Here is a 112733-nt window from a genome sequence, read left to right as displayed (position 1 = left end):
ACAGGAAGCCCGCCGCCAGCTCCGGGTTCTTGCTCTGCTTCGTGACGGCCTGCCCGCCCCCGCCGTTCTCCGCGCTCGCCGGGGAACCGTCGTACGTCGGCATCGGCGCGACGCGCCAGTCTCCGGCGCCGTCGGGGGCACCGGAGATGAGGTTCGCGGGCATCCACGCGCCGATCACGAGGCTCGCCAGGCTGCCGTCGCCGAGGGCGCGGAACCATTCGTCGCTCCAGCTGCCGTACGGGGCCAGCAGGTCTTCCTCGACGAGGCGGTTCCAGTTCTCGGTCCACTTCTTCGAGCCGGTGTCCTGCAGGTCGATCGTGACGTCGGTGCCGGAGGTCTCGAACGGCTTTCCCCCGGCCTGCCAGATCATCGAGGTCGCGAAGCCCGCATCTCCCGTGTCGTTGGTGATGTACGCGTCGGGGTTCGCCGCGTGGATCGCCTTGGCGGCCTCGTAGTACTCGTCCCAGGTGGTGGGGACGGCGACACCGGCCGCATCGAACACGGTCTTGTTGTAGAACAGGGCCATGGGGCCGGAATCCTGCGGCAGACCGTAGATCGCGTCGCCGTCGGTGACGGAGTTCCAGGTGGAGGCGGTGTAGTCGTCCTCGAAGTCGGCGAACCCGTACTGCGACAAGTCGGTGAAGGCGTCCGTCAGCGCGAACTGCGGGAACGCGTAGTACTCGATCTGCACGACGTCCGGAGCGCCGGAGCCCGCCTTGATGGCGTTCTGCAGCTTGGTGTACTCCTCGTTGTTGGTGCCGGCGTTCACCAGCTTGACCTTGACGTTCGGGTACTCCTCCTGGAAGGCCTCGACCTGGGCCTCGGCCGACGGTGTCCACGACCAGTACGTGATCTCACCGCCCTTCTCGAGCGCCGCCTCGACGGAGTCGAACGAGCCGGAACCCGTGTTGCCGGAGCCGGCGTCGCCGCCGGTGCTGCATCCGGCCAGCGCCAGCGCTGCCACGGTTCCTGCGGCGAGCACCGCGAGGGTGCGCCGCGTCGGGGAGGGAAGGTGCTTCATTGCTGTGTCCTTTCGGGAGGTGCGGTCCAGCGTCGGATCGCAGAGGTGATGCAGGGGGTACGGGGAGCTATTGCTTGACGCTTCCCGCGGTGAGACCTGACTGCCAGAAGCGCTGCAGCAGCAGGAAGGCGATGACGATCGGGATGATCGTGAGCAGCGAGCCCATGATCACGAGGTTGTAGATGGGCTGGGACCCCGCGCCGATGGCCTGGGCGCTCCACTGGTTCAAGCCGACCGTGAGCGGATACCAGGCGGGGTCCGAGAGCATGATCAGGGGCAGGAAGTAGTTGTTCCAGGTGGCGACCACCGTGAACAGCGCGACCGTCACGATGCCGGGCGCGAGCAGCCGCATCGAGATCGTGAAGAACGTGCGGAACTCTCCTGCGCCGTCGATGCGGGCCGCCTCGAGCAGCTCGGTCGGCACCGACTCCGACGCGAACACCCAGATCAGGTACAGACCGAAGGGACTGATGAGGGACGGGATGATCACCGCCCACGGCGTGTTCGTCAGTCCGAGCTCGCTGAACAGCAGGAAGGTCGGGACCGCGAGGGCGGTGCCGGGCACCGCCACGGCGCCCAGGACCACGGCGAACACCGCACGGCGTCCGGGGAAGCGGAACTTCGCGAGTCCGTAGCCGGCCATGGTGGCGAGCAGCGCCGCGCCCCCGGCGCCGACCACGACGTACAGGAGGGTGTTCCCGAGCCAGCGCAGGAAGATGCCGTCGCGATACGAGAACGTGGCGACCAGGTTGTCGAAGAATGCGAAGTCGTCGGCGAACCACAGTCCGAACGAGCTGAAGAGTCCCGCCTGCGTCTTGGTCGAACTGAACAGCAGCCACACCAGGGGCACGAGCGTATACAGCGCATAGAGGATCATGACGATCAGCAGGGTGTTCGACGTGCGCGGCTTCAGCGGATCGTGGCGCCGGTGCGCGGGGCGGGCGAGGGGGAGTGCCATGTCAGCGCACCTCCGACTTCGAGCCGCGCAGCTGCACGACGTAGGCGATGACCGCGGTGATGACGCCCATGATGATGGCGATCGTCGCGGCGTAGTTGAACTGCTGCCCCGCGAACGACAGGTTGTACGCGTACATGTTCGGCGTGAAGAACGTCGTGATCACGTTCGGGGCCAGGGGGCGCAGGATGTTGGGCTCGTTGAAGAGCTGGAAGCTGCCGATGATCGAGAAGATCGTGGCGATCACGAGCGCTCCGCGCACGGACGGGATCTTGATCGAGAAGATCGTGCGCCACGCCCCGGCGCCGTCGAGGGAGGCCGCCTCGTACATATCGGTCGGGATGGTCTTGAGCGACGAGTAGAAGATCAGCATGTTGTAGCCGACGAACTCCCAGGTGACGATGTTGCCGATCGAGACCAGCATCCACTCCTTGGCGAACGGCGTGATCGCATCGACGCCGAGGATGTCGTTGATGTTGCTCGTGAGGCCGAACTGGTCGCCGTAGATGTAGCCCCACATCAGCACCGCCACCACGGCCGGCACCGCGTAGGGCAGGAAGATCAGGATGCGGAAGAACGACGCTCCGCGCAGGCGGGCGCTGTCGAGGGCGAGGGCGGCGCCGAGGGCCAGGATCAGCATGATCGGCACCTGCACGACGAGGAAGACCAGTACGCGGCCGAACGCCTCCCAGAACTGCGGGTCGCTCAGGGCGCGGACGTAGTTGTCGAGCCCCACGAACGCGGTGCCGCCGATGAGCTTCTCCTGGAAGAAGCTCAGGTACAGCGCATAGGCGAGCGGCGTCAGGAACACCAGGGCGAACACGACCATGAACGGGCCGACGAAGGCCCATCCCCTCCAGTCGCGCTTGTCGCGGCGCCGGATGCCGGGGGCACCCGGGGCTGCGGGGATTTCAGTCGTCATCGACGAGTCCTTCTTACGTTTCGGGCGCACCGTGCGCCGTGTGTCAACGTCAACATATTGGACCGACTGGTAGTGTGTCAACGTCAACATATGAGGGGATGGGTGATCGTGACCCCGGAGCATCCGACAGAGACGTCGACGCGTCGACGTGAGCCCTCGATGGAAGACGTGGCCCGCGAGGCCGGCGTCTCCGGCCAGACCGTGTCGCGCGTCGTCAATGCCAGGGGTTACGTCGGTGCCGCCACGCGCGAGCGTGTCGAGGCCGCCATGCACAGTCTGGGGTACCGGCCGAACAGCGCCGCCCGCGCACTCCGGTCAGGGCGATTCCGCACGATCGGCGTCGTGATGTTCTCGTTCAGCTCTTACGGGAACCAGCGCACGCTCGATGCGATCGCCGTGCGCGCCGCCCAGCTCGGCTACGCGCTCACTCTCATCCCCGTCGAGTCGAGCGCGGGCGAGACCGTGGCCGGTGCGTTCCGTCGGCTGGAGGAGCACGCGGTCGACGGCATCATCATCGTGATCGAGGCGCATCAGCTCGACGAGGCCGACATCGAGATCCCCGAGGCGCTTCCCGTCGTGTTCGTCGACTCGAACCGCACGGCGACGCATCCGTTCGTCGATACCGATCAGGCGCAGGGCGCTCGGCTCGCGACCGAGCACCTGCTCGAACTCGGTCACGACACCGTGTGGCACGTCACCGGCCCCGCGCGCTCCTACTCCGCCGAGCGCCGCCGTGAAGCGTGGCGGGAGACGCTCGAGACGCACGGGCGTACGGTCCCGGAGCCGCTGGCGGGGGACTGGACCGCGTCGTCCGGCTACGCAGCCGGTCTCGAACTGCGTGCGATCGACGGTGTCACCGCGGTGTTCGTGGCGAACGACCAGATGGCGATCGGCGTGCTGCGTGCGTTCCGAGAGATCGGGCTCGACGTGCCGCGAGACGTGAGCATCGTCGGGTTCGACGGACTGCCCGATGCGGCACAGCTCTGGCCGCCGCTGACGACCGTGCAGCAGCACCCGGAGCGCGTGGGCGCGCTCGCGGTGGACGCGCTGCTCGCCGAGCTCGACGGTGTCGAGCGTCAGCAGACCCCGCTCGTCGGTACCGAACTCATCGTGCGGGCGAGCACGGCGGCGCCGCGGACGCGCTGACGGCTCAGCGCCAGATCGCGGCGATCGCGGCGTTTACGGCGGTGAGGATGCCGACGAGCCAGAACACCGCCGGCGGGATGGCCGCACCGCGGCGCTGACGACCCAGGCCGATGCCGAGCAGGGCGCCGATGATGAGCAGGATCACGAGCTTGACGCCGATCTTGACGTAGTTGAGCTCGTAGGAGATGCCCCACGGCGCCGCGAGCGCGAGGCCCGCGACCGCGGCGATCGCCATGCCGATGTTCATCAGGCGCGTGAACTCACGCTTTCCGCCGAACGCCTGCGCGGCCCAGGAGCCGAAGAGCACGGCGAATCCGATGAGGTGGACGAACAGCACGATATGACGGAGGGTCTCCATGCCCTCACCGTACGAGTGAGGCGAGGTCCAGCGCTAGCAAGGGCAGGCTGACCTCAGCCGCGCAGCTCCCGTGTCACGAGGGCTGTGCGCAGGGCGGCGTCAGCTGCTTCGGCGCCCTTGTCCTCCTTGGAGCCCTCCAGGCCCGCACGGTCGAGACCCTGCTGCTCGTCGTCGAGGGTGAGCACGCCGAAGCCGACGGGCTTGCCGGCGTCGAGGGCGACGCGGGTGAGGCCATCGGTGGTCGCTGCCGACACGTACTCGAAGTGCGGTGTGCCCCCGCGGATGATCACGCCGAGTGCGACGACGGCATCCGCCCCGCCGGCGAAGGCCGCCTGGGCGGCGATCGCGAGTTCGAACGAGCCGGGCACGCGCACCAGTCGGTGCGTGGCCCGGGCCGCGTCCAGCACGCGCTCCGCACCGGCGATCAAGCCGTTCGAGATCGTCTCGTGCCACGTTCCGGCCACGATGACGACGTTCAGACCGCGTCCGTCGATGGTGCCGATCTCGGGTGCTCCTGCGCCGCTCATTTGTCGTCCTCTCCGTGGGCGAGCGCCTCTGCGAGTTCCGCTTCGCCGATGATGTGACCCATCCGGTCACGCTTGGTCTCCAGGTACTGATGGTTGTTGGGTCCCACACCGACGATCAGCGGCACCTGCTCGACGACGTCGAGGCCGAGCTCGCGCAGCTGCGCGACCTTGTCGGTGTTGTTCGTCAGCAGGCGCACCTTCGACACGCCCAGGTCGGAGAGGATGCCGGCCGCCGCTGCGTAGTCGCGGGCATCGGCCGGCAGCCCCAGCGCGAGGTTGGCGTCGACCGTGTCGAGCCCCTCCTCCTGCAGGCTGTAGGCGCGCAGCTTGTTGATGAGGCCGATCCCTCGACCCTCGTGACCGCGCATGTAGATGACGATCCCGCCTTCCTTCTCGATCGCGTCGAGGGCGGAGTCGAGCTGCGGGCCGCACTCGCATTTGAGCGAGCCGAACGCCTCGCCGGTCAGGCACTCCGAGTGCACCCGCACGAGCGCGGTCTCGCCGAGTTCGCCCGAGACGACGGCGATGTGGTCGGTGCCGGTGATGCGGTCCTTGTAGGCGAGGAAGCGGAAGGTGCCGTGCGTGGTGGGCACGGTGGCGTCGGCGCGCAGGCTCACGCGACGGCCGCGATGCGCATTCGGGGTGGCGCCCTCGGGATCGATCTCGTTGAGGTGGGCGATCAGCTGCTCGATCGTGATGACCGGCACGCCGTCGCGCGCACCGAGCTCGATCAGGCCGGGCAGCCGCATCATGCTGCCGTCCTCCGCCACGACCTCGGCGATCGCGCCGACGGGGCGGAGACCGGCGAGCTTCATGAGTTCGACCGCGGCCTCGGTGTGGCCACTGCGCTCGCGCACTCCGCCGTCGACCGCCCGCAGCGGCAGCACATGGCCGGGCCGGATGATGCTGGTCGACGTGGACTCCGGGTTCGACAGCACGTTCAGCGTGTGGGCGCGGTCGTGGGCACTGATGCCGGTCGTGACCCCCTGCGCGGCGTCGACACTCACCGTGTATGCGGTCGAGCGGGCGTCTTCGCTGGCGGCGACCATCGGCGGCAGGTTCAGGTGATCGGCGAGATCGGCGGGCATCGGGGCGCAGATGAAGCCCGACGACCAGCGCACGGTCCACGCCACCCACTCGGGCGTCGCGAGCTCTGCCGACAGGATGACATCGCCTTCGTTCTCGCGGTTCTCGTCGTCGGCGACGAGGACGGGGCGCCCGGCGCGCAGCGCCTCCAGGGCTTCGGCGATGGTGGAAAGGCTCATCGCGAGCCTCCTTCCGGTGCGGCGCGGAACGCGAGCAGGCGCTCGACGTGCCGGGCGAGGATGTCGGTCTCCAGGTTCACGCGGTCGCCGACGGCGCGGACGCCGAGCGTGGTCGCGGCGAGGGTCTCGGGGATCAGCGAGACCTCGAACCAGGGGGAGGGGTCTGCAGGGGCGCTGACGGCGCTCACGGTCAACGAGGTGCCGTCGACCGAGATCGACCCCTTGTCGACCACGAGCGGGGCGAGGTCGAGGGGCAGGCTGATCCGCAGCACGCTCCACTGCGCGCCGGGGCGCACCTCGAGCACGTCGCCGGTGCCGTCGACGTGGCCCTGCACGATGTGACCGCCGAGACGGGCGCCGACCGGCATCGCCTTCTCGATGTTCACGCGGGTTCCGACCGTCGCCGACCCGATCGCGGCGACGTCGAGCGTCTGCTTCATCACGTCGGTGTCGAAGGTGTCGGCGGTCGACCCCACCACGGTGAGGCACACACCCGAGACAGCGATGGACTCGCCGTGCACGGCGTCCGCTGCGGCCCGGGGCGCGCGGACGGTCAGGCGCCAGCCGTCACCCGCGGGGGCGATCGCGGTGATCTCGCCCATCTCCTCGATGATTCCGGTGAACATCAGGCAGCTCCTTCGTTCTGCGGGTCTTCCGCGGGATCGGTGGCGTGCGCGGGGTGCGCGATCGCGAGCAGGTCGTCTCCGAGGGGAAGCCACTCGTCGACGGTCAGACGTCGGGCCTCGTCGATGGAACCGACACCGATGTCGGTCAGGGCGAGTCGGCTGCCGCCGAGCAGCACCGGGGCGATGTAGGCGAGCACGCGATCGGCGAGCCCCGCCTCGATGAAGGCGCTGGCGAGCGTCGGGCCGCCCTCCACGAACAGGCTCTGCACGCCGCGGGTGTGCAGGTCGGCCACCACCGCACGCAGATCGCGGGTGTCGAAGAACAGCGGGGTGTGGGGATGCCGGTGCACAGCGGCGTCGGACGGGGTGGGCCGGGAGCCGATGACGACCGGGATCGGCTGGTGCGGCAGCAGGGCGTCGCCGTCACGGGCGGTGAGGGCGGGGTCGTCGGCCAGCACCGTTCCGGTACCGACCGCGATCGCGTCGGCCTCCGCACGTCGGCGGTGCACGTCGGCGCGTGCGGCGGGCCCCGTGATCCACTGGCTCGATCCGTCGGCGGCGGCCGCGCGGCCGTCCAGGCTCTGCGCCCACTTGACAGTGACATGGGGGCGACCGAGTCGCTGGGCGGTCAGCCATCCGGCGATGAGCGCGTGTGCGGCGTCCGCCTGCTCACCCGACTCGACGTCGACGCCTGCGGACCGCAGGCGTTCCGCCCCGCCGCCTGATGCGACGCCGGGATCGTCGAGCGCGTACACCACGCGTGCGACGCCCGCGTCGATGAGAGCGACGGCGCAGGGGCCCGTGCGGCCGGTGTGGTTGCAGGGTTCGAGGGTCACGACGGCCGTCGCTCCTCGCGCCTCGCCGGGGGCGAGCTTCGAGAGCGCGTCGACCTCTGCGTGGGGGGTGCCGGCGCCGTGGTGCCAGCCCTCGGCGATGACCCTGCCGTCGGGGGAGAGGAGGACCGCGCCGACCTGCGGGTTCGCCCCGCGCGGTCCACGGGCGGCGAGGTGGAGCGCGCGATCCATCGCGTGGCGCTCTGCCGCGTTCACTGCCATCCGTCGTCCTCCTCTGAGGCTCCGGGTTCAGACAGGGGTGGCGGAACGGACGCACGAATGCGTCTCGTGCTGCCTCCCTTCCGGACTAGCGAGGTCGCCCTCGCATCACCGTCGGTCCCGGAATTCCACCGGATCGGCATCCCGATCTCTCGAGACGCTCGCGGACTGTCACCGCCGGTTCGGATTCCCACCGACCCCGGAGCACGTTGTTGTTCTGAGTGTACTCAACGCGTTCGGGCGCATTTCATTCCGCGACAGATCATTCCGCGACAGACGACTTCACCGTGCGGCGCGTCCGCCGTCACTTCAGCAGTCGGGAGAGGCGGCGGTCGGCGAGTACCTTGCCACCGGTCTGGCAGGTGGGGCAGTACTCGAGCGAGCGGTCGGCGAAGAACACGCTGCGGACCGTGTCTCCGCACACCGGGCAGGCCTCTCCTCGACGCGCGTGCACCCGCATGCCGCGGCGCTTGGCATCCTTCAGGTCCGCCGGCGGTTTGCCGGAGGCTTGGGCGACCGCCTCTGTCAGCGTCTCGCGCATGGCCCCGAACAGGCGGTCGATCTCGGCGTCGTCGAGCTTTCCGGCGATCGCATACGGTGACATGCGCGCGGCATGCAGGATCTCGTCCGAGTACGCGTTGCCGATGCCCGCGATCACCGCCTGATCACGCAGCAGCCCCTTGATCTGCATACGCCGATCCTCGAGCAGGGCGGCGAACGCCTCGCGCGTGAACGCGGGGTCGAGGGGGGCGGGGCCGAGCCGGGCGATGCCGGGCACCTCCTGCGGATCGCGCACCACGTACACGGCGAGCGACTTCTTGGTCCCCGCTTCCGTGAGGTCGAAACCGCTGCCGTCGTCGAGGGCGATCCGCAGGGCGATGGGGGACTTGCCCGGTTTGATGAGCGTGGTCGGGAGCGTCTCGTACCAGCGCAGCCACCCGGCCTTCGCGAGGTGGAACACCAGGTGCAGCTCGTCGCCGCAGGAGAGCACGACGAACTTGCCCAGACGCGCGGATGCGGTGATCGTGGCTCCCTGGAGGGCGTTGATCGGAGGATCGTAGGTCTTCAACGCGGCGATCGCCGAGACGGTCGCGCGCGTGATGGTGCGCCCGACGGCGCGTTCGGCGAGAAAGGTGGTCAGGCCCTGGACTTCCGGCATCTCCGGCATGTGTTCATCCTGTCATCGGGCGCCGACACTGTCACCCGGTGGGCGCGTCCCTCAGAGGATCGGCCAGTCGACCGGCGTGCGGTCGTCCCCGGGGAGGAGGCCGGCCATCCAGCCGTCGTCGCGCCCGCGCGGGCTCGTCAGCGCCTGCCGCTGCAGGCCCTCGTAGCGGAAGCCGAGGGCCCGGGCGGCGCGGGCCGAGGGGATGTTCCCCGCGACGGCCTGCCAGCGGATGCGGACGAGCCGGAGTCCGACGAAGCCCCAATCGATCACGGCCGCTGCTGCTTCGGTGAGATATCCGCGGCCCCGTGCGCGGGCCGTCACCCAGTAGCCCAGCTCTGCGGTCGCGCCCGTGAAGTGATCGGTCATGTTGTGAAGACCGATCATGCCCACGAGCTCGCCGTCTGCATACATGCCCCAGACGACCTCGGAACCGGCGTCCCACTGCGCGGTCGACAGACGCACGAACTGCGCGGCGTCCTCGCGGGTGTACGGACTCGGCACGGTGGTCCAGCGCGGGATCTCCGGATCCTGGCACGCTTCGGTGATCGCGTCGATGTCCGCCTCCGTCGGGGCGTGCAGGACGAGTCGGGGCGTGGTGAGGGCGACGGATTCCATCCCGACAGCCTAGGCAGGCTGGCGTTCCTCGACGGGCGTGGCGGCCGGAGTGTCCGTGGGCGCGACTAGTCTTGTCCGGTGACTGTTCCGGGGATTCTGCGCGCCTTGGAAGAGGCGTCTCTGTACCGTGACGCCCTCAGCTGGGCGCGCACCGACGCCGACCTCGGCCTGGTCGACGGGCTCGACGCCCCGGCGCTCGCCGGCCTGCTCGAGAAGAGGGCGGCGGCGGGACACCCGGCCGCCCTCCTCGCCGTCGTCCCCACCGGGAGGCGGGCGGAGAGCCTCGCGCTGGCGATGCACGCCTACCTGCCCGACGCCGACATCCTCACGTTCCCCGCCTGGGAGACGCTGCCGCACGAGCGGCTCAGCCCGAGCCCGGACACGGTCGGTCAGCGTCTGCAGACGCTGCGCCGGATCGCGGAGTGGTCGGGCGACCACCCGCTCGTCGTCGTCGCGTCCGTGCGGGCCGCGCTCCAGCCGATCGCCGGCAACCTGGGCGAGATCGCCCCGCTCGAACTCGGCGTCGGCAGCCGGGGGCACGAACTCGACCGCGTGGTCGAGCAGCTGGTCGAACGGGCGTACTCCCGCGTCGACATGGTGTCGCGGCGCGGCGAGTTCGCGGTGCGCGGCGGCATCCTCGACGTCTTCCCTCCCACGTCGGAGCACCCCTATCGCGTCGAGTTCTTCGGCGACGAGATCGACCAGATCCGTGCGTTCTCCGTCGCGGACCAGCGCTCCCTTCCGGGCGATGTCACGGGCGTCGACCTGCCGCCCACCCGCGAGCTGCTGCTCACCGCCGAGGTCCGCGATCGGGCCCGCGCACTCGTCGGCGGCTTCCCCGCGATCTCGGGCATGCTCGAGAAGATGGCCGAGGGCATCCCGGTCGAAGGCATGGAGTCGCTGCTCCCCGCGGTCGCCGGACCCTTGAAGTCGCTGGCCGAGTACCTGCCGGCGGGAAGCGCCACGGCGGTCATCGATCCCGAGCGATCGAGTGCGCGCGCCATCACCCTGGGCGACACCAACCGCGAGTTCCTCGACGCCGCCTGGAGCGCCGCCACCTCCGGCGCCTCCGCGCCCATCGATCTGGGGGCCGGTGACTTCCTGACCATCGCCGAGCTGCGCGAGGTCGTGCGCGACCGGGGCGGGGTGTGGTGGCGGCTCAGCCCGTTCGGTGCCGGGCTCGGTGAGGGCGATGCGGAGGCCACCAACCTCGGCGCCGCCGTCATCCCCTCCTTCCACGGCAACGTCGACGGCGCGATCTCGTTCGTCGAGGCGAAGGTGACCGACGGCTGGCGGGTGGTCGTGATCGCCGCCGGTCACGGTCTGGTCGATCGCGCACGCGACGTGCTCGCCGACCGCGGCCTGGCCGCCCGGGTGGTCGAGACGCTCACCGACGCACCGGAGGGCGGTGTCGCGACCCTCGTCACCGGATCCGTCGAAGCCGGCTTCCAGGTGGCCGAGGCGAAGCTCGCCGTCCTCACCGACAACGAGTTCTACGGCCGGACCATCGGCGGCGATCAGCGTGTCGTCAAGAAGCTCGCCTCGCGGCGCAAGAACGTGGTCGACCCGCTGCAGCTCAAGCAGGGCGACTTCGTGGTGCACGCCACCCACGGCATCGGCCGCTTCGTCGAGATGACCCAGCGCGAGGTGTCCACCGGCGGGCGCAACGCCACCAAGTCGATCCGCGACTACCTCGTTCTCGAGTACGCGCCGTCCAAGCGCGGCTACCCGGGCGACAAGCTGTTCGTGCCGACGGATCAGCTCGATCTGCTCTCGAAGTACGTCGGCGGCGAGGCCCCGACGCTCTCGAAGATGGGCGGCAGCGACTGGTCGCAGGCCAAGGGCAAGGCGCGCAAGGCCGTGCGCGACATCGCGGTCGAGCTCGTGAAGCTCTACTCCGCGCGCATGAGCGCGAAGGGCCACGCGTTCGGCCCGGACACCCCGTGGCAGCGCGAGTTGGAAGAGGCGTTCCCGTTCGCGGAGACACAGGACCAGCTGCAGACGATCGACGAGATCAAGGCCGACATGGAACGGCCCATCCCGATGGACCGGCTGCTCTCGGGCGACGTCGGCTTCGGCAAGACCGAGGTCGCGGTCCGTGCGGCGTTCAAGGCGATCCAGGACGGCAAGCAGGTCGCGATGCTCGTGCCGACGACGCTGCTGGTGAAGCAGCACCTCGAGACGTTCACCGAGCGCTTCGCCGGCTTCCCTGTCAAGGTGCGGCCCTTGTCGCGCTTCCAGACCGACAAGGAGGCGCGTCTCACTCTGCAAGGCCTGCTCGAGGGCTCGGTCGACATGGTGATCGGCACCCACCGCATCCTCACCGACCAGGTGATGTTCAAGGACCTCGGCCTGATGATCATCGACGAGGAGCAGCGGTTCGGCGTCGAGCACAAGGACGCGCTCAAGAAGATGAAGACCAACGTCGACATCCTCGCCATGAGTGCCACGCCGATTCCGCGCACGCTCGAGATGGCGGTCACCGGCATCCGGGAGATGTCCACGCTGGCGACCCCGCCGGAGGACCGGCACCCGATCCTCTCGTTCGTCGGCCCGCGCAGCGACAAGCAGATGGCCGCGGCGATCCGTCGCGAGATCCTGCGCGAAGGGCAGATCTTCTTCGTGCACAACCGGGTGCAGTCGATCCAGCGCGTCGCGAGCGAGCTCGCCGAACTCGTCCCCGAGGCCCGGATCGCGGTCGCGCACGGACAGATGGGCGAGCACCAGCTCGAGCAGGTCGTCGACGACTTCTGGGAGCGCAAGTTCGACGTGCTCGTCTCGACGACCATCATCGAGACGGGTCTCGACATCGCGAACGCGAACACGATCATCATCGACCGCGCCGACAAGTACGGACTCAGTCAGCTGCACCAGCTGCGTGGCCGCGTCGGACGAGGGCGCGAGCGCGCCTACGCGTACTTCCTGTACGACGAGATGAAGCCGCTGAGCGAGACCGCGGCCGACCGTCTGCAGACCATCGCGGTCAACAACGACCTGGGCTCCGGCATGCAGGTCGCGCTGAAGGACCTCGAACTGCGCGGGGCGGGCAACCTGCTCGGCGCCGAACAGGCCGGACACATCGCGGGCGTCGGATTCGACCTGTACCTGCGCATGATCGGCGAGGCCGTGGCGACGTTCCGCGGGGACGAGGTCGAGACCGGGCAGGAGCTGCGCCTGGAACTGCCCCTGGACGCGCGCATCCCCGAGTACTACATCGACAGCGAGCGGCTGCGGCTCGAGGCCTACCAGAAGCTCTCCGCCGCCTCGGCGGCGACCGCCAAGGATGAGGCGATCGATCTGGTCGTCGAAGAGCTCGTCGACCGCTACGGCACGCCGCCCGAAGAGGTCGAAGGCCTGTTGGCGATCTCGCGTCTGCGCCGTCGCGCTGCCCGGGTCGGGCTGACCGACGTCGTCGTGATGGGCTCGAACCTGCGCATCGCGCCCGCGCGGCTCGAAGACTCGATCAAGGTGCGGCTGCAGCGGCTCTACCCGAAGGCGAAGCTCGTGGCCGGGGGAGAGGCGCTGGTCGTGCCGATGCCCACCGTCCCCGCGGCGGTCGGGGTGGGTCTCGAGCCGCTCCCCGACGCACAGCTGCTCGAGTGGGTCGGGCAGCTGTTCACCGCGATCTTCCCCGAGCCGGCCAAGACCGAGTAGCGCGCGACGGGGGGCCGCGGTACTAGTCTGGCCGCATGTTGTACGAGCACCTCGGGGCTCGGCCCCGCGTCCATGACACCGCCGTCATCGCCCCCACCGCCGTCGTCTCCGGAGATGTGGAGATCGGGCCGGGCTGCCAGGTGCTGCACGGCGCCGTCATCACCGCCGAGGGTGGGGCGATCACGCTCGGCGAGCACGTCATCGTGATGGAGAATGCGCTCATCCGGGCGACGGCGGCGAATGCGGTGCACATCGGGTCGCACACCCTGATCGGCACGCTGTCGAGCATCGCCGGTGCGACGGTGGGAGACGAGACGTTCCTCGCCTCGGGGTCGCGGCTGTTCAACGGCTCGCTGATCGGGCCGCGCTGTGAGGTGCGCGTGAACGCCATCGTGCTCCGTCGCGCCGTGCTGCCGGAGGGCACGGTCGTGCCGATCGGCTGGGTGGCGGTGGGCGACCCCGCACAGCTGTTCTCGCCGGACCGTGAGGAGGAGATCGCGGCGGCACAGCCCGATCTCGACTTCCCGGGGCACGTCTTCGGCGTCGATCGGGACACCCCCGACCTGATGGTGCAGCTGACCGAGCGCTACGGCAGCTCGCTCGCGCGGCATGCCCACGACGTGAGCCTCGACGACGCGCACCGCGGGCAGCACCGCGCATGACGGCGGGCGTGGGCCTGGTCCGTCCCGACGTCGATACGGCCGATGCCGCGCGCATCGCGCTCGAGTGCTGGGGGATGACGGCGACGGCGGAAGAGCTCGGCAGCAACCAGGACCGGAACTTCCTGCTCACGGCAGAAGACGGCACGAGGAGCGTGCTGCGGATCGACAACCCGGTGTCCGGCGACGACGAACGCGACGCCCAGCATGTCGCTCTCGAGGCCTACCGCGCTGCCGGCGTTCGCGTACCGGCAGTGCTCCCCGGCCTCGACGGTGCGCTGACCCAGCGCTGGAACGGCTTCGCCGCGCGGCGCAGTGAGTTCGCGCCGGGCGAGCCGATGGTGGGTTCCGGATATCTCGCACCCGTCGTGCTCGCGGAGTTCGGCGCGCTCGCCGCCGCCTCCGTGCGCGCGCTGGAACCGCTCCGACACCCCGGGCTGGATCGTCGGCAGATGTGGGACATGCGCGTCGCGTACGAACAGATCGATGCGCTCGCGCCGTCGATCGCCGATGCCGCACTTCGGGGACGGGTGCTGCGCGCCGCGACCAAGGCGCACGCCGCCGTCGAACCTCTCGCCGACCGGCTCCCCGTGCAGACGATCCACGGCGACCTCACGGACGACAACGTGATGGGCGAGCGGGGCGACGACGCACGGCTGCACCCGCGCACGGTGCTCGACCTCGGCGACCTCGGGCTCGGTTGGCGCGTCGCCGAACTGGCGGTGTGCGCGGCATCGATGCTGCACCACGAGCCGGAGCGGCCGCTGCGGGTGATCGAGACGATCGCGGCCTTCCATCGCCAGGTACCGCTGAGCGATGCGGAGGCGAGGGCGGCCTGGCCGCTCGTGGTGCTGCGCGCTGCCCTGCTGGTGGCGAGCGGGTGGCGTCAGCTCGAGATCGACGGGGACAACGACTACGCGCGTGAGAGGGTCGCGGGCGAGCAGGCGATCTTCGACGCCGCGACGCTGCTGCCGCTCGTCGAGATGACCGAGCACGTGCTCGCCGCGGTCGGGATCGACGCCCCGGGATTCTCCGCGCCCGAACTCGCAGGGGACGACGACGAGGCTCCGCTGCGCGCACTGCTGCCGGATCTCACCGGTCGCGTGGCCGTGATCGATCCGGGTGTCGAGTCCGCCGCCCTCGACAACGGGCGCTGGCTCGAGGAATCGGTCGAGCACGCTCTGGTCGCCGATGCATTCGACCTCGGCGCCGCTGTGGCGGTCATGCCGTACGGGGCGTTCCGCCTGACCCGCGCGACCGTCGACGAGGCGGACCCGGGGCACACCTGGGCGACCGCGACCGAACTGCATCTGCCTCCTGGCCCGCGGGTGCGGGTGGTGGCGCCGACAGAGGCACGGGTGACGCAGCGGGGCGAGATCGCCCGCTTCGCCCTCGACCTCACCGGTCCGGACGACGCCCACGAATGGGTGCTGGAGGTCTCGGGTCTCGATGCGGAGGAGCGGCGCGAGCGCCCCGTCGGTACCGGGGAGACCGTGGCGTGGCTCGCCGCGTCGTTCGAGCCGCGGCGCCTGACCGTCGGAATCCACCGCGACGATGCTCCGGAGCGCCAGGCGGACGGAGCGGCACTGATCGCCCCCGATCGGGTCGCGGCCTGGCGCCGCCTCACCGCAGATCCTGCGCCGCTGCTCGGGCTGCCCTCCTTCGCCCAGCGGGATGAATCGGCGGCGGAGCAGGCGCGCCGTGAGCGCATCTTCGCGGCGGCGCAGGAGCGCTACTACGCGCACCCGCCGCAGATCGAGCGCGGCTGGCGGCACCACCTGGTCGACACCACCGCGCGCACCTACATCGACATGGTGAACAACGTCGCCGGTCTCGGCCACGCGCATCCGAAGGTCGCGGATGCGGCGGACCGCCAGCTGCGCACCCTCGCCACGAACTCCCGGTTCCTGTTCCGCGATCTCGCGGAGTACAGCGAGCGGCTGCTCGAACTGATGCCGGAGGGCAGCGACCTCGACACCGTCCTGTTGGTCAACAGCGGCTCGGAGGCGGTCGACCTCGCGATCCGTCTGGCGCAGGCCGCGACCGGACGGCGGACGGTCGTCGCACTGCGCGAGGCGTACCACGGCTGGACCATGGCGAGCGATGCGGTCACCACCAGCGCCTACGACAATCCCTCCGCCCTCGCGACGCGCCCGGACTGGGTGCACGTGGCCGATGTCCCCAATCGCTTCCGCGGCACCTATCGAGGCTCCGACGTGGCGGGCGACTACCTCGCCGATCTCGCTGCCGATCTCGACCGGCTGCAGGACGAGGGACGAGAGGTCGCCGCGTTCCTGTGCGAGTCGATCCTCGGCAACGCGGGAGGCGTGGTGCTCCCCGACGGCTATCTGGCCGGGGCCTACGCACAGATCAGGGCGGCGGGTGGACTGTGCATCGCCGACGAGGTGCAGGTCGGATTCGGGCGGATGGGATCGACCTTCTGGGGATTCGAGCTCGCGGATGTGGTGCCCGACATCGTCACGATCGCGAAGCCGATGGGCAACGGTTATCCGATCGGCGGGGTGATCACGACGAAGCGCATCGCGGACGCGCTGTCGACGCAGGGCCAGTTCTTCTCGTCTGCGGGGGGAAGCACGCTCAGCTGCCGGGTCGGCATCGCGGTGCTGGACGCGATGGCCGAGGACGACCTGCAGCACAACGCCGCAGTGATCGGTGCCCGCCTCGCCGAGGGCCTGCGCGGCCTCGCGGACCGGCATCCGCTCGTCGCCGTCGTCCACGGCGAGGGGTTGTACCTGGGCGTCGAACTCGTGCGCGATCGCGAGACCATGGAGCCTGCCGCCGCCGAGGCTGCGGCGATCTGCGAGCGGATGCGCGAACTGGGGGTCATCGTGCTGACGACCTCGGAACGCTCGAACGTGCTGAAGATCAAACCGCCCCTGTGCCTCAGCGCCGAGAGCGCCGACCACGTCGTCGCGATGCTGGATCGCGTGCTCACCGAGGGATGGTGAGGTCGGGCGTCTCCTTCGAATCCCGCCGTCGTTCGGAATGTTAAAAGCGCATTTCGAACCGAATTCACCGTAGCGCTGACGATTCCCTCCGGTCCATACTGTTGCTCAGCGTCGGACGACCCGAAGTCCGACCCATGCGCTGTCCCCCGAGGAGTACCCATGGCCACGAAGACGAAGCCGCTCGCGCACGGCGGAGGAACGCTCAAACGAAATCTCGGACTGTGGGCGATCGTCGGGCTCGGGCTCGGATACATGACGCCGACGGTCGTGTTCGACACGTTCGGCATGGTCGCCCGTGACACCGACGACGTCGTACCGGCCGCCTACCTGGTCGCCTTGGTCGTGATGGTCTTCACGGCGATCAGCTACGGCAAGATCTCGAGCGCGATCCCGAGTGCCGGTTCGGCGTACACATACGTGCGCGAGTCGATCCACCCGAATCTGGGGTTCATGGTCGGGTGGACCTCGCTGATCGACTACGTGCTGCTGCCGATGGTCAACTGCCTCATCATCCGCAGCTACCTCGAAGCGCTGTTCCCCGAGATCCCGGGCTGGATCTGGGTCGTGCTGTACTGCATCCTCGTCACCACCATCATCTACCTCACGATGCGCGGCACCTCGAACATGAACATGATCCTCCTGGTGTTCTCGATCGTCGTCATGGCCGTGTTCGTGGTGATGGTGATCGCCCAGCTGATGCGCGGCGAGGGGGCGGGAACGGTCGCGTCGATGACCCCGTTCTTCCACGACGGCGCCACGATGGGCGCGGTGCTGATGGGCGCCACGATCGTCTGCTTCTCGTTCATCGGCTTCGACGCCGTCACGATGTACGCGGAGGAGGCGAAGGATCCGAAGATCATGCCGAAGGCCATCCTGTTGACGGTGCTGCTGGGCGGGGCGATCTTCCTGATCTCGGGTTACCTCACGCAGTTGCGCTTCCCCGACTGGAACGAGTTCGCGCCCGGCGGCGACATGCAGTTCGTCGAGGACTCCACCCTCCCGATCATCGGCAACCTGGTCGGCGGACCCGTGCTCATGGCGGTGCTCACCGCGGCCGGTTTCTGCGCGACCCTCGCCTCGGGCCTCGCCTCGCACGCCTCGGTGTCGCGCATGCTGTTGGTGATGGGGCGCAACAACGTGCTGCCGCAGAAGGCGTTCGGCTACATCAACCCGCGCACCCACACGCCGACGTTCAACATCGTGCTGGTCGGCGCCATCTCCCTGCTGGCGATCCCGTTCACCCTGGAGCTGATCGCGGCGTGGATCAACTTCGGCGCGCTGATCGCCTTCACGTTCGTCAACATCTCGGTGATCGCCTGGTTCGCGATCCGCAAGGGCCGTCGCAAGACGCCCGGCGACATCTTCAACTTCATCGTGATGCCCGGCATCGGCATGGTCCTCACCGGCCTGCTCTGGGCGAACCTGCATGAAGACGCTCTGCGCGGGGGCCTCGTGTGGACCGCGATCGGAGTCGTCTACCTCGCGATCATCACCAAGGGCTTCCGCAAGAAGGTCGTCGCGTTCGACGAGAACCAGGCGGTGACCGGGTACAACAAGGTCGTCAAGGTGCCGGTCGACGAGAGCTGACGACGGCTCCGTGACGCAGAAGAGCCGCCTTCCGAAGAGGAAGGCGGCTCTTTCGTCGCAGGAAGGGACGGATCAGATGACGCCCTGGGCGAGCATCGCCGCGGCGACGCGCTCGAAGCCCGCGATGTTGGCACCGGCGACGTAGTCGCCCGCGACGCCGTGACGCTCCGCGGCGTCGAAGGCGGCATCGTGGATGTCGCCCATGATCTCGCGCAGCTTGTTCTCGCTGTCGCCGAAGCTCCAGCGCTGACGGGAGGCGTTCTGGCTCATCTCGAGCGCCGAGGTCGCGACACCACCGGCGTTCGCGGCCTTGCCGGGGGCGAACAGCACCCCGGCCTTCTGGAAGGCGTCGACGGCATCCGGCACGCAGGGCATGTTCGCGCCCTCCGACACGGCGCGCACGCCGTTGGCGATCAGTGCCTCCGCGTCGGCGAGGGAGACCTCGTTCTGCGTGGCGGACGGCACGGCGATGTCGACCGGCACCTCCCACACGCTGCCGCCCTCGACGAAGCGGGCGCTCGGGCGGCGGTGGGCGTACTCGACGATGCGGGCGCGCTCGACCTCCTTGATCTGGCGCAGCAGGTCGACGTCGATGCCGGCATCGTCGACGACGTAGCCGGAGGAATCGGAAGCCGTCACCGCGGTGGCGCCGAGCTGGGTGGCCTTCTGGATCGCGTAGATCGCGACGTTGCCGGATCCCGAGATGCCCACACGCTTGCCGCTCAGGGAGTCGTCGTGCACGGCGAGCATCTCCTGCGCGAAGAAGACCGCGCCGTAGCCGGTGGCCTCGGTGCGCACTTCGGCACCACCCCACCCCGTGCCCTTGCCGGTGAACATGCCGGACTCGTGGCGGTTGGTGACCTTGCGGTACTGGCCGAACAGGTAGCCGATCTCGCGGCCGCCGACGCCGATGTCGCCCGCGGGAACATCGGTGTGCTCGCCGAGGTGGCGGTACAGCTCGTTCATGAACGACTGGCAGAAGCGCATGACCTCGGCGTCGGACTTGCCGTGCGGGTCGAAGTCGGAGCCGCCCTTGCCGCCGCCGATGCCCTGACCGGTGAGCGCGTTCTTGAAGATCTGCTCGAAGCCGAGGAACTTGATGATCGACAGGTTCACCGAGGGGTGGAAGCGCAGTCCGCCCTTGTACGGGCCGAGCACCGAGGAGAACTGGATGCGGTAGCCGCGGTTGACCTGCAGCTTTCCGGAGTCGTCGATCCACGGCACGCGGAAGAGGATCTGACGCTCGGGCTCGACGAGCCGTTCGAGGATGCCGCCGTCGACGTACTCCGGGTGGCGTTCCAGGACCGGGGCGATCGAGTGCAGCACCTCGTGGACGGCCTGGTGGAACTCCGGCTCGTGCGGGCTGCGGGAGAGCACCGTGTCGAACACGGGCTGCACCGATGCGGCGAGCGGATGGAAGTCGGCGGGAGACGAAGCGGTCACGCGGAAGAGCTTTCTGGTGGGGGATGGTGGTGCAGGCGATCGTGTCGCGTGAGGCTGTGCCGGATCCGGCAGAGATTTCACTCTAGTGGGCACCGAAAGCGGGGGTTCCCGCCGGTTCGGTGGCGACGTCGGTCACCCGGTGTTCTGCAGGCCGGCGGCCACACCGCTGACGGAGAGGAGCAGCAGTCGCTGCTGCTCCGCGTCGGCGCCGGAGCCCGTGGGATCCTCCGCGGCCGAGCGGAGGGCCCGCAGCGCACGCAGCTGCAGGAGGGAGAGCGCATCGACGTACGGGCTGCGCAGCTGCACGGCGCGCTGCAGCACGGGCTTGTTCTCGAGGAGGCCTTCGCCCCCGGTGAGACGGATCACCCAGCGCCGCGTCGTCGCGAGCTCATCGAGCACGAGCTGTGCCAGGTCGTCGCGATCGCCGAGGGCCAGGTACTGGCGGGCGATGCGCTCGTCGGTCTTCGCGAGGCTCATCGCGACGTTGTCGATCATGGTGCGCAGCAGTGGCCACTCCCGGTACGCCTCGACGAGCAGCGCCTCATCGCCGACGGCGTCCAGAGCGGTGCCGAGGCCGAACCATCCGGCCAGGTTGATGCGCGCCTGCGTCCACGCGAACACCCACGGGATCGCCCGCAGGTCTTCCAGCGACTCCACCGACAGTCCGCGGCGGGCCGGCCGCGAGCCGAGCGCGAGCAGACCGATCTCCTCCATCGGGGTCACGGTGGCGAACCAGGGAGCGAAACCCTCCGCCTTCACGAGGGAGAAGAAGCGCTCGCGGGAGGCGGCGTCCATGATCGACGCGACCTCGGCGTACCGCGCGGCCGCCCGGCTCGTGCGCTCCTCCTCGGTGGGGGAGGAGGCGAGCAGCGTCGCCGCGGCGACCTGGTCGATGTGACGCATCGCGATCGCGGGCTCACCGTAGCGCGCGAAGATCACCTCGCCCTGCTCGGTGAGCTTGAAGCGGCCGTCGACCGAGTGCGGCGGCTGCGCGAGGATCGCGGAGTTGGCGGGGCCGCCGCCGCGTCCGAGGGCACCCCCACGACCGTGGAAGAGGGTCAGCTCGATGCCGGACTCCCGGGCCCACCGCGCGATCTTCTCCTGCGCCTCGTACAGGGCGAGGTTCGCGGCCACCGGGCCGACGTCCTTCGACGAGTCGGAGTAGCCGAGCATGACTTCGAGCCGGTTGCCGGTGGCGGCCATGCGCTCGCGGAACTCCGGGAACGTCACGGCTTCCTCGAGGATGCCGGGAGCCGCCTGCAGGTCGGCGAACGTCTCGAACAGCGGCACCACGTCGAGCACCGGAGCGTCGTCGCCGAGGGCGTAGCGGGCGAGGCGGTGCACATTGGCGAGGTCAGAGGCGGCCTGGGTGAACGAGACGACGTAGCGCCCGGCGGCGCGCAGCCCGCGGTCGCGCTGGATATCCGCGATCGCGCGGAACACCTCCAGCACCTCCTCGGTCTGCGCGCTGACGGCCTCTCCCGCATCGAGTTCTGCCAGCGCCTTCGCGTGCACCTGGGAGTGCTGACGCACCTCCAGCTCGGTGAGGTGGAAGCCGTAGGTCTCGACCTGCCAGATCAGGTGCTGCACGCCGCCGAACGCATGGCGCTTCGCGCCGGCATCGGCGAGCGACGCCTGCACGGCGCGCAGATCTGCCAGCAGCTCCTCGGGACGTGCGTACGCCTGGGCGCTGTCGTCACCCCGGCGCGTGGCGGCGACGCGACGCGCCAGGATCAGCAGCACGCGGCGGTGCGGCTCGTCGGGAGAGCGGGTGGCGAGCTCGGCTGCCAGCGCGGGCTCTGCAGCGGCGAAGCTCTCCCAGAGTGCGGTGACCTCGGCGCTGGGCGGCGTGTCGTCTGAGGCGAGCGTGAGCGTCCGGCCGATGCGCTCCAGCGCACGCTCGAGCCCGCGCAACACGTGGTCCGCCGCGATCTGCGAGGCCTCGCGCGTGACGGACGCCGTGACGAAGGGATTGCCGTCGCGGTCGCCGCCGACCCACGAGCCGATCCGCACGAAGGCGGGGACGACGGGGGCGCTGGCACCCGAGTCCTCTCCCCGGAGCGCGTCGTCGATGCGACGGTACACATGAGGCACCGTCGTGAAGAGCGTTTCGTCGAAAACGCCCATCACGGTGCGGACCTCGTCTGTCGGAGACGGCTTCTGGGAACGCAGCGGAGCGGTGCGCCAGAGCGTGTCGATCTCCTCCAGCATCCGTCGGCGGGCACGGTGCTCTTCCGATCCGCCCTCGCTCGCGGCGTCGTGCTGCGTGAGCAGCTCCGACAGGCGGCGGATGCTCGACGAGACCGCACGGCGGCGGGCCTCGGTCGGGTGCGCGGTGAAGACCGGGTGGAAGCGAAGGCCCTCCAGGCGGCGGCGCGCCTCGTCGTCGCCGACCTCGGTGCGCAGTCGGGCGTACGCGGTCGCGACGGTGTCGGCGGCGTCCTCACGTCCCGGCTGTCCGGCACGCTCGCGCAGCACGCGCACACGCTGGTGCTCCTCGGCGAGGTTGACCAGGTGGAAGTAGCAGGTGAAGGCGCGGGCGACCTCGTCGGCCCGCTCGACCGTGAACGACTCGGCGATCGCCGCCGCGCGCTCGAACGCGTCGGGGGTCTCCTCGTCGTAGGCCTGGATCGTCGCGAGTCGCAGCCGTTCGACGTCTTCGAAGAGGCCGTCGCCGCCGGCTTCGCGCAGCACCTGCCCGAGCAGCTGCCCGAGCATCCTGACGTCTGTGCGCATCGCATCCGGGATGCCGCGGCCGGCTTCGAAGCGGCCGATCACGCGGATGGCCTCGGTGTTCGTGGGCTCGGAGAAGGAGTGTGCGGGGGTCACCCTTCGAGAGTATCCCTCGGGGAAGGGGTGTCCTGCACGCATGACGGACTGCGTCCGGGCACGCGATCGAGAGAAGCACCGGGGCTTCCCGGCGACCTACGATGGGGGGAATGCGCATCTCAGCGAATCCCCTCCGCGGACAGCAGTTCCCTGCCGTCCTCCTCCTCGTCGCGGCCGGGCTCGGGCTGCTCCTCGCGAACCTCCCGACGCACGACGCGCTCGCCGCCTTCCTCGACTTCCACATCGCGATCCCCGGCACCGCTCTCGACCTGTCCATCGCGCACTGGGTGTCCGATGGTCTTCTCGCCGTCTTCTTCCTCGTCGTGGCCATCGAGCTGCGTCACGAACTGACCCACGGCGAGCTCGACTCCCCACGCAAGGCCGTGCAGCCCGCGATCGCGGCAACCGGAGGCGTGCTCGTCCCGATCGCGGTCTACCTCCTGATCGCCGGCGGCGACGGCACCACGGCGCCGGGCTGGCCCATCCCCACGGCGACCGACATCGCCTTCGCCCTCGGGGTGCTGGCGATGTTCGGCAAGGGGCTGCCGTCGCGGGTGCGCGTCTTCCTGCTCGCGCTGGCCATCCTCGACGACATCATCGGCATCATCTTCATCGCGGTGCTGTTCGCCGAAGACGTGCAGTGGCTGCTGTTCGGCCTCGCGATCGTCGGCGTCGCGGTGTTCTGGGCGCTGAGCCGGCTCCTGCACGCCAAGGGGCACCCGCTGATCGCGGTGGCGATGGTCCTGGTCGGCGTGCTCACCTGGGGCCTGGTCGCTTCCTCCGGCATCCATGCCACGATCGCCGGTGTGCTGCTGGGCCTCGTGATGTCGCCCGTTCCCGCCGGTCGCACCCGGCATGCGCTCGAACCGACCGTGAACGGTGCGATCCTGCCGCTGTTCGCGTTCGTCGCGGCGTTCGTCGTGATCCCCGCCGTGTCGATCACGCAGCTGTCGCCGGCGTTCTGGGCCATCGTGGTGGCCCTGCCCGTGGGTAAGATCATCGGCATCTCGCTGTTCGGCTGGCTGGCGATGCGCATCCGCCCCAAGGGCGCCGATCCGGCGCTGCCGTTCGCCGACATCCTCGCCGCGGGAGCCCTCGGCGGCATCGGCTTCACGGTCTCTCTGCTGCTGGCGAATCTCGCCTTCGCCGACGACGGCGGCATCAGGGACCAGGCGATCCTCGGCGTGCTCGTGGGGTCGCTGATCGCTCTCGTGCTCTCCGGGATCATCGTGTCGCTGCGGGCCCGCTGGTACCGTCGGGTCGCATCCGCAGCATCCTGAGAGGCATCATGACGGGAAGTCCGACTCGGGGCCTCTCCGCGCCCGACCGATTCGAGGAGGAAGCGTGAGCGCTCAGCCCGAGACCGATGCCGGCGTCGACGACGCACAGGATCCGCTCCGTCAGGCCGCCGACACCATGCACGCGGTCAGGGACCGCTGCGTGTGGTCGCAGCAGATCACGCACCGCGACCTCGTGCCGTACCTCATCGAGGAGTCGCACGAGGTGATCGACGCGGTCGAGGCCGGCAGTCGCGACGACCTTCGCGAGGAGCTGGGCGATCTGCTGTGGCAGGTGCTGTTCCACTCCGCCATCGCGGCTCAGGACCCGGATGATCCGTTCGACATCGACGATGTGGCGCGCACGCTCACCGAGAAGATGGTGCGTCGCCATCCTCACGTGTTCGCCGGGGAGGTCGCCGACACCCCCGAACAGGTACTGGTGCACTGGAACGCGGCGAAGGCGGCCGAGAAGCGCACGCGACGCAGCGTGCTCGACGGTGTGCCGCGGGGGATGCCGGCGCTCGCGCTCGCGCAGAAGCTCGCGGGCCGCGCCGCCGGTGCGGGCGTGACGATCGACCCGACACCGGCCGCCGTCTCGCCGGACTCGGAAGCGGAGCTCGGCGAAGCGCTCCTCGCCCTCGTCGCGACGGCGCGCGCCGAGGGCTGGGATGCCGAGCGGGCGCTGCGCGAGCGGCTGCGGGTGCTCGAGGACGACGTGCGCGCGGCCGAAGCCGCCTCCTGACGCTCGGCGCGACGACGCCGACAGACCTGGGAAGATGGAACCGTGGCTACCGTGAATCCGCCGCGCGGCATGCGCGACATCCTCCCCGCCGACAAGGCCCGCCGTGAGCGTGTGCTCTCCGTCATCCGCGAGCGCTACCTCGCACACGGATTCGACGAGATCGAGACGCCCGTCGTCGAGGACTACGAGCGACTGCATGCCGGTATCGGCGGCGACAACGAGAAGCTCTCGTACAACATCCTGCGCCGTGGTCTCGATGCCGATGCGATCCGCGCCGCCGCCGACGACCCGGCCGCGCTCTCCGATCTCGGCCTCCGGTACGACCTGACCGTGCCGCTCGCGCGCTTCTACGCGAGCAACCGTGGTCAGCTCCCCACCGTGTTCCGCTCGATCCAGATCGGTCCGGTCTGGCGCGCCGAGCGTCCGCAGAAGGGCCGCTACCGTCAGTTCGTGCAGTGCGACATCGACATCATGGGCGATGACTCCTCGCGCGCCGAGGCCGAGCTGATGGTCGCCTCGCTCGACGCCGTCGACGCGCTGGGCCTCGAGGGCGCGACCGTGCGCATCAACGACCGCCGGGTGCTGGATTGGATGCTCGACAGCTTCGGGTTCACGGCGGAGGAGCGCCCAGGGGTGCTCATCACGATCGACAAGCTCGACAAGATCGGCCCCGAGGGGGTGGCGACCGAGCTGCGGGAGCGCAGTGCCTCGACTGCGGCCGCCGACGCGTTCGACGCCTTCCTGCGACGTCCGCAGACCATGGAGTATCACCCGTTCGGCGAGCGGCAGATCCGCAAGGCGCTGCCCGAGGGGGCACCGGCCGAGCTGATCGAGCACCTGGTCGGCATCGGCGAGGCCGTGGCCGCGGGGCGCGGGCAGTCCGACATCCCGCTCGTCTTCGATCCGTTCCTCGTGCGTGGCATGGGGTACTACACGGGCACGATCTTCGAGCTCGCGCACCCCTCCGTCGGGTACTCGCTCGGTGGCGGCGGCCGGTACGACGGCATGATCGGGCGCTTCCTCGGGCAGCAGGTACCGGCGGTGGGCTTCTCGCTCGGATTCGAACGCCTGGTCGACTTGATCGCCGATGAGGCCGATGCCGGGGCGCAGGCGGTCGTGCTCATCCACGATGCCGAAGTTCCGGTGCACGAGCTGGTCCGGCACAAGGCGGCACTGATCGCCGGCGGGGCCAGGGTGCGGCTCGAGCGACGCACCAAGAACGTCAAGGCGCTGCTGGAGCGATCGGCTGCCGACGGCTACACCGCCTTCGCGACCGTCTCCGCCGGTGCCGGCGAGCTGGAGCTCAAGCCGCTCTCCTGACGAGCCGGGGTCGTCGCCGGATCCCGTTCACGCCGCGTTCACGGTGTCGGGATGGAATCAGGGCGTGAGCCGCTTCCGCATCCCCGTTCTGGCCGGGGCGACACTCGTCGCGCTCCTCATCGGCTTCCGGCTCGTGCTCGGCCGACAGGCGGCGCTCGCGCGACGGCGGATCGGGAAGCCGCTGGGGGAGGAAGCACTCGATGCGGATCGCCTCTGGCGTCGAGGTCTCGACGGAGCGCCCCTCGACCTGCTGGTGCTCGGCGACTCGATCGCCGCGGGTCTCGGAGCCGAGCACCGCAAGGAGACGCTCGGCGGGCGTCTGGCGAAGTCGACAGGACGCCGGATGCACCGCCCCGTGAGGCTGCGCACGGCGGCAGTGATCGGTGCGGAGTCGCCCGATCTCCCCGCTCAGCTCGACGCCCTGCCCGCCGAGTACCGCCCACACGTGGCCGTGATCGTCGTCGGAGGGAACGACGTGACCCACCGGCTGCCGGTGGGGCTGTCCGCGCAGCATCTGCACGAGACGATCCGCCGGCTGCGCGAGATGGGTGCCGAGGTCGTCGTGGGCACCTGCCCCGACCTCGGTGCGTTGCGCGCCGTGCCGCAGCCCCTCCGGCGGATCGCGTCGAGCCTGTCGCGCCGTCTCGCTGAGATCCAGGACGAGACGGCCCGACAGGCGGGCGCCGAGCCGGTGGATCTGCGCCACGCGGTGGGATCGATGTTCTTCGACGAGCCCGAAGCGATGTTCAGCCTCGACCGCTTCCATCCGAGCGCGCTCGGGTATCGCCGCACAGCCGAGGCGCTGCTGCCGGCGGTGTATCGCGCGGCGGAGAGGTCGCTCAGCTCGCGCCGTCCGTCGGCTCCGCGCTGAACGACGCTGCCCATTCGGCCACCCGGCGGCTGCTCTCCTCGTCGGAGATGTCCTCGACACGGGTCATGACCGACCAGCGCACACCGAACGGATCGCGGATGCTGGCGAACCGGTCGCCCGAGACGAAGGGCGCGGGCGCTTCACGCACGGCCGCTCCCGCGGCGACGGCCTTCTCGACGACCGCATCGACGTCCGAGACGTACAGACCCATGGAGTAGCAGTCGTCGTCGCCGTCGGGGGAGCGCACGAGGTGGTAGTCGGGGTTCGGCTCTCCGAGCTGGAGCAGCCCGAGACCGAAGTCGAGGTCGGCGTGCGCGACCACCCCGCCGAACTCCGTGACGTCGATGACGCGGGCGCCGAAGACGTCGCGGTAGAACTCGATCGCCTGCTTCGCGTCGGGGATCGCCAGGAAGGGCGTGAGGGAGGTGGCGCTGTTCGGGCGGCCGTTCGTCGTGTATGTCCCGTTCGTCCCGGTCGTCGGGGCGTTCGCGGGGGTCTTCGCGGTGGTGTCGTTCGTGGTGTCGTCAGTGCTCATGCCGCCACGTTAGGCGGGTCGGGATGGCGGTGGCTTGAAGATCTGCGACAGCATCCGGATGTCGGGTCCGGAGCCTACGCTGGGGCTATGGTGAACCCGAGGCGCGGTGTGCTGTATCCCGCACGTCTGCCGCAGTTCCATCGGTTGCCGGCACCGTCGTCGGTGGCGGATCTGGTCGCGTGGTTCTGGATTCCGGAGTGGGACATCGAGCCCGGGCGCTCGTCGCGGCAGGAGGTGGTCGCCTATCCGGCGCTCAACCTCGTCGTCGATGCGGATGCCGTGACGCTGTCGGGCGCGACCACCCGCCTGTCCCACCGCGATCTGCAGGGGAGCGGATGGGCTGTCGGTGCCCTTCTGCGACCGGCAGCAGTCGTCGCGCTGATCGACGATCCGTCATCCCTGGTCGACGCGGAGCGAGTGCTCGACGCGGGAGAGGACGTCGCCGACCTCCGCCGTGCCGTGGCCGACGCGATGGAGGCGGGTGAAGGGCGCCGGGAACGGGCGGTCCAGGCTGTCTCCCGGTGGCTCGAGAAGCGTGTGGGACCGGTTGGCGAACCTGCACGCCAGGCCGATGCCGCCATGGAGGTGCTGATGGGAGACGGGGCCGCCCTCACCACAGAGGAGGCCGCCACACGCCTGGCGGTCTCGGTGCGGACCCTGCAGCGCATGACGCACCGCCACGTCGGGCTCTCGCCGGCCGCGATGATCCGGCGTCGGCGCCTGCAGGAGGCGGCGCAGCGGGTACGCGACGAGCCGGGAGTCGACCTGGCTTCGATCGCCGCAGAACTCGGGTACGCCGATCATGCGCATCTCACGCGGGACTTCCAGGCTGTGCTCGGCATCGCGCCGCGGGTGTACCGCTCCGAGACGCGCGGCTGAGATCGGACAGGCGGAGCCCCGGAGTCGTGAGAGCTCAACCCCGAGGGCTCAACCCCCAAGGGCTCAACCCCGAGGAGCTCAGCGCCCCAGGAGTTCAGGCCCGTGTGAGCCGCAGACGCAGCAGGCGGTATCCGATGCCGAGCAGCACGACGGCGGTGCCGATGATCGACGCGAACACGGGCAGGGTGTTCACCAGGAACAGGCATCCGAGGGCACCGAGAACCTGCAGCGCTCGCGGGTAGCGTCGCGCGCGCCCGCGCTGCCGGAAGGCCGCGGCGTTCGCGATGAGGTAGTAGATGAGGACACCGAAGGAGGAGAAGCCGATGGCGCCGCGCAGGTCGGCGACGAGCACGATGGCGATCACGATGAGGGCGATGGCGATCTCGGCACGCTGCGGAACCTGGTGGTTCCGGTCGATCTTCGCGAGGAACCGCGGAACATCGCCCTCGCGGGCCATCGCCAGGGTCGTGCGGCCGATTCCGGTCAGCAGCGCCAGGAGCGCGCCGAGCGAGGCGGCAGCCGCGGCCACGCGGAGCACCGGAATCCACACCGACGCACCGGCTGCGGCGAGCAGATCGACCAGCGGTGCCGTCGCCCCGATCGCGTCGGCGCCGAGCACGAGCACGACGACCGACCCGACCAGTGCGTACACGACGACGGCGCCGCCCAGGGCGAACACGATCGCACGGGGGATCGTGCGGGCGGGGTCGACGACCTCTTCGCCCATCGTCGCGATGCGCGCGTATCCGGCGAACGCGAAGAACAGCAGCCCGGCTCCCTGGAGTACCCCGTAGACCGTCGCCTCGGGCAGCGGAGGAGGAGCGGCCGTCGGGGCGGCCGCGATACCGAATCCGACTGCGACCGCGAGCCCGAGCAGCGAGCACACCACGAGGATGCGGGTGACCAGTGCTGTGCGGGTCACACCGAAGCAGTTCACGACGGCGAGAAGCACGACGGCCGAGACGGCGACGGGCACCTGCCAGCCGGCGGGGGCTGCATAGGCGGCGAACGTCATGGCCATGGCTGCGCAGCTCGCGATCTTGCCGATCACGAAGCTCCACCCCGCGATGAAGCCCCACCAGGGGCCGATCTCGGCGCGGGCATAGGCATACGTGCCGCCGGCGACGGGGTGGGCGGCGGCGAGCTGCGCCGACGAGGTGGCGTTGCAGTACGCGACGACGGCGGCGATCGCGAGGGCGATGAGGATCCCGCTCCCGGCGACCCCGATCGCGGGTGCCCACACCGCGAAGACGCCGGCGCCGATCATCGATCCGAGGCCGATGGCGACGGCATCCGCGAGTGTCAGGCGACGGGCGAGGGGCATCCCGTCATCGTGGCACGCGGCGGTGAACGGCGGGTGACGCCGCCGCCGCGTGCGCCCCGGCCGTCACCGCGGCGGGCAGGGTGAGGGTGGCGGGATCGGAGCCTCCCACACGCACGGTCTGCTCGCTGGCGATCAGGCGCGAGTGATCGCGCACCGGATCATCGGTGCCGGGGTTGCGCAGATGCAGCGGGTGGGCGCCGGACGACACCTGCACGCGCAGACGCGACCCTGCGGCGAAGCGGTGGGCAAGGGGCGCGAGTTCGAGCCGGATACGGCCGGTCCCGTCGGTGCCGGTCTCGTCGGTGCCGGTGTCGTCGGTGCCGGTGTCCTCGGGCGAGAGACGTCGATACCCGTCGGTGACCGCTCGGGAGACGCCCTTGGAGTCGACCTCGCAGAGACGCACGAACAGGTCGGCTCGAGGATTCGACGATGCGAGACGCAGGGCGATCTCGGGCACTCCGATGACGATCAGGTCTTCCGGAAGTGGATCACCGGTGAACACGAGGACATCGTCCCGGCGTTCGCGGACGCTCTGTCTGCGTCGCCCGGCGGAGAAGGGATTGAGCGTGCGTCCGCCTCCGTCCGGCGTCGGGTCCGCAGGGTCGTAGCGGTATGTCAGCTCGGTGGTGGGGCGCTCGACACCGCTTCGGTCGAGTCGTCCGTCGGCGGTGAGGGCCATCGACATCGCCGAATGCGGCGGGGGCCAGCTCTCCAGCTCCCGCGGGCCACCGCCTCCGGTCACGTCGAGGCGTACGCCCTCCGCGGCGGCGTCCGCGCGGAAGGAGCGCAGTACCTCGCGGGCGCCGATCACCGTGATCTCGGGGGCGCCGTGCACCCAGTCGCCGATGATGAGGCGCACCGGGCGCCCCGCATCGCGGAGTGCGGCGTAGTCCGCCAGCTGACCGACCAGGAACAGGTCCTGCCATCCAGCCACGAGAGTGACCGGCGGGATGCTCTCGACGTCCTGTGCGAAGTGCATCGGCTCCCACCAGGGGTCGCCTTCGTCGCTGTGCTCGACCCAGTCGCGGAAGAACTGCGGGTCCGCGCCACGTGCCACGCGCACCGCGTCTGCAGGCGGGATCGCGAGCGCACCCCGACGGAAGGCGTGGCGGGCGCGCAGCAGTGCCCACGCCTTCGACGGCAGCGACCGCTCCTGGATGTCCAGCGCGTACGCCCACGTGAGCGGCGTGTCGATCGAGAATCCGCCGCCCGGGTAGAGGATCGCGTCGTCGAACCGCCGCGCCGAGATCGCGATGCCCAGGGCGTCCGGACGCACGTCGCCGTCGCAGTAGGCCCACTGGGTCACGCCGAAGTAGCTTCCGCCCCAGGAGTGCACGCGTCCTGTCGCCCACGGCTGCGCGCGCAACCACCGCATCGTCGCCTGTCCGTCGGAGACCTCGTCGTGCAGCGGGTCGAACACTCCTCCCGACCCGAACGTGCCCCGGCAGCTCTGCACCACGACATGGTGCCCGCGTTCGGCGAGGAACAGGGCCACCCCGGCGATGCCGTCACGCCCGTACGGGGTGCGGATCAGCACCGTGTGCCCGTCGGATCCCTCCGCATGCCAGTGGTCGGTGAGGAGTGCGGCTCCGTCGTCCGCCGAGACCGGGATGTCGGCCGCGCGCGTGACCTTCCGGTGCGTCTGCGGGGGCATGTCGACGGATCGGGAGAGGCGTCGGTACTCCCGGCGGGCTGTGCCGCCGAGACGGGGAGCATCGGTCATCGCACGCCCTTCACTCTGGTGACCGCGAATGCGGCGATCACGGCCATCACGACCGCGCCGATGTAGAGGGCCGCGAAGTTCTCACCTGTCGGCGAGCCTATGCGGGTGGCGAAGAATCCGAAAACGGGCACGAGGATGCCCGGCAGCAGATAGGCGAGGGCCACGATGCCGAGATCCTTGCCGGCGTCATCGACGGAGGGGAGGCACTCCGTCATCAGGGCGACATCGGCCGCGATGTAGGCGCCTTGACCGGCCCCGACGACCGCGATCCCGACGAGGAAGAACGCGATGTCACCGAAGGAGATCGCCAGTATCAGGCCTCCCGCGCTGGCGAGTGCGCCGATGACGACGCTCGGCTTGCGGCGGCCCGTGCGGTCGGAGATCACCCCGAACACGAATGCCATCACCAGGTTCATGAGCGTGAAGGCCGCCGTGGCCTGCGTCTGCACCGCGGCGATCTCCGTCGGGTCGTCGATGCCGAAGCGGCCCGAGATCGTCAGGTAGAGGTAGCTCGTGACCGACACGATCGATGCGGTCATGAAGAAGCGGCACAGCCAGGCCCAGGCGAAGTCGGGGTAGCGGCGGGGGCTCAGCCAGAACGTCGCCAGAACGGCGCTCCAGTCCATCGGGTCGGCGGGCTGCCGGCGACGGATGTCCTTCAGCGTGAAGAACAGCATCAGTGCCAGGAGCACGGAGAACCCGCCGGGGATCAGGAACATGCCGACCTGGCCGATCGGGGCGACCACTCCGGCGAGCGACACTCCGCCGAGGATCCCGATCGCGGTGGCGGCCCCCGTGACGGCCGACATGATGGCGCGGATGCTGCGGCGGATCTGGTCGGCGAACAGCGTGTGGACCGTCATCGACACGGCGCCCCAGCCGACCAGGACCAGGATGGTGCCGGCCCCGAGCGCGAGGAGGGAGGGGGCGGTCGCCTGCACGACGTATCCGGACAGGGCGATCAGCGAGCCGGAGAGGATCCAGGGGCGGCGGATGCCGAGGCGGGACATCGATCGATCGCTCAGACGACCGAAGATCGGCGTCGTGATGAGGATGGCGGCGCCGCCGAGCGTGAGGATGATGCTGAGGTCGCCCGTCGCCTGGTCGGGGTCCCACTCCTTGAGGAGCTGGGGGATCGCAACGCTGGCGACGCCCTGGGCGATGCCGGACCCGAGCCACGCGAGCACGAAGGCGATCCAGAACCAGCGTGTCTGGCGCTGACCGGGGATCGCGTCGGTGGTGAGTGGCGGAGCGGGGTCTGCGGGGAAGACAGGATCGACTGCGTGGGTGGACATCATCGTCTCCGGATCTCGGTCGGGGTGGGGAAGGGTCACAGGTGCGCTCCCGTGGTCGTCACTGCATCCGCGGGGGAGTGGCCGGCGGAGCGGTAGGCATCGGCGAGTTCCCGGACGAAGACGTCGCGCCACTGGCGTGCCCCCTCCCACCGACCGGTCAGGCCGGGGGAGGCATGGTCGTGGCCGGCGCCGATGCGCAGGACCACGGGGACTCCGGCCTCGTGTAGCGCGTCGGCGTACGCCGTCGCGCCGTCCAGGAGGGGATCGAATTCGGCCGCGAGGATCAGGGCGGGAGCGAGGTCGCGGTGGTCCGGCGCGTCCAGCGGAGAAGCGTCGGCGAGGGGAGCGCCGGCGCGATAGACCTCGGCGAGGTGCATGGCCGCCTCCCAGTCCGCGGCGGCGAGGCGGCGGGGCATCGATGCGCCGACGAGGCGCAGCGCGGCCGGAAGCACTTCGAGCGCCTGGTGGTGCAGAGATGTTCCGGCGTCGCGCTCGCGCAGCGCGGCGGAGGCCGCGATGGTCGCGCCGGCGGAGTTGCCGCCCACGCCCAGCCGATCCGCATCGATCGCGAGCTCGTCGGCACGTTCGCGCAGATCCGCAAGGGCCGCGACGGCGTCGTCGACCGGAGCGGGGAACGGGTGCTCGGGTGCCAGCCGGTACTCGAGCGACATGATCTGGACGCCGGAGCGCAGTGCGCGATCCGCACAGAGCCGATCGTTGAGCGACTCGTCGATCGTGCCGCCGGTCCAACCGCCGCCGTGCAGCCACAGCATCGTGGGGAGGGCGCCCGGCGCGGCTGCGGTGCGGAACCGTCGGGCGCGCAGCGGACCTTCCCCTCCCGCCACCGTCAGATCGTCGATCTCCACGCCCGAGGGGACCGGCGCGGTGAACTCGGAGGCCAGGAGGTCGCTCAGCTCCCGCTGCGCCCGGCGACGCGCACCCATGGCGGGCGACTCCAGCTCGGGGAGGGTCGCGGAGAGCTCGCGGATGCGCTGGATCCACTCCAGGATCGCCGGACTCAGCGGCGACTCGTGCTGCTCCTGCTCGCTCATGACGGCGTCCTTCCATGGAGGGTGCGCAGCTCGGAGACGACCAGGCGATGCGCGGCATCCGCTGCGGGCACGAATCCGGTCGAACCGAGCGAGCCGTGCGTCTGCCCGATGAAGCGCATCGCGGTCACCGGGACCCCGGAGGTGGAGAGCGCTCGGGCATAGGCTTCTCCGTCGCCGCGCAGGGGGTCGAGCTCGGAGGTGAGGATCACGGCGGGCGGAAGCCCCTCGTGCGATGCGGCCCGCAACGGGGACGCATACGGGAGGCGAGCGGCCGCGGCATCCTCGCCGACATACTGCCGGACCAGGGTGCGGCCGACCGCGCGCACGATGACTCCCGGCATCCGCGCATCGATGCCGGCCATGTCGGCATGACCCATGGTCAGATCGAGTGCGGGGTTCTCCAGCAGCTGCAGGGCGATCGGATGCGCCGAGCGATCGCGGTTCATCAGCGTCACGGCTGCGGCGAGGTCGCCTCCCGATGAGGCCCCGCCCACGGCGAGGCGGTCCGGCGATGCCCCCAGCTCCGTCGCGTGGGTGTGCGTCCACTCGAAAGCCGCCCAGCACTGCTCCGGTTGGGTCGGGAACTGCTGCTCCGGGGCGTGGGCGTAGTCGGCGGCGACGATCACGATCCCCGCATCGCGTGCTCGGGCTCGGAACCGCGCGTCCCACGAGACCCAGTCGATCCCGGCGATCGTGAATCCGCCGCCGTAGAAGTACACCAGCGCGGGGAGGCCCGAGTCGGGTGGCGTGCGCTCCTCGCCGGGCCAGTAGACGCGCACGCGTACGTCGGGGTGCCCGTCGACCGGAACGATGTGCTCCTCGGCGGCGGTGGGGAGCGGCGTGATCCCGAGCGCGGCGCTCACGGTGTCGTCGTTCCTGGCAGCGACCCGGCGTCGTCCTGCGGGGTCTGCGGGTTCCTCCTCGAGCAGAGGCGCGACCCGCTCCTCCCACGCCGCCACGGCGCTGTCGAGGGTCGGGCGCCGGAAACGGGACCGCGGTGTCGGCATCGGGCATCTCCTTCGACGGTTCCGCACCGGTGGGTTCCGACCGGGGCGGGTTCCGACCTAGTCTGAGCAATCGAAGAACTTCGATGAAGAAGGGAAGTCCGAGCATGCGCGCACGACCGGGACGGGTCACCATCTACGACGTCGCGGAGCGCGCGGAAGTGAGCATCTCCACCGTGTCGCTGGCGGTGAGTGCGCCGCACAGGGTGCGACCCGAGACCCGCGAACGCATCGTCGCCGCGGCCACCGCGCTCGGATATCGGATGACGCAGGGGCGGCGCGTGGGGGCCGCGCGCATCGCGGTCGCTGCACCGTTCACGACCTACCCCTCGTACCTGCGTCGCCTGTCCGGGATGCTCCGCAGGGCCAGGGATGCGGCGGTAGACATCATCCCCTACGACCTCGATTCGGCGGCGGCCGCCGATGAGCCGCTGCTCGACGTGCTGCCCACGCGCACGGACGCCACCGGCCTCGTGGTGATGGGGGTTCCGCTCGGCGGCGCGGCACGACGGGCGAGCAGGGCCGCGCGCATCCCGGTGGTCCACGTCGACGTGGTGCCGACGCGGTCGGACGTGGGAGGTCCGGTCGTCCTCGTCGACGACCGTGACGGCGGTGCGCAGATCGGCCGCCACCTCGCCGGCCTCGGACATCGTCGTGTCCTGTTCGTGCATGAGCCGCAGCGCTCGCCGGCCTACGTGTCGGCCGGGATGCTCCGTATCGAAGGGCTCACGCAGCACCTGGCGATGACCGACCTGGCGGTCCCCGATCCCTCCGCGGTCGACGGCCGGGTGATCGCTGCGGCCCGCGCCGCGGGTGCGACGGCGATCGTCGCGAACCACGACCAGTTCGCCGCCGCGGTGCTGTCGGCGTTGCGCGCGGACCCCGACACCGCTCCGCTCGCTGTCGTCGGCTACGACGACGGCGAGGTCGCTGCGGCGCTCGACCTCACGACCGTGCGGCAGCCGTTCGAGGAGAGCGGTCGCACGGCTCTGGAGCTCGTCCTCGGACTGGTGTCGGGCGCATCGACCGCGCACGACACCGTGCGCCTCGCCCCCACCCTGATCGCGAGGGCGTCGACGCTCGCGGGCGGGATCAGCCCCGCGAAGCGGTGACGCGCTTCTTCTCCCGGATGTAGACCTCGCGGCGCACCTTCGCGACGACGTCGCCCTCACGGTCGGTGATGACGGTCTCGAACCACTCGAGCACCTTGGCTCCGCCGCGTGCACGCTCGCGGATGTCCTCCGCCTTCTCCTTCGACACCTCGAACTCGGCGGTGAGCACGCCTCGGCCGGGCTTGAGGAACTCGATCTCGCCGCGGGTGTCCCACACGACGTGGTCGCGTCCGAGCTGGTGCATGACCAGCATGAAGAAGTACGGGTCGGTCATCGCCGACATCGAGCCGCCGAACGCGGTCTTGACGTAGTTGCGGGTGAAGACGTTGACGTGCAGCTCGACGGTCGCGTGCGTCCAGTCCTCGCTGAAGCGGCGGATGCGGATGCCGCTGAAGAGGTTGGGGATCCACAGGCTCATGCCGATCGCGAGACGGCGGGGGAGTGATGCGCATGAAGGCCAGTGTGGGGCACCAGGGCGGAGCGACGAAGACGTCTGGAGGGTTGGCACAGTTGTTATAGTTCGCATAGAATAAGTAGCGATGATAGGAGAGGAGGGTCGGATGCTCATCCGCGTCGATCCCGACAGCCCCCGCGCGCTCTACGACCAGGTGGCGGCCTCCATCCGCTCCGACATCCTCACCGGGGTCCTCGCGCCCGGCGATCGCCTTCCCGCGGCCCGCGACGTCGCCGAAGCGCTCGACATCAACCAGCACACCGTCCTGCACGCCTACCAGCGGCTGCGCGATGAGGGGTTGGTCGATCTGCGTCGCGGGAGGGGAGCGGTCATCGCGGCCTCGGCGGCACCCCTCGCCGAACTCGCTCACGACATTGACGAGCTGGTGCGCCGTGCCGCAGCCCTCGGCGTCTCCGCCGACACGCTCGCCGGCATCGTTCATGCGCACCGTGACGCCCGATCCGATCTCGACCGTTCTGATCTCCCCCGTTCCGATCCCGACCGCCCCGACAGCCGCGAGGAGGACTCGCCATGACCATCCACGACCTCACCCGCACACCGCCTGCGCTGCTGCGACGCGCTCGGCTGACCTTCTTCGTCGTCGCGGTGATCCTGCCGATCGTGATCACCGCCGTCGCCGTCGTGATCCTGCTCGCCTGGCTGCCCACGCTGCCGCCACAGGTGGCGACACATTGGGGTGTGAGCGGCGCCGACCGGTTCGGCCCGCCGTCCGTGTATCTCTGGATCCTCGTCGGGGTCGGGCTCGGCTTGCCGGCGCTGATGGCGATCGTCACCCTCGCGTCCGTCGGTGCGCACTGGGGCGGGGCAGCCCGGCTGATGGGCGCACTCTCCGCGGGGATGTCCGCCTTCGCGGCCGTGATGAGCCTCGGATCCCTCGCGATCCAGCGTGAGCTCGCCGACCCCGCGGAATCGCCCGGCATCGGGGGCACCATGGCACTCGCGTTCGCCGCACTCCTTCTGGTCGGCGGCATCGCCTGGGCCGTGCAGCCGCGCGTGCGGCCGGAGCAGGGGCGCACGCTCGAACCCCGCTACTCGGTGCACGTCGCGAAGGGCGAACGCGTCGTGTGGGTCGCCACGACGACGATGCCGCGCGGCGCGCTCGCCTTCCTGCTGTTCGTGCTCCTCGGTCTCGTCGCGCTCGCCGCGTACATGCTCGGCACCGGCGTCGAGGGTGGCTGGATCGTCGCGCTGGTCGTGGTCGTCGTGGGCTTCGCCCTCGCGGCGACCGCCTCGTTCCGCGTCACGGTCACACCGGAGGGCTTCTCCGCTCGTGCCCTGCTGGGCTGGCCGCGCATCCGTGTCCCGCTCGACGAGGTCGAGGCGGCGCGCGCTGTCGACATCTCCCCGTTCGGCGAGTTCGGCGGCTGGGGATGGCGCATCGCCGTCGACGGGCGCACCGGGATCGTCATGCGCCGCGGATCTGCGATCGAGGTCTCCCGACGGGGCCGGCGACCCTTCATCGTCACCATCGACGGCGCGGAAGAAGCCGCGGCGCTGCTCCAGGCCTATGTCGACCGCGCGCGGACCGTGGCCATCCCCTCGACCGATCGATCGACGGACTCCGGAAAGGAGACCTCATGAACGACCAGACCCTGAACCCGCGCCGTGTGCCGTGGACCGCGGTGATCGTCTTCGTGGCGGTCTCCTTCGTCCTCTCCTGGCTGGTCGCCCTGCCCCTGTGGCTGGGCGACGGGCTCGCCGAGCCGAGCTCGGTGTTCCTGCTGCCGGTGATGATGTTCACGCCTGCGGTGGCGGCTCTCATCGTCACTTTCGCGATGCGCGTCCCCGCACCCGGGCAGCGCGCCCGCTTCCTCGGACTGTGGCCGCTGCGCCCCGCGAAGCGCGTGATCTGGCTCATGGTCGCGGGGTGGCTCGTTCCGCCGCTGCTGGTGGGCCTGGGCGTCCTGCTCTCCGCCGCGCTCGGTTTCGTGCAGCTCGACCTGACGTTCTCGGCTCTCGCAGCCGAGCTCGAGAAGGCAGCGCCGGCCGGAACACCACTGCCTCCTGTCCAGGTCGTCGTGTTCGCGCAGCTCGCGATGATCCCCGTCGGCGCGCTGTTCAACAGCCTCTTCGCGTTCGGCGAGGAGCTCGGCTGGCGGGGGTGGCTGCTTCCGGCGCTGCGCCCGCTCGGCACCTGGCCGGCCCTGATCCTCAGCGGCGTGATCTGGGGCGTGTGGCACAGCCCGATCATCCTGCTCGGCTACAACTTCGGGCGCACCGACATCACGGGCATCCTGTTCATGATCGGTGGATGCGTGGCCTGGGGCGTCCTGCTCGGCTGGCTGCGGCTGCGGTCCGCATCGGTGTGGCCGGCGGTCATTGCGCACGGATCTCTGAACGCCGCGGCGGGCCTCATCCTCATCGTCGCCGCGACGCAGCCCGATCTGGCGTTGGCGGGACCACTCGGCGTCGCGACCTGGGTCGTCCTCGCGCTCGTCGCGGTGGTGCTGCAGCTGACGGGACAGTTCCGTGCCCAGCCCGAGCTCGCCGACGCGTCGGGGCGGCTGCTCTCGGCACCGCGGCCTTGACGGAGGGCGGCGCCGGGGGTTGGCTGAGGCCATGGAATCCACTCCCGCCGCCTGGTCCGACGCCGACAGCTTCCTCTCCGATCTGCTCGTCGGTCCCGATCCGGCGCTGGAGTCGGCCCTCACTGCGCAGCGGGCCGCCGGCCTCCCGGAGATCGAGGTCGCGCCCGTCGCCGGCAAACTGCTGAACCTGCTGGTCCGCATCAGCGGCGCGCGCCGCGTGCTCGAGATCGGCACGCTCGGCGGCTACTCGACGATCTGGCTCGCCCGCGCCGTCGGCGCCGAAGGACGGGTCGTGACGATCGAGGCGGAATCGGACAACGCGGCGGTCGCCCGTGCCAGCATCGACGCCGCGGGGGTCGGTGATCGCGTCGACATCCGGGTGGGGCGGGGAGCGGACGTGCTGCCGACCCTGGTCGGCGGATTCGATCTGGTGTTCATCGATGCCGACAAGGAGTCGAACACGATCTACCTCGATTGGGCGGCGAAGCTCGGGCACCCCGGCACGGTGATCGTGCTCGACAACATCGGGCGCGAGGGCGAGATCGTCCGCGACGACAGCACCGATCCCAAGGTCGTGGGCACCCGCGACGGACTGCGGATGCTGGGGGAGGATCCGCGCTTCGATGCCACGGCCCTGCAGACCGTGGGCGTGAAGGGATGGGACGGCTTCGCGATCGCCGTGGTCGTCTGACCTTCCGGGGCTTCCCGCCGCGGGCGATTCGCGTCCGGGCGAGTCCCGGAGTCCGTCGGGAGGCCGGGCTAGACTGGGCGCGGATCGACGACGCTCCACACAACGTTTTCCCCCTGAGCAAGGAGCACATCAGTGGCACTGATCGAGGCTGTAGGCGCACGCGAGATTCTCGACTCGCGCGGAAACCCGACCGTCGAGGTGGAGGTCCTCCTCGACGACGGCATCGTGCAGCGGGCGGCCGTTCCGTCCGGCGCATCCACGGGCGCGTTCGAGGCGTACGAGCTCCGCGACGGAGACAAGAGCCGCTACGGCGGCAAGGGCGTGCTGAAGGCCGTCGAGGCCATCATCGATGAGCTCGGACCGGCGATCGAGGGTGTCGAGGCGAGCGAGCAGCGCATCGTCGACGAGATCCTGATCGATGTCGACGGTACCGAGAACAAGAAGCGCGTCGGCGCCAACGCCATCCTCGGCGTGAGCCTGGCCGTGGCCAAGGCCGCCGCGGACTCGGCCGACCTCCCGCTGTTCCGCTACCTCGGCGGCCCGAACGCGCACGTGCTGCCCGTTCCGCTGTTCAACGTCATCAACGGTGGCGAGCACGCCGACAACGGCATCGACATGCAGGAGTTCTTCCTCGCGCCGATCGGCGCCGAGACCTACTCCGAGGCACTCCGGTGGGGTGTCGAGACCTACCACGTGCTGCGTGCCGAGCTGAAGGCCGCCGGCTACGCGACCGGTCTGGGCGACGAGGGCGGCTTCGCTCCCGACCTGCCCAGCAACCGTGAGGGCCTCGACTTCCTGGTGAAGGCGATCGAGAAGGCCGGGTTCACGCCCGGAACCGACATCGCCCTCGGGCTCGACGTCGCCGCGACCGAGTTCTTCAAGGACGGCGTCTACCGTCTCGACAACAAGGACTGGGACGCCGCCGCGCTCACCGAGTACTACGTCGGACTCGTGAACGACTTCCCGATCGTCACGATCGAAGACGCTCTCGCTGAGGACGACTGGGACAACTGGAAGCACCTCACCGACGTCCTGGGCTCCAAGGTCCAGCTGGTCGGCGACGACCTGTTCGTCACCAACCCGCAGCGTCTCGCCGACGGCATCAAGCGTGGCGTCGCCAACTCGCTGCTCGTCAAGGTCAACCAGATCGGCACGCTCACCGAGACGTTCGACGCCGTCAGCCTGGCGCAGCGCTCCGGGTACACGGCGATGCTCTCGCACCGCTCGGGCGAGACCGAGGACACCACGATCGCCGACCTGGTCGTCGCGACCAACGCGGGCCAGATCAAGGCGGGCGCCCCTGCCCGCAGCGAGCGTGTCGCGAAGTACAACCAGCTGCTGCGCATCGAGGAAGAGCTCGGCGACGCCGCGGTCTTCGCCGGCCGCTCGGCGTTCCCGCGCTACCAGGCCTGAACGCACGACACATCGAAGAAGCCGCCGACACGGCGGTGAACACCGCCGCTGACCCGGCACGACGAAGGAGGAGCCGTGGCACGACGACCGGCTCCTCCTTCGTCGTCTCCGCGCGCGCAGCCGACGCCCTCGCCCACGAAGAAGGGCGCCAAGCCCCGGGCGCAGGCAGCGACGACGTCGTCTCGGCGTGCGTCGAGCGCGTCCCGAGGCGCGGCGCCTCGCGTCGACGTCCGCGAGTGGGCATCCGGCATCCGGCTCTCGGCGTTCTCCGTCATCATGCTCTCTCTCGTGGTGCTGGGAGCCTGGGTGCTCGTGCCCACGCTCGGGACCTTCATCGATCAGCGTCAGAAGATCGCTGCTCTCGAGGCATCGGTGAAGGTGAGCGAAGACCAGATCGAGGCGCTCGTCGCGGAACGCGAGCGTTGGAACGACCCCGCGTACATCGCCACCCAGGCCCGCGAACGCCTCTACTACGTCAAGCCCGGCGAGGTCGTCTACCTGGTCGACAACGACCTCGACCCCGCAGCACTTCCGCGTGAGCAGGACCCCGTGAGCGAGTCGCTCGTCGAGACGCCGACGGACTGGATGCCGCAGTTGCTGCGCACCGTGGTCTCGACCGGGCTCAGCGAAACGGCCGCCGTCGCTCCCTGAGCATTCGCTCCGAGCATCCTCCCTGGCGGCTCCCCTACGCTGGTGGGGTGACCACACCGCCGTTCCCCGCCCCCACGCCCGCCGAACTCGCCGTCGTATCGGCTCAGCTCGGTCGTCCCGCCCGAGGCGTGGTGGGCATCGCGGCCCGCTGCGTGTGCGGCAACCCGACGGTCGTCGCGACCACCCCGCGTCTGCCGGACGGCACGCCGTTCCCCACGTTCTACTACCTGACGCACCCGGCGGCGACCGCGGCGATGTCGACGCTCGAGGCCACCCAGGTGATGCCGGAGCTCGCCGCCCTCCTCGCCGACGACGAAGACGTGGCCGCGGCCTACCTCGCAGCCCATGAGGCCTATCTCGCCGACCGTGGGCAGTTCGGAGAGGTCGCCGAGATCGACGGCATCTCCGCCGGAGGCATGCCCACGCGTGTCAAGTGCCTGCACGCCCTGGCCGGGCATGCCCTGGCTGCGGGCCCCGGGGTCAACCCGATCGGCGACGCCGCACTCGCACGCTCTTCATGGTCGCCCTCGGTCTGCCGCTGCGAAGACCCCGGTGCCGCCGTGCGCGACGGGGCGGCCCCCTCGGCATGACCGCGCGCCGGAAGCTGCGCAGCGCTGCCGCCATCGTGGTGGTCGCGGCGACCGTGCTGCTCATCGGCGCCTCCGCCACGCCGCCGCCGATCCCCGATGACCCCGCGGATCCGGTCCGCGCCTCGGAGTACTGGCTCGACGGCGCACGCATCCGCGAGGCCTGGCAGACGACCCGCGGCAAGGGCGTGACGATCGCGGTGATCGACACGGGCATCGGCAAGGTGCCGTCGGTCTTCGGCGACGCGGTCGTCGGGGGCACGGACGTGTCGGGGGCCGGTACTCCGGACGGACGCACCCCTCTGGGCGCCGTCGACGGCAACCATGGATCCTGGGTGGCTTCGCTGGCTGCCGGACGCGGTGCACCGGACGGAACGGGCATGATCGGCGTGGCTCCGGAGGCCAACCTGCTCTCGATCTCCGTGGGTTTCGGTGCGGCCGCGGCGGTGCCGTTCACGGAACAGGTGGCGAAGGGCATGAAGTGGGCCGTCGACAACGGGGCCGACGTCATCAACCTGTCGTTCACCACGAACACGCTCGATTGGGACGAGAGCTGGGACGAGGCGTTCCTGTACGCCTTCGAGCACGACGTGGTGGTGGTCGTCGCCGCCGGCAACCGGGGGAGCGGGACGAACATCATCGGCGCCCCGGCGACCATTCCCGGCGTGCTCACCGTCGGCGGCGTCGACCAGACGGGCACGGCCAGCATCGAGGCGTCGACGCAGGGCATCACGATCGGGATCTCGGCGCCCAGCGAAGGCCTGATCGGTGTCTCGGCCGATGGCTCGGTCGTCCCCTGGCGCGGCACGAGCGGTGCGGCGCCCATCGTCGCCGGAGTCGCGGCGCTGATCCGCTCGGCGCACCCCGACATCAAGGCGATCGACGTCATCAACCGCATCATCAAGACCGCGATTCCGGTCGACGACGCGATCAAGCCCCAGGATCCGCTGTACGGGTACGGGCTGGTGGATGCGGCGGCGGCGATCTCTGCGAACATCCCCGCAGTGAGCGAGAACCCCATGGGAGACCTGGCGGAGTGGATCCGCGTGTTCCGCCGTGCGCAGTCGGAACCGCAGCCGGTGGAGACGAGGACTCCGGTCGCCGTTCCCCCTCTTCCGGCCGCAGACGCTCCGACCGAGGCGGGTTCACCGTTGCTTCCCAGCGCGGATTCACTGCGCCACGGTACCCTGCCGCTCATTGCGCTCACCGTCCCTGGTATCCTGGTAGCGCTTGGCGTCACCGCAGCTGCCCGGCGCATCCGATCGGCGCGCATTTCCGTACGCCACACCCCCGACTCCGAGGAGTAGTTCTTCTGTGCCTCAGAACAGCACTGTGCCCAAGATCCTGATCGTCGGCGGAGGGTACGCGGGTTTCTACACCGCGTGGAAGCTCGAGAAGCACCTGCGCAAGGGCGAAGCCGACGTGACCATGGTCGACCCGCTGCCGTACATGACGTACCAGCCGTTCCTGCCCGAGGTCGCCGCCGGCTCCATCGAGGCGCGACACTCGGTGGTCGCGCACCGTCGTCACCTCAAGCGCACGAACGTCCTCACCGCCAAGGTGACGAACATCAACCACGCGCAGAAGGTCGCGACCATCACACCGCCCGTGGGTGAGCCGTACGAGTTCGCGTACGACCAGATCGTCGTCACCGCCGGTGCCGTGTCGCGTACCTTCCCGATCCCCGGCATCGCCGACAACGCGATCGGTCTGAAGACGATCGAAGAGGCCGTCGCGATCCGCGACAAGGTCATGTCGAACTTCGACAAGGCCGCCTCCCTCCCGGCCGGGCCTGAGCGCGACCGTCTGCTGACCGTCGTGGTCGTCGGTGGTGGCTTCGCCGGCATCGAGGTGTTCGCCGAGCTGCGTTCGCTGGCGTCCGCGCTGGTGGCCAAGTACCCGCAGATCAGCTTCGACGACACGCACTTCCACCTCATCGAGGCGATGGGCCGCATCATGCCCGAGGTCTCGCTGCAGACCAGCGAGTGGGTGCTCAAGGACCTGGCCAAGCGCGGAGCCAACGTGCACCTCGACACGCAGCTGACGAGCGCCGTCGACGGCAACGTCGAGCTTTCCACCGGTGAGGTCATCCCGACCGACGTCATCGTGTGGACCGCGGGTGTCATGGCCAACCCGACCGTCGTCCGCGGCGGAGACCTGCCGGTCGAGGAGCGCGGTCGCATCCAGACCCGCGCCGACCTGCGCGTCGGAACGCCGGAGGCGTTCGTCGAGGGAGCGTGGGCGGCCGGTGACGTCTCGGCGGTTCCCGACCTCTCCGGTGGTGGGGTCGGCGGCTTCTGCGTGCCGAATGCCCAGCACGCGGTCCGCCAGGCCAAGCTGCTCGCGAAGAACCTCGTCGCGGTCCTCCGGGGAGAGAAGCCCAAGGAGTACTTCCACAAGAACCTCGGTGCCGTCGCCGGCCTCGGCCTGTACAACGGTGTCTTCCAGTCCGGCAAGATCGCCCTCAAGGGTTTCGTGGCCTGGGTCGCGCACCGCGGCTACCACGGTCTCGCGATGCCCACGTGGGAGCGCAAGTTCCGCGTCATCTGGGGCTGGTGGAACAACCTGTGGCTCGGCCGCGACCTGGTGAACCTCGAGACCGTGCAGAACCCGCGCTACGTCTTCGAGGAGTTCGCGGCGCGCCCGCGCCCGGCTGCTCCGGCCGCGCCCGTGGCAGATGCTGCTCCGGCTGCGAAGGCTGCTCCGGCTGCGAAGAAGTCGGCGGCCAAGGCCGCTCCGGCCGCATCGGCCGAGGTGACGGAGAAGCCGGTCGCGAAGAAGCCGGCGGCGAAGAAGCCCGCCGCGAAGAAGCCCGCCGCCGAGAAGGCTCCCGAGCCGGCCGAGGCTGCCGCCAAGTAGCAGACACAGCTCGCACACGAACATCGGCCCCACGCGCTCCGCGTCGGGGCCGATGTTCGTCTCTGCGGGGCGGCTCCGAGGCCATGCATAGGTACGGCCGGTATCGTCACGCGAGCAAGGGGAGTACTCCCGAATGCGGCGACGTCGTCATTACGAGCACGAGATCGTGCTCCGGCCCGCCGGCCCGTGAGGGTGGAGGAGACCTTGGCACCCGCATCGCGGGCTGCCGAGAGAACCCTGCCGTCGTCCCGGCGTCGTGGATCCGCGGTGGTCCGCACCACGAAAGGGACCACTCATGGGAAAGCTCTCCCGACTGATCGGAATGGCATCCGAAGCACTCGAGAAGAACGCCGGCACGGGGCGCGACCCTCACGCGGGCGACCGATCGCGCTCGCAGGACGGGTCCCGGTCGACGGACTGGGGAGGCATGCTCCGTGGAGCAGTCGACGCGGTCCGCGGTCCTGCCGACCCCGCACGGTCGTCAGGCCAGGACAGGCCTTCGTCTGCCGACCCGTACGCGCCGCCGGCCGCGTCCGGTGGACGACCGCGTCCCGCGCACACGGCACCATCTGCTGCAGACCCGTACGCGCCGCCTCCTCCCGGAACCGCGCGGGGCTCACACGCCGTGACCGACGCCGACCGAGCGGCCATCGCCCGCTACGACTACCTCCTCCAGACGGCGGATCCGCAGCGCGTCGAACAGATCCACCGCGAGGCGTTCGCCCGCCTCACACCTGACCAGCGCGCGCAGGTCGAGGCCCGGATGAGGCAGGAGCTCGAACCCGGTGAGCGGCCGCGGTCCTCGTCGGCGGACGACCTCGCCCGCGCCGCCGGACGTGCTGAGGCCATGAAGCCGGGCCGGATGCGCGGACTGCTGTCGCGAGCACGTGGAGCCGGTATCGGTGGCGCTGCCGGTGGTGCGGCGGTCGCGGCTGGTGGCGCGGCCGTCGGATTGCTCGGCGTGGTGGCGGGCGGGGCCGTCCTCAGCACCGTGGCGGGGCCCCTGTTGGAGCAGGCCGCGAACATCGGCGTCGACTTCGGCGCGATGGCGGAGGGCATCGACATCGAGTCCCTGGCCGCCGGCATCGACGTCGAGTCGCTCACGGGAGGTGCCGGTGAGCTCCTGGGCTCGGCCGGCGAGACCGTGTCGGGTCTGGGCGATGCGGCGAGCGGGTGGGGCGAGCAACTCGGCAATCTCGGCATCCCCGGTATCGGCGACATCTTCGGGCGCTGATCGCGGATGGTCCTCACTGCTGCCGCCGATCATGGCTTCACCGGGCTCACCGGATTCGCGGCCGACGTCCTCACCGCACTCGGGGATGTCGGGGTGGGCGTGCTGGTCTTCCTCGAAGTCCTGGTGCCCCCCATCCCGAGCGAGGTCATCCTGCCGTTCGCGGGGTACCTCAGCCAGAGCGGCGCCCTGAACCTGGGGTGGTTGATCTTCTGGAGCACTCTCGCGTCCCTGCTGGGCGCTTTGCTGCTGTACGGACTCGGTGCCGCGATCGGCATGGATCGGGCCGTGCGCATGCTGGCGGCCACTCGGCTGGTGAGCCGGTCCGACCTCGAGCGGGGAGGGGACTGGTTCGTGCGCAGCGGCGGTTGGACCGTGCTGGTCGGGCGGATGGTCCCCGGCGTCCGCAGCCTCATCTCGATCCCGGCGGGCGCATCCCGCATGAACCTCGTGACGTTCAGCATCTACACGGTCATCGGCAGCGGCCTCTGGAACACACTCCTGCTGGGCGTCGGCGCCGCGCTGGGCACGCAGCACGAGCAGTTGGAGCAGTATCTCGGCTATCTCGACTACGTCGTGTACTCGGCGATCGCGATCGCACTCGTCGTCCTGATCGTGCGGAGGATCCGTGAGGCCTCGGGCGAGAAGAAGCGAGCCATCGACATCGAAGACTGAGAGGGCGGGGGCCGAACCCCGGTGTGCCCCCGCTGGGACTCGAACCCAGACTGAAGCGATTTTAAGTCGCCTGCCTCTGCCATTGGGCTACGGGGGCCTCGCCGCCAGCCTATCGCCGTGCCCGCATGCGACGCGGTGCCGCAGGGGGTGATCCCGAGTCCGATGAGGCCTTAGGGTGGGGGAGTGCTCGACCTCATCGACGAACTGAGCCCCGTCCATGGTGCGCCCGCGGTCGCCCCCGAGTGGGAGGACCCGGCCCGCTACTGGCCGCGCCTGTCCGCCGTGACCGGGCATCTCCCCGCCCCGGTCGCGGTGATCGACCGGGAGGCGCTCCGCTACAACGCCATGGACCTTCTGGTGCGCGCCGGCGGGCTGCCGATCCGTGTCGCCTCGAAGTCGGTGCGCGTGCGATCCGTGCTCGATGCCGTGCTCGCGCTGCCCGGGTTCCACGGCATCCTCGCCTTCACGCTGGAGGAAGCGCTCTGGCTCGCCGAGACGCACGACGACATCATGCTCGGCTACCCGACCGTGGATCGCGGAGGACTGGAACGGCTGTTCGCCGACGAGCAGGCCGCGCAGCGCATCACCCTGATGGTCGACGACCTCGTGCATCTCGATCTGATCGACAGCGTCGCCGGCCCGGGGTCGCGCCCCGAACTCCGCGTCGCGATCGACGTCGACGCCTCCTGGCGCTCGTCGCTCCTCGGCCACATCGGCGTGCGTCGTTCGGCGCTCTTCAGCGCCGGAGAGGTGGCGGCATTCGCTCGCAAGGTTGTCGCGCGGCCAGGATTCCGACTCGTCGGACTGCAGATGTACGACGCGCAGATCGCGGGCCAGGGCGACGACGCCGGCCCCGATGCGCCGTTGATCCGGATGGTGCAGGCCCGCTCGCGCAATGAGCTGCGGGAACGCCGGGCAGCCATCGTCTCCGCCGTCGGCGCGATCGCTCCGCTGGAGATCCTCAACGGCGGTGGCACCGGATCGCTCGAGTTCACCGGAAGCGATGAGTCCCTCACCGAGGCGAGTGCGGGGAGCGGGCTCCTGGGCGGCCATCTGTTCGACGGGTACCGTTCGTTCCGACCGGCCCCAGCCTCGGCGTTCGCGTTCGACGTGGTGCGGCGCCCGGCCGTCGACATCGCCACCGTGCTCGGCGGAGGCTGGATCGCCTCCGGCCCCGCAGTCGCGTCCCGTCAGCCGCGTCCCGTATGGCCGGAAGGGCTCCACACGCTCTCCCGGGAAGCGGCCGGAGAAGTGCAGACACCGCTCCAGGGTCCGACGGCCACGTCGCTGGGTGTGGGGGACCGGGTCTGGTTCCGTCATGCCAAGAGCGGCGAGCCGGCCGAGCGCATCGAGAGTTACCACCTGGTCTCGGGCGACGAGATCATCGACGAGCTGCCGACCTACCGCGGCGAGGGAAAGGCCTTCCTGTGACGAGAATCGGCGGCACTTGGCAGAACTGGGGCCGCTCGGCCTCGGTCAGACCCGTGCGTGTGGAGCGTCCGCGCAGCCCGGAGGGCGTGCAGCGCGCGGTGATCGCCGCAGTCAAGCACGGGTTGCCGGTGAAGGCCGTCGGCGCCGGTCACAGCTTCACGGGCATCGCGGTGGCCCCGGGCGTCCTGCTCGAGCTCGACGACCTGCAGGGCCTCGTCTCCGCGGACGCCGCCACCGGGCGCGTGACGTTGCTCGCCGGCACTCGGCTGCACCGCATCCCGGCTCTGCTCGCGCCCTATGGGCTCGCGATGGAGAACCTCGGCGACATCGATCGGCAGTCGATCGCCGGTGCGATATCGACGGGCACGCACGGAACGGGAGCCGGATACGGCGGCCTCGCGACCCAGGTGGTCGGTGTCACGATGGTCACGGCGGCCGGCGAGTTCCTCCGCATCGACGAGGAGCACGAGAATGAGCTCCTGCCCGCCGTGGCGTTGGGCCTCGGCGCGCTCGGCATCGTCGTCGAGGTGACTCTCCAGTGCGTGCCCGCGTTCGTCATGCACGCGATCGACGAGCCGGTGGCCCTGGACGAGGTGCTGGCCAGCCTCGACGAGCGCGTCGCTGCCGCCGATCACTTCGAGTTCTACTGGTTCCCCCACACCGATGTGGCCCTGACCAAGCGCCAGACGCGCATGCCGGAGGCGACGGTCCGCAAGCCGCTCCCGGCGGTCGGGCGATGGATCGATGAGACGCTGCTCTCGAACGGCGTGTATCGCGTGGTGTGCGCGGCGGGCCAGGTCATCCCCGCGATCACTCCACCCTTCAGCCGGCTCGCCGTCAAGCTCACGGGCGATCGCGAATACACCGAGCTGTCCCACCGGGTGCTCATCCAGAGCAGGACCGTGAGATTCCGCGAGATGGAGTACGCGATCCCCGCCGAGAACGCAGTGGCCGCCTTCCAGGCGGTCCGGGCGCTCATCGACCGACGAGGGTGGCGGATCGAGTTCCCGATCGAGGTGCGGTTCGCGGCCGCCGACGACCGCTGGCTGTCGACGGCCCATGGGCGTGCCAGCGCCTACATCGCCGTGCACCGGTACTGGCGAGCCGACCCCACGGAGTACTTCGGTGCCGTCGAAGAGATCATGCACGAATACGGGGGACGCCCGCACTGGGGCAAGCTCCACACGCTGACCGCGGAGACGCTCCGGGAGCGGTACCCGCGGTTCGACGATTTCGTCACGCTGCGCGATCGCCTCGACCCCGAACGTCGATTCGCCAACCGCTATCTCGAACGGGTCCTCGGCAGCTGATCGGTCTGCGGTCGTCGCCGGGCATGCCCAGTCCACGTGCAGGCTGCGCGTCTAGGATGAGAGAAACACGAGGAAGGGTGGGCCTCTGATGGAATGGCTCGTGCCGGTACTGATCGTTGTCGGAGTGATCCTGCTCGTCGGCATCTATCTGTGGGCCACGTACAACTCGCTGGTGCAGCTGAACGTCCGCGTCGATGAGGCGTGGAGCGGAATCACGGTGCAGCTGAAGCGACGAGCCGACCTCATCCCCAACCTGATCGAGACGGTCAAGGGATATGCCTCCCATGAGAAGGCCGTCTTCGAGAACGTGACTCGCGCGCGTGCCGAGACCCTGTCGGCGGGAGGCCCCGGGGAAGCGGGCATCGCCGAGGGACACCTGCAACAGGCTCTGCGCAGCCTGTTCGCGGTCGCCGAGGCGTACCCGCAGCTGCAGGCGAGCACGAACTTCCTCCAGGTGCAGCAGGCACTGGTCGACACCGAGGACAAGATCCAGGCCGCACGCCGTTTCTACAACGGCGGTGTGCGCGAGCTCAACACCAAGATCAAGGTGTTCCCGAACAACCTGTTCGCGAAGGGCTTGGGCTTCTCCGAGCGGGAGTTCTTCGAGGTCGCCGACAGCAGCGCCATCTCCGAGCCACCGCGCGTGCAGTTCTGATGACCTCCGCCTGACCAGACCCCTCTCACCACGGTGAGAGCACGAGACCGTCGGCGGTGAATGAGACATCGCCGCGCAGGCTCCAGGAGACGGTGCGATACGTGGTGGTGCGAGGTTCGCCGTTCTGGCCGGTCCCGGTGACGGTGGCCACGAGAACTCCACCCTCCGCTGTGAAACCGGCTGGGGACAGCGCGATGGTCGGTGACTCGTCGATCCGATAGCGGATGCCGGTCACATCGCGGAACTCCGTCCCCCAGGGGATTCGGATTCCGCAGCCCTCCGCCTCCGTGGTGGCTGGGGCGGTACAGGTCTCGAGGAGCTCGTCGAGACTGTCCTGTGCGGCAGCAGTCGCTTCCGGGCGCACGGCGACATCGACCGTCGCCGAGGTCTTCGTGCCGGGCAGCACCGACACCGATCTCTCGCCGTCGAGCAGCGTCGTCGGCGCGGCAGCCACGGTGTAGGTCGCAGGCAGCAGCGGAATACCCTTCCCTGCCGGAATGGTCGCGTCGCCGATCGCCACGTCGGAGCCGATGCTCGATTCGATGGTCAGGCTGCCCAGACCCGCGGAGTCGACGATCCAACGGTCCTCCACGACGCCGAGGCTCAGTTGCGCCTCCTGCGACGCGCCGTCGAGGCGGAAGGAGATGTCGACGACGGCGGATGCTCCGTCGGCGTCTTCACGGACGCGCGTGACCTTGGCATCCTCGATCAGTGAGGTCGCGGCGTCGAACGCGTCAAGGGCGGTCCTCGAGACCTTCATCCCGGTGGCTGCCACAGCATCGGGGTTGCCGGATTCCAGGGCGTGCAGGTAGTCGAGTGCCGCCTCCTCGGGAGTGGACGAAGGGGCTGTCGACTGCCAGATCCACAGGCCCGCGGCGGCCAGGACGAGTCCCGCGGCACCGCCGATGAGCCACCAGTGCGCCCTTCTCACGTCCGGTTCTCCCGCGCATGCAGATGACGGCCCACGGCACGGCTGTTCGCCAGCGCTGCATGCAGGGCATCGGTGGCGTCGCCCCAGCCGGAGACCGAGACGTTCTCCAGACCCTGCCACTCCGCCGCGAGGGTGAGCTCTGCCGCGATCGGTTCCGCATCGCCGGGGCGCGCCTGCGGTTCCCACCAGGCGGACTGGACCTGCAGCGTCGACGTCGCGCGGTCGGCCTTGAGGTCGACCCGCGCCACGATGCGGTCGCCGACGAGGACGGGCAAGGAGTAATAGCCGTACCGACGCTTCTCCGCCGGCACATAGATCTCGATGCGGTAGTCGAGTTCGAACGCGCGGAGTGCTCGATCGCGGAACCACACGACGGGGTCGAACGGGGTCAGGATCGCGGCCGCATCGATTCCCCGGGGAAGCACCGCGTCACGATGCCGCCAGGCCGCGAGCGGACGCCCGCCACGTTCCCAGCCGCGCACCTGCACCGGCTGCAACTCACCCGCATCGGCGAGGTCGGCGATCGAGCGGGCGACGGCCGCCCGGTCGCGGATCCGGTAGTAGTCTGCGAGGTCGGACTGCGTCGCCACACCGCTCGCACGGGCCGCGCGGCGCGTCAGCTCGAGAATCGCATCGGCGCGGGAGACCTCCTCCGAGCGGATGCCGTCGGGGATCACATGCTCGGCCAGCGCATACGTGCGCTCGAAACCGCGGCGCCCGCTGATCGCGACGTCGCCGACACGCCACAGGTGCTCGAGGGCGAGCTTCACATCGTCCCAGTCCCACCACGTTCCCCGCTCTCGGGGTGCATCGGCGCGGAGGTCGGCCGGCCGCAGCGGTCCACGCGCGCGCAACTCGTCCTGCACCCACTGCACTGTGCGCGCGTTGCTGCTCATCCATGAGTCGTCGCCAGCCCACCGCCGACGGAAGTCCTCCATGCGGAACCGCCACAGCGGCCAGTCCTGGATCGGGATGAAGGTCGCCTCGTGCGCGAGGTACTCCACGTAGTGGGTCGTGCGGGAGAGGAAGACGCGGTCGAGGAGAGCGGGTTCATATGCGCCGAGCCGCGAGAACAGCGGCAGGTAGTGGGACCGGGCGAACACGTTGACCGAATCGATCTGGAGCACCCCGAGCCGGTCCATGACCCGGTGCACGTGCCGGCCCGTGACCGATGCGGGGCGGGTGCGTGTGAAGCCCTGAGCAGCCAGAGCGATGCGGCGTGCCTGGGTGGAGCTGAGGGTGTCGGTCACACGGCCAGGCTATCTCCGACCGCCGACATGCCACCCTCGGAGGAAAGATGCGTCCGACGGCATACGGCATGACCGTAGACTTGGGCGATGAGCGAGGACCAGCGACCCCGGCTGCGAGATCTGTTCCGTCCGCGCCCGGTCTCCACCGACCGCACCGTGACGACCGAGGCCGACGAGGCGGTGCCCCTGCCCCTGCGGATAACGGCGGGATATGCCTGGCGGCTGCTCCTGATCGCCGCCGCGATCGGCGTCTTCATCTGGCTGGTGATGCTGCTCAAGCTCCTCGTCATCCCGCTGATGGTCGGCATCCTCATCACGGCGTTGCTGTGGCCGGCGTTCTCGTGGATGCTGCGACGTGGTCTTCCGCGCTGGCTGGCGATCGCGCTCTCGCTGATCGGCACGGCCGCCATCGTCACCGGATTGATGTGGCTCGTCGTCTGGCAGGTGCGGGCTCAGCTTCCCGACGTGCAGGCGCGCTCGACCGAAGCGTTCGATCAGTTCCAGGTGTGGCTGCACGACGGTCCGCTGAACCTCTCGGACACGCAGATCGCCGACTACCTCCAGCAGGGTCTGGATCTCATCAGCGAGCAGGCGCAGGTCCTCTGGACGGGCGCGCTCGCCATCGGCACGACGGTCGGTCACGTCGCCACGGGCGCCCTGCTCGCGCTGTTCATCCTCATCTGCCTGCTGGCCGATGGTGCGGGGATCTGGCGCTGGACCCTCAAGATCTTCCCGCGTCGCGCCCGCCCGGCCGTCGATGGTGCCGCGCGCAACGGCTGGACCACGATCGTGAACTACGCGCGCACCCAGCTCTTCGTGGCCACCATCGACGCGATCGGCATCGGCCTCGGGGCGTTCCTCCTCCAGGTGCCCCTCGCGCTCCCGGTCGCCGTGCTCGTCTTCCTCGGCTCGTTCATCCCGATCGTGGGTGCGGTGGTGACCGGCGCCGTCGCCGTGTTCCTCGCGCTCGTGTACAACGGTCCGTGGATCGCGCTCTGGATGCTCGTGGTGGTCCTCGCCGTCCAGCAGATCGAGGGGCATATCCTGCAGCCGATCATGATGGGTTCTGCGGTCAAGGTGCACCCGCTCGCCGTCGTCCTCGTGGTGGCGGGTGGCGCGATGATCGCCGGCATCCCCGGCGCCCTCTTCGCTGTGCCGCTGGCGGCCTTCGTCAACGTCGCCGCGGTGACCATCAGCTCGGGCTCCTGGCGCACCGGCGTCGGGCCGAGCGGAGACCTTATCTGGAGCACAGTTCCGCGCGAGCGGAGACGGAGGAATCGATGAGCGCAGTCCCCAGCCTGACCGAGTTCGAGCACGCCGCTCAGAGTCTGGCTGAGGTGATCTCGCACACGCCGACGCTGCCCTCGCGAGCCCTCTCCGACATCCTCGGAGCCCCCGTCCTGCTGAAGATGGAGAATCTCCAGCGCACCGGGTCGTTCAAGATCCGCGGGGCGGCGTACCGGCTGTCGAAGCTGAGCGCCGAGGAGCGCTCGCGCGGCGTGGTCGCGGCGTCCGCGGGAAACCATGCGCAGGGAGTGGCGCTCGCCGCGCAGGAGCTCGGCATCCCCGCCACCATCTTCATGCCGTTGGGCGTTCCCGTGCCGAAGCTGCTCGCCACGCGTGGCTACGGAGCGGAGGTCGTGCTGGAGGGCGAGACGGTGGCGACATCGCTGCGTCTCGCCGCCGAGTTCTCGGAGCGCACGGGGGCGGTGCTGATCCACCCGTTCGACCACCGCGACGTGGTGGTCGGGCAGGGAACGCTCGGTCTCGAGCTTCTCGAAGATGCACCCGACGTCGACACCGTCGTGCTCGGCATCGGCGGGGGAGGTCTCATCGCCGGCGTCGCCGCGGCGGTGAAGGCACGCGCCGCCGAGCTCGGGCGCACGGTCCGCATCATCGGCGTGCAGGCCGAGAACGCGGCAGCGGTCCCGCCCTCGCTCGAGGCCGGAGAGCCCGTCGACATCGTGACGCGACCGACCATCGCCGACGGCATCCTGGTCGCTCGCCCGGGCGCCGTCCCCTTCGACATCATCAAAGAGCTCGTCGACGAAGTCGTCACCGTCTCCGACGACGACCTGGCGAGGGCCATTCTCATCCTGCTCGAGCAGTCGAAGGTCGTGGTGGAGCCCGCCGGTGCGGCCGGTGTGGCGGCGATCCTGGCCGGCAAGGTGTCGGCCACGGGGACCACGATGGCCGTGTTGTCGGGCGGGAACATCGATCCGCTCCTGCTGCAGCGCGTGGTCTCCCACGGACTCGCCGCCTCCGGTCGCTACCTCACGATCCGCATCCCTCTGCCCGACCGTCCCGGCCAGCTGGCCCGCGTGTCGGAGCTCATCGCCGAGGCCGGTGCGAACGTGATCGAGGCGATGCATACCCGCCACGGCCACGGCCTCCAGATCAGCGAGGTCATCCTCGAGCTCAGCGTCGAGACGCGTGGACCCGAGCACTCGGAGCACACGCTCGACACGCTGCGCCGCGCCGGCTTCGAGCCCATCCTCGTCCCCGATTGAGCACACCGATCGATCACGCAGAAGCGCCCCCGCGTCCGACAGGATGCGGGGGCGCGTCTGACAGGATGCTCAGCCCGTGTAGGTCTCGACGTTCACGATCTCGACGCTGATCGAGCGCCCGTTGGGAGCCTCGTAGGAGGACTTCTCGCCGACCTTCAGGCCGAGGATGGCCTGACCGAGCGGGCTGGCTTCGCTGTACACGTCGAGGTCGCTGCCGGCCGCGATCTCACGGCTGCCGAGGAGGAAGACCTCTTCACCGCCCGCGACGAGGGCGGTGACCACGGTGCCGGGCTCGACGATCCCGCGGCTGGCAGGAGCCTCGCCGACCTTGGCGGTCTTCAGCAGGCCTTCGAGAGTGCGGATGCGCGCCTCCTGCTTGCCCTGCTCGTCCTTGGCGGCGTGGTATCCGCCGTTCTCCTTGAGATCGCCCTCTTCGCGGGCCGCCTCGATGCGCTTGGCGATCTCGTCGCGGCCGAAGGTGGACAGGTGCTCCAGCTCGGCGACGAGCCGGTCATACGCTTCCTGCGTGAGGAAGGGAACCTGAGCATCGGTGGACATGACGAAGCTCCTTCTTTCGGGATCCCTCCGGCATGCTGCGGGGGATATGCCAAGACGCCCCGGCACGGTGCCGGGGCGTCGTCTTGTCTGGCACGAGTCTAAGCGACCCAGCAGGCGTTCACCAAACCTGTGGTGGCCGCCGAGACGGTCGGAATGGTGACGGAGCGGGCCTGGGAGTGGCTGTCTCCGGCCTCGATCTCGACGATCTTCCAACCCACCACGCCGAACTCCTCGTCGAGGGCCTCGACGGCGCACACGACATCCTTGCCCTGCACGCCGGTCACCTGGAAGCTGATGTTCACGGAGTGCTCGTCGACGAGTTCGAAGCCCAGGTCGTCCGCGTCGACGGACGCCATCGACTGGGCGACGGTCATCCAGCTGAACGCGCCCACGATCAACAGCGCGATCACGCCACCGATGATCCACGGCGTCCGGCGTCGTCGGGTTCGGCCATAGCGTTCGTCGAGCTCTTGTGCGGTCGTCACAGGTGGGTCTTCCGGTCGTTAGGCTGGTGTTACCAGGTTATGCGACCTGCGTACGAAAGGCCGATTCATGTTCTCTCTGTCCGAGACCCCGATGCCGACGCCGAGCATGACCGTCGATCCGGTGTCGGTCACCCCGGGGTTCGTCGGCTTCGCCGCGATCGTCGTGGTCGTGATCGCGGTGATCCTGCTGATCTGGGACATGAACCGTCGCATCCGCCGAGTCCGGTACCGCGAAGAGGTGCGTGACGAGCTGGACGCCGAAGAAGCGGCGCGGGCCGAGGGCGGTGCCGCTGCACCCGGAGCGAACGAATCGACAGCCGACGGCACGACCTCAGCGGAGGGCGAAGGCGACACGCCCGCTCGCTGACCGACCGCTACGGTGCGCCCAGCGAGGGCGACAGCGGTGACAGCGCGATGAGCAGGCACGCGGTCCAGTGGCACAGGAACGCGAGCACCGTGCACACGTGGAAGATCTCGTGGAACCCGAAGTGCCCCGGCCAGGGGTTGGGCTTCTTGAGCGCGTAGACGACGGCGCCCCCCGTGTAGAGAAGGCCTCCCACGATCACCAGCACCATCATCGCGAAGTTCGCGTTCATGAGGTCGACGATGTACATCACGGCCGCCCAGCCGAGCAGCAGGTACAGGGCGACATAGAGCCAGCGGGGCGCGTGGATCCAGAAGACCCGGAAAAGGATGCCGACGAGGGTTCCGCCCCACACCAGGCAGAGGAGCAGTACGCCCTTCGAGGGCGGGAGCGCCAGAACCGCCAGGGGAGTGTAGGTACCGGCGATCAGCAGCAGGATGTTGGCGTGGTCGATGCGCTTGAGCAGCACCTTCACCTTCGGCCGCCAGTCGATGCGGTGGTAGAGCGCCGAGTTGCCGAAGAGCAGCAGCGAGGTGAGCATGAACACGGCGGAGGCACACTTCGCCGGGGCGCCGTCGGCCACGACGATGAGGACGATGCCCGCGATCAGAGCCACCGGGAACGTGCCGGCGTGGATCCATCCGCGCCAGGTCGGTTTGACCTCGGTCGCCGCATCCACGGCGGCCGCTTCGAGCAGGGGCAGCTGGGGGACGTCGGGGCCGGAGGGCTCGGGAGTGCTCACGTGCTCACTCTAAGCCGACGCGCATACCCCACAGGGCACATATCCCCAGCGTGCACACACGATGCCGCACGCCTCGGCACGGTAGCGTAGGGAGGTGATGTCACGCGAGAGCCCGGGGCGAGGGCCGCTGTATCGGCTCTACACCAGCCGGCTGCGTCGCCACCTCGATCCGAGCAGGGTGCCGCATCATGTTGCGATGATGATCGACGGCAACCGTCGCTGGGCGCGTCAGCTCGGACTGGACACGCCCGCAGAGGGCCACCGGGCGGGCGCCGCCAAGATGCGCGAGTTCCTCGGCTGGTGCGACGAGCTCGGTGTGCGCGTGGTGTCGCTGTATCTGCTCTCGAGCGACAACCTGCGAAAGCGCGATTCCGCGGAGCTCGCCGACCTCATAGAGATCATCGCCGAACTCGCCGAGGCTCTGTCGCGTGAAGGCAACTGGCGGGTCAAGCACGTCGGCCGATCCGACATCCTCCCGGCGGAACTCGCGCGCGTCCTCTCCGACGCCGAGAAGCGCACGAAGGATCACACCGGATTGCACGTGAATCTCGCCGTCGGCTACGGCGGACGCAATGAGATCGTCGACGCGGTGCGGAGCATCATCACGAAGCACGAGGCATCCGGCGGCACGCTGGAAGACCTCGCCGCCCATCTCACGCCCGAGATGATCGGCGAGCACCTCTACACCGGCGGTCAGCCCGATCCCGACCTGGTGATCCGCACGAGTGGGGAGCAGCGGCTGAGCGACTTCCTGTTGTGGCAGAGCGCGCACAGCGAGTTCTACTTCGTCGAGGCGCTGGGTCCTGATCTCCGACAGGTGGACTTCCTCCGTGCGATCCGCGACTACGCCGATCGGGACCGACGCTTCGGGCGCTGAACGGGTGTCGGGAGGCCGGGGACCAGGGACCTGTGAGCCGTGCCACAATGACGCAGTGAGCACTTTCCGGGACTATGTCGACACGTTCGACACCGAGTCCGGCTATCTGAACTGGGCGGCCTTCGGTCCGCTGTCGCCGTCCGTCCGTGAAGAGGTCTTCGCCGACGCCGATCTGCTCGGCAGCGGGCGGCCGTCATCGCTCTCCCTGGTCGCCGAGCGCATCGGTCAGGCCCAGGAGCTCGTCGCCGAGCTGCTGGACGCGGAGGCCGACGACGTCACGTTGCAGCCGTCGTCGACCCACGGGCTCATGCACGCGCTGTTCGGGCTCTCCGGCGACGTGATCGCGAGCACCGCCGAATTCCCGAGCGTCAGTCTGACCCTGGAGCGCGCATCCACGGCATCGGATCGAACGGTCGCACCGCGCTGGATCACACCCGACGACGGGCGGGTGACACCCGACACCGTGATCGAGGCCCTCGATGACGAGGTGGTCGCGCTGGCGGTGAGCCACGTCGATTTCCGCACCGGATTCCGCGTCGATCTCGCGGCGCTTCGCGAGTCGATCGGGCCCGATCGCCTGCTCATCGTCGACGCCGTCCAGTCGTTCGGTGTGATCGACGCCGACTACTCCGCTGCCGACGTGGTGGTCGGACACGGCTACAAGTGGTTGCGCGCGGGTCGTGGCAGCGCCTTCGCGTGGTTCTCGCCCCGTGCACGAGAGCGCATCACCCCCGTGTTGTCCGGTATCACCGGCACGACGGCTGCGGGGCTGTTCGTCGACGAACTGCCTGCACCTGCGCCGTCGGCCCGCGCCTTCACCGTGAGCCAGCCCGACACGCTCGCGGCCGGCCGACTCGCGATCGGCGTGCGCGACGTGCGCGATGCCGGCGTCGACTCGATCGAGGAGCGGCTCGCCCAGAACGTCGACACCGTGATCGAGATCGCCGACCGCCACGGCATCGAGGTGAGCTCCCCGCGCGAGCGCAGCCGGCGTGCGGGCATCGTCGCGCTCGCTCCGGAGGAGCCCGCGCGACTCGCCGCGGCACTCGCCAACGCCGGAGTGGTCGTCACGGCACGGGGCGCCTCGGTGCGGATCGCGCCGCACGCGGGCACCGACGCCGCGACATTCGAGCTCCTCGACGATGCGCTGCGGGCGTTCGGCAACGAGACGTTCATCAGCGCGTAACGAATCACTGGCGTGTCGAATTCGGGTTAATCGCCCGCACGGTCGTACGTTCTAGGCATCGGGCAAGGCGCCCGTTCGAGTCGGCCTCAGGTTGACGACTCGTGACCCCCTGGTCGACTCGTTCGAATAGCCGGGATTCCCCGGGTCGGGAGTGGGTCGTGACCACACGTACAGCGCAGCAGGCCACCAGCACCGCGCAGCAGTCCACCCGTAAGACGTCGAGCCGGGCATCGTCCGCCGATCCGGATCAGGATCTGCGCACGTATGTCCTCGACACCTCTGTCCTGCTGAGCGATCCGCAGGCGTTCTTCCGTTTCGCGGAGCACTCGGTCGTCCTTCCCGTCGTCGTGATCACGGAACTCGAGGGCAAACGCCACGACCCGGAGATCGGCTACTTCGCACGGCAGGCCCTGCGCCACCTCGACGACCTGCGCATCGAGCATGGACGGCTCGACTTCCCGGTGGAGGTCGGCGAGGGTGGCACGCTCCGCGTCGAGCTGGCGAACACCGACTCCTCCGTGCTTCCCGCCGGCATCCGCCTCAGTGACAACGACACGCGCATCCTCTCGGTCGCCATGCACCTCGCGCAGGACGGGCAGGACGTCACGATCGTCTCGAAGGACCTGCCGATGCGCGTCAAGGCCGCCTCTCTCGGCCTGCGCGCCGAGGAGTATCTGGCCGAGCAGGCGGTGGACTCTGGGTGGACCGGCATCTCGACGCTCGACCTCTCCGGTGACGACATCAGCGACCTCTACGAGAGCGAGGTCGGCATCAGCGAGCAGGCACGCGGTCTCCCGGTGAACACCGGACTGATCATCCACTCCGAGCGCGGTTCCGCGCTCGGCCGGGTGACGGGCGACGGCGAGTACCGACTCGTACGAGGAGACCGCGACATCTTCGGTATGCACGGCCGTTCGGCCGAGCAGCGCATCGCGATCGACCTGCTGCTCGATCAGGAGGTCGGCATCGTCTCCCTCGGCGGACGCGCCGGTACCGGCAAATCGGCGCTCGCGCTCTGCGCCGGACTCGAAGCAGTGCTGGAGCGGCAGCAGCAGAAGAAGATCATCGTGTTCCGGCCGTTGTTCGCCGTCGGCGGGCAGGAGCTCGGCTACCTTCCCGGCGACCAGGGCGAGAAGATGGGGCCCTGGGGTCAGGCGGTGTTCGACACGCTGGGCTCGGTGGTGTCGGGAAACGTGATCGAGGAGGTCATCGAGCGCGGACTGCTCGAAGTGCTCCCGCTGACCCACATCCGCGGACGCTCCCTCCACGACGCGTTCGTGATCGTCGACGAAGCCCAGTCGCTCGAGCGCAACGTGCTGCTGACGGTGCTGAGTCGGATGGGCCAGAATTCCCGGGTGATCCTCACCCACGACGTCGGTCAGCGCGACAACCTCCGGGTCGGACGTCACGACGGAATCGCCAGCGTGATCGAGACGCTGAAGGGGCACGACCTCTTCGGGCACGTGACTCTGACGCGCTCCGAGCGTTCGGCCATCGCCGCCCTCGTCACCGAGCTCTTGGAGGGTGGAGAGCTCAGCTGACGACGGAAACAGCGGATGCCGCGGGGACTCGCTCCTCGCGGCATCCCCGGTTTCGGCTCGGTGCCGTTTCGTCCGTTCGCATGGACCCCGCCCGATCGCATGATGCTTTGTCGTGCTCGGTCATGCATTCGTCGGGTGGTCATGCGCCTGAGACGTGGAAGCGAATCAATCGGACTGCACGGCGGCGCGTTCCGCACTCGTGCTCACCGTTCACGTGAAGGAGCACTGTCCGAGTGGGCGCACGCCCCCAGAATCGGACGATGATCGACGTCAACGTGTTCCTCGAACGCCTGGGAGGCGTCGCACGGGGAACCCGGCTGCAGGCCTTCGGATGCTCGCGATCGCGGCTGGGCGCGGAGTGCAGAGCGGGTCGTATCGTCCGCGTGCGTCCGGGCGTGTTCGCGTCTCGACGCGCAGCGACCGATGTGGTCGCTGCAGCGGCTCACGGGGGCGCCCTCACGTGCGCGAGTGCCTTGAGGATCAGGGAGGTGTGGACGCTGGAGGTTCCGACGGAAGTGCATGTCTGGATGGGGCTCGGCGGGCGGCGACATCACCCGGAGCACTGCGGCTGCGTCGGCCACTTCACCCGCGGTCGCATGGAGGTCGGCATCGCGCCGATCGAGATCGCGTTGACCCACGCATACGCCTGTTACGGGGAGGAGTTCTTCTTCGCCGCATACGAGTCGGCTTGGAACAAGCGGATGCTGACGGCTGCGGCGCGTGCGCACGTCCGCTCTGCCCTTCCTGCGACGGCGCGCTGGCTCGTCGATTTCGCGCGTCCGGACGCCGAGAGCGGCCTGGAGTCCCTGGTGCGGCTGAGGCTCCATCTCATCGGAGTCGCTGTGCGCACCCAGGTGGCCGTCGACGGGGTCGGGCGGGTCGACTTCGTGATCGAAGATCGTGTCATCCTCGAGGCCGACGGTCGCGAGAACCACGACGGTGCCGCGAAACGGCATCGTGATCTCATGCGAGACGCGCGCGCATCCGACCTCGGCTTCGAGACGCTCCGCTTCGACTATTCGATGATCGTGTACTCGTGGGACGTGGTCGAGGCTGCGATTCTGGCCGCGCTCGCACGGGCTCGTGCGTGAAAGTGGCGCACCTGCATGAGGTGATGCCGGATGCACGTGCCGTCCCGCCGAATGGTCATGCAATCGTCGATTGGTCATGCGTGTGCACCGAGAGCGGGGACGCCGGGCCTGGAAACAGCGGATGCCGCGAGGAAGAGCCCTCGCGGCATCCGCTGTCTCGCGCTTTGGGTCAGCCCGGGTGCGTCATCGACAGCAGGTCGAGTTTCTCGTCGAGCTGCTCCAGGGTGAGGTCGCCGCGCTCCACGTAGCCGAGGTCGATCACGGCATCGCGCACCGTGATGCCCTTGGCGACCGAGTGCTTGGCGATCTTCGCTGCAGCTTCGTAGCCGATGAGCTTGTTCAGCGGGGTCACGATCGACGGGCTCATGCCCGCGAAGGCAGCGGCACGCTCGACGTTGGCCTGCAGGCCGTCGATCGTCTTGTCCGCGAGAACGCGCGAGGCGTTCGACAGCAGACGGATCGACTCGAGCACGGCCGTGCCCATGACGGGGATGGCGACGTTGAGCTCGAAGGATCCGGATGCGCCGGCCCAGGCGACGGTCGCGTCGTTGCCGATCACACGCGCGCACACCATCAGCACGGCTTCGGGCACGACCGGGTTGACCTTGCCGGGCATGATCGAGGATCCGGGCTGCAGGTCGGGGATGTGCAGCTCTCCGAGACCCGTGTTGGGGCCGGAGCCCATCCAGCGCAGGTCGTTGTTGATCTTGGTCAGCGAGACTGCGATCGTGCGCAGGGCGCCGGAGGCCTCGACGAGACCGTCGCGGTTGGCCTGCGCCTCGAAGTGGTCCTTGGCCTCGGTGATCGGCAGCTCGGTCTCGGCTGCCAGCAGCGCGATGACCTTCTGCGGGAAGCCGAGCGGGGTGTTGATGCCGGTGCCGACTGCGGTGCCGCCGAGCGGGACCTCGGCGACGCGGGGGAGGGCCGACTGCACGCGCTCGATGCCGAGGCGGATCTGGCGGGCGTAACCGCCGAACTCCTGGCCGAGCGTGACGGGCGTCGCGTCCATGAGGTGCGTGCGACCGGACTTGACCGCGTCCTTCCACAGCTCTGCCTTTGCCTCGAGGGCGACGGCAAGGTGGTCGAGCGCGGGGATGAGAGTATCGATGAGAGCCTGGGTGACCGCGATGTGCACCGAGGTCGGGAACACGTCGTTGGACGACTGCGAGGCGTTCACGTGGTCGTTGGGGTGCACCGTCGCGCCGAGGATGCGCGTCGCGAGCGTGGCCAGCACCTCGTTCATGTTCATGTTCGACGAGGTGCCGGATCCGGTCTGGTACGTGTCGACCGGGAACTCTCCGTCATGGGCGCCGGACGCCACCTGATCGGCGGCCTGGGCGATGGCGTCGGCGATGGCGCCGTCGAGGGTGCCGAGCTCCTTGTTGGCGAGCGCCGCGGCCTTCTTGATGCGGGCCAGGGCGGCGATCTGCGTCGACTCCAGACCCTTGCCCGAGATCGGGAAGTTCTCCACGGCGCGCTGGGTCTGCGCTCCGTACAGCGCGTTCATGGGCACCCGCACCTCACCCATGGTGTCGTGCTCGATGCGGTAGTCCTGCTCGGTCATTCCGAACCCTCCTCGGTTGCGGGGTCAGTTCCCTCGGTGGTGACGCCGTCGGCGTCGATTCCGACCGTGATCACGGGCACCGCGGTGCCCTCGGCCAGACGGTAGTTGGCGCCGACGATGCCCAGGCGGCCCGCGGAGACGGCGTCGCTGATGATCTCGGACGACTGCAGCAGGTCGCTCACCGTGTTGCGCAGGTGTTCGATGCCGACGAGCTCCGAGTCGATCTCGGCGACGGTGGTTCCGCCGTTCTCGGCCAGCACCTTCCGCGCCGCGGGGACGATCGGGGCGATCAGCTTCCAGATGTGCGGCGGCAGGGGAGCGGCGTCGATCGCGGTGCCGTCGATCGCTGCGCGCACGGCGCCGCAGGAGTCGTGGGCGAGAACGACGATCAGGGGCACTTCGAGCACCGCGACGGCGTATTCGAGGCTCGCGACGATCGACTCGCCGATCACCTGTCCGGCGTTGCGCACCACGAACAGGTCGCCGAGGCCGAGGTCGAAGATGATCTCGGCGGCGAGACGCGAGTCCGAGCAGCCGAAGAGCGTCGCGACCGGGTGCTGGGCCGCTGTCAGATCCTTGCGGCGGGCGACGTCCTGGTTCGGGTGCCGAGGCTCGTCCTGCACGAAACGGCGGTTGCCGTCCTGCATCTGCTTCCAGGCGGCGGTGGGGGTCAGCGGGTGCGTCATGAAGCCTCCGAGATGGTGCGGATCTGCGGAATGAGCGACTCGGCGAGCTCAGCGGTCGAATCCGCCGACCGCGATCCGTAGAACAGGATGTAGTCGTCGCCGGCCTGGGTGCCGATGGCGTAGGTGACGTTCGCGTTGGATTCGGCGCTGCCCGGCTTGTAGACGTCCCAGTCGAGTCCGCCGATGCGCACCGTGTCGGTGGGGGCGATGCCGTTCAGGCGCTGCGGTGCCCAGGCGGAATCGGCGTCGAACGCCTGCGCGACCTTGATGAAACCACGTTCCTTGTCGGACTTGGGAGCGAGGGTGACCTCCCACACCACGGTGGCTCCACCCTGCATCTCTGCACCGTTCGCACGCCAGAAGTCGCCGAGCTCGGGGATGAGGACAGGGCGGTCCATCGAGGACTCCACACCTTCGGCGACCGCGGCGACGTCGAGGGGCTTCTGCTCGACGGGGGCGCCGCGAGGCACGGCGAAGATGATGACGGCGACCACGGCGAGAGTGACCAGCAGCGCGGCGACGAGGTTGCGCACCGTCTGGCTCGATCGGTAGGCCTTGCTGGATGCGGCCTTGCGTGCGGCGGTCTCGTCCGGAGTCTCGGGGCGGCCGAGTTCGGCGATGATCGGGGGCTGCTTGCTCATGAATCTCCCGCCGGGGTCTCGGCGTCCGAAGCCGCGGCGCGGGCGGCATCCAGGCGGCGCTTGGCCCCCAGCAGCCACTCCTCGCAGCGGGCGGCGAGAGCCTCACCGCGTTCCCAGAGGGCGAGGGAGTGCTCGAGCGTCGGGGAACCCTGCTCGAGTTCGGCCACGACCTTGACCAGCTCGTCACGGGCCGCCTCGAACGACAGCGTGTCCACAGGGGTGTCGTTCAGGGCGCTCACTCCTCCATCTTACGTCGTGCGCCGCGGGTGCTCGGCTCAGGCGTCTTCCGCGATCTCACCCTCCGAGCGGGCGCTCAACGAGCCCCGATCGAGGGTGATCGTGAGCGCGCTCCCGGCCGGCGCGTCGGCGGCGTCACGCAGGATCACGCCGCCGTCGAGATGGGCGATGGCATAGCCCCGGGCCAGCGTCGCCGCGGGGGAGAGCGCGCGCAGCGACGCGCGGAGCTCGCCGGTGCGGCGGCCGGCGTCGTCGAGCTGTCGGTTCACGGCGTCTCGTCCACGTCCGAGCAGCAGCCAGATCTCCTGGGCGCGGGCGTCGATGATCGGCGCGGGCGAGCGCAGCACGGGGCGCGAGCGCAATTGCTCCAGCTGCGAGATGTCGTGGGTGAGTCGCTGCGTCAGCCGCGTGGTGGCGCGGGAACGCAGCTGGGCGATGAGCGCACGCTGTTCGCCGACGTCGGGCACGACGCGTTTCGCGGCGTCGGTCGGGGTCGAGGCGCGCAGATCGGCCACGTCGTCGAGCAGCGGGTGGTCGTTCTCGTGCCCGATCGCACTCACCACCGGGGTGGAGACCGCGGCGACCGCTCGCACCAGCTTCTCGTCGCTGAAGCCGAGCAGCGTCTGCGGGTCGCCGCCGCCGCGGGCGATGATGATCACGTCGACCTCGGGGTCGGCGTCGAGTCGAGCGAGGGCCGCGAGCGTGTCGGGAACGCAGCGGTCGCCCTGCACAGCGGCGTACTCGGTGCGGAAGCGCACCTGCGGCCAGCGCAGCTCGGCATTGCGATGGACATCCTTCTCGGCGTCGGACCGCTCACCGGTGATCAGACCGATCACGTGCGGGAGGAAGGGCAGGCGCCTCTTCCTGGCCGGGTCGAACAGCCCCTCCTGCCGCAGCTTCACGCGGAGCTTCTCGAGCCGCTCGAGCTGGTCGCCGAGCCCGACGTGCTTCATCGCGGAGACCGCGAAGCTGAAGTCGCCGGCCTTGACGAAGTAGTCGGCCTTCACTGCGGCGACGACGTGATCACCGACGCCGATGTCGGACGGGATGCGTCCGCGCACGCTCGACCACACCCGGATGGAGATCTGCGCATCGGAGCGGGTGTCCTTCAATCGCGCGAACACGTTGCCGGCGCGGACGTTCCAGGAGGTGATCTCGCCCTCGACCCAGACGGTGTTCCACCGGGCGATGAAGTCGCGGATAGTCGCATTCAGACGCGTGACCGAGGTGGGGGCGTCAGCGGTCGAGTCGCGGGGTGCGACGGAATCGGCCGGAGGGGTCTCGCCCTGGCCCGTCGTCGCTTCGAAGACTGTCATCCGCTCCCGTTCCGTGCCCCTGAACCTCCCCGGCCGCGCACAGCTGTGCGACGGTAGAATTCAAGGGTGACTTCGACTGCCGTTCATCTCCCCGTGCCCCGCCTTCCACGAGTGCGTGCGGCGGCCGGGCGGCTTCAGGATAACCCGGTGGCCGGACACAAGCGCGTTCTGCTCGCCGCACCGCGCGGCTATTGCGCCGGCGTCGACCGTGCCGTGGTCGCCGTCGAGAAGGCCCTCGAGCGCTATGGCGCTCCGGTCTACGTGCGCAAGCAGATCGTGCACAACATCCATGTCGTGACGGAGCTCGAGGAGAAGGGCGCGATCTTCGTCGAAGAGGTCGACGAGGTCCCCGAGGGCGCTCACGTGGTCTTCAGCGCTCACGGCGTCTCGCCGGCGGTCGTGAACGCAGCCGCCGATCGCGGACTCCACGCGATCGACGCGACGTGCCCGCTTGTCACGAAGGTGCATCGCGAGGCCGTGCGTTTCGCCCGGGACGACTTCGAGATCCTGCTCATCGGCCACGACGGCCACGAAGAGGTCGAGGGAACGGCCGGTGAGGCTCCCGAGCATGTGACGGTCGTGAACTCTCCGGAAGAGGCCGACACGGTCGTCGTGAAGGATCCGAACAAGGTCGTCTGGCTCTCGCAGACCACGCTCTCGGTCGACGAGACGATGGAGACCGTCAACCGCCTGCGCACTCGTTTCCCCGAGTTGCAGAACCCGCCGTCCGACGACATCTGCTACGCCACGCAGAACCGCCAGGTGGCGATCAAGAAGGTCGCCGCCGGTGCGGATCTCGTGATCGTCGTGGGCTCGTCGAACTCGTCCAACAGTGTGCGCCTCGTCGAGGTCGCGCTCGAGTACGGGGCGAAGGCCGCTTATCGCGTCGACTACGCCGAGGAGATCCAGCAGGAGTGGCTCGACGGCGTCGAGACCGTCGGCGTGACCAGCGGCGCCTCGGTGCCCGAGGTCCTGGTGCGCGAGGTGCTCGACGCGATCGGCGACGCCGGTTACCGCGACGTCGACGAGGTGAAGACGGCAGAGGAGGACCTCATGTTCTCCTTGCCCAAGGAACTGCGTCAGGACGCTGCGGGACAGCGCGACGCGCGGGCACTCGGCGGTCGTGCATCAGGAGGAGGCGCGTAGCGGTGAACGCCGCGGAGGCGGAGCCCACCCTCATCGGGTCGGTGCAACGCGCTCTGCGGCTGGTCGACATCGTCGCCAACTCTCCTCGTCCTCTTCCGCCCAAGATGCTCGCGGCGATCACCGGTCTGACCCCGGGCACCACCTACAACCTGGTGCGCACGCTCGTGCACGAGGGGTATCTCGCGTCGGAACCCGACGGGGTCGTGCTCGGCGCCCGGTTTCCGTCCTTCCAGGAGCAGATCAGCTCGCGGGGCGTGTTCCTCGCCCGCGTGCGCGCTGCGCTCCGCGAGGTGACGGAAGACGTGGGTGCCACGGCCTATCTCTCACGCTTCGACGACGGGGAGATGCACCTGGTCGATATCGTCGACGCGGTCCGCAACCCCCGCATCGAACTATGGGTGGGGCTGCAGTCGAGCGCCCACGCGACGGCGTTGGGGAAGCAGATCCTCGCAGCCCTGCCGGAAGCCGATCGCCTGGACTACCTCTCGAGGCACCGGCTGCCGGAGCTCACCCCGCGGACGATCACCGACCGCAGGGCGCTGCTCACACAGCTGGACCGATCGCCGGGCTGGGCGATCGATCGGGAGGAATACGCCATCGGCGCCACCTGCGTCGCCGTGCCGGTCATCGCGCCGGGGATCACCGCGTCCCTGGCGATATCACTGCCGGCGGATCGGGCCGTCGTGGATCGCGCGCTCGTCTCGGCGCTGCAGCAGACCGCGCGGAAGCTCTCGCTGCAGTTGGGGGCGGATGCGCTGGATGAGGGGATCTCCGGAGCCGAGTTCACTATCTGAAGTACGACCCCTGGTATTGCGGCATGCGTTTTCCTACTATGGGTAGAGTAGCGGCATACATGAACGCTACTGATCGCCTTCAGCGTCCCCAGCGCTGGCGATCAATCTGGATGAGGAGCGTCCCCAGTGCTCCACGTCCGCGGCCCCGAGAAGTCCCCACTTCTCCGGGGCCGCTATCGTTTCGGGCGCGCGGTCCCGCGGCGATCGGCTGTGAACCGGCCAGAGGTGGGGCCGTTAGCATGGCGAGATGAGTGAACAACGGCCCCGGTACGGCGAAATCGCGACTCCCGAGGAGCAGCGACGAGCGGCGGGTCTGCCGCCGCTCGAAGACGTGGTGATCGCACCGCCCACGACGCCCCTGCCGCCTGCTCCACAGGCAGGTCCTTCGACGAGTGATCCCGCGACGAAGCGATCGCACCCTCTCGATCGTTTCGCGACGATCGCGATGCTCGCCTACGGGCTGATCAACATCGTCGTCACCGGTCTGTCCTACCTCGACCTGCCCACGGTCATGAACCAGACGATGAAGGTCCTCGGCATCGAAGGGGAGTTCACGAACTTCGCGCAGGGGAAGACCTGGGGGACGATCGCCGCGATCGTGCTCGCGGTCGGATGGTCTGTCACCGCCGCGCTCTCGATCCGTCGCCTGCGTCGAGGACGGATCACCTGGTGGCTCCCGATCATCGGCGCGATCATCACGACGGGCGTGGTGTCGATCTGCATCGCGGTGCCGATGATGAGCGATCCGGCGTTCGTCGCCCACCTCGAGCAGATGACGGCTCCCTGACCTCATCCCGTCGGCGTCGACGCACGACGCCCTTCGGCTACGAAGAAGGGGCCCGGCAGGAATGCCGGGCCCCTTCTGTCGTCTCGCGACCGATCAGCTCTGGGACTGGCCGTACGAGCCGAGCTGACGGGTCGACTCGACCACGCGGGCAGCCATCGCCGATTCGGCGATCTTTCCCCAGGCGCGCGGGTCGTACTGCTTCTTGTTCCCGACCTCGCCGTCGACCTTGAGGACGCCGTCGTAGTTCTTGAACATGTAGTCGGCGATCGCACGCGTGTAGGCGTACTGCGTGTCGGTGTCGATGTTCATCTTGATCACGCCGTTGGCGACCGCGAGGGCGATCTCCTCATCGGTGGAACCCGATCCGCCGTGGAACACCAGGTCGAGCGGCTTGGCGCCGGTGTTGTACTTGGCGGCGACCTCGGCCTGGATCTCACCGAGGAGCTCCGGGCGCAGCTTCACTCCACCGGGCTTGTACACGCCGTGCACGTTGCCGAAGGTGAGGGCGGCGATGTAGCGGCCCTGCTCGCCGAGGCCCAGTGCCTGGACGGCCTGGTCGACATCGGCGAAGGTCGTGTAGAGGGCTTCGTTCGAGCCTTCGTGCTGCACGCCGTCCTCTTCGCCGCCGACGACGCCGATCTCGACCTCGAGGATGGCGTTGATGTTCTTCATGCGGGGGAGCAGGTCCTTCGCGATCTCGATGTTCTCCGCGAGGGGAACTGCCGAGCCGTCCCACATGTGGGACTGGAAGATCGGGTTGCGACCGGCCTTGACCTCTTCTTCGGACGCGGCGATGAGCGGCTCGACGAAGCCCGCGAGCGCATCCTTCGGGCAGTGATCCGTGTGCAGTGCGACGGTGATCGGGTAGTTCTTCGCGACCTCGGTGGCGAAGCGGGCGAACGCGAGGGCGCCCGTGGCGCGGGCCTTCACCGTGTGGCCGGCGAAGTAGTCGGCTCCACCCGTGGTGACCTGGATGATGCCGTCGGAGCCGGCTTCGGTCAGCCCCTGGAGGACGGAGTTGATCGTCTGCGAGCTGGAGACGTTGAATGCGGGGTACGCGAAGCCGCCGGCCTTCGCGCGGTCGAGCATTTCGGCGTACTGATCCGGGGTGGCGACGGGCATGAGAACTCCTGCGATAGGGGAAGCCGGGACAGCTGCCACTCTATCGGGGCGTGTGGGCCTCTACCGCAGTCATGACCTCCAGTGCGCGAGACCGCTTCTGCTTCCTTGTTAAGAATCGCGAATCCTTCGCGGGATACGGGCCGAAAGGGGCCGGATTCGGACCCGTCGGTGGCTAGGCTGACCGCATGGTGAGTCTGACAGCGGATCTGAGCCCTCTTCGTCCCGACCGTAACCTCGCGATGGAGCTGGTGCGTGCGACGGAGGCCGCGGCGATCCGCGCGGTGCCGTTCATCGGCCGCGGTGCCAAGGAGGCGGCGGACGGTGCGGCTGTCGATGCCATGCGCGCCTTCCTCGGCACGGTCGACTTCCAGGGCCGCGTCGTCATCGGCGAGGGGGAGAAGGACAACGCCCCGATGCTCTTCAACGGCGAGGTGGTGGGCACGGGCCGCGGACCTCTGTGCGACATCGCGGTCGACCCCATCGACGGAACCTCTCTCACGGCCGCTGGTCGGCAGAACGCCCTCTCCGTGATCGCCGTCTCGGATCGTGGCACGATGCTCGACGCCTCGACCGTCTTCTACATGGACAAGCTCGTCACGGGCCCGGCAGGTGTCGGGGTCGTCGATATCCGTCTGCCGATCGGTGAGAACATCCGCAAGCTCGCGGGTGCGCTCGACAAGCCGGTCGACGAGATCGTCGTCTCGGTGCTGAACCGCCCGCGTCACGAGCAGCTGATCCAGGAGATCCGCGACGCCGGCGCCGGCACCCGTCTGATGAGCGACGGTGATGTCGCCGGTGGCATCAACGCCGCCCGTCACGATGCGCGCACCGACATGTGCGTCGGGGTCGGCGGCAGTCCGGAGGGCATCGTCACGGCGTGTGCGATCAAGGCTCTCGGCGGGCACATCCAGGGTCGCCTCTGGCCCCGCGACGATGACGAGCGTCAGCGCGGCATCGACGCCGGACTCGACATGGACAAGGTCTACGAGGCGGACGACCTGGTGCAGGGGAACAACACGATCTTCGTCGCGACCGGTGTCACCGACGGGCAGCTCGTCGCCGGCGTCCGTCGCGAGCGCGGCTACGTCTACACCGAGAGCGTCGTGCTCCGCGGGGCATCCGGAACCCTTCGGCGCATCGCATCGGAGCACCTCGTCTCGAAGTGGCTCTGATCGTTCGGGAGCCTACCGTCCCGTGATCGTCGGCCGGGGAGCCGGCGGCATCGTTATCGAGCCGGTATCGCCCGGCAGGGGCGCGATCCACGGTTCTCCGGGGCGCCGTGTCACAATTGTCACTGGGTTTGTCGCCGTCGACGGAGCCGCCAGGCACCGCAGGCACAGGAGGGCGAACAGATGACAACGCAGCACACGAGCGGCTCGAAGGCCGCCCCGACGAAGATCATCACGACCAACACGGGTCGCATCCTGCGGGTGAGCGCCGATGCGGAATCCGTTCCGGCACCGCCCGTCGCCACACCGGCCGCTTCGGTGGTCGATCCGGCTCGCCGGGCCGACGTGCTCTTCCGTGTGCGTCGAGACGAGGGACACGAGATCAGCGCCTGGTGGATGATCGGCGCGTTCCTCGCGACCAGCGGTCTCGTCATCCTGCTGCTCAGCGGCGTTCCCGGCATCGCCTGAGGGCCGTCCCCGGTCGCTGATCCGCCCGCGTCATCCCTCGTCGAGTCGATGCCGCACGTCGCCGACGTCCGCACGGACCGTCTCGCCACGCGTGGCCTCGAGAGCATCGATCCCGCCGGTCTGCGACGCACCTGAGGCGGTGTCATCCGTCGTGATGAGCTCAGGGGCTGTGAATCTTCTCGCTGCGCCCACCGTGGTGGCAGATGCGGTCGCGAGCGCAGAGGCATCGACGCCTGGGAACTGGCGGGCGGTGACGAGCACGCGCGTCTCGAGTGAGCCGGCGAATCGGTTGTAGCTGTCGACGGTGCGCTCCAGCGCCCGACGCAGGTCGTCGGCATGCCCGGCGAGCGTACCCAGCCGGTCGTACAGCTGTGTGCCGAGGGCGAGCAGCGTGCGCGCCTCGGTCGACACCTCCTGCTGCGTCCAGGTGAAGGCGACGGTCTTCAGCACCGCCCAGAGGTTGACGGGGGAGGCGAGCGCCACCCGGCGGCTGAACGCATAGTCGAGCAGGGTCGGGTCCTCATCGATGGCGGCGGCCAGCAGGGACTCGCTCGGCAGGAAGCAGATCACGAACTCGGGACTGGCATCGAGTCCCGCCCAGTAGGCCTTCTTCGCCAGGGCGTCGATGTGCGCACGGACCGCCTTGACGTGCTTCTGCATCAGCGTGCGGCGTTGCGGCTCTCGCGCGTCGCCCCCGGGGAGAGCGGAGGCCTCGAGGTAGGCGTCGAGAGGGACCTTGGCGTCGACCGCGATCGAGCTGCCGCCGGCGAGGCGGATGACCATGTCGGGTCGCCCCTGACCGCGGTCGGAGGAGATCGTCGCCTGCAGGTCGAAGTCGATGTGACGGGTGAGCCCGGCAGCCTCCACCACGCGGCGCAGCTGGGTCTCTCCCCAGACACCGCGCGTGGCGGTGGAACGCAGAGCGCCGGCCAGCGATTCCGTCGTCGCCCGCAGCGCCTCGTCGGACTCCTGGGCACGACGCAGCTGCTCTTCGAGAGTGCCGAACTGGGCGTGCCTCTCCCGCTCGATGGCCGTGACCTTGGTCTGCATCTGCTGCAGACTCTCGCGGACCGGAGCCAGGGCCGTCAGCACGGCGTTCTGCTGCTGCACCCGCTGCGCTTCCGCACGCTGCTCGTTCCGCGCATGCTCGACGGCGTCGCGGTACAGGTCGTACTGCCGGTCGCGATCGTCACGCGCGGCCGCCAGCTCGGCCTGGGCACGCGCGAGGTCGGCTGCCCCGCGACCGGCACGGAGGAACCAGCCCACGGCGACACCCGCCGCGAGGGCGACGAGGAGGAGAACGACAGCCAGAGCATCCATGTGTTCATGATGCGGCCGGCATCCGACATTCCCGGGTCGCCGCGCACGGATGCCGTGTGACGCGCCGGCCGCGGTGCGGCGGTGCGGCGGTTCAGGCTCTGCGGTTCAGGCCCGGCGGTTTAGGCGACGGCGCGCTCCAGAACGGGCGCGACAGGTGCGACGGGGGCGGTCACGCGCAGGCTCAGGGCATCGGCGAGTGCGTACACGTCGGCCGCGCCGGCCCTCGCGGCCGCATCGATGACGATCTGCGCGCAGGCGCGGGCATCGGCGAGGGCGTCGTGGTGCGCGAACTCCTCGAATCCGGCAGCGGCGGCGGCGATCGGCAGGCGATACGAATCGAGTGTGTACGTCTTGCGGGCGACCTGCAGGCTGCACAGCGAGCGGTAGGGCGGGCAGAGCTGCCCGGTCGCCTCGGAGGCGCGACGCAGGACGTTGAGGTCGAAGCCCGCATTGTGCGCCACGAGCACGTCGGCCCCGGCGAACGCGCACAGGCGATCGAATTGATCGACCCACGTGGCGGCCGACAGCACGTCCTCGGGCTGGATGCCGTGGATGCGGACGTTCCACTCCTGGAACTCGTCGTGCCCTGGCGGTGGCTGGATCAGCCATCCCGTGGTCGCGACGACTTCACCGCCGCGCACGCGGACGAGACCGACGGAGCAGGCAGAGGCCGGACTGGAGTTCGCGGTTTCGAAGTCGATCGCAGTGAAATCCAGTGGCACATCCCCACTTTCCCCCGGCGGCTCGCAGAGGGGTCGGAGACTCGCCGTATGCTGGCGACATGGCTGAGGACATGGCGACGTCGTTCGGAGCGCAGGCCGGGGATTACGAGGCCGGACGGCCCGACTATCCGTTCGAGGCGGTGGCGTGGATGCTCGAGCGGATGCCCGCGGATTCCCGTCGCGTCGCCGATGTCGGCGCGGGAACGGGCAAGCTCACGCGCGTCCTCTCGCAGGCTCCCGACGCCGAGGTCGTCGCGGTCGACCCCGACCCGGAGATGCTTGCGACGCTCCGCGCTGCGGTTCCGGGGGTGCCCACCTTCGTCGGGTCCGCGGAGCAGCTGCCGCTTCCGGACGCGAGCGTCGACGCCGTCGTGCTGGGGCAAGCCTGGCACTGGGTGGATCCGGTCGCCGGCTCCGCGGAGATCGGGCGCACCGTACGCAGCGGGGGAGTGCTCGGCCTCATCTGGAACATCCGCGACGATCGTGTCGAGTGGGTCCGCAGGCTCACCGAGATCATGCACGGCAGTCACGCCGAGATCATGCTCGCCGAGGGCGATCCTGTCGTCGCCGCACCTTTCGGCCCGATCGAGCAGGAGCGGTGGGAATGGGTCCGCCCCGTCACCCGTGAAGTGCTGCACCGGATGGCGGCGTCGCGCAGCTACATCATCACCGCCCCTGACGAGGAGAAGGAACACATCCGCCGGGAGCTCGACGCCCTCTTCGATGAGCTCGACCTGCATGGCGATGCGACCATCGACCTTCCGTACGTGACCCGCGCGTACCGCGCCGTCCGCGACTGACGCACAGCTCCCGCAGGATCGCCGGGCACCGGCCAGGTAGACTCGTGCCCCGTGGCTCTCACTATCGGCATCGTCGGCCTGCCCAACGTCGGCAAGTCCACCCTCTTCAACGCACTCACCAAGAACGACGTGCTCGCGGCGAACTATCCGTTCGCGACGATCGAGCCCAACGTCGGTGTGGTGAACCTGCCCGATCCGCGTCTGGAGAAGCTCGCGGAGATCTTCGGCAGCGAGCGGATCCTCCCCGCCGCCGTGTCGTTCGTCGACATCGCCGGCATCGTGCGCGGTGCGAGCGAGGGGGAGGGCCTGGGCAACAAGTTCCTGGCCAACATCCGTGAGGCCGATGCCATCGCGCAGGTCGTTCGCGGCTTCGCTGACGACGACGTCGTGCACGTCGACGGCACGGTCAACCCGGCATCCGACATGGAGACGATCAACGCCGAGCTCATGCTCGCCGACCTGGAGACCGTCGACAAGGCGATCGCCCGGTACGAGAAGGAAGTTCGCGGCAAGAAGATCGAGCCCGTCGTGCTCGAGACCGCGAATGCGGCGAAGGATGCGCTGGAGCGCGGCGTGCTGCTCTCGGTCGCCGGCATCGACCTGACGCCCATCCGCGAGCTGGGTCTGCTCACCGCGAAGCCCGTCATCTTCGTCTTCAACGTCGACGAGGCCGTGCTGACCGACGACGCGCGCAAGGCGGAGCTCGCCGCCCTCGTCGCCCCGGCGAAGGCCATCTTCCTCGACGCGAAGATCGAATCGGAACTGATCGACCTCGACCCGGAGGATGCGGCGGAGCTGCTGGCTTCGACCGGCCAGGACGAGTCGGGCCTCGACCAGCTCGCCCGTATCGGCTTCGACACCCTCGGCCTGCAGACGTATCTGACCGCTGGTCCGAAGGAAGCCCGCGCCTGGACGATCCCCAAGGGCTCGAAGGCCCCTCAGGCAGCCGGTGTGATCCACACCGACTTCGAGAAGGGCTTCATCAAGGCCGAGATCGTCTCGTTCGAGGATCTGGTCGAGACCGGTTCCGTCGTCGAGGCCCGCGCCAAGGGCAAGGCCCGCCTCGAGGGCAAGGACTACGTCATGCAGGATGGCGACGTGGTGGAGTTCCGCTTCAACAACTGAGCACGACAGCGTGATCGAAGGCAGACGCCTGAGGTCAAATCTTGAGGAAGATGCCATCTATGTCCAGCTCAGGCAAGTTGGCTATGGATCGTCGTGCCCATTCCGGGTCGATCACAGCTTGAGCGTGTGTGATCTGAAGTTGGGCTTCTTTCATTGTGTAATGGAGCAGCTCCGTCCAGTAGACAAGTTCTACGTTTCGTCTCGAACTCCTGACGGCCCTCAAGAAGGCCGTGGCGCTTTGATGCAAGCTGTCCATACATTCATACGCTGGCATGTAAAAGCCCACAGGTCGTGGGCCATGGAGGAAGACGCCCAAGGAGTCCGCGGCGGCTGACTTCATCGATCCGCTATGCGATGCGTGAACGTGGTGACTGGCGTTCGAAAAGCGGGAGCTTGATACGACATTTCCGTATGCTCTGCTTATGTCCGCGTATGTTACCCGACGGTTGTCGAAGGCCGGCGATGCCCAGCCGTATGGTCTGGCCATGGAGACTCCATGTCGCTGTATGACGCGCTGATACTGCTTATCTATTATTTGGATCGTCTCAGCAGTGAGGCCTCGAATATGGTCGTCCTCTTTCCGTCGCCACATTTCCACATGGTGACTTGCCTCGAATCTTTTTGCGATCTCGGTGCTGCTCCGCTCGATGAACGTCGCAATGACGCCGAGCTCGACTACGGTCCGCATGCGGGCTTCAGCGCCGTCCGGAAACCCGCGTTCGAGCAATGCAAAGGTTTCGTTGGTTGCGGTCATGGCCCGTTGGAGTAGTCCTGCCAAAACCTCTGCTTTCCGACGTGGGCGCCCCTGCTGGAGCCAGCGAGAGCCCGCGGACGCCAGTACATGGCCGCAGATTGATAGATAGGCCGAGACGAAGTCCAATGATTCGTCTAGAAGCTCAGCGACCGAGTCGCTTACCAGTTCTGGAAACGCACGTGCCGCCGATCCAAGCTCCGCGAGGTCCTCTGGAAGATGCCAGTCCAGATTCTCAAGAAAGTCACGAGCCTTTTCGCGCGGGTCAGCGTTCGGAGTTCGACGACTGTAGGAGGTGATACTCCCCGCGATTCTCTGCGAGAGCTTTCTCAGAAGCGCTCGCTCGAGATCGGCCATCTTCACTGCCGGATCTGCTTCGGCTGACCGCCCGTCTCCTGCAGATGTCCTCATGGCTGAAGTATGCCGGTTTTGCGCAACTGTGTGTTCGCGACCGGCAGCGCCCGCGCTCGGATCGGAAGCTTCGAAGTTGGTGCTCGGCGTATCGAAAGAACGCAGAGCAGCCGAGGGTCTCACGACTACGCAACGTGGTGGAGGTCCGCTTCAACGACGAGAGCTGTCGTCGCGTGGTAGGTCGGGCTGAACGGCAATGTCGCTGCATACGTCCCGTCAGCACGGACCATCGAGTCGCCCCGGGTGTTATCGATTTCGAGGCTGCGGAGAAGCGACTTGGCGCCCGCGGGCGTTGGCCGTTTAGCGGACGAGGCGTACCGCCGATTCATCAGTAACGGCTGAACACACGGGTCCTGTACGGTGAGAGCGCCAGAAGATTGCTGGCGTCGGGAGCCCCGGGGGACGACATGAGCAGCATCGAGAACGTGGACTACACGAACTGGGATTGGCTGCCGCGGGCGGCCAATGAGGTCGAGAGCTACGTTCTGCGATTGCTAGCCGAGTCCGGCGTCGAGCCGCACGACGTGTCCGCGCGAGCGAAGTCGATCGCGTCGTTCCAGCGGAAACAAGTCGCGAAACAATACCCCGACCCCATCGGACAGATCACTGACATCGTCGCGATCCGGATCATCACCTACTCGAACACCGACCGGGATCGAGCCCGAGAACTAATCCGTTCCCGATTCGCTGTCCTGCCGGGAGAGGATCGGAACCCAGGCGAGGAAAAGCCGCCGCACCTGCGCGGATACGACTGCCTGCACATCGTCGTCTCGGGGGAAACAGACGACTACGACTCTGATTGGGTAGTCTCCGGGGGTGATCTCGAGCGGTACTTCACGACGTTTGGAGGGCTCGAGATCCAAATCCGCACAGTGGCCGGCCACGCATGGGCGGAATTCGAGCACGCAAGGCGGTACAAGGGCGCTCAGTACAACGCGATCAGCCAGCAAGACCAGGGGACGATAGATCAGCTGTTCGGCGCGGCGTCCGACGCTCGCCGCGCGCTCGACGAGACCTTCGTGGCAATCGATCGGATTCTTGCTCGACCGACCGTAGATATCGAAAGCGCGCACATCGAGACGCGCGTCGAGCCGGACCCCGCGCCGGGGGAGGTTGCATCAACCGCCCTGGATGCGGTCACGCTCTCGCAATTCATGAAGACGCGGTTCCCGAACGACGCCGACGGGAGCGATAGGGGAGTTGATTTCGGAATCGAACTAGTGCGAGCAACAGGCATAGATACCGTCGAGGCCTTGGAAGCGGCGTTGGAAGATGTAGATAGCGACCAGGTGCGCGCCCTAATGGAGTCAGGTGTGTCTGTCACTCGGGTACGGCGCCTGGACGACGAACTTCTCGCGCACTTCGGGCAGGAGTACATCAACAAGACCCAGCACACGGGGTACGGCAAACACCGAGCACTGCAGCTTGAGTGGCGCTATGACCGATTGCGAGGAAAGACTCGGTACAGGACATACTTGCTGCTCGGAGAAGCACGCCCGACCGAACTTGAGGCAGGGCCCTACACTGCGGTTGGTGCGCTTCGCGAAGTTGCACGACTACTGGCGCACGCGCGTGGGGTCGATACAGTTCTCACGCCAGGACTGATCGCCTCTAAGCCGAACCTTCCGCCGGGTGCCCGGGCGAAGAAGATCGCACTGGACGGCGACGCGGCGATCTGGGTCGCGTCGAACCTGAACCGAGAGGCGTCCGAGCAACTGATGCTTCAGCTACTGGATCGGGCCCGCCCCGTTGATCTACGGATCGCGCGCGGGGATGTCGTCGTCGCTGACGGTCAAGCCGCACATCACCGCCAACAGGTTGATGGGCATTGATCAGGCCGAAACAAAACACTCAGGTAGTGCGTCCAATGTCAGGAGCTGCGGATGGGTGAGGATTCGCCAAGCGTGGCTGGGCCGTCTCGCGTGCGACGCATGTTCCTCATCCGCATCTGCCTGATCATCGTCATCGTCGGGCTCGTCGTAAGCGGGGTCACCGCGTTCCCTTTGCGCGAAGAGCTCATGCTCGGACGCGACATCCTGAACAACACGGGACTCAGCACGGTCTTCGCCGACCTCGCGTCCTGGGTCCATCGGGTCGCTGAGGGGCTCGAGGTCACCGGCACCGAGTACCCGTTCCTCGCCTACGGCACGGACTGGCTGGCGTTTGCCCACCTGGCGATCGCGGTCGCTTTCGTCGGACCGCTCATCGATCCGGTGCGCAACGTCTGGGTGACCATCTGGGGCCTCATCATGTGCGCAGGCATCCTTCCACTGGCACTCATCGCCGGAGCGATCAGGGGGCTTCCGTTCGGCTGGCAGCTCATCGACATCTCATTCGGTGTCGTCGCTGCCGTGCCGCTCACCATCGCGCTCGTGCTGACACGCCGACTCGAGAGACAACGCATCGGCGCCCACTGACGGCCCGCGTCTGCGCACGACCCGCACGGGTGACAGGATTGACGGATGACCGCAACACTCGTGGCCCAAGGGCTGGCCGGCGGGTACGGCCACCGCACCCTGTTCGATTCCCTCGACCTGACCGTCACGGCGGGTGACGTCGTCGGCCTCGTCGGGGCGAACGGGGCGGGGAAGTCGACCCTCCTGAAGCTGCTGGCCGGTGTCGACGAGCCCCAGGCCGGCACGATCCGGCTCTCACCGGCGGATGCCTTCGTCGGCTGGCTGCCGCAGGAGCACGAGCGCATCGTCGGAGAGAGTGTCGCCGACTACATCGGCCGTCGCACGGGCTGCACGGCTGCGACCAGAGAGATGGATGCCGCCGCCGCTGCGCTCGGTGACCCCAGCCTCGCCGCTCCCGGCACAGACCCGGCCGACATCTACTCCGTCGCGCTGGACCGCTGGCTGGCGAGCGGTGCCGCCGACCTCGACGAGCGACTTCCGGTGGTGCTCGCCGACCTCGGACTCGACCTCGGCGCCGACCCGGCCTCAGCGATGATGACGTCGCTTTCCGGCGGACAGGCCGCCCGCGTCGGTCTCGCCGCACTCCTGCTCTCGCGTTTCGACATCGCCCTGCTGGACGAACCGACCAACGACCTCGACCTCGACGGGATCGAGCGGCTGGAGGCCTTCGTGCGCGGACTCCGCGGCGGTGTCGTCGTGGTCAGCCACGACCGCGAGTTCCTCGCCCGCTGCGTGACCCGGGTGCTGGAGCTCGATCTCGCGCAGAACAGCAACCGGGTGTTCGGCGGTGGTTATGACGCGTACCTGGAGGAGCGGGCCACGGTGCGTCGACACCAGCGCGAGAAGTACGACGAGTTCGCCGACAAGAAGGCCGACCTCGTCGCTCGCGCCCGGACCCAGCGCGAGTGGTCGAGCCAGGGTGTGCGCAACGCGATGAAGAAGGCTCCGGACAACGACAAGATCAAACGCAAGGCGTCGGCCGAGTCGAGTGAGAAGCAGGCGCAGAAGGTGCGTCAGATGGAGAGCAGGATCGCCCGGCTCGAAGAGGTCGAAGAGCCGCGCAAGGAGTGGCAGCTCGAGTTCACCATCGGCTCGGCGCCGCGTTCCAGCTCGGTCGTGTCGACGCTGAGCTCGGCCGTGTTCCGGCAGGGGAGCTTCCAGCTGGGGCCCGTGTCGCTCCAGGTGAACGCGGGGGAGCGGATCGGCATCACCGGCCCCAACGGCGCGGGGAAGTCGACGCTGCTGCGCGGGCTGCTCGGGCGGCAGCTTCCGGACGAGGGCACGGCGAGTCTCGGTGCGAGTGTGCAGATCGGCGAGATCGACCAGGCCCGCGCACTGCTCGTCGGCACGCAGCCCCTCGCCGTCGCCTTCGAGCAGCTCGTGCCGGAGATGGCATCCGGCGAAGTCCGTACCCTCCTCGCGAAGTTCGGGCTCAAGGCCGATCACGTGATGCGCGCTGTCGACGAACTGTCACCGGGGGAGCGCACGCGCGCAGGACTGGCCCTGCTGCAGGCGCGCGGCGTCAACCTGCTCGTGCTCGACGAGCCGACGAACCACCTCGACCTGCCCGCGATCGAGCAGCTCGAGCAGGCGCTCGAGTCCTACGAGGGCACCCTGCTGCTGGTCACCCACGACCGTCGGATGCTCGCGACCGTGCAGACCGACCGGCAGTGGCGGGTGGAGGCGGGGCAGGTCGTCGAGGTATGACGGTGTGGACGCCCGATGTTGCGGATGACCGTGGGAACCCGCCAGAATATCGCTCAGGATGCCGGACGGCGACGTCGTGGAGCTCCTCGCCATGAGCCACCAGCGCTCGGGGTGACGTCTACGATCAGAAGGCCTTCATGACCTCGCCCACCACAGCGCCGCGCACGAACATGCTGGCGCTCATCGGCTTCATCGCCGCATTCGTCATGCCTGTCGCGGGCGTCATCCTCGGAGTTTTCGCTCTGCGGCAGCTGCGGACCCCGGGCAACACCGAGTCCGGAGCCGGTCTCGCCCGGTGGGCGCTGGTGATCGGAGCGATCGGCACCGTGTTCTTCGTGTTGTTCTTCATCCTCTGGGCCACGCTGTTCTTCTCGGCTCTGAGCGGCCAGCCCATCGGTCGCTGATCAGAGGCCGATCATGAAGCCCAAGAAGGCACGGGCACGTCTGCTCCGGGCGATGACTGCCACGACGCTCGTGAGAGTGGAGCGGAAGCCGAAGTATGCCGACCATCTCGAAGGCTTCGTGCTGCGCGTGGGAGCGAAGTGGGCGTTGATGGCGCAGACGGTCGACGGCGGATACTTCGACGGCCTGATCGCCTTCCGGGTGCAGGATGCGCAGCGGATCACCGACGACGAGTCCGTGGCAGCGGCGTTCGCCAAGACGCTCCCCGAGTGGCCACCTACGTACACGCCTGAGGTCGACCTCGAGACGACAGCGGGTCTGATCAGAGAACTGGGTGGCAGCGACAATCTACTGGGCATCCAGAAGGAGACGGAACGTCGCGCGACGTGGATCGGGACCCTGGACACGATCACCGGTCGGTACGTGTATCTCCACGAGGTTCGCCCCGACGGCACGTGGCACCCCGCACCCCTCGGCTACAAATTGCGTGCGATCACGGCGGTGGAGGTCGGCAGGCGTTACTACTCGGCACTCTCGGTCGTCGCGGGGGAGAAGCCGCGGCCCGAGCATCTGACTTCGCGCTGAGCCATGCCACGACATCGCGGGTCTGAGGACCGTCCGGCCTCGGTAGACGGTGCAGACGTCGAAGCGGCAATGTCCCGGCGACGGTGGCGGGCCATCCACCGACCGCCCATCCGGCGCGGCGATCCAGTCATCGAGTTCGCGGAGTGGTCTCTGCCGGTCGCCTCCGTCATCATGCTCATTGCGAGCTTCGGAATAGCGAAGCGCGGACCGGTTCCCCGAGAGATATCGGCCATCGCGGTGATCGGGTGCGCAGCAGTCATCGTCCTGGTGATGTTCGTGCTCAGTATCCGCCTATTCGTGAAGCGCGGTATCCTCCCTTTCTCTCGCCGGGCGGCGCTCGCGCTCGCCGGCGTCTCGATCATCTCGCCTCTCGTGCTGTGGGCTCGCTACGAGGGAACGTTGGCGCCTCTGGTGATCACCGCATGCCTGCTGAACGGGCTGTGCCTCCTAGCTGGTGGACTCGCCTTTCTCGCGGGGCGCCGCCGCTCTCCGCGAGATTCGGGAGTCGAAGTCTCGGAGTCGCGTCTCGACGACGCCGCTGCCGGAACGTCTTGCTGACCGCCGGGTCGGGATACGCTGGAACATGGCGGCTTCGGCCGCGGTTCGGTCGCTGGCGTCCACCGTGGACGTTCCGCCGGAGTTCCTGACCCTGACGGCACGAGGAGATTGACGCCGATGACCGACACCCAGATCTTCGAGCCCGACGGCCGCGCGATCCCCTTCGTCGACGAGGGCGACGGTCCCGTCAAGCTCGTCCTGATCCAGGAGCGCGATCTGGCTGCTGATGTTCTCGGCGTCGTCGCGCACTACCTCGCCGAGGAGGCGGGCTTCCACGTGCTGCGCATCGGTCATCGCGCCGAGGTCAAGCACGAAGAGGTCTCGCTGGAGGATCGGGTCGAAGACGTACTCGCCGTGATCGATCACGTCGGTCTGGGCGACACGTGGATCGGCGGCCATGGCTTCGGCGGTACCGTCGCACGGGCCTTCGCCCTGGCCCACGCCGATCGCGTGAACGGCCTGGCCCTGCTTGCTGTCGAAGAGAATGACATTCCGCTCGCGCCGGTGATGCCGATCCTGATCATCCAGGGCACGAAGGACATCGACGCTCCGTTCGCCAACGGTGAGCAGCTGCAGTCGACGGCGCCGGAGCGTGCGAGCGTGAAGAGCATCGACGGGGCCGATCACATGTTCCCGATGACGCACCCGATCGAGACCGCCGTGGTCATCGAGGAGTACCTCGACTGGGACTGAGCACCTCGCCCAGAGGCCCTCGCCGAGCGACGTGACCCGCTATCGACCCTGACGCTTCTTGTACGGCTTCGGCTGCCCCTTCACGGCGGGCGTGCGGCCCTTGCCCTTCGATGCTTTGGCCTTTCCTCCGGCCGGGGCGGGTGCATTGCGCACCGGCTCCGGAGCCGCGGCGACCTCTGCCTTCGCTTCGACGAGGAGGAGTTCGCCGACAGGGGTGAGCCGGGTCGGGCCTTCGCGATGGACGATCGGATGACCGACCTCGGCTTCGAGCTTGTCGATCGAAGTGTAGAGGGAAGCCAGCGGGATGCCGAGCTTCTCCGCCGCACGCGGGAAATGCAGTTCCTCCGCGAGGACGACGAAGCGGCGGAGCAGAGAGATCTTCACGGTGGCCTTTCCAGTGTTCGCACGGGTGTGCGAGCTTCTTCCAGGTTACGCGGTGCAGACAGACGGATGCCGCGACCCGATCGGCCGCGGCATCCGGAATCCTTCGGTCAGGCGACCTGAGGGGTGACGGCGAAGGACACGGAGCCTTCGTCGTCGACGCCGGCATCGAGGATCTTGTCGTCGAGTGCAGCGGCCGCCGACTCATCGAGGAACAGCCGGGTGCCGGCGACCTCCACCACCTGGTCCTGCGGCTCAGGGTCCGCGGCGACGAGCACGGCGAGGCGTGCACCGCCCTCGGGTCCCTGGGCCTCGGTGGAGTGGATGCGGAGCCCGGCATCCGGTGCGTCGGTCTGACGGCTGACAAGGGTCGTCACGATGGCGGAGGCGTTGTCGGTGAGGGTGAGCACGAGACTCTCCTTCCGGTTGGGGCATGCCACGGTCGCGGCATGTCCGGGCCACGATGCCGGACCTCGGAGATCGTCTCAACCCCCTTGCGCGGATTCGGAGGAGGCTCTTACCCTGCTCGCAGGTTCTTGCGCAGAAACACCTGCGCGGTGCCGTCGCCGTCGGGCACCCGCTCATGCTCCTCATAGCCGCACGACTCGTACAGGCGGATGTTCGCCTCGCTCAGGCTTCCGGTGAACAGCTCGGCGACGTCTGCGCCCGACGCCTTCTCGGCGCTCTCGAGCAGCAGCCTCCCGATTCCCTCGCCCTGCATATCGGGGGCGATCGCGATCCTGCCGATCAGGAGCAGACCGTCCTTCTCGACGTAGCGGATGGCACCGACGAGGCGCCCGTCGATGCGCGCCGTCAGCCCGGACTCCGACCGCAGCTCCGCCTCCAGCTCGGAGAGCGTCTGCGTCAGAGGCGGCATGTCGACGCTCCCGTAGATCGCAGCCTCCGAGACGAAGGCGGCGCGCTGCACGGTCAGCACCTCGCCGGCATCCTCGTCGCCGATCGGGGAGATCACGATCTCCGGCCGGTTTCTGCTCGGATCTTCGTTCACGGCGTCTTCGTTCACGGAGTCTGCTTTCACGTTGTCTGCGTCATTCACCCGAGCCACATTCCGGGTCGCCTCCCCACGGTGTCAACCCCCTCGCCGCGCGTCGCCGCCCCGGCTAGCGTCACCGGTAGGAGGTCACACCATGGCTGAAAGCAAGACCACGAAGACCGGCGGCTCGACGAAGGGCGCGGCGAAGACGACCAGGCAGCAGAACGCGGAGAAGGGGTTCACCGCCTCGACGACGCTCGCGAACAACCTGCAGGCGGTGCTCGTCGACCTGCTTGATCTCGCGATCCAAGGAAAGCAGGCGCACTGGAACGTCGTCGGACGCAACTTCCGCGACACGCATCGTCAGCTCGACGAGATCATCGACGATGCACGGGCCTTCAGCGACACGATCGCGGAGCGCATGCGCGCACTGCACGCCGTGCCCGACGGGCGCAGCGCGACCATCGCGAAGACGACGTCGCTTCCCGAGTTCCCTGCGGGGGAGGTGTCGACGACGGAGACCATCGACCTGATCACCGAGCGCCTCGAGGCCGCGGTGGGAACGGTGCGCGACGTGCACGACGCCGTCGACGAAGAGGACCCGACCTCGGCCGACCTCCTGCACGCCATCATCGAGCGGCTCGAGCAGTTCGCGTGGATGGTCAGTGCGGAGAACCGGAGTCCGGCGGGTCGCTGAGCCCTCTCGCGTCCGCGGAGTCGCCGTCACTCGTCGGCGGCTCCGCGGACGAGAGGACGGCCCCGCATGACGCGGGGCAGCGCCACCCACAGGGATACCACCAGGACGACCGCTGCGACGAGAGCGATGATCCCCGCCGTACGGTCCACCGTGAAATCGACGATCAGGGTCGTCACGCCGATGGTCAGGGCACCGATGACGACCAGGTCGATACGGACGATCCGGGCGGCGATGCGGACGAGGTCGGGCTTGCGACGGCGGCCGAACAATGCACGATGCATCCCCACCGGCGCGAGTGCGAGGATGGTCGCCACCGCAGCGAGAGCGACGAGGACGACGTACAGATCTCGCTGGAGCTCGTCCATGTCGGTGAAACGCGGCTGGAAGGCGACGGCGAGGAGGAATCCGGTGAGGATCTGCGTACCGGTCTGCATGACGCGCAACTCCTGCAACAGCTCGTCCCAGTTGCGATCCGCGCGTTCATTCGCGGTCTCGTCGCGTCCGTCGGCACGGTCGTCGAGACCGTCCCCACGACCAGATGGTTCTGATGTCATGGTCTCAGTGTGGATTCCGCACTCCGGTGCTGTCCAGACGCGTGCACCCGCAGAACGAAAGAAGGCACGATGACGCTCCCGCCGATTCGCGACTGGTGGTCCGAACTCTCGGAAGACGGGCGCCGGGCGGTGCTCGACAGCAAGACCCCGCACCTGGAAGAGGAGGTGCGCGAGGAGATCCGCGTCATCACCGGCGCCGTGGTCGGGATGGTGGAGTCGCTGAGCGACGACGACCTCGAGTACGCCCGCTCGCACGCCGAGCACGAGGAATGACCTCCTGCGTGCACGGCTCGGCTGCTTACGCGTCGTCGGTCTCGGTCGTAGCCGCATCCTCTTCACGTAGCCGCGGTTCGGTGCGTCGTTCCGGGCGCACGCCGGCCTTGTCGGCGTAGAACGCGCGGATCCGGTCCATGTCCGACGCGACATCGCCGGTCAGGTCGATCGTCGGCCCGAGTCCCGTGGTCATGGTCGTCCGATCGACGAACCCGAGCGTCACCGGCATGCCCGTCTCTCGCGCGATCCGGTAGAAGCCCGATTTCCAGTACTCGTTGCCGCCGCGGGTGCCATCCGGGGTGACCACCAGGCCGAAGACCGTGCCGTCGTGGACCTGGCTCACGACGTCTTTCACCACGCGTGCCGGATCGGCGCGGTCGACGGGGATGCCGCCGAGGCGACGCATGATCGGCCGTCGCCAGCCGTGGAAGAGGCTCTTCTTCCCCAGCCAGTGCACGTCGATATCGAGCTTCCAGGCGATGGCGAGCATCAGGACGAAATCCCAGTTCGACGTGTGGGGCGCGCCCACGAGCACGGTCGGGCGCGTCGGCGCGGCCTCGCTCACGAGCGTCCATCTGCTGAACGCCCAGAAGATGCGGGCGAGGAGTCGTGTGAGCATGGATCAACCGTAGGGGAGAACAGCTGTTCGCCCGCTGTCGACGCCCACCGGGCAGGTTCGGCGCCACCGCCTCCGGGCGGGCGTACGATCGAGGGATGAAGAAAACGCAGCAGGACTCCGTGCAGCAGGAAGCGCCCGTCGGGCTGCAGCCGCTCCTGGACTCTCTGAATCTGCTCGAGGGCGATGCTGCCGGCTATTGCAGCAATGGCGTCTGCCAGTTCCCCGCCCCGAAGAGCGAGTAAGCGGCAGACGCCATCGCAGGCCGTCTACGGAGGGTCAGTGACCGCCGTGGAAACCCTCGCCGGCATCGTCGGCGGGCTTGCGGACGAACGGGCTGAGCGCCACTGCCGCGAGCGAGATGATCGCCGCGATGAGGAACGCCATGCGGGCGCCGGGAGCGCCGGCGACCGCGGTCGACAGCCCCTCCTGCTCGCCCGCGTGCAGGATCGAAGAGTACGTCACCAGCAGCAGCGCGACACCGGCCGCGCCGCCGACCTGCTGCAGCGTGTTCAGCACCGCAGAACCGTGCGAGTACAGCGATCGCTGGAGCGACCCGAGCGAGGCGGAGAACAGCGGCGTGAACGACATCGCCAGGCCGACCGACATCGCCGCCTGCACGATGATGAGAACCCACCATACGGTGTGCTCGCCCACCGTCGAGTAGAAGAAGAGCGACGCCGAGACCAGGATCGTGCCGGGGATGAGCAGCGGACGCGTGCCGCGCGCATCGTAGACACGGCCCATGACGGGCCCGAGCAGCCCCATGAGCAGCGAGCCCGGAAGCAGGATCAGGCCAGACTGCAGCGGGTTGAGACCGGCGACGTTCTGCAGGTACTGCGGAAGCAGCGTCAGCGTGCCGAACATCGACAGCGCCAGGATCGACATGATGATCACCGACAGCGTGAAGTTGCTGGAGCGGAACACGCGCAGATCGAGCAACGCGTCGTCGACGCGCTGCAACACGAGCTGACGCCAGACGAACAGGCCGAGCGACACCGCGCCGACCACCAGCGAGATGATGCCGGCGGTCTCGCCCGATCCGCCCTCGCCGCCGAACTGGCTGAGTCCGAACACGATGCCGCCGAAGCCGAGCGCCGCGAGCGGGATCGACAGCACGTCGAGCGGCACGGCGCGGGTCTCACCCAGGTTCGTCATCCACTTGACGCCCATGAACAGGGCGATGAGGGAGATCGGGAGGATGATTCCGAAGAGCGCGCGCCAGCTGGCGAGTTCGAGCACCGCACCCGCGAGGGTCGGGCCGATGGCGGGAGCGAGCGAGATCACGAGGCCGACACGGCCCATCATGCGACCGCGGGACTGCGGCGGCACGACGTTCATGATCGTCGTCATGAGCAGCGGCATCATGATGCCGGTACCGGCCGCCTGGATCACACGGCCGACGAGCAGCACGGCGAAGCCGGGGGCGACGAGCGCCACGAGCGTGCCGAGCGAGAACGCGATCATCGCGGCGATGAAGACCTGACGCGTCGTGAACCGCTGCAGGATGAACCCGGTGGTCGGGATGACCACGGCCATGGTGAGCATGAAGGCGCTCGTGAGCCACTGGCCGAGCTCGGGCGGAATGCCCAGGTCGGTGTTCAGATGAGGGATCGCGATCCCCATCGTGGTCTCGTTGAGGATGGCGACGAAGGCGGCGACCAGTAGCAGCCAGATCACCCGCATGTCCTTGCGGGAGATCTCGCCCCCTGCCGCTGCGGGGGTCGTCGAGATGGAGCCGGTATCGACGGCAGACATGGGCGGCCTCCAGGGCGAAGAAGAAACGGAGTATCGCGAGAGTTCGCAAGAGTCACTCAGCGTAACGGCAGCCGCGGACATTTCATTCCGAATTCACAGATATCCGCCGACGGCGGAGGCGCGGGCCTCGGTGTCCCCGCACGTGAGTACGCTGGCGCCATGAGCATGGGCGGCGGCATGGGCGGTGGCCCGCGGGGTGGTGGCTTCCGCGGGGTCGACGAGAGCGCGCAGCGGAAGCTGAATGCCGAGGCCCCCCGGATCAACGGCCTCGGTGCGCGGGTCGTCTCGCTGTTCCGCGCGTATCGCTGGCGTATCTTCTCCACCGGCATCCTGGTGGTGATCGGCGCCGCGATAGCCGTCGTGCCGCCGCTGATCGTGCAGCGGATCTTCGACGATGCGCTGTTCCCCGTCGCCGGGGGAGGGCCGCACCTCGAACTGCTGGCCTGGCTCGTCGCCGCCATGATCGGTCTCTTCCTGCTCTCCGCCGCTCTCGGAGTGGCCCAGACCTGGCTCACGGCAACGGTCGGCAACAGCGTCACCGGCGACCTGCGTGTGAAGCTGTTCGAGCACCTGCAGGCGATGGAACTCGGCTTCTTCACCCGCACCAAGACGGGCGTCATCCAGTCACGCCTGCAGAACGACGTGGGTGGCGTCTCCGGGGTGCTGACGAACACCGTCACCAGCATCCTGGGCAACGTCGTCACGGTGATCGCCTCGCTCGTCGCGATGATCCTGATCGACTGGCGTCTCACGCTCATCGCCGTGATCATGATGCCGTTCCTGATCTTCGTCCAGCGCAAGGTGGGCCAGGTGCGGGCACGTATCGCGGGAGAGACGCAGGAATCGCTGTCCGAGCTCACCTCGATCACGCAGGAGACGCTGAGCGTCTCGGGCATGCTGCTGTCGAAGGCCTTCAACCGCCAGCGCACCGAGTCGGAGCGCTACCAGGCGGAGAACCGCAACCAGGTGGTCCTCCAGGTGCGCCGGGCGATGAGCGGCCAGGGTTTCTTCGCCGTCGTGCAGGTGCTGATGGCCAGCGTTCCTGCCGTGATCTATCTCGTCTCCGGATACCTGATCGCCGGCGGCACCGGGGCGATCACCGCAGGAACCGTCGTCGCGTTCACCACGGTGCAGGCGCGGCTGCTCATGCCGTTGATGGGTCTGATGCGGGTGTCGCTCGATCTGCAGACGTCGTCGGCGCTGTTCGCGCGCATCTTCGAATACCTCGACCTCGTCCCCGAGATCCAGGATGCGCCCGACGCGATCACGGTCGATGACGCACCCGGGCCGCGAGGACGCCTGGAGTTCGCCGGGGTGGTGTTCCGCTACCCGGACGCGTCCTCCGACGCCCGTCCGACGCTCGACGGAGTGTCCTTCGTGGCGGAACCCGGCCAGCACGTCGCGTTCGTGGGCCCCTCGGGCGCCGGCAAGACCACGATCCTGTATCTGGCTCCTCGCCTGTACGAGGCGAAGGGAGGAGCCGTGATGTTCGCCGGTGCCGACGTGCGCGCGCTCACGCAGGAGTCGATCATCGACAACGTCGGCATCGTGTCGCAGGAGACGTACCTCTTCCATGCCACGATCCGTGAGAACCTGCGCTACGCCAAGCCCGATGCGACCGAGGAAGAACTGATCGCCGCCTGCACCGCCGCGAACATCCACCACATCATCGCCGGCTTCGAGCAGGGCTACGACACCGTGGTGGGGGAGCGCGGCTACCGGCTCTCCGGTGGCGAGAAACAGCGCATCGCGATCGCCAGGGTGCTGCTGAAAGACCCTCCGGTGCTGCTCCTCGACGAGGCGACCTCGGCACTCGACACGGTCTCGGAGCGCGTGGTGCAGGAGGCGCTCGACGAGGCCGCGAAGGGGCGCACGACCCTCTCCATCGCCCACCGGCTCTCGACGGTGATGGGCGCGGACGTGATCCACGTTCTGGAGGCCGGGCGCATCGTCGAGTCGGGTTCGCACGTCGAACTGCTCGCCCGCGGCGGTCTGTATGCCGAGCTCGCGGCCGAGCAGGTAGCGGCGTCGCGCGTGCTCGAGACCGAGGCCGCCGTCGAGGAGGAAGTGACCGGGGGCGCCGTGGCACCCCTCGCCGATCGCCGCGCGGACAAGGCGCCCGCCGATTCCGCGGGGGCGGATGCGGTCGCGACCATCACCGCTGCGGTGCCGCTGCTCGCCGAGCCTCGACCGGACGAACGGGTCTACCCGCCTGAGCACTGAGTACTGAGCCCTGAGCCCTGAGTACTGCACCCTGAGGCGGCGTCGTGGCGGCGAGCGTCAGTGCACCGAGAGGCCGCCGTCGACGAACAGCGACTGGCCGGTGACGTAGGCCGAGCCGGCTCCGGCAAGGAACACCGCGGCTCCCGCGAAGTCGCTCGGCAGACCGTTGCGCCCGATCATCGTGCGCGCGGCGAGCTCCGCGACCTTCTCCGGGTCCTGCTGCAGCCGCGCGTTCAACGGGGTGAGCACGAAGCCGGGGACGAGCGTGTTGCTGGTGACGCCGGTGCCACCCCAGGCCTCGGCCTCGGAGCGCATGAGCGATTCCACCGCGCCTTTCGACGCGCCGTAGATGCCGCTGCCCACGAAGGCGCGGTGGGCCTGCTGGGAACTGATGTGAATGAGTCGACCGTATCCGCGTGCGGCCATGCCCTGCGCATAGCGCTGACCGAGCAGGAACGGCGCGAGGGCGTTGACTGTCATCGTCGCGTCCCAGTCGTCTTCGGTGATCTCCGCGAACGGCGGGCGGATGTTGATGCCGGCGGAGTTGACGAGGATGTCGGGCGCGCCGAACGGTGCGGCCGCTGCTTCGCCGACGGCGTGGATCCCGTCCCTCGTGCTGAGGTCGCCGATCACGCCGTGGGCGCGGCATCCGAGCGCGCGCAGCTCGTCGACCGTCTCGCGGACGCGATCCTCACCGCGCGCGACGATGACCGTCGACGCTCCGGCGCGAGCGAGTGCAGTGGCGATCCCCCGGCCGATCCCGGAGCTGCCGCCGGTGACGACGGCGGTGCGACCGTCGAGTGAGAACAGGGAGGAAAGGTAGTCGTTCATGTGTTCACCGTCAGGGGTTCGGAGGGCGGGGATCACCACGCGAGCGCGGCGGCGATGGCGGGGTCGGGCGCGGCGTCGGCGAACTCGGGGAGGGCCCGCAGCTCCGAGATGAAGGCGTCGACCTCGGCGGCGTAGGTCGGGTCGGCATGGCTCTCGGCGATCTCGAGGAGCGAGGCGACGTCCATCGCGAGGATGAGTTCGATGCGAGCGATCACCGAGGCGTGGGCACCGGCCTCGTGCAGCACGTGGAGGCCGCCGCGGAGGGCCGCGAGGTAGTCGCGCAGCACCGGCAGCTGTGCCTTGCCCTGAGTGATCGAGGTGCCATCGGCGCGGAGCCGCCAGCGCACGACCACATCGGGGATCACATCGAATGCGCGTGCCCGGGTGTACATGAGCTGCGCGACCACCTGGTCTTCGTAGGCGACCCCCTCGGGGAAGCGCAGGTCGTGCCAGAACGAGGTGCGGCTCACCTTCGACCAGGCGACGATGTTCGAGACCGCCAGGGGGTGCGCGGCGAGGGTCGTGCCGAGTCGCTCCGGAGACGTGGCCGCAGCGACCCAGGGCTGCACGCGGCCGGCGACGTAGCCGTCACCGCGGACCCGCGAGCGTACGTAGGCGCCGGCGACGAAGTCGCTTCCGGTCCGGCCCAGTGTCTCCGTCATGCGGGCGAGGGCGTTCGGCAGCAGTTCGTCGTCGCCGTCGAGGAAACCGAGGTACGGGGTGTCGACGAGCTCCAGACCGACATTGCGCGCGGCGCCGAGACCGCGGGAGGCCCCGTGGCGGATCGTCGTGAAGCGGGGGTCTTCGGCTGCGGCGGCGTCGAAGATCGCTCCTGTGTCATCCGTCGAGCCGTCGTCGATGAGGATCGCCCGCCATCGTGACTCGGTCTGCGCGCGCAGCGAGTCGAGAGCGGCGGGGGCGAAGGCCGCGATGTCGCGTCCGGGGACGATCAGCGTCACGATCGGGGCGGAGGCAGTCACCTGCTGAGTCTATGACCGTGGCTCAGCCGCGGGCCGCGCGCACCGACTCGGCGACGAGCACAGCCAGCCGTTCGGGAGCATCCGGGGCCAGAGCCGCGCGATCGAACGTGAAACGTACGGCGGTCTGCGCCACTTCGGGGGCCACACCGCAGGCGAGCAGCACGTGCGACGGCTCGTCGCTGCCCGCCGCGCATGCCGATCCGCTCGACGAGATGACCCCGCGGCGCTCCAGCTCGAGCAGAATCGACTCCCCGCTGGTGCCGGCGAACGTGAAGCTCGCCGTTCCGGGCAGACGGCCTCGGGAATCCCCGGTGAGCGTGGCATCGGGGATGCTCGTGAGCACCCGGGTGATGAACCGCGCGGTCGCCGATCCGACCTGCGCCGCAACCGTTACGCGTTCCGTCTCGGCGAGTTCCAGCGCCGTCGCGAGTGCGACGGCGCCCGCGACGTTCTCGGTGCCTGAGCGTCTCCCGCGCTCCTGGCCGCCGCCGTGCAGCAGCGGCTCCACCGGCACGCGCCCACGGACGGCCAGGGCACCGATGCCTTTCGGAGCCCCGAGCTTGTGGCCGGCGATCGACACCGCGTCTGCGCCGAGATCACCCAGAGGGAGCCATCCCGCCGACTGCACGGCATCCAGATGCAGGGGGACGCGGGCGGCACGGGCGACGGCGGCGAGCGCCGACACATCCTGGACGGTGCCGATCTCGTTGTTGGCGTGGCCGATCGAGATCAGAGCGGAGTCGTCCCTGATCGCCGCAGCCAGGTCATCCGGGTCGATCCGTCCGCGCGAGTCCACGGGCAGGAGGGAGACCTCGATGGCGTGGAAGCGTCGTAGATAGTCGGCGGATCCGAGGATCGACTCGTGCTCGATCGGCGAGGTCACCAGATGCCGCCGCCCCGTCTCGAGAGCCGCGAGCATGATGCCCTTCACCGCGAGGTTGTTCGCTTCGGTGCCGCCGGCGGTGAACACGACGTCGCCCGTCCGCATCCCCAGCACGCGCGCCACCCGTGCACGGGCATCGTCGAGCGCGCCCGCCGCGGCCTCGCCGGCCGTGTGATGGCTCGATGGGTTTCCGAACACGCCGGAGAGGAACGGCCGCATCGCTTCGAGCACCTCCGGTCGTACCGGGGAGGTCGCGGCGTGATCGAGGTAGAGCATGCCGGTGCGGGGCAGGTCCGAGGGCGACATCGCGGTCAGTCGATCCGCAGATCCAGGCCCAGATCGAGGGCGCGCGCGGAGTGTGTCAGCGCCCCCACCGAGATCACGTCGACTCCGGTGCGGGCGATGTCGCCGACCGTGTCGAGGTTCACGCCTCCCGAGGCCTCGACCGTGGCACGGCCGGAGATGAGGGCCACCCCCGCGCGCAGGTCGTCGAGCGAGAAGTTGTCGAGCAGCACGGTGTGGGCACCGCCGTCGAGGACGGCCGGGATCTGGTCGAGCCGGTCGACCTCGACGACGACGTGGGTCGTGTGCGGGAGGCGGGACAGCGCCTCGCGGAGCGCCGTCGCGAGGTCGAGCCCCGAACGCGTGAGCACGGCCAGGTGGTTGTCCTTCGCCATCACGGCATCCGACAGCGAGTACCGGTGGTTGTGTCCGCCGCCCGATTCGACCGCATGCCGTTCGAACGCCCGCAGTCCCGGCGTGGTCTTGCGGGTGTCGGCGATGCGAGCACCAGTGCCCTCGATCGCGGCGACGTACGCGGCGGTGAGGGTGGCGATACCGCTCATCCGCTGCGTGAAGTTCAGGCCGACGCGCTCTGCGGTGAGCACACTGCGGGCCGACCCCGAGACCGAGGCGAGCACGTCGCCCGCGGCGAACTCGTCGCCGTCACCGACGTGCAGGTCGATGTCGAGAGTCGCGTCGGTGAGCCGGAACGCGGCGGCGAAGACCTCTCCACCACTGAAGACTCCGGGTTCCCGGGCGACGAGATCGGCGGTCGCGGTGGCATCCGCTGGCAGCAGCGTGGTACTGGTGACGTCCCCCCAGGGCGCGTCTTCTTCGAGGGCCGCGCCGACGACGCGGTTCATGGTGGCGGTGGTCAGCATCAGACGGGCTCCAGGATCGATGAGGGGAGGCGAGAAGAGGCATCGGCGGCGGTTCCGGCCGCATCGACACGATGGTGGGCGCCGACGGATATCGTGCGGGCGAGCGCTGCGGTGGCCGTCGCCTGCGCGAGCAGCAGCAGATTCGCGTCTTCGTGCGCCGACACGGTCGTCGGCGCCGAGCTCTCCGCGGTCCAGGTCTGCAGGACGTCGAGCGCGCGGGAGAGACCGTCTCTGTTCCGCAGCAGTCCGACGTCCTCCCACATCAGCCGCTGCAGCGAGGCGCGGCTGAACGCGGGGGCGATCGCACCGCGGCTCCCTTCCGCACGGCGGCGGGCCTGAGGGGAGCCGTGCGCGACATCCGCCCAGGGTCTCGTCAACGCCGCCGCCGCACGGGCCCCGAACACCGCGCCTTCGAGCAGCGAGTTCGACGCCAGACGATTTGCCCCGTGCACCCCGGTGCGTGCCACCTCTCCCGCGGCGAAGAGGCCGGGCACGGTGGTGCGGCCGTCGAGGTCGGTGACCACGCCACCCATCAGGTAGTGCGCGGCCGGCGTCACGGGGATCGGTTCGCGGGCCCAGTCGAAGCCGCGTTCTCTGGTCACCCGATCGATCGTGGGGAACCTCCGCGCGAGGGTCTCGGCACCGAGCATCGTGGCGTCGAGCCTGACCGGGGCGGCCTGAGCCGTGGCGCGGCGTGCGATCGCTCGCGCCACCACGTCGCGCGGTGCGAGCTCGCCGTCGGGGTGGCTGTCGAACACGAACCGACGGGCGTCGTCGTCGATCAGTGTCGCGCCCTCGCCGCGCACCGCCTCGGAGATGAGGAACGCGGGGCCCTTCGCCAGGATCGTCGGATGGAACTGGACGAACTCCAGGTCGGCGACCGCAGCGCCCGCCCGTATCGCGGCGGCGATGCCGTCTCCGGTCGTCCCCGCCGCGTTCGTCGTGTGCGCGTAGAGGTGGCCGGCGCCGCCGGTGGCGAGGATGACGGCATCGGCGGGGATCTCGGAGACCTCACCGTCGAGGAGGATCCGGATTCCGCGCACGGCGCCTTCCTGCCTCAGCAGGTCGACCAGGAAGGCATGTTCGACGAGGGGGATGTCCGTCCGCCGCACGGACGCGACGAGCGCCGCGGAGATCGCCGCGCCCGTGGCGTCACCTCCCGCGTGCACGATGCGGGCGTGGCGGTGGGCCGCCTCACGCCCGAGCAGCAGAGTGCCGTCCACCGCACGATCGAAGCCGACACCGCGTGCGATCAGCTCGGCGATCCGTGCCGCTCCGTCCGTGACCAGCACCTGCACGGCGTCCCGGTCCGACAGCCCGGCACCGGCGTCTCGGGTGTCGGCGGCGTGCAGTGCGGCGGAGTCGTCCGGACCGTAGATCCCGGCGACGCCACCCTGAGCGAGCCCGGTGCAGCCGTCTCCGAGGTCGCGCTTGGTGACGATCGTCACGTCGTGTCCGGCCTCGTGCGCATGAAGCGCCGCGGTGAGTCCCGCAATGCCCGACCCGACGACGATGACGTTCATCGTGCGCCCGCGACCACCGGAGGCCTCGCCGCGAGCATCCGCTCCAGCGCCACACGCGCGGGGTCGGCCACATCGTCGGAGACGGTGATCCGGTTCGGCGTGCGGCCGGCCACCAGCTCCTCCAGAACCCAGGCCAGGTATCCGGGGTGGATGCGGTACATCGTCGAGCAGGGGCACACCACCGGGTCGAGGCAGAAGATCTCGTGCTGCGGGTACTGGGCGGCGAGCCGGCGGACGAGGTTGATCTCCGTGCCGATCGCGAATGTGGTTGGCTCGGTGGCCGTGTCGATCGCCCGGCGGATGTACTCGGTCGAACCGGCCTCATCCGCGGCGTCGACGACCTCCATCGGGCACTCGGGGTGCACGATCACGCGCACGCCGGGGTGCTCGGCACGGGCCTGGTCGATCTGGCCGACGGTGAAACGCCGGTGCACCGAGCAGAAGCCGTGCCACAGGATCACGCGCGAGTCGAGCAGGTCTGCGGCCGAGGATCCGCCGAGCGCTCGCCGTGGGTTCCACATCGGCATGTGTTCGAGCGGCACCCCCATCGCCTTCGCGGTGTTCCGACCCAGGTGCTGGTCGGGGAAGAACAGCACGCGGCGCCCACGCTCGAAAGCCCACTCGAGCACGGTCTCAGCGTTGGACGAGGTGCAGACGATCCCGCCGTGCCGTCCGACGAAGCCCTTGATCGCCGCCGAGGAGTTCATGTACGTCACCGGGATCACCGGCACGCGGCCGTCGGCGTCGACGGCGTCGAGGTCGCCGAGCACGTCTTCGAGCTGTTCCCAGCAGTCCTCGACCTGGTCGATGTCGGCCATGTCCGCCATCGAGCATCCGGCGGCGAGGTTGGGCAGGATCACCGCCTGGTCGGGCTGCGAGAGCAGATCAGCGGTCTCGGCCATGAAGTGCACGCCGCAGAACACGATGGCTTCGGCATCCGTCCGTCCCTTGGCCGCGGTCGCGAGCTGGAACGAGTCGCCGACGTAGTCCGCATGCTGCACGACCTCCTCGCGCTGGTAGAAATGGCCCAGGATCACGACGCGGTCGCCGAGGGTGGCCTTCGCGGCGCGGATCCGTCTGTCGAGCTCCTCCTCCGTCGCCTCGCGGTACTCGGTGGGCAGCTCTCCCTGACGCGGCGCCCCCGTCGGGATCACGTCGCCCATGGAAGAGCCGGGTCCGTAGCCCGGTCGCGCGTCGAAGTCCCACGGACCGGCGGCGAGGTCGGTGGTGCATGTGGCGTCGGTCGACGCGCCGCTGACGATGGCCTGGATCGCATGGTCGACCGAGGCGTCCAGCGGCGGGACGGCCGGCGCGGGGACGAAGGTGATACTCATCGGGTGCTCGTTTCTTCGGGACCGAGCGGGCCGCGATCGGCCAGCTCGACGTCGGTGTTGTCGCGGTACAGACGTGCAGGTCGGTGGCTTCCGGTGCGGAACCGGTCGGTGGGGAGCAGGTTGCCCGCGGCCTCCACCTGACGCCGGAAATTGGCGGGGTCGAGGGTGCGGCCGAGAATCGCCTCGTAGGCTTCGCGCAGCTCGGCGAGGGTGAACTCCGCAGGAAGGAATCCCTGGGCGACGCGGCTGTAGCCGACCTTGTTGCGCAGACGCCACAGCGCGTACTCGATGATCTTCGCGTGGTCGAAGGCCAGCTGCGGCAGCTCGTCGATGTCGAACCACTCCACGTTCTCGGGCGCGTGACCGGACGCGCGATGCGCCGCGCTCTGCGCTGTCACATCGTCCTGTCGCAGCAGCGCCCAGTAGACGATCGACACGACCCGGGTGGGGGAGCGGTCGACGGCGCCGAAGGCGTAGAGCTGCTCGAGGTAGCTGGGGGAGAGTCCTGTGGTCTCGGCCAGGGTGCGTGCCGAGGCGTCGACGGGCGATTCGGTCGGGGTGAGCCAGCCGCCGGGGAGAGCCCATCGATCGGCGTACGGCTCGCGGGTGCGCCGCACGAGGGGCAGCGCGAGGACCGCGCGTCCGTCGTCCGTGCGACGCAACGTCAGGATGACCGTCGAGACGGCGACCCGGATTTCGCTAGTTTGAGTCATAGACACCTTAACCTCCGAGATCGATCTTAGTGTCATTCGGACACTTAGTGGGCGCAGATGACGGCGGTCCGCGTTGAGTCCGAAACGTTATCTCGCGGGCGCAGGGAAGCTTGTTCGGCGGGGCGGGGTTTGTTAGGTTACTGTCCTAACAAACCCCTTCGGGAGGAGCCGACCGGCTGCCTCCCAGGGCCCAGGAACCCCACCTCCGGGGTTCTGCTCCATCCGGAGCGATCCCTCCTGCAGTGCAGCACCGAGAGGAAACAAGAGAAATGATCCGTAACGGAAGGCGCAAGATTGCGCTCACCGCGATTGCCGGAGCATCCGTCCTCGCCCTGGGCCTCACGGCCTGTGGTGGCGGCAGCGACAGCGGCAACGCGGATGGCGACCGGGCCCTGCGTGTCTGGGCCGGCAGTCAGACCCCGATCGCCGCGAACTACAACCCGTTCGCACCGACAGTGCTTCATGGCGCGCTCGGACCGATCTACGAACCGCTGTTCTTCTACAACAAGACCGCGGACTCCGAGCCGGTCGGTCTGATCGGCGACTCGTTCGAGTACAACGAGGACGGCACGGTCATCACCGTGACCATCAAGCCCGACCTCAAGTGGAGCGACGGCGAGCCGCTCACGGCCAAGGACGTGGCGTTCTCGTTCAACTACGAGGCCAACAACCCCGAAGGCAACGGTCTGGTCTCCGCCGAGGCCACCGACGACACGACCGCCGTCCTGACCTACTCGTCCGCGCAGTACACCACGGAATTCCAGCGGATGGGGTCGAGCTACATCCTCCCCGAGCACGTGTGGAAAGACGTCAAGGACTTCGCCAACTTCACGAACGAGGACCCCGTCGGATCCGGCCCCTACGTCGTCGACAAGACCACGAGCGAGTCCTACACGCTGGTGGCCAACGAGAACTACCGTGATGCCGACAAGCTCGGCATCAAGAAGGTCCAGTACATCGCGGTCGACAACAACCAGACCGCTCAGGATCTGCTCGCCGCCGGCAAGCTCGACTGGACCGGCATGTTCATCCCGAACCCGGACGACGTGACCGGCAACGGCAAGATCGACTGGATCAACACGCCCCAGGACCCGACGGTTCTCTACACCTGCTCGAACGCCGACCTCGGCTGCACCGGTCCGCAGACCGACGTCGCCGTGCGTCAGGCGCTCAACGTCGCGATCGACCGCTCCACCATCAAGGACAAGGCGTTCGTCGGGCTGACGGGCGACATCTCTCCCGCGTTCACTCTGCTGCCGCGCGACGAGAAGTGGCTCGCCGATCCGGCCAACGAGGTCAGCCCGCAGGAGGCGAACGCCGCCGAGGCTGGTTCGATCCTCGAGGCCGCCGGCTACACCAAGGGCTCCAGCGGCATCTACGAGAAGGGTGGCGTGCCGCTCGAGCTCACGCTCACCTCGGTCGACGGGTGGACCGACTACAACGACGCCGCGAAGCTGATCGCCGAGCAGGCAGAGGCGGCCGGCATCAAGATCACGGCATCGACCGTGCAGTGGCAGGAGTTCTCCGACTCCCGTCAGGGTGGCGACTTCCAGCTGATCATGGGTGGTGTGATCGGCACGTCCGTCGCCGACCCGTTCCAGATCTACCGCGACTGGTTCGGCGGCACCGCCGTCGAGTCGACGAGCCCCGTCGGCACGGAGGTCCCGGCAGGCCGTTGGAACTTCAGCCGTTACAGCAACCCGGTCGTCGACACCGCGATCCAGTCGGCGATCAGCACGAACGACGAGGCGACGAAGAAGGAGCTGTACGCGACGATTCAGACCGAGATCGTCCGTGACCTGCCCTACATCCCGCTCGTGATCAACGCGACGCAGACCTTCTACAACACGAAGGACTACACGGGCTGGCCGACCGAGGAAGACCTCTACGCCTTCCCGCCGTCCTGGGGTGCGATCGCGGCAGGCTACGTGCTGACGCAGCTGCAGCCGGTCAAGTAGTAAAGGAGTCGGGGAAGAGGGAAGTCAGGAAAACAGTGACATGAAGTTCTATGCACGAAGAATCGGGTTCTACGCGTTCACGCTCTGGGCCGCGATCTCCATCAACTTCCTTCTTCCCCGGCTCATGCCGGGGAACCCGGCCGACATCATGATCGCCAAGATGCAGCGAGCAGGCGGTGAGGTCTCCGAGACCGCCATCCGCAACATCAAGCTCCTGCTCGGCGGCGACGATTCCTCTCTCTGGGAGCAGTATCTGTCCTACTGGGGACGCATGTTCCAGGGCGATCTCGGAGTATCGGTCACCAAGTTCCCCACTCCGGTGACGGAGCTCATCGCCGGTGCGCTTCCCTGGACGCTCGTCCTGGTCGGCACCGCGACCGTCATCTCCTTCGTCCTCGGCGTCGTGCTCGGCGCCTGGGCCGGATGGAAGCGAGGCACCTGGGTCGACCACCTGATCCCCGTCACGACTGTGCTCCAGTCGATCCCGTACTTCTGGTTGGCGCTGATCCTCGTCTCGGTGTTCGCGGTCGGTCTCGGCTGGTTCCCGATCTTCGGCGGGTACGACGTCTTCGACTACCCGGACGGCCCCGAGCCGACCTGGGCGTTCTTCACCGACGCCGTCGCGCACGCGATCCTGCCCGCTATCACGATCGTGATCAGCTCGGTCGGCGGGTGGATGTTCGGCATGCGCAACATGATGGTCTCCACGCTCGCCGAGGACTACGTGCTGACGGCGGAGGCGAAGGGTCTCCGGCCCCGTCGCGTGCTCACCACCTACGCGGCCCGCAATGCGGCGATCCCCTCGATCGCGGGCTTCTCGATCACGCTCGGTTTCGTGGTCGCCGGCTCGATCGTGATGGAGCAGGTGTTCACCTACCCCGGAATCGGCAAGCTGATGTTCCAGGCCGTGACCAACAACGACTACGCGCTGATGCAGGGACTGTTCCTCGTCATCACCCTGACGGTGCTCGCCGCCAACTTCATCATGGACCTCGTCTATGGCTTCATCGACCCGAGGGCTCGCCAGAATGTCTGACACGAAGAACCCGCTCCTGACGCAGGAGCCACCCGTCACCGCCCCGGCCAGCACGGTCTCGCTCGCCACGCAGCAGGGGCGCAAGCGTCGTCGCATCCTTCCCAGCACTTCGCCGAAGTTCATCGTCGGCGTGATCCTGGTCGCGGCCATCGTGCTGTTCGCGATCATCGCGCCGATCTTCTCGCAGGACCCGCGCAGCACGGCGAACCCTGCGCTCCAGCCGCCCTCCGCGGAACACTGGCTCGGCACCACCAAGCTCGGCAACGACATGTTCGCGCAACTGGCGATCGGCGCTCAGGGGTCCCTGCTCATCGGTGTGACCGCCGGCGGCATCGCGATCGTGCTGTCGTTGTTCTTCGGCGTTCTGGCCGGATATCTGGGCGGCTGGCGCGAAGACGGTCTCGCACTCCTCACGAACGTGATGATCGTGATCCCCGGGCTTCCGCTGGTGATGGTCATAGCCTCGTTCGTGCCGCAGCGCAGTTGGCAGCTCGTCGCGTTCGTGCTCGGCATCACCTCCTGGGCCGGGGCGGCATATGTGCTCCGGCTCCAGACACGATCGCTCCGTACGCGTGACTACGTCTATGCGTCGAAGGTCGCAGGGGAGCGGTCGTTCCGCGTGATCCTGGTCGAGATCATGCCCAATCTCCTGCCGCTGCTCACGGCCCAGTTCCTCTTCGCGATCATCTTCGCGATCCTCGGAGAGGCCGGCCTGTCCTACCTCGGTCTCGGCCCCAACTCCTCGATCACGTGGGGATCGATCCTCAACGACGCGCAGTCGGGGCAGGCCCTCGGACGCGGAGCCTGGTGGTGGTTCGTCCCTCCGGGGCTCATGATCGCGATTCTCGGCGCCGGCCTGTCGCTCATCAACTTCGCGATCGACGAGGTCATCAATCCGAAGCTGCGCAATGCGCCCGAAGCCGCGCGGCGTGTGCGCAAGGCCGCCAAGACCAAGGGAGTCACCGCATGAGCGAGCCGGTCCTGACGGCGCGGAACGTGTCGATCGAGTATGAGGTGGATCCGCCGGTGAAGGCCGTGCGGGATGTGTCGCTGACGTTGAACCGGGGCGAGATCCTGGGGTTGGCAGGGGAGTCGGGCTGCGGGAAGACGACCCTGGCCTACGGCATGAACCGTCTGCTCAAGGCTCCGGCTCTGATGACGGGCGGGGAGATCGTGTTCCATGACCGGGATGGTCATGACATCGACATCGTGGGACTGGACGGCGAGGGTCTGCGCGCGTTCCGGTGGGACAAGATCTCGATGGTGTTCCAGGGGGCGATGAACTCGTTGAACCCGGTGATCAGTGTCAAGGCACAGATCTTCGACATCTTCGACACGCACCGGCCCGGGATGAGCAAGAAGGCGAAGACCGCGCGGGCGGAGGAACTGCTGACGCTCGTCGGCGTGGACCCCAACCGCCTGTCGAGTTTCCCGCATGAGCTGTCGGGTGGCATGCGGCAGCGCATGATGATCGCGATGGCTCTGGCTCTCGATCCGCAGGTGATGATCATGGACGAGCCGACCACGGCGCTGGACGTGGTCGTGCAGCGGGGCATCATCCGGGAGATCATGCGGCTGCGGGAGAAGCTCGGATTCGCGGTGATCTTCATCACGCATGATCTGCCGATGCTGATCGAGATCAGTGATCGGATCGCGATCATGTTGCAGGGGCAGATCGTCGAGGAGGGAACGGCGGAGGAGATCTACCGGACTCCGCAGCACGAGTACACGAAGCGGTTGCTGTCGAGCTTCCCGTCGCTCAAGGGCGAGCGGGGCGACTTCGTCCGCACCGGTGTGAGCCAGGAGGGCGTCCGATGACCACGAGCATCACGAGCTCCACCGCGGCCGTGCCGCAGGTGGCGACGTTGGAGGCGCGGAATCTGGTGAAGGATTTCCACCTGCGGTCGGGATTCAAGACCAGCATCCTCCATGCGGTGAAGGACGTGTCGTTCACCATCGAGGCGGGCAAGACGGTCGCCCTGGTGGGGGAGTCGGGGTCGGGGAAGTCGACGATCGCCCGGATGCTGATGAAGCTGGAGACGCCCACCAGCGGCGAGATCCTGTTGGACGGGAAGGCGTCCGGGGCTCGGGGGCGCGCGTTGGAGCGGTACCGCGCGGACGTGCAGATGGTGTTCCAGGACCCGTTCGCGTCGTTGAACCCGTTCCACACGATCGTTCATCATCTGGAGCGGCCGATCCGTCTGCACCACCCGGAGCTGTCGCGGGCGCAGGTGCGGGAGCGCGCGGTGGAGTTGCTGGAGCGGGTGCGTCTGACCCCAGGGGAGAGTTTCGCGGAGCGGCGCCCGCACGAGCTCTCGGGCGGGCAGCGACAGCGTGTCGCGATCGCGCGGGCTCTCGCCCCGGGCGCCCGGTTCATCGTCGCCGACGAGCCGGTCTCGATGCTGGACGTGTCGATCCGGCTGGGGGTGTTGAACCTTCTCGCAGATCTGCAGCGCGAGGAGAACCTGGGTGTGCTGTACATCACACACGACCTGGCCACGGCGAGGCACTTCTCGGATGAGATCATGGTGCTCTACAAGGGTGACGTCGTCGAGCGCGGCCCCGCGGACGAGGTCATCCTCAACCCGCAGCACGAATACACCAGGACGCTCCTCGGTGCCGCACCAGAACCCGACAACCTCGGCCGCCTGCGCGACGAGGTGCGGGCCGAACTCGGCATCACCCGCTGACGGCCGGCGCTCCGCCTTCGAATCGCGTGAATGGTCGCGTCCGACCCCCGAACGGACCAATCGCGCGATTCGAACGCGCTTCCGGAGAATCCGGCACCGAGGATCCGACCGGCTAGACTGGACCCACAATTGAAGACAGGCCGAATGAACCACGCGGGAGAGCCCCGGCGAACGCAGCCGGGCACCGAAGGAGCAAGCCTCCCCGCCAATCTCTCAGGTACGCGTACCGCGCGGTTCCGGCCACTCTGAAAAGCGATCCGGCGACTCTGCGGATCCGCCGACGGTGAAAGCCCCGCCTCCGTGCACGGGTGAAGCTCTCAGGCCCATGACAGAGGGGGAGTTCCGAGGAACGACGATGCCGCCGTTCCGCCCGACACAGCCCGGGAGAACTCCATGTCCGACCCCCGCTACACCCCGCTGCGCGCACGCCATGAGGCGCTCGGCGCATCGTTCACCGACTTCGGCGGCTGGCAGATGCCGGTGCGGTACACCTCCGACCTCGCCGAACACCACGCCGTGCGCCAGAGCGCGGGCATCTTCGACATCTCGCACATGGCCGAGTTCACGGTCCAGGGCAGCGGGTCCGCCGATTTCCTCGACAACGCCCTGGCCGGCCGCCTCTCGGCGCTGGCCGTCGGGAAGGCGAAGTACTCGCTCCTGCTCGCCGAGTCCGGCGGGATCATCGACGACGTGATCGTCTATCGCCTCGAGGGCGACGACTTCCTCATCATCTCCAACGCGGGCAACCGCGACGCCGTCTCCGCTGCTCTTCGCGATCGCACCGACGGCTTCGACGTCGTGGTGCAGGACGTCTCCGACGACTATGCACTCATCGCCGTGCAGGGACCGAACGCCGAGGCCATCCTCGCCGAGACCCCGGGCATCACCGACGTCAGCATTCCCTGGACCGAGCAGAAGTACTACGCCTGGGCGTCCGCGAACTACGACGGCGTGCCCGTCCTCCTCGCGCGCACCGGTTACACCGGCGAGGACGGCTTCGAGCTTCTGGTCGCCGCCGACCGCGCCGCGTCGCTCTGGGATGCGCTCCTCGCCGCGGGCGCACCGCACGGCCTCGTCCCCGCCGGACTCGCCGCGCGCGACACCCTGCGGCTCGAGGCGGGTATGCCCCTGTACGGCCACGAGCTGAGCCTCGACACCCGGCCGGCGCAGGCGGGCCTTGGTCGGGTCGTCGTGAGCGCGAAGAAGCAGTTCGTCGGCAAGGCCGCTCTCTCCGCCGCTGCGGAGTCGGCCGACGCATCGGAAGCGCCGGTCCTGGTCGGACTCGTCGCCGAGGGCAAGCGCGCCGGTCGCGCCGGCTACGCCGTGGTCGACGAACACCGGTCGGTGCTCGGTGAGATCACGAGCGGCGCGCTCAGCCCCACGCTCGGTCATCCGATCGCGATGGCCTACGTGACCCCGTCTTCCGCGGAAGAGGGAACCGCAGTATTCCTTGATGTGCGGGGAACCAGAATCCCCGCGACCGTGACCGCCCTGCCTTTCTACCGGAGGACCAAATGACCGATCTCGCCGCACTCCACTACACCGAAGAGCACGAGTGGATCGCCGCTGACGGCGACACCGTGACCATCGGGATCACCGACTACGCCGCCGAGAAGCTGGGCGACGTCGTGTTCGTCGAGCTCCCCGCAGTCGGCACCGAGGTCACCGCAGGAGCGGTCGTCGGCGAGATCGAATCGACGAAGTCGGTCGGCGAGCTCTATGCTCCCGTCTCGGGCACGGTCGTCGAGATCAACGACGCAGCGGTGGATGACCCGTCGCTCGTCAACGCGGCGCCGTTCGAGGGCGGATGGCTGCTCAAGGTCACCGTCGCCGCCGGTGCTCTCGACGGTCTGCTCGACCGCGACGCCTATGTCGCTCTCACGGAGGGCTGATTCTCCAGTGGTCACTTTCGCCGATCGTCACATCGGACCCACGGATGCCGCGCAGCGCACGATGCTCGCCGCCCTCGGTCTCGACACCACCGCAGCCGACTCTGCGCTGAGTCCGGTAGAGGCGCTCATGCGCCAGGCCGTGCCGGCGTCGATCTACACCGGTCCGTCTGCCGAGGCCACGGATGCGCCCTCGCTCATCCCGTCCGCGGCGAGCGAGACCGAGGCTCTCGCCGAGCTCCGGACGCTCGCGTCGCGCAACACCGTGAACCGCCCGATGATCGGCTTGGGATACTACGGCACCATCACGCCGCAGGTGATCCAGCGCAACGTGCTGGAGAACCCCTCCTGGTACACGGCGTACACGCCGTACCAGCCGGAGATCTCCCAGGGGCGTCTGGAGGCGCTCATCAACTTCCAGACGATGGTCGCCGAGCTCACCGGGCTGACCACGGCCAACGCGTCGATGCTCGACGAGTCGACCGCGGTCGTCGAGGCGATGCTGCTCGCCCGTCGTGCCTCGAAGTCGGCGTCGACCGTGTTCGCGGTCGACGCCGATGCCCTCCCGCAGACGAGGGCGATGCTCGACACGCGTGCTGAGGCCCTGGGCATCGAGATCGTCACGGTCGATTTCGCCGCTGGCGAGGAGCTGCCGGCCGACCTGTTCGGTGTGTTCGTCCAGTACCCCGGGGCATCCGGACGGGTCTGGGACCCGTCCGCCGTCTTCGACGCCGCGCACCTCTCCGGTGCTCTCGCCGTCGCGGCGGCGGATCTGCTCGCACTCACCCTGATCGCCTCGCCCGGATCCCTCGGCGCCGACGTGGCGGTCGGCACGACCCAGCGCTTCGGCGTGCCGATGGGCTTCGGCGGGCCGCACGCCGGCTACATGGCGGTCCGCTCCGGCCTCGAGCGTCAGCTGCCCGGTCGACTCGTGGGAGTGTCGGTGGATGCCGACGGCAAGCCCGCGTACCGGCTCTCGCTGCAGACGCGCGAACAGCACATCCGTCGCGAGAAGGCGACGTCGAACATCTGCACCGCCCAGGTGCTGCTGGCCGTCATGGCATCGATGTACGCGGTGTACCACGGCCCAGACGGGCTGCGCGAGATCGCGACCCAGACGACCGCGAAGGCCGCCCTGTTGCGTGACTGGCTGGTCGATTCCGGTGCCGAAGTCGTGCACGCGGAGTTCTTCGACACCGTGCAGGTGCGTGTTCCCGGTCGGGCGGCCGAGTACGCCGCGCAGGCGCACGACGGCTACGGCATCCTGCTGCACGTCGCCGACGCCGACACGGTCGGCATCGCGGTCGACGAGACCACGACTCTCGGCGAGCTGCACCAGGTCGCCATGGTCTTCGGCGGCAAGAACGAGCGGGCGTTCGGTCTCTTCGGCAACGACAAGCTGCGGGCGCTCCCGAACGACTTGCGGCGTCAGGACGAGTACCTCACGCACCCGGTCTTCCACTCGCATCGCTCGGAGACCGCCATGATGCGGTATCTGAAGAGCCTCTCCGACCGCGACTACGCGCTCGATCGCGGCATGATCCCCTTGGGGTCGTGCACCATGAAGCTCAACGCCGCGACCGAGATGGCCGCCATCACGTGGCCCGAGTTCGCGGGCATCCACCCGTTCGCTCCGGCCGCCGATGTGCAGGGCTACCTCGAGCTCATCGGTCAGCTCGAGGGCTGGCTCGCCGAGGTCACCGGCTACGACGCGGTCTCGTTGCAGCCGAACGCCGGCTCGCAGGGCGAGCTGGCTGGTCTCCTCGCCATCCGCGGGTACCACCACGCGAACGGCGACACGCATCGCACGGTCTGCCTCATCCCGTCGTCGGCACACGGCACGAATGCGGCTTCGGCCGTGCTCGCCGGCATGAAGGTCGTCGTCGTCGCGACGGACGAACTCGGCAACGTCGATCTCGACGACCTGCGCGCGAAGATCGCCCAGCACGCCGACGAGTTGTCGGCCCTGATGATCACCTACCCCTCCACGCACGGTGTGTACGAGGAGCAGGTCGTGGAGATCACGGCCGCCGTGCACGACGCCGGTGGGCAGGTGTACGTCGACGGCGCCAACCTCAACGCCCTGCTCGGCTATGCGCGCTTCGGTGACCTGGGCGGCGACGTCTCGCATCTCAACCTGCACAAGACGTTCGCGATCCCGCACGGCGGCGGCGGCCCCGGCATCGGGCCGGTCGCGGCGAAGTCGCACCTCGCACCGTTCCTGCCTTCGCACCCCCTCGCGCAGAGCGCGGAGCACTTCGGCGGGTTCACGTTCGAGGGCGGTGTGATCTCCGCAGCTCCCTACGGGTCCGCGGGTATCCTGCCGATCTCGTGGGCGTACGTGCGCATGATGGGCGCCGACGGGCTGCGTCGCGCCACGGCAGCGGCCGTGCTCTCGGCGAACTACATCGCGGAGCGCCTCGGCAGCCACTTCCCGGTGCTGTACACCGGCGAGAACGGTCGGGTGGCGCACGAGTGCATCCTCGATCTGCGTCCGCTCAAGGAAGCGACCGGCATCACGGTCGACGACGTCGCCAAGCGCCTCATCGACTACGGCTTCCACGCGCCGACCATGTCGTTCCCCGTCGCGGGAACCCTGATGGTCGAGCCGACGGAGTCGGAGGACCTCGACGAGATCGAGCGCTTCATCGAAGCGATGATCATGATCAAGGCCGAAGCGGAGGCCGTCGCTGCCGGTCGCTGGCCGGCCGATGACAACCCGCTGGTGCACGCGCCGCACACCGCGGTCTCGCTCATCGCGGGGGAGTGGAACCACGCGTACTCGCGCGAGGACGCCGCCTACCCGGTGCATGCGCTGGTCACCGGAAAGTACTGGCCGCCCGTGCGCCGCATCGACCAGGCCTACGGCGACCGCAACCTGGTGTGCGCCTGCCCGCCCGTGGAGGCCTTCGCCTGAGCCTCGTGCTCATCCGAGCAGACGGTGTCGCGCTTCCGTGTGGAGCGCGGCACCGTCTTCTGTTTCGTGGTGTTTCCCCGGTGTTACAGATGGTCACCACTCAGTAACAGTTCGTTAGCTGAGGGCGGCTGCGACAGAGGCGCGGGTTACTCTCAGGTATCCCTGCGTGCTCGACGATGCGCACGCAGAACCCCGAATGTCCACAGGAGGACACAAAGTGAAGCGCAACAAGATCGCCCTTGCGGGCACCGCGTTGTTCGTGATCGGCGCGCTGGCGCTGGCGGGCTGCGCCAGCGGTGGCGGAAACGACTCGAAGGGCGACGCCGGCGGCAACGTCGACGCGGACGCTATCATCACGACGAACGGATCCGAGCCGGAGAACCCGCTCATCCCGACCAACACCAACGAGGTCGGTGGCGGAAAGATCCTCGACGAGATCTTCGCTGGGCTCATCTACTACGACGCCGACGGCAAGCCGGTCAACGACGTGGCTGAGGAGATCACCACCGAGGACCCCCAGCACCTCACCGTCAAGCTCAAGAAGGGCGAGACCTTCACCGACGGTGAAGAGGTCACTGCAGACAACTTCATCAAGGCGTGGAACGAGGGTGCGAAGGCCTCGAACAAGCACCTCTCCAGCTATTTCTTCGAGGACATCGAGGGCTTCAGCTACGACGAGGACTCCGAGCTCACCGGCCTGCAGCAGGTGGATGACTACACCTTCACCATCGCGCTGAACAAGCCTGCGTCTGACTTTGCTCTGCGCCTGGGCTACTCGGCTTTCTACCCGCTGCCCGACGTCGCTTTCGAGGACATGGCCGCCTTCGGTGAGAACCCGATCGGCAACGGACCCTACAAGCTCGACGGCGACAACGCCTGGCAGCACGACGTGCAGATCGACCTCGTCCGCAACGACGACTACGACGGTGGACGCAAGGCTGCCAACGGCGGCCTCACCATCAACTTCTACGCGACGCAGGAGGCTGCATACGCCGATCTGCTCGGCGGAGAGGTCGACGTCATCGACGCGATCCCGGCAGCATCCCTGCCGACCTTCCAGGATGAGCTGGGTGACCGCGCGGTGAACCAGCCGTCGGCTGTGTTCCAGTCGTTCACGATCGGCCAGTTCCTCCCGCACTTCTCCGGTGAAGAGGGCATTCTGCGTCGTCAGGCGATCTCCATGGCGATCGACCGCGAGCAGGTCACCGAGAAGATCTTCTCCGGAACCCGTACCCCGGCTGTCGACTTCACGTCGCCGGTCATCGACGGCTGGTCCGACAGCGTTCCCGGCAACGAGGTCCTCAAGTTCAACGCCGAGAAGGCGAAGGAACTGTGGGCCGAGGCCGACAAGATCTCGCCGTGGGAGGGCACCTTCCAGATCGCCTACAACTCCGACGGTGGACACCAGGAGTGGGTCGACGCGGTGACCAACCAGATCAAGAACACCCTCGGCATCGACGCCTCTGGCGCTCCGTACCCGACGTTCGCGGTCATCCGTGAAGAGGTCAACAACCGCTCGATCAAGACGGCAGCCCGTTCGGGTTGGCAGGCGGACTACCCGGGTCTGTACAACTTCCTGGGCCCGCTCTACGCCACGAACGCCGGATCCAACGACGGCGACTACTCGAACCCCGAGTTCGACAAGCTGATCGCCGCCGGCATCAGCAACCCCGACTCGGCAGCGCAGATCGAGGACTTCACCAAGGCGCAGGAGGTTCTGTTCAACGACCTTCCCGCGATCCCGCTGTGGTACTCGAACGTCACCGGTGGATTCAGCGAGAACGTCGACAACGTCACGTTCGGCTGGAACTCGGTGCCGCTGTACTACGAGATCACGAAGGCCGCCAAGTAGGTCGGACTGAACTGATCCCTGTGAGGCGGTGACGGCAACGTCACCGCCTCACAGGGCTGTTCTCGTTCTGCCTGTTTGCCGTTCTCAAGAAGGAACCGCGGATGCTCAGCTACATCCTCAGACGTCTCCTGCAGGTGATCCCCGTGTTCTTCGGGGCCACCCTGCTCATCTACTTCCTGGTCTTCGCGATGCCGGGAGACCCCATCCTCGCCCTGTTCGGTGATCGCACGCCGAACCCTGCCCTCGTCGAGGCGCTCCGTGAGCAGTACCACCTGAACGACCCGTTCATCGTGCAGTACTGGTACTACATCACCGGTGTTCTGACCGGAGACCTTGGCACGACGTTCTCCGGACGTTCGGTCGCCGATGTGCTCGCCGACACCCTTCCCGTGACCGGCCGCCTGGCGATCATGGCGATCGGAATCGAGTTCACGCTCGCGATCATCGTCGGAACGATCTCCGGATTGCGCAAGGGCAAGGCTTTCGACAACATCGCCCTTGTCGTCGCTCTGGTCGCGATCGCCATCCCGATCTTCGTCCTCTGCTTCCTCGCTCAGTACTTCCTCGCGATTCAGTGGGGATGGTTCAAACCGACCGTCGGTGCGGACAACGACTGGGGCGGACTCTGGCTGCCTGCCCTCGTTCTCGGATTCAGCCTCTTCGCGGTGAGTATGCGCCTCATGCGCGGTTCCGTGATCGAGACGCTGAACCAGGACTGGGTGCGCACGGCCTACAGCAAGGGTCTGTCGCGCGGTCGAGTTATCCCCGTGCACGTGCTGCGCAACTCGCTCATCCCCGTGATCACGAACTCCGCTACCAATTTCGGCGTGCTGCTCGTCGGCGCGACCGTCACCGAAGGCATCTTCAACGTGCCTGGCGTCGGTAACACTCTCTTCCAGGCTGTGCAGAGGGGAGAGGGGCCCACCGTGGTCTCGTTCGTGACGGTTTTCGTCATCCTCTACGTCCTGGTGAACCTGCTCGTCGACCTGCTCTATGGTCTGCTCGACCCGAGGATCCGCTATGTCTGACCCCACGACTCCACAGCACTACGTCGCTCCGGTCGAGACCGAGTCGATCACCGTCGATGCCGTCCGCATCGCGGAGAAGCCCAGCAACCTGTGGCGCGACGCCTGGCGGGATCTGCGTCGTCGACCGTTGTTCTGGTTCTCGGTCGTCCTCGCCACACTGTTCATCGTCGTCGCCGCATGGCCGTCGCTCTTTACGAACGTCGACCCCCGTAGTTGCGACCTCATGTACAGCAACGAGGGTCCTGCCCCGGGGCATCCGCTCGGTTACACCTTCCAGGGATGCGACATCTATTCGCGCATCATCTGGGGTGCGCAGACCTCCCTCGCGGTGGGTCTCATCGCGACGATCATCGCGTCGTTTGTCGGCCTCGTCATGGGCGCTCTCGCCGGCTTCTACGGTGGTTGGTTGGACGCGCTGCTCTCCCGTATCGGCGACATCTTCTTCGCTATCCCGTACATTCTCGCGGCTGTCGTGGTGATGACGGTGTTCTCGGACTCCCGCTCGGTGTGGACGCTCGCGTTCGCGATCGGTGGTTTCGCCTGGGCGTCGACCGCACGTGTCGTCCGCGCGGAGATCCTCCGCGTGCGTCAGGCAGACTTCGTGATGGCCTCGCGATCGCTGGGCCAGTCCAAGTTCCGCACGCTGCTCAATCACGTCATCCCGAACGCGATCGCCCCGCTGCTCGTCGTCTCGACTCTCGGACTTGCTGCTGCCATCGTCGCAGAGGCCACACTGTCCTTCCTCGGTGTCGGCCTCGGCAGCAGCGTCATGTCCTGGGGCAACGACATCAGCCAGGCGCAAGCTGCGCTTCGCGTCGCGCCGATGGCACTCATCTATCCGTCGATCGCGCTCACGCTCGCCGTGCTCGCGTTCGTGACTCTGGGCGAACTCACTCGAGACGCCCTCGACCCGAAGGCGAGGGCCCGTCGATGAGAGACGTGATCTCCGATCTGGTTCCTCTTCTGAGCGTTCGCGACCTCAAGGTCGCGTTCCGTACTCAAGAGGGTCTGCGCGAAGTGCTCCACGGCGTCAGCTTCGATATCT

107 protein-coding genes, 1 tRNA gene and 1 riboswitch (2 of these 109 running past the window's edge) are annotated in these 112733 nt (G+C 68.6%); of the genes, 61 read left to right on the top strand and 47 right to left on the bottom strand.

Going from position 1 to position 112733, the window contains the following annotated elements:
- The 3 genes from MicroSTF_RS05990 to MicroSTF_RS05980 all read right to left on the bottom strand — a co-directional run.
- Window positions 1–1021, bottom strand: the 5' portion of a protein-coding gene (locus MicroSTF_RS05990; protein ID WP_315069434.1) for a sugar ABC transporter substrate-binding protein. 332 nt of this gene lie to the left of the window's left edge; only the first 1021 of its 1353 coding nucleotides appear in the window; it begins with the start codon at window positions 1019–1021; the stop codon falls past the left edge of the window.
- A 67-nt stretch (window positions 1022–1088) separates the two neighbouring features.
- Window positions 1089–1979 carry a carbohydrate ABC transporter permease gene (locus MicroSTF_RS05985; RefSeq protein ID WP_416338463.1) on the bottom strand — a complete coding sequence of 297 codons (891 nt, stop codon included), beginning with the start codon at window positions 1977–1979 and terminating at the stop codon, window positions 1089–1091.
- A 1-nt stretch (window position 1980) separates the two neighbouring features.
- The gene (locus MicroSTF_RS05980; RefSeq protein ID WP_021201040.1) at window positions 1981–2898 is read right to left on the bottom strand and encodes a carbohydrate ABC transporter permease; all 918 of its coding nucleotides are present in this window, start codon (window positions 2896–2898) and stop codon (window positions 1981–1983) included.
- 159 nt (window positions 2899–3057) lie between these two features.
- On the opposite strand from MicroSTF_RS05980, the gene MicroSTF_RS05975 reads away from it, so the two are divergent.
- Entirely contained in the window at window positions 3058–4044 is a 987-nt protein-coding gene (locus MicroSTF_RS05975; protein WP_029260426.1) for a LacI family DNA-binding transcriptional regulator, read from the top strand.
- Between the two features lie 4 nt (window positions 4045–4048).
- Here the strand turns inward: MicroSTF_RS05975 and MicroSTF_RS05970 are convergent, their stop codons facing one another.
- From MicroSTF_RS05970 to MicroSTF_RS05940, 7 genes are all read right to left on the bottom strand, one after another.
- Window positions 4049–4402: a hypothetical protein gene (locus tag MicroSTF_RS05970; protein WP_029260425.1), complete on the bottom strand. Its 354-nt coding sequence runs from the start codon at window positions 4400–4402 to the stop codon at window positions 4049–4051.
- A 53-nt stretch (window positions 4403–4455) separates the two neighbouring features.
- Window positions 4456–4929, bottom strand: coding sequence for a 6,7-dimethyl-8-ribityllumazine synthase (gene ribH, locus MicroSTF_RS05965; protein WP_021201043.1), 474 nt, complete (start codon window positions 4927–4929; stop codon window positions 4456–4458).
- The gene (locus tag MicroSTF_RS05960) at window positions 4926–6194 is read right to left on the bottom strand and encodes a bifunctional 3,4-dihydroxy-2-butanone-4-phosphate synthase/GTP cyclohydrolase II (RefSeq protein WP_021201044.1); all 1269 of its coding nucleotides are present in this window, start codon (window positions 6192–6194) and stop codon (window positions 4926–4928) included. The genes ribH and MicroSTF_RS05960 overlap by 4 nt, the downstream gene beginning before the upstream one ends.
- Window positions 6191–6820: a riboflavin synthase gene (locus MicroSTF_RS05955; RefSeq protein WP_021201045.1), complete on the bottom strand. Its 630-nt coding sequence runs from the start codon at window positions 6818–6820 to the stop codon at window positions 6191–6193. The genes MicroSTF_RS05960 and MicroSTF_RS05955 overlap by 4 nt, the downstream gene beginning before the upstream one ends.
- Window positions 6820–7875, bottom strand: coding sequence for a bifunctional diaminohydroxyphosphoribosylaminopyrimidine deaminase/5-amino-6-(5-phosphoribosylamino)uracil reductase RibD (ribD, locus tag MicroSTF_RS05950; protein WP_136025097.1), 1056 nt, complete (start codon window positions 7873–7875; stop codon window positions 6820–6822). The genes MicroSTF_RS05955 and ribD overlap by 1 nt, the downstream gene beginning before the upstream one ends.
- Window positions 7876–8176: 301 nt before the next feature.
- Window positions 8177–9040, bottom strand: a complete 864-nt coding sequence (locus MicroSTF_RS05945) for an Fpg/Nei family DNA glycosylase (protein WP_322954223.1) — start codon at window positions 9038–9040, stop codon at window positions 8177–8179.
- 51 nt (window positions 9041–9091) lie between these two features.
- On the bottom strand, window positions 9092–9655 hold the full coding sequence (locus tag MicroSTF_RS05940; RefSeq protein WP_322954221.1) for a GNAT family N-acetyltransferase: 564 nt from the start codon (window positions 9653–9655) through the stop codon (window positions 9092–9094).
- 78 nt (window positions 9656–9733) lie between these two features.
- Here MicroSTF_RS05940 and mfd point away from each other — a divergent pair, with 78 nt between their 5' ends.
- From mfd to MicroSTF_RS05920, 4 genes are all read left to right on the top strand, one after another.
- Window positions 9734–13309, top strand: coding sequence for a transcription-repair coupling factor (gene mfd, locus MicroSTF_RS05935; RefSeq protein WP_031207203.1), 3576 nt, complete (start codon window positions 9734–9736; stop codon window positions 13307–13309).
- A gap of 35 nt (window positions 13310–13344) precedes the next feature.
- Window positions 13345–13971: a gamma carbonic anhydrase family protein gene (locus MicroSTF_RS05930; RefSeq protein ID WP_029260417.1), complete on the top strand. Its 627-nt coding sequence runs from the start codon at window positions 13345–13347 to the stop codon at window positions 13969–13971.
- Window positions 13968–16937, top strand: a complete 2970-nt coding sequence (locus MicroSTF_RS05925; protein WP_322954218.1) for an aminotransferase — start codon at window positions 13968–13970, stop codon at window positions 16935–16937. Before MicroSTF_RS05930 ends, MicroSTF_RS05925 begins: the two co-directional genes overlap by 4 nt.
- Before the next feature lie 159 nt (window positions 16938–17096).
- Window positions 17097–18524 carry an APC family permease gene (locus tag MicroSTF_RS05920; protein ID WP_021199507.1) on the top strand — a complete coding sequence of 476 codons (1428 nt, stop codon included), beginning with the start codon at window positions 17097–17099 and terminating at the stop codon, window positions 18522–18524.
- Between the two features lie 72 nt (window positions 18525–18596).
- Here MicroSTF_RS05920 and gdhA read toward each other — a convergent pair whose 3' ends face one another.
- On the bottom strand, window positions 18597–19967 hold the full coding sequence (gdhA, locus tag MicroSTF_RS05915) for an NADP-specific glutamate dehydrogenase (RefSeq protein ID WP_021199508.1): 1371 nt from the start codon (window positions 19965–19967) through the stop codon (window positions 18597–18599).
- Between the two features lie 132 nt (window positions 19968–20099).
- Window positions 20100–22796 carry a phosphoenolpyruvate carboxylase gene (locus MicroSTF_RS05910; RefSeq protein ID WP_322954213.1) on the bottom strand — a complete coding sequence of 899 codons (2697 nt, stop codon included), beginning with the start codon at window positions 22794–22796 and terminating at the stop codon, window positions 20100–20102.
- A 110-nt stretch (window positions 22797–22906) separates the two neighbouring features.
- Between MicroSTF_RS05910 and nhaA the strand changes: the two genes are divergently transcribed.
- From nhaA to MicroSTF_RS05890, 4 genes are all read left to right on the top strand, one after another.
- A complete protein-coding gene (gene nhaA, locus MicroSTF_RS05905) occupies window positions 22907–24076 on the top strand; it encodes a Na+/H+ antiporter NhaA (protein WP_021199510.1) in 1170 nt (389 codons plus the stop codon).
- Between the two features lie 136 nt (window positions 24077–24212).
- On the top strand, window positions 24213–24818 hold the full coding sequence (locus MicroSTF_RS05900) for a MazG family protein (RefSeq protein WP_208323757.1): 606 nt from the start codon (window positions 24213–24215) through the stop codon (window positions 24816–24818).
- 69 nt (window positions 24819–24887) lie between these two features.
- Entirely contained in the window at window positions 24888–26138 is a 1251-nt protein-coding gene (hisS, locus tag MicroSTF_RS05895) for a histidine--tRNA ligase (RefSeq protein ID WP_292763120.1), read from the top strand.
- Window positions 26139–26202: 64 nt separating this feature from the next.
- A complete protein-coding gene (locus MicroSTF_RS05890; RefSeq protein WP_322954210.1) occupies window positions 26203–27009 on the top strand; it encodes an SGNH/GDSL hydrolase family protein in 807 nt (268 codons plus the stop codon).
- Here the strand turns inward: MicroSTF_RS05890 and MicroSTF_RS05885 are convergent.
- Entirely contained in the window at window positions 26978–27544 is a 567-nt protein-coding gene (locus tag MicroSTF_RS05885) for a VOC family protein (RefSeq protein WP_136025101.1), read from the bottom strand. The genes MicroSTF_RS05890 and MicroSTF_RS05885 overlap by 32 nt on opposite strands.
- A gap of 87 nt (window positions 27545–27631) precedes the next feature.
- Between MicroSTF_RS05885 and MicroSTF_RS05880 the strand changes: the two genes are divergently transcribed.
- On the top strand, window positions 27632–28423 hold the full coding sequence (locus MicroSTF_RS05880) for a helix-turn-helix domain-containing protein (protein WP_322954207.1): 792 nt from the start codon (window positions 27632–27634) through the stop codon (window positions 28421–28423).
- Between the two features lie 94 nt (window positions 28424–28517).
- Here MicroSTF_RS05880 and MicroSTF_RS05875 read toward each other — a convergent pair whose 3' ends face one another.
- The 5 genes from MicroSTF_RS05875 to MicroSTF_RS05855 are packed head-to-tail and all read right to left on the bottom strand — an operon-like array spanning window position 28518 to window position 34824.
- A complete protein-coding gene (locus MicroSTF_RS05875) occupies window positions 28518–29747 on the bottom strand; it encodes an APC family permease (protein ID WP_322954205.1) in 1230 nt (409 codons plus the stop codon).
- Window positions 29748–29751: 4 nt separating this feature from the next.
- Window positions 29752–31470, bottom strand: a complete 1719-nt coding sequence (locus MicroSTF_RS05870; RefSeq protein ID WP_322954203.1) for a CocE/NonD family hydrolase — start codon at window positions 31468–31470, stop codon at window positions 29752–29754.
- Entirely contained in the window at window positions 31467–32765 is a 1299-nt protein-coding gene (locus MicroSTF_RS05865) for an MFS transporter (RefSeq protein ID WP_315069405.1), read from the bottom strand. The genes MicroSTF_RS05870 and MicroSTF_RS05865 overlap by 4 nt, the downstream gene beginning before the upstream one ends.
- Window positions 32766–32800: 35 nt before the next feature.
- A complete protein-coding gene (locus MicroSTF_RS05860; RefSeq protein WP_297555002.1) occupies window positions 32801–33817 on the bottom strand; it encodes an alpha/beta hydrolase fold domain-containing protein in 1017 nt (338 codons plus the stop codon).
- Complete coding sequence (locus tag MicroSTF_RS05855) at window positions 33814–34824, bottom strand: alpha/beta hydrolase (RefSeq protein WP_029266621.1); 1011 nt, start codon at window positions 34822–34824, stop codon at window positions 33814–33816. The genes MicroSTF_RS05860 and MicroSTF_RS05855 overlap by 4 nt, the downstream gene beginning before the upstream one ends.
- Before the next feature lie 104 nt (window positions 34825–34928).
- Here MicroSTF_RS05855 and MicroSTF_RS05850 point away from each other — a divergent pair, with 104 nt between their 5' ends.
- Entirely contained in the window at window positions 34929–35933 is a 1005-nt protein-coding gene (locus tag MicroSTF_RS05850; RefSeq protein WP_322954199.1) for a LacI family DNA-binding transcriptional regulator, read from the top strand.
- Here the strand turns inward: MicroSTF_RS05850 and MicroSTF_RS05845 are convergent.
- Complete coding sequence (locus MicroSTF_RS05845; RefSeq protein WP_322954198.1) at window positions 35914–36351, bottom strand: PaaI family thioesterase; 438 nt, start codon at window positions 36349–36351, stop codon at window positions 35914–35916. The genes MicroSTF_RS05850 and MicroSTF_RS05845 overlap by 20 nt on opposite strands.
- A 142-nt stretch (window positions 36352–36493) precedes the next feature.
- Here MicroSTF_RS05845 and MicroSTF_RS05840 point away from each other — a divergent pair, with 142 nt between their 5' ends.
- The 11 genes from MicroSTF_RS05840 to MicroSTF_RS05790 all read left to right on the top strand — a co-directional run bounded on the left by MicroSTF_RS05840 (window position 36494) and on the right by MicroSTF_RS05790 (window position 47043).
- Complete coding sequence (locus MicroSTF_RS05840; RefSeq protein ID WP_021199523.1) at window positions 36494–36922, top strand: GntR family transcriptional regulator; 429 nt, start codon at window positions 36494–36496, stop codon at window positions 36920–36922.
- Window positions 36919–37989 carry a DUF1648 domain-containing protein gene (locus MicroSTF_RS05835; protein WP_029260399.1) on the top strand — a complete coding sequence of 357 codons (1071 nt, stop codon included), beginning with the start codon at window positions 36919–36921 and terminating at the stop codon, window positions 37987–37989. The genes MicroSTF_RS05840 and MicroSTF_RS05835 overlap by 4 nt, the downstream gene beginning before the upstream one ends.
- Window positions 37986–38936 (top strand): CPBP family intramembrane glutamic endopeptidase, encoded by a 951-nt coding sequence (locus MicroSTF_RS05830; protein WP_029266631.1) that lies wholly within the window; start codon window positions 37986–37988, stop codon window positions 38934–38936. The genes MicroSTF_RS05835 and MicroSTF_RS05830 overlap by 4 nt, the downstream gene beginning before the upstream one ends.
- Window positions 38937–38967: 31 nt before the next feature.
- Entirely contained in the window at window positions 38968–39627 is a 660-nt protein-coding gene (locus tag MicroSTF_RS05825; RefSeq protein WP_021199526.1) for an O-methyltransferase, read from the top strand.
- 132 nt (window positions 39628–39759) lie between these two features.
- The gene (gene eno / locus MicroSTF_RS05820) at window positions 39760–41040 is read left to right on the top strand and encodes a phosphopyruvate hydratase (protein ID WP_021199527.1); all 1281 of its coding nucleotides are present in this window, start codon (window positions 39760–39762) and stop codon (window positions 41038–41040) included.
- A gap of 75 nt (window positions 41041–41115) precedes the next feature.
- Window positions 41116–41691, top strand: a complete 576-nt coding sequence (locus MicroSTF_RS05815; protein ID WP_322954192.1) for a septum formation initiator family protein — start codon at window positions 41116–41118, stop codon at window positions 41689–41691.
- Window positions 41692–41738: 47 nt separating this feature from the next.
- Window positions 41739–42281, top strand: coding sequence for a DUF501 domain-containing protein (locus MicroSTF_RS05810; RefSeq protein WP_322954191.1), 543 nt, complete (start codon window positions 41739–41741; stop codon window positions 42279–42281).
- Complete coding sequence (locus MicroSTF_RS05805; RefSeq protein WP_322954189.1) at window positions 42278–43585, top strand: S8 family serine peptidase; 1308 nt, start codon at window positions 42278–42280, stop codon at window positions 43583–43585. The genes MicroSTF_RS05810 and MicroSTF_RS05805 overlap by 4 nt, the downstream gene beginning before the upstream one ends.
- 25 nt (window positions 43586–43610) lie before the next feature.
- Window positions 43611–45137 carry an NAD(P)/FAD-dependent oxidoreductase gene (locus tag MicroSTF_RS05800; protein WP_292763118.1) on the top strand — a complete coding sequence of 509 codons (1527 nt, stop codon included), beginning with the start codon at window positions 43611–43613 and terminating at the stop codon, window positions 45135–45137.
- Between the two features lie 625 nt (window positions 45138–45762).
- Entirely contained in the window at window positions 45763–46371 is a 609-nt protein-coding gene (locus tag MicroSTF_RS05795) for a hypothetical protein (protein ID WP_322954186.1), read from the top strand.
- Window positions 46372–46377: 6 nt separating this feature from the next.
- Window positions 46378–47043, top strand: a complete 666-nt coding sequence (locus tag MicroSTF_RS05790) for a DedA family protein (RefSeq protein WP_029260392.1) — start codon at window positions 46378–46380, stop codon at window positions 47041–47043.
- A gap of 24 nt (window positions 47044–47067) precedes the next feature.
- Here the strand turns inward: MicroSTF_RS05790 and MicroSTF_RS05785 are convergent.
- Window positions 47068–47140, bottom strand: a tRNA-Leu gene (locus tag MicroSTF_RS05785).
- An 86-nt stretch (window positions 47141–47226) separates the two neighbouring features.
- On the opposite strand from MicroSTF_RS05785, the gene MicroSTF_RS05780 reads away from it, so the two are divergent.
- The 3 genes from MicroSTF_RS05780 (at window position 47227) to MicroSTF_RS05770 (ending at window position 50439) form a co-directional block, all read left to right on the top strand.
- Window positions 47227–48474 carry an alanine racemase gene (locus MicroSTF_RS05780; protein ID WP_021199534.1) on the top strand — a complete coding sequence of 416 codons (1248 nt, stop codon included), beginning with the start codon at window positions 47227–47229 and terminating at the stop codon, window positions 48472–48474.
- Entirely contained in the window at window positions 48471–49784 is a 1314-nt protein-coding gene (locus MicroSTF_RS05775; RefSeq protein WP_167254599.1) for a D-arabinono-1,4-lactone oxidase, read from the top strand. The genes MicroSTF_RS05780 and MicroSTF_RS05775 overlap by 4 nt, the downstream gene beginning before the upstream one ends.
- Before the next feature lie 88 nt (window positions 49785–49872).
- Entirely contained in the window at window positions 49873–50439 is a 567-nt protein-coding gene (locus MicroSTF_RS05770; RefSeq protein WP_021199536.1) for a LemA family protein, read from the top strand.
- A 25-nt stretch (window positions 50440–50464) separates the two neighbouring features.
- Here the strand turns inward: MicroSTF_RS05770 and MicroSTF_RS05765 are convergent, their stop codons facing one another.
- Window positions 50465–51370: a hypothetical protein gene (locus tag MicroSTF_RS05765; protein WP_136025111.1), complete on the bottom strand. Its 906-nt coding sequence runs from the start codon at window positions 51368–51370 to the stop codon at window positions 50465–50467.
- Entirely contained in the window at window positions 51367–52620 is a 1254-nt protein-coding gene (locus MicroSTF_RS05760) for a winged helix-turn-helix domain-containing protein (RefSeq protein ID WP_322954177.1), read from the bottom strand. The genes MicroSTF_RS05765 and MicroSTF_RS05760 overlap by 4 nt, the downstream gene beginning before the upstream one ends.
- An 87-nt stretch (window positions 52621–52707) precedes the next feature.
- On the opposite strand from MicroSTF_RS05760, the gene MicroSTF_RS05755 reads away from it, so the two are divergent.
- Together MicroSTF_RS05755 and ilvA are read left to right on the top strand one after the other, a co-directional pair.
- Window positions 52708–53904: an AI-2E family transporter gene (locus MicroSTF_RS05755; protein WP_021199539.1), complete on the top strand. Its 1197-nt coding sequence runs from the start codon at window positions 52708–52710 to the stop codon at window positions 53902–53904.
- Complete coding sequence (gene ilvA, locus MicroSTF_RS05750; protein WP_322954175.1) at window positions 53901–55130, top strand: threonine ammonia-lyase; 1230 nt, start codon at window positions 53901–53903, stop codon at window positions 55128–55130. Before MicroSTF_RS05755 ends, ilvA begins: the two co-directional genes overlap by 4 nt.
- A gap of 69 nt (window positions 55131–55199) precedes the next feature.
- On the opposite strand, the gene greA is transcribed toward ilvA, so the two are convergent.
- Window positions 55200–55688 carry a transcription elongation factor GreA gene (gene greA / locus MicroSTF_RS05745; RefSeq protein ID WP_021199541.1) on the bottom strand — a complete coding sequence of 163 codons (489 nt, stop codon included), beginning with the start codon at window positions 55686–55688 and terminating at the stop codon, window positions 55200–55202.
- A 98-nt stretch (window positions 55689–55786) separates the two neighbouring features.
- The gene (locus MicroSTF_RS05740; RefSeq protein WP_021199542.1) at window positions 55787–56173 is read right to left on the bottom strand and encodes a DUF4307 domain-containing protein; all 387 of its coding nucleotides are present in this window, start codon (window positions 56171–56173) and stop codon (window positions 55787–55789) included.
- A gap of 67 nt (window positions 56174–56240) precedes the next feature.
- Here MicroSTF_RS05740 and MicroSTF_RS05735 point away from each other — a divergent pair, with 67 nt between their 5' ends.
- Window positions 56241–56540, top strand: a complete 300-nt coding sequence (locus tag MicroSTF_RS05735) for a hypothetical protein (RefSeq protein ID WP_021199543.1) — start codon at window positions 56241–56243, stop codon at window positions 56538–56540.
- Between the two features lie 7 nt (window positions 56541–56547).
- On the opposite strand, the gene trhA is transcribed toward MicroSTF_RS05735, so the two are convergent.
- On the bottom strand, window positions 56548–57279 hold the full coding sequence (gene trhA, locus MicroSTF_RS05730; RefSeq protein ID WP_315069373.1) for a PAQR family membrane homeostasis protein TrhA: 732 nt from the start codon (window positions 57277–57279) through the stop codon (window positions 56548–56550).
- A 97-nt stretch (window positions 57280–57376) separates the two neighbouring features.
- Between trhA and MicroSTF_RS05725 the strand changes: the two genes are divergently transcribed.
- The 4 genes from MicroSTF_RS05725 (at window position 57377) to MicroSTF_RS05710 (ending at window position 61974) form a co-directional block, all read left to right on the top strand.
- Complete coding sequence (locus MicroSTF_RS05725; protein ID WP_029266653.1) at window positions 57377–58156, top strand: isoprenyl transferase; 780 nt, start codon at window positions 57377–57379, stop codon at window positions 58154–58156.
- Between the two features lie 55 nt (window positions 58157–58211).
- The gene (locus tag MicroSTF_RS05720) at window positions 58212–59342 is read left to right on the top strand and encodes an aminotransferase class V-fold PLP-dependent enzyme (protein ID WP_167254591.1); all 1131 of its coding nucleotides are present in this window, start codon (window positions 58212–58214) and stop codon (window positions 59340–59342) included.
- A 158-nt stretch (window positions 59343–59500) separates the two neighbouring features.
- Complete coding sequence (locus MicroSTF_RS05715) at window positions 59501–60883, top strand: PhoH family protein (RefSeq protein ID WP_021199547.1); 1383 nt, start codon at window positions 59501–59503, stop codon at window positions 60881–60883.
- A 260-nt stretch (window positions 60884–61143) separates the two neighbouring features.
- Window positions 61144–61974, top strand: coding sequence for an endonuclease domain-containing protein (locus MicroSTF_RS05710; protein ID WP_051671208.1), 831 nt, complete (start codon window positions 61144–61146; stop codon window positions 61972–61974).
- A 169-nt stretch (window positions 61975–62143) separates the two neighbouring features.
- On the opposite strand, the gene MicroSTF_RS05705 is transcribed toward MicroSTF_RS05710, so the two are convergent.
- Genes MicroSTF_RS05705 through xseA form a run of 5 tightly spaced genes read right to left on the bottom strand, consistent with a single transcriptional unit; the run spans window position 62144 to window position 66418 of the window.
- Complete coding sequence (locus MicroSTF_RS05705) at window positions 62144–63538, bottom strand: class II fumarate hydratase (protein WP_315069368.1); 1395 nt, start codon at window positions 63536–63538, stop codon at window positions 62144–62146.
- Window positions 63535–64224 carry a carbonic anhydrase gene (locus MicroSTF_RS05700; RefSeq protein WP_029266660.1) on the bottom strand — a complete coding sequence of 230 codons (690 nt, stop codon included), beginning with the start codon at window positions 64222–64224 and terminating at the stop codon, window positions 63535–63537. Before MicroSTF_RS05700 ends, MicroSTF_RS05705 begins: the two co-directional genes overlap by 4 nt.
- Window positions 64221–64865, bottom strand: a complete 645-nt coding sequence (locus tag MicroSTF_RS05695; RefSeq protein WP_315069365.1) for a DUF4245 family protein — start codon at window positions 64863–64865, stop codon at window positions 64221–64223. The genes MicroSTF_RS05700 and MicroSTF_RS05695 overlap by 4 nt, the downstream gene beginning before the upstream one ends.
- Complete coding sequence (locus tag MicroSTF_RS05690; protein ID WP_021199551.1) at window positions 64862–65104, bottom strand: exodeoxyribonuclease VII small subunit; 243 nt, start codon at window positions 65102–65104, stop codon at window positions 64862–64864. Before MicroSTF_RS05690 ends, MicroSTF_RS05695 begins: the two co-directional genes overlap by 4 nt.
- 36 nt (window positions 65105–65140) lie before the next feature.
- Window positions 65141–66418, bottom strand: coding sequence for an exodeoxyribonuclease VII large subunit (gene xseA, locus MicroSTF_RS05685; protein ID WP_315069362.1), 1278 nt, complete (start codon window positions 66416–66418; stop codon window positions 65141–65143).
- 93 nt (window positions 66419–66511) lie between these two features.
- Between xseA and MicroSTF_RS05680 the strand changes: the two genes are divergently transcribed.
- From MicroSTF_RS05680 to MicroSTF_RS05670, 3 genes are all read left to right on the top strand, one after another.
- A complete protein-coding gene (locus MicroSTF_RS05680; protein ID WP_416338485.1) occupies window positions 66512–67564 on the top strand; it encodes a 4-hydroxy-3-methylbut-2-enyl diphosphate reductase in 1053 nt (350 codons plus the stop codon).
- 2 nt (window positions 67565–67566) lie between these two features.
- Window positions 67567–68358: an IclR family transcriptional regulator gene (locus MicroSTF_RS05675; RefSeq protein WP_315069359.1), complete on the top strand. Its 792-nt coding sequence runs from the start codon at window positions 67567–67569 to the stop codon at window positions 68356–68358.
- Window positions 68359–68605: 247 nt separating this feature from the next.
- The gene (locus MicroSTF_RS05670; protein WP_315069357.1) at window positions 68606–69145 is read left to right on the top strand and encodes a DUF6264 family protein; all 540 of its coding nucleotides are present in this window, start codon (window positions 68606–68608) and stop codon (window positions 69143–69145) included.
- Between the two features lie 93 nt (window positions 69146–69238).
- Here MicroSTF_RS05670 and fbaA read toward each other — a convergent pair whose 3' ends face one another.
- A complete protein-coding gene (gene fbaA / locus MicroSTF_RS05665) occupies window positions 69239–70267 on the bottom strand; it encodes a class II fructose-bisphosphate aldolase (protein ID WP_021199556.1) in 1029 nt (342 codons plus the stop codon).
- 185 nt (window positions 70268–70452) lie between these two features.
- Here fbaA and glpX point away from each other — a divergent pair, with 185 nt between their 5' ends.
- Window positions 70453–71439: a class II fructose-bisphosphatase gene (glpX, locus tag MicroSTF_RS05660; RefSeq protein WP_017828697.1), complete on the top strand. Its 987-nt coding sequence runs from the start codon at window positions 70453–70455 to the stop codon at window positions 71437–71439.
- A 180-nt stretch (window positions 71440–71619) separates the two neighbouring features.
- A complete protein-coding gene (locus MicroSTF_RS05655) occupies window positions 71620–71904 on the top strand; it encodes a hypothetical protein (protein ID WP_029260379.1) in 285 nt (94 codons plus the stop codon).
- Between the two features lie 30 nt (window positions 71905–71934).
- On the opposite strand, the gene MicroSTF_RS05650 is transcribed toward MicroSTF_RS05655, so the two are convergent.
- Together MicroSTF_RS05650 and MicroSTF_RS05645 are read right to left on the bottom strand one after the other, a co-directional pair.
- Window positions 71935–73224, bottom strand: a complete 1290-nt coding sequence (locus MicroSTF_RS05650; protein WP_029260378.1) for a DNA recombination protein RmuC — start codon at window positions 73222–73224, stop codon at window positions 71935–71937.
- Window positions 73225–73343: 119 nt separating this feature from the next.
- Window positions 73344–73946, bottom strand: a complete 603-nt coding sequence (locus tag MicroSTF_RS05645) for a 3'-5' exonuclease (protein WP_029260377.1) — start codon at window positions 73944–73946, stop codon at window positions 73344–73346.
- A gap of 59 nt (window positions 73947–74005) precedes the next feature.
- On the opposite strand from MicroSTF_RS05645, the gene MicroSTF_RS05640 reads away from it, so the two are divergent.
- Both MicroSTF_RS05640 and ychF read left to right on the top strand, forming a co-directional pair.
- Window positions 74006–74746, top strand: a complete 741-nt coding sequence (locus MicroSTF_RS05640; protein ID WP_315069351.1) for a class I SAM-dependent methyltransferase — start codon at window positions 74006–74008, stop codon at window positions 74744–74746.
- A 51-nt stretch (window positions 74747–74797) separates the two neighbouring features.
- Complete coding sequence (gene ychF / locus MicroSTF_RS05635; RefSeq protein ID WP_136025120.1) at window positions 74798–75871, top strand: redox-regulated ATPase YchF; 1074 nt, start codon at window positions 74798–74800, stop codon at window positions 75869–75871.
- A 34-nt stretch (window positions 75872–75905) separates the two neighbouring features.
- Here the strand turns inward: ychF and MicroSTF_RS05630 are convergent, their stop codons facing one another.
- A complete protein-coding gene (locus MicroSTF_RS05630; RefSeq protein ID WP_322954158.1) occupies window positions 75906–77033 on the bottom strand; it encodes a DUF5677 domain-containing protein in 1128 nt (375 codons plus the stop codon).
- 407 nt (window positions 77034–77440) lie between these two features.
- Between MicroSTF_RS05630 and MicroSTF_RS05625 the strand changes: the two genes are divergently transcribed.
- From MicroSTF_RS05625 to MicroSTF_RS05600, 6 genes are all read left to right on the top strand, one after another.
- Window positions 77441–78865 carry a hypothetical protein gene (locus MicroSTF_RS05625; protein WP_315069345.1) on the top strand — a complete coding sequence of 475 codons (1425 nt, stop codon included), beginning with the start codon at window positions 77441–77443 and terminating at the stop codon, window positions 78863–78865.
- Window positions 78866–78937: 72 nt separating this feature from the next.
- The gene (locus MicroSTF_RS05620) at window positions 78938–79450 is read left to right on the top strand and encodes a hypothetical protein (protein WP_315069342.1); all 513 of its coding nucleotides are present in this window, start codon (window positions 78938–78940) and stop codon (window positions 79448–79450) included.
- Between the two features lie 45 nt (window positions 79451–79495).
- Entirely contained in the window at window positions 79496–81157 is a 1662-nt protein-coding gene (locus MicroSTF_RS05615) for an ABC-F family ATP-binding cassette domain-containing protein (RefSeq protein ID WP_315069339.1), read from the top strand.
- A gap of 137 nt (window positions 81158–81294) precedes the next feature.
- Complete coding sequence (locus MicroSTF_RS05610; RefSeq protein ID WP_029260371.1) at window positions 81295–81561, top strand: DUF4190 domain-containing protein; 267 nt, start codon at window positions 81295–81297, stop codon at window positions 81559–81561.
- A gap of 13 nt (window positions 81562–81574) precedes the next feature.
- Window positions 81575–82144: a hypothetical protein gene (locus MicroSTF_RS05605; RefSeq protein WP_029260370.1), complete on the top strand. Its 570-nt coding sequence runs from the start codon at window positions 81575–81577 to the stop codon at window positions 82142–82144.
- 675 nt (window positions 82145–82819) lie between these two features.
- Entirely contained in the window at window positions 82820–83395 is a 576-nt protein-coding gene (locus tag MicroSTF_RS05600; protein ID WP_021199569.1) for an alpha/beta fold hydrolase, read from the top strand.
- Window positions 83396–83434: 39 nt separating this feature from the next.
- On the opposite strand, the gene MicroSTF_RS05595 is transcribed toward MicroSTF_RS05600, so the two are convergent.
- The 3 genes from MicroSTF_RS05595 to MicroSTF_RS05585 all read right to left on the bottom strand — a co-directional run bounded on the left by MicroSTF_RS05595 (window position 83435) and on the right by MicroSTF_RS05585 (window position 84785).
- The gene (locus tag MicroSTF_RS05595) at window positions 83435–83779 is read right to left on the bottom strand and encodes a helix-turn-helix domain-containing protein (protein ID WP_021199570.1); all 345 of its coding nucleotides are present in this window, start codon (window positions 83777–83779) and stop codon (window positions 83435–83437) included.
- Window positions 83780–83886: 107 nt separating this feature from the next.
- The gene (locus tag MicroSTF_RS05590; RefSeq protein WP_017828684.1) at window positions 83887–84186 is read right to left on the bottom strand and encodes a hypothetical protein; all 300 of its coding nucleotides are present in this window, start codon (window positions 84184–84186) and stop codon (window positions 83887–83889) included.
- A 107-nt stretch (window positions 84187–84293) separates the two neighbouring features.
- Complete coding sequence (locus tag MicroSTF_RS05585) at window positions 84294–84785, bottom strand: GNAT family N-acetyltransferase (RefSeq protein WP_297555206.1); 492 nt, start codon at window positions 84783–84785, stop codon at window positions 84294–84296.
- A 139-nt stretch (window positions 84786–84924) separates the two neighbouring features.
- Here MicroSTF_RS05585 and MicroSTF_RS05580 point away from each other — a divergent pair, with 139 nt between their 5' ends.
- Window positions 84925–85467, top strand: coding sequence for a Dps family protein (locus tag MicroSTF_RS05580; protein WP_021199572.1), 543 nt, complete (start codon window positions 84925–84927; stop codon window positions 85465–85467).
- Window positions 85468–85493: 26 nt separating this feature from the next.
- Here MicroSTF_RS05580 and MicroSTF_RS05575 read toward each other — a convergent pair whose 3' ends face one another.
- Complete coding sequence (locus MicroSTF_RS05575; RefSeq protein WP_167254566.1) at window positions 85494–86021, bottom strand: DUF6328 family protein; 528 nt, start codon at window positions 86019–86021, stop codon at window positions 85494–85496.
- Between the two features lie 69 nt (window positions 86022–86090).
- Between MicroSTF_RS05575 and MicroSTF_RS05570 the strand changes: the two genes are divergently transcribed.
- Window positions 86091–86294 (top strand): hypothetical protein, encoded by a 204-nt coding sequence (locus tag MicroSTF_RS05570; RefSeq protein ID WP_021199574.1) that lies wholly within the window; start codon window positions 86091–86093, stop codon window positions 86292–86294.
- Window positions 86295–86319: 25 nt separating this feature from the next.
- On the opposite strand, the gene MicroSTF_RS05565 is transcribed toward MicroSTF_RS05570, so the two are convergent.
- Window positions 86320–86913 (bottom strand): 1-acyl-sn-glycerol-3-phosphate acyltransferase, encoded by a 594-nt coding sequence (locus MicroSTF_RS05565; protein WP_029260364.1) that lies wholly within the window; start codon window positions 86911–86913, stop codon window positions 86320–86322.
- Between the two features lie 95 nt (window positions 86914–87008).
- On the opposite strand from MicroSTF_RS05565, the gene MicroSTF_RS05560 reads away from it, so the two are divergent.
- Entirely contained in the window at window positions 87009–87155 is a 147-nt protein-coding gene (locus MicroSTF_RS05560) for a hypothetical protein (protein WP_021199576.1), read from the top strand.
- Window positions 87156–87189: 34 nt separating this feature from the next.
- Here the strand turns inward: MicroSTF_RS05560 and MicroSTF_RS05555 are convergent, their stop codons facing one another.
- The gene (locus MicroSTF_RS05555) at window positions 87190–88668 is read right to left on the bottom strand and encodes an MDR family MFS transporter (protein WP_021199577.1); all 1479 of its coding nucleotides are present in this window, start codon (window positions 88666–88668) and stop codon (window positions 87190–87192) included.
- A gap of 165 nt (window positions 88669–88833) precedes the next feature.
- Between MicroSTF_RS05555 and MicroSTF_RS05550 the strand changes: the two genes are divergently transcribed.
- Window positions 88834–90891, top strand: coding sequence for an ABC transporter ATP-binding protein (locus MicroSTF_RS05550; RefSeq protein ID WP_297555203.1), 2058 nt, complete (start codon window positions 88834–88836; stop codon window positions 90889–90891).
- Between the two features lie 57 nt (window positions 90892–90948).
- Here MicroSTF_RS05550 and MicroSTF_RS05545 read toward each other — a convergent pair whose 3' ends face one another.
- Genes MicroSTF_RS05545 through MicroSTF_RS05515 form a run of 7 tightly spaced genes read right to left on the bottom strand, consistent with a single transcriptional unit; the run spans window position 90949 to window position 98318 of the window.
- On the bottom strand, window positions 90949–91722 hold the full coding sequence (locus tag MicroSTF_RS05545) for an SDR family NAD(P)-dependent oxidoreductase (RefSeq protein WP_029260361.1): 774 nt from the start codon (window positions 91720–91722) through the stop codon (window positions 90949–90951).
- Between the two features lie 32 nt (window positions 91723–91754).
- Complete coding sequence (locus tag MicroSTF_RS05540) at window positions 91755–92702, bottom strand: glycosyltransferase family 2 protein (RefSeq protein ID WP_036271863.1); 948 nt, start codon at window positions 92700–92702, stop codon at window positions 91755–91757.
- 22 nt (window positions 92703–92724) lie between these two features.
- Window positions 92725–93861 carry a cysteine desulfurase family protein gene (locus MicroSTF_RS05535; protein WP_029260359.1) on the bottom strand — a complete coding sequence of 379 codons (1137 nt, stop codon included), beginning with the start codon at window positions 93859–93861 and terminating at the stop codon, window positions 92725–92727.
- A gap of 35 nt (window positions 93862–93896) precedes the next feature.
- Window positions 93897–94748, bottom strand: a complete 852-nt coding sequence (gene nadC / locus MicroSTF_RS05530) for a carboxylating nicotinate-nucleotide diphosphorylase (protein ID WP_021199582.1) — start codon at window positions 94746–94748, stop codon at window positions 93897–93899.
- Complete coding sequence (nadB, locus tag MicroSTF_RS05525; RefSeq protein WP_322954145.1) at window positions 94748–96271, bottom strand: L-aspartate oxidase; 1524 nt, start codon at window positions 96269–96271, stop codon at window positions 94748–94750. The genes nadC and nadB overlap by 1 nt, the downstream gene beginning before the upstream one ends.
- Window positions 96268–97605 carry a quinolinate synthase NadA gene (nadA, locus tag MicroSTF_RS05520; RefSeq protein WP_029266694.1) on the bottom strand — a complete coding sequence of 446 codons (1338 nt, stop codon included), beginning with the start codon at window positions 97603–97605 and terminating at the stop codon, window positions 96268–96270. The genes nadB and nadA overlap by 4 nt, the downstream gene beginning before the upstream one ends.
- Window positions 97602–98318, bottom strand: coding sequence for an NUDIX hydrolase (locus MicroSTF_RS05515; protein WP_029266696.1), 717 nt, complete (start codon window positions 98316–98318; stop codon window positions 97602–97604). Before MicroSTF_RS05515 ends, nadA begins: the two co-directional genes overlap by 4 nt.
- Window positions 98319–98587: 269 nt before the next feature.
- Between MicroSTF_RS05515 and MicroSTF_RS05510 the strand changes: the two genes are divergently transcribed.
- From MicroSTF_RS05510 to MicroSTF_RS05455, 12 genes are all read left to right on the top strand, one after another.
- A complete protein-coding gene (locus MicroSTF_RS05510) occupies window positions 98588–100276 on the top strand; it encodes an ABC transporter substrate-binding protein (RefSeq protein ID WP_029260355.1) in 1689 nt (562 codons plus the stop codon).
- Between the two features lie 40 nt (window positions 100277–100316).
- Entirely contained in the window at window positions 100317–101312 is a 996-nt protein-coding gene (locus tag MicroSTF_RS05505; protein ID WP_021199587.1) for an ABC transporter permease, read from the top strand.
- A complete protein-coding gene (locus MicroSTF_RS05500) occupies window positions 101305–102282 on the top strand; it encodes an ABC transporter permease (protein WP_021199588.1) in 978 nt (325 codons plus the stop codon). The genes MicroSTF_RS05505 and MicroSTF_RS05500 overlap by 8 nt, the downstream gene beginning before the upstream one ends.
- Window positions 102279–103130 (top strand): ABC transporter ATP-binding protein, encoded by an 852-nt coding sequence (locus MicroSTF_RS05495; protein WP_021199589.1) that lies wholly within the window; start codon window positions 102279–102281, stop codon window positions 103128–103130. The genes MicroSTF_RS05500 and MicroSTF_RS05495 overlap by 4 nt, the downstream gene beginning before the upstream one ends.
- Complete coding sequence (locus MicroSTF_RS05490; RefSeq protein ID WP_051667994.1) at window positions 103127–104002, top strand: ABC transporter ATP-binding protein; 876 nt, start codon at window positions 103127–103129, stop codon at window positions 104000–104002. The genes MicroSTF_RS05495 and MicroSTF_RS05490 overlap by 4 nt, the downstream gene beginning before the upstream one ends.
- A 144-nt stretch (window positions 104003–104146) precedes the next feature.
- A riboswitch (glycine riboswitch) is annotated at window positions 104147–104241 on the top strand.
- Between the two features lie 154 nt (window positions 104242–104395).
- Window positions 104396–105520: a glycine cleavage system aminomethyltransferase GcvT gene (gene gcvT, locus MicroSTF_RS05485; protein ID WP_322954135.1), complete on the top strand. Its 1125-nt coding sequence runs from the start codon at window positions 104396–104398 to the stop codon at window positions 105518–105520.
- A complete protein-coding gene (gene gcvH / locus MicroSTF_RS05480) occupies window positions 105517–105894 on the top strand; it encodes a glycine cleavage system protein GcvH (RefSeq protein WP_021199592.1) in 378 nt (125 codons plus the stop codon). The genes gcvT and gcvH overlap by 4 nt, the downstream gene beginning before the upstream one ends.
- The gene (gene gcvP, locus MicroSTF_RS05475; protein WP_315069309.1) at window positions 105872–108808 is read left to right on the top strand and encodes an aminomethyl-transferring glycine dehydrogenase; all 2937 of its coding nucleotides are present in this window, start codon (window positions 105872–105874) and stop codon (window positions 108806–108808) included. Before gcvH ends, gcvP begins: the two co-directional genes overlap by 23 nt.
- Window positions 108809–109025: 217 nt before the next feature.
- Window positions 109026–110660: a peptide ABC transporter substrate-binding protein gene (locus MicroSTF_RS05470; protein WP_136025414.1), complete on the top strand. Its 1635-nt coding sequence runs from the start codon at window positions 109026–109028 to the stop codon at window positions 110658–110660.
- A 101-nt stretch (window positions 110661–110761) separates the two neighbouring features.
- Window positions 110762–111688 carry an ABC transporter permease gene (locus tag MicroSTF_RS05465; RefSeq protein ID WP_029266704.1) on the top strand — a complete coding sequence of 309 codons (927 nt, stop codon included), beginning with the start codon at window positions 110762–110764 and terminating at the stop codon, window positions 111686–111688.
- Window positions 111681–112622, top strand: a complete 942-nt coding sequence (locus MicroSTF_RS05460; protein WP_029266706.1) for an ABC transporter permease — start codon at window positions 111681–111683, stop codon at window positions 112620–112622. The genes MicroSTF_RS05465 and MicroSTF_RS05460 overlap by 8 nt, the downstream gene beginning before the upstream one ends.
- Window positions 112619–112733, top strand: the start of a protein-coding gene (locus MicroSTF_RS05455) for a dipeptide ABC transporter ATP-binding protein (protein WP_297554856.1). The gene runs 1559 nt beyond the window's last position; 115 of the gene's 1674 nt are visible here — the first part of the coding sequence; the start codon lies at window positions 112619–112621; the stop codon falls past the right edge of the window. The genes MicroSTF_RS05460 and MicroSTF_RS05455 overlap by 4 nt, the downstream gene beginning before the upstream one ends.

Source organism: Microbacterium sp. STF-2 (genome assembly GCF_034650155.1).
GTDB lineage: Bacteria > Actinomycetota > Actinomycetes > Actinomycetales > Microbacteriaceae > Microbacterium > Microbacterium maritypicum_A.
This window is presented reverse-complemented; position numbering and strand designations above follow the sequence as displayed.

Bases quoted from the DNA above. Each gene is read 5' to 3' on its own strand.
- MicroSTF_RS05985 (WP_416338463.1), bottom strand. From the start codon at position 1,979: ATGGCACTCCCCCTCGCCCGCCCCGCGCACCGGCGCCACGATCCGCTG.
- MicroSTF_RS05980 (WP_021201040.1), bottom strand. From the start codon at position 2,898: ATGACGACTGAAATCCCCGCAGCCCCGGGTGCCCCCGGCATCCGGCGC.
- MicroSTF_RS05975 (WP_029260426.1), top strand. From the start codon at position 3,058: ATGGAAGACGTGGCCCGCGAGGCCGGCGTCTCCGGCCAGACCGTGTCG.
- MicroSTF_RS05970 (WP_029260425.1), bottom strand. From the start codon at position 4,402: ATGGAGACCCTCCGTCATATCGTGCTGTTCGTCCACCTCATCGGATTC.
- ribH (WP_021201043.1), bottom strand. From the start codon at position 4,929: ATGAGCGGCGCAGGAGCACCCGAGATCGGCACCATCGACGGACGCGGT.
- MicroSTF_RS05960 (WP_021201044.1), bottom strand. From the start codon at position 6,194: ATGAGCCTTTCCACCATCGCCGAAGCCCTGGAGGCGCTGCGCGCCGGG.
- MicroSTF_RS05955 (WP_021201045.1), bottom strand. From the start codon at position 6,820: ATGTTCACCGGAATCATCGAGGAGATGGGCGAGATCACCGCGATCGCC.
- ribD (WP_136025097.1), bottom strand. From the start codon at position 7,875: ATGGCAGTGAACGCGGCAGAGCGCCACGCGATGGATCGCGCGCTCCAC.
- MicroSTF_RS05945 (WP_322954223.1), bottom strand. From the start codon at position 9,040: ATGCCGGAGATGCCGGAAGTCCAGGGCCTGACCACCTTTCTCGCCGAA.
- MicroSTF_RS05940 (WP_322954221.1), bottom strand. From the start codon at position 9,655: ATGGAATCCGTCGCCCTCACCACGCCCCGACTCGTCCTGCACGCCCCG.
- MicroSTF_RS05930 (WP_029260417.1), top strand. From the start codon at position 13,345: ATGTTGTACGAGCACCTCGGGGCTCGGCCCCGCGTCCATGACACCGCC.
- MicroSTF_RS05925 (WP_322954218.1), top strand. From the start codon at position 13,968: ATGACGGCGGGCGTGGGCCTGGTCCGTCCCGACGTCGATACGGCCGAT.
- MicroSTF_RS05920 (WP_021199507.1), top strand. From the start codon at position 17,097: ATGGCCACGAAGACGAAGCCGCTCGCGCACGGCGGAGGAACGCTCAAA.
- nhaA (WP_021199510.1), top strand. From the start codon at position 22,907: ATGCGCATCTCAGCGAATCCCCTCCGCGGACAGCAGTTCCCTGCCGTC.
- MicroSTF_RS05900 (WP_208323757.1), top strand. From the start codon at position 24,213: ATGCACGCGGTCAGGGACCGCTGCGTGTGGTCGCAGCAGATCACGCAC.
- hisS (WP_292763120.1), top strand. From the start codon at position 24,888: ATGCGCGACATCCTCCCCGCCGACAAGGCCCGCCGTGAGCGTGTGCTC.
- MicroSTF_RS05885 (WP_136025101.1), bottom strand. From the start codon at position 27,544: ATGAGCACTGACGACACCACGAACGACACCACCGCGAAGACCCCCGCG.
- MicroSTF_RS05880 (WP_322954207.1), top strand. From the start codon at position 27,632: ATGGTGAACCCGAGGCGCGGTGTGCTGTATCCCGCACGTCTGCCGCAG.
- MicroSTF_RS05875 (WP_322954205.1), bottom strand. From the start codon at position 29,747: ATGCCCCTCGCCCGTCGCCTGACACTCGCGGATGCCGTCGCCATCGGC.
- MicroSTF_RS05870 (WP_322954203.1), bottom strand. From the start codon at position 31,470: ATGACCGATGCTCCCCGTCTCGGCGGCACAGCCCGCCGGGAGTACCGA.
- MicroSTF_RS05865 (WP_315069405.1), bottom strand. From the start codon at position 32,765: ATGTCCACCCACGCAGTCGATCCTGTCTTCCCCGCAGACCCCGCTCCG.
- MicroSTF_RS05860 (WP_297555002.1), bottom strand. From the start codon at position 33,817: ATGAGCGAGCAGGAGCAGCACGAGTCGCCGCTGAGTCCGGCGATCCTG.
- MicroSTF_RS05855 (WP_029266621.1), bottom strand. From the start codon at position 34,824: ATGCCGACACCGCGGTCCCGTTTCCGGCGCCCGACCCTCGACAGCGCC.
- MicroSTF_RS05850 (WP_322954199.1), top strand. From the start codon at position 34,929: ATGCGCGCACGACCGGGACGGGTCACCATCTACGACGTCGCGGAGCGC.
- MicroSTF_RS05845 (WP_322954198.1), bottom strand. From the start codon at position 36,351: ATGAGCCTGTGGATCCCCAACCTCTTCAGCGGCATCCGCATCCGCCGC.
- MicroSTF_RS05840 (WP_021199523.1), top strand. From the start codon at position 36,494: ATGCTCATCCGCGTCGATCCCGACAGCCCCCGCGCGCTCTACGACCAG.
- MicroSTF_RS05835 (WP_029260399.1), top strand. From the start codon at position 36,919: ATGACCATCCACGACCTCACCCGCACACCGCCTGCGCTGCTGCGACGC.
- MicroSTF_RS05830 (WP_029266631.1), top strand. From the start codon at position 37,986: ATGAACGACCAGACCCTGAACCCGCGCCGTGTGCCGTGGACCGCGGTG.
- MicroSTF_RS05825 (WP_021199526.1), top strand. From the start codon at position 38,968: ATGGAATCCACTCCCGCCGCCTGGTCCGACGCCGACAGCTTCCTCTCC.
- MicroSTF_RS05805 (WP_322954189.1), top strand. From the start codon at position 42,278: ATGACCGCGCGCCGGAAGCTGCGCAGCGCTGCCGCCATCGTGGTGGTC.
- MicroSTF_RS05790 (WP_029260392.1), top strand. From the start codon at position 46,378: ATGGTCCTCACTGCTGCCGCCGATCATGGCTTCACCGGGCTCACCGGA.
- MicroSTF_RS05770 (WP_021199536.1), top strand. From the start codon at position 49,873: ATGGAATGGCTCGTGCCGGTACTGATCGTTGTCGGAGTGATCCTGCTC.
- MicroSTF_RS05755 (WP_021199539.1), top strand. From the start codon at position 52,708: ATGAGCGAGGACCAGCGACCCCGGCTGCGAGATCTGTTCCGTCCGCGC.
- ilvA (WP_322954175.1), top strand. From the start codon at position 53,901: ATGAGCGCAGTCCCCAGCCTGACCGAGTTCGAGCACGCCGCTCAGAGT.
- greA (WP_021199541.1), bottom strand. From the start codon at position 55,688: ATGTCCACCGATGCTCAGGTTCCCTTCCTCACGCAGGAAGCGTATGAC.
- MicroSTF_RS05735 (WP_021199543.1), top strand. From the start codon at position 56,241: ATGTTCTCTCTGTCCGAGACCCCGATGCCGACGCCGAGCATGACCGTC.
- MicroSTF_RS05725 (WP_029266653.1), top strand. From the start codon at position 57,377: ATGTCACGCGAGAGCCCGGGGCGAGGGCCGCTGTATCGGCTCTACACC.
- MicroSTF_RS05710 (WP_051671208.1), top strand. From the start codon at position 61,144: ATGATCGACGTCAACGTGTTCCTCGAACGCCTGGGAGGCGTCGCACGG.
- MicroSTF_RS05705 (WP_315069368.1), bottom strand. From the start codon at position 63,538: ATGACCGAGCAGGACTACCGCATCGAGCACGACACCATGGGTGAGGTG.
- MicroSTF_RS05700 (WP_029266660.1), bottom strand. From the start codon at position 64,224: ATGACGCACCCGCTGACCCCCACCGCCGCCTGGAAGCAGATGCAGGAC.
- MicroSTF_RS05695 (WP_315069365.1), bottom strand. From the start codon at position 64,865: ATGAGCAAGCAGCCCCCGATCATCGCCGAACTCGGCCGCCCCGAGACT.
- xseA (WP_315069362.1), bottom strand. From the start codon at position 66,418: ATGACAGTCTTCGAAGCGACGACGGGCCAGGGCGAGACCCCTCCGGCC.
- MicroSTF_RS05670 (WP_315069357.1), top strand. From the start codon at position 68,606: ATGAGTGAACAACGGCCCCGGTACGGCGAAATCGCGACTCCCGAGGAG.
- fbaA (WP_021199556.1), bottom strand. From the start codon at position 70,267: ATGCCCGTCGCCACCCCGGATCAGTACGCCGAAATGCTCGACCGCGCG.
- glpX (WP_017828697.1), top strand. From the start codon at position 70,453: ATGGTGAGTCTGACAGCGGATCTGAGCCCTCTTCGTCCCGACCGTAAC.
- MicroSTF_RS05655 (WP_029260379.1), top strand. From the start codon at position 71,620: ATGACAACGCAGCACACGAGCGGCTCGAAGGCCGCCCCGACGAAGATC.
- MicroSTF_RS05650 (WP_029260378.1), bottom strand. From the start codon at position 73,224: ATGGATGCTCTGGCTGTCGTTCTCCTCCTCGTCGCCCTCGCGGCGGGT.
- MicroSTF_RS05640 (WP_315069351.1), top strand. From the start codon at position 74,006: ATGGCTGAGGACATGGCGACGTCGTTCGGAGCGCAGGCCGGGGATTAC.
- MicroSTF_RS05630 (WP_322954158.1), bottom strand. From the start codon at position 77,033: ATGAGGACATCTGCAGGAGACGGGCGGTCAGCCGAAGCAGATCCGGCA.
- MicroSTF_RS05625 (WP_315069345.1), top strand. From the start codon at position 77,441: ATGAGCAGCATCGAGAACGTGGACTACACGAACTGGGATTGGCTGCCG.
- MicroSTF_RS05615 (WP_315069339.1), top strand. From the start codon at position 79,496: ATGACCGCAACACTCGTGGCCCAAGGGCTGGCCGGCGGGTACGGCCAC.
- MicroSTF_RS05610 (WP_029260371.1), top strand. From the start codon at position 81,295: ATGACCTCGCCCACCACAGCGCCGCGCACGAACATGCTGGCGCTCATC.
- MicroSTF_RS05605 (WP_029260370.1), top strand. From the start codon at position 81,575: ATGAAGCCCAAGAAGGCACGGGCACGTCTGCTCCGGGCGATGACTGCC.
- MicroSTF_RS05600 (WP_021199569.1), top strand. From the start codon at position 82,820: ATGACCGACACCCAGATCTTCGAGCCCGACGGCCGCGCGATCCCCTTC.
- MicroSTF_RS05580 (WP_021199572.1), top strand. From the start codon at position 84,925: ATGGCTGAAAGCAAGACCACGAAGACCGGCGGCTCGACGAAGGGCGCG.
- MicroSTF_RS05575 (WP_167254566.1), bottom strand. From the start codon at position 86,021: ATGACATCAGAACCATCTGGTCGTGGGGACGGTCTCGACGACCGTGCC.
- MicroSTF_RS05570 (WP_021199574.1), top strand. From the start codon at position 86,091: ATGACGCTCCCGCCGATTCGCGACTGGTGGTCCGAACTCTCGGAAGAC.
- MicroSTF_RS05565 (WP_029260364.1), bottom strand. From the start codon at position 86,913: ATGCTCACACGACTCCTCGCCCGCATCTTCTGGGCGTTCAGCAGATGG.
- MicroSTF_RS05560 (WP_021199576.1), top strand. From the start codon at position 87,009: ATGAAGAAAACGCAGCAGGACTCCGTGCAGCAGGAAGCGCCCGTCGGG.
- MicroSTF_RS05555 (WP_021199577.1), bottom strand. From the start codon at position 88,668: ATGTCTGCCGTCGATACCGGCTCCATCTCGACGACCCCCGCAGCGGCA.
- MicroSTF_RS05550 (WP_297555203.1), top strand. From the start codon at position 88,834: ATGGGCGGCGGCATGGGCGGTGGCCCGCGGGGTGGTGGCTTCCGCGGG.
- MicroSTF_RS05545 (WP_029260361.1), bottom strand. From the start codon at position 91,722: ATGAACGACTACCTTTCCTCCCTGTTCTCACTCGACGGTCGCACCGCC.
- MicroSTF_RS05535 (WP_029260359.1), bottom strand. From the start codon at position 93,861: ATGCTCTACCTCGATCACGCCGCGACCTCCCCGGTACGACCGGAGGTG.
- nadC (WP_021199582.1), bottom strand. From the start codon at position 94,748: ATGCTGACCACCGCCACCATGAACCGCGTCGTCGGCGCGGCCCTCGAA.
- nadB (WP_322954145.1), bottom strand. From the start codon at position 96,271: ATGAACGTCATCGTCGTCGGGTCGGGCATTGCGGGACTCACCGCGGCG.
- nadA (WP_029266694.1), bottom strand. From the start codon at position 97,605: ATGAGTATCACCTTCGTCCCCGCGCCGGCCGTCCCGCCGCTGGACGCC.
- MicroSTF_RS05515 (WP_029266696.1), bottom strand. From the start codon at position 98,318: ATGACTCAAACTAGCGAAATCCGGGTCGCCGTCTCGACGGTCATCCTG.
- MicroSTF_RS05510 (WP_029260355.1), top strand. From the start codon at position 98,588: ATGATCCGTAACGGAAGGCGCAAGATTGCGCTCACCGCGATTGCCGGA.
- MicroSTF_RS05505 (WP_021199587.1), top strand. From the start codon at position 100,317: ATGAAGTTCTATGCACGAAGAATCGGGTTCTACGCGTTCACGCTCTGG.
- MicroSTF_RS05500 (WP_021199588.1), top strand. From the start codon at position 101,305: ATGTCTGACACGAAGAACCCGCTCCTGACGCAGGAGCCACCCGTCACC.
- MicroSTF_RS05495 (WP_021199589.1), top strand. From the start codon at position 102,279: ATGAGCGAGCCGGTCCTGACGGCGCGGAACGTGTCGATCGAGTATGAG.
- MicroSTF_RS05490 (WP_051667994.1), top strand. From the start codon at position 103,127: ATGACCACGAGCATCACGAGCTCCACCGCGGCCGTGCCGCAGGTGGCG.
- gcvT (WP_322954135.1), top strand. From the start codon at position 104,396: ATGTCCGACCCCCGCTACACCCCGCTGCGCGCACGCCATGAGGCGCTC.
- gcvH (WP_021199592.1), top strand. From the start codon at position 105,517: ATGACCGATCTCGCCGCACTCCACTACACCGAAGAGCACGAGTGGATC.
- gcvP (WP_315069309.1), top strand. From the start codon at position 105,872: ATGTCGCTCTCACGGAGGGCTGATTCTCCAGTGGTCACTTTCGCCGAT.
- MicroSTF_RS05465 (WP_029266704.1), top strand. From the start codon at position 110,762: ATGCTCAGCTACATCCTCAGACGTCTCCTGCAGGTGATCCCCGTGTTC.
- MicroSTF_RS05460 (WP_029266706.1), top strand. From the start codon at position 111,681: ATGTCTGACCCCACGACTCCACAGCACTACGTCGCTCCGGTCGAGACC.